Raw genomic sequence first — 115343 nt, 5'->3', positions numbered from 1 at the left:
TCTGGCGTTTCGCATGGGTGCTTTCCGGTGGGGGACGTGGCGTCGTGCTGGTGCGCGCGGCCCCCGCTTCGTGCGGAGCGCCTCGGCGCAGGTGGTCTGTGTGGTCGCAGGCGCCGGGTGGTTCCGGTGCTCTGCACGGCCTCGTCCGCGGCCACCCGGGTCGTGCTCCGCGCCGCATCGTGCGGCACCGGGAGCGGTGCGGGTGGGGGCGCGGGTCGCGGTGAGGGGGTGGATCCGGAGTGTTCGGATCGCTGCAGAGACCGCGGCGGCCGCGTCCAGCATGACAGCATCCGCCGGAAGTTGCCCGCACAGCGCCGGATCCGCGCTGAGCCCGGGCACGACGGAGCCCCCTCGCCGTCGCCGGTCGAGGGGGCTCAGCACCCTCCGCGAGATGCCACTTGTGCACGCGACACGCCGTGGAAGGCGTGCACAAGTGGCATCTCGCGGGAGGGAGGCGGGGCGTTAGCGCAGGGAGTCGAGCACGGCCTCCAGCTCGTCGACGGCGGAGTCGATCTCGGCGGCGGTGACGACGAGGGGCGGGGCGAGGCGGATGGTCGAGCCGTGGGTGTCCTTGGCCAGGACGCCGCGGGCCATCAGGGCCTCGCAGACGGCGCGGCCGGAGGCGAGGGCGGGGTCGATGTCGATGCCGGCCCAGAGTCCGGCGCCGCGGACGGCGACCACGCCGCGCCCGATCAGCGCGGTGAGGCGGGCGTGCAGCTGGGCGCCGCGCTCGCGGGCCAGCGCCTGGTACTCGCCGGTGGCGAGCAGCTCGACGACCGCGAGGCCGACGGCGGCGGCGAGCGGGTTGCCGCCGAAGGTCGAGCCGTGCTGGCCGGGCTGGAGCACGCCGAGCACGTCGGCGTTCGCGACGACCGCCGAGACGGGCACGATGCCGCCGCCGAGCGCCTTGCCCAGCAGGTAGACGTCCGGGACGACGTCGACGAGGTCGCAGGCGAAGGTCGCGCCGGTGCGGCCGAGGCCGGACTGGATCTCGTCGGCGATGAAGAGCACGTTGTGCCGCGCGGTGATCTCGCGGACGGCGGGGAGGTAGTCGGCCGGCGGGACGACGATGCCCGCCTCGCCCTGGATCGGCTCGATCAGCACGGCGACGGTGTCCTCGTCGATCGCGGCCTCGAGGGCCGCCGCGTCGCCGAAGGGCACCGTGCGGAAGCCGGGCGTGAACGGCGCGAAGCCGTCGCGCGCCTCCGCGTCGTCGCTGAACGAGATGATCGTGGTGGTGCGGCCGTGGAAGTTGCCGGCCGCGACGATGATGTTCGCGCGGCCCGGCGCGACGCCCTTCACCCGGTAGCCCCAGGCCCGGGCGACCTTGATGCCGGACTCGACCGCCTCCGCGCCCGTGTTCATCGGGAGGACCATGTCCTTGCCGGCGAGCGCGGCGAGCGCCGTCACGAACGGGCCGAGCTTGTCGTTGTGGAAGGCGCGGCTGGTGAGGGTGACCCGGGAGAGCTGCGCGCGCGCGGCGTCCAGCAGCACCGGGTGCGAGTGGCCGAAGTTGACGGCGGAGTACGCGGCGAGGCAGTCGAGGTAGCGGCGCCCCTCGACGTCGGTGATCCAGGCGCCCTCGCCGGTCGCGGCGACGACGGGCAGGGGGTGGTAGTTGTGCGCGGCGTGCGCCTCCTCCGCGGCGATCAGCTCGGCGGAACGGTCGGTCTCGGTGATGCTCATGTCGTGCCTCCTGAGGACGATCGACTCCTCAGAAGTTGTCGTACTCGAGCGCCGAGTACGACGACTTCTGCGGAGTGGGTGAGGGAGAAGGGGAGGGGTCAGCGCCGCAGCTCGAGGGTGCAGCACTTCACGCCGCCGCCGCCGAGCAGAAGCTCGGACAGGTCGACGCCGATCGGGTGGTAGCCGCGCTCGCGCAGCTGGCGCTCGAAGCCGGCCGCGCGCGAGGCGATGACGACGTTGAGGCCGTCGGAGAAGGAGTTGAGCCCGAGGACGGACGCGTCCTCCTCCGAGACGAGGATCGCGTCGGGATAGAGCTCGCGGAGGACGCGGTTGCCCTCCTCGCTGAACGCGCTCGGCAGGTAGGCGATGTTCGTGTCGTCGAGCACGGCGATCGCGGTGTCGAGGTGGTAGAACGAGGGGTTCACCAGCTCGAGGGTGACGACCTCGCGGCCGAAGATCCGGGCGACCTCGGCGTGCGAGTCGGACGCGGAGCGGAAGCCTGTGCCGGCGAGGATGCGCTCGCCGACGAGGAGGAAGTCGCCCTCGCCCTCGTTGACCTCCTCGGGCACGCGCACGTCGAAGCCGGCGCCGCGGAACCAGTCCATGTACGCGGGGCCCTCGGGCTGGCGCTCGGGGTAGGTGAAGGAGGCGCCGTAGGCGATGCCGTCGATCACGAAGCCGCCGTTCGCGGCGTAGACCATGTCGGGCAGGCCGGCCTCGGGCTCGATCAGCTGCACGTCGAAGCCGAGCTCGACGTAGGTGTCGTACAGCGTCTGCCACTGGCGCACGGCGAGGGCGGTGTCGGTGGGGACCTGCGGGTCCATCCAGGGGTTGATGCGGTAGACGACGGTGAAGTGCTCGGGGCGGCACATCAGGACGGTCTTGGCGACGGGGGTGCGGGTCGGGGCGGTGGCGAGCACGGCGGTATCGGTCATTCGAGTCCTCCTGCGAAAGGATGCGGATGAGCGGACCGGGTCCAGTGGCTCCGTCCCCGCGAGGCGGGTGGAGCACGCTCGCAACCAGTCTCGCACGCGCGGATCCTGCGATTTTCGCCAGGAGACGCACGGAATCGCTCACTATCGCGGTCTCGCGCGCAGGATCGCGGCACTGCGGCGAGGACGCCTCCGAAGGGATGGACCGTCCGTCCGTGGCGCCGGCCGTGACGCACGGGGAGGGCGGGAGTCCGGCGACCACTCCCGCGGACGTCGGATCTCTGTGGAAGAGACGCCCGCCCCCTGCTGGTCGAGTAGCCCGCAGGGCCACCCCCTGCTGGTCGAGCAGCCCGCAGGGCCACCCCCTGCTGGTCGAGCAGCCCGCAGGGCCACCCCCTGCTGGTCGAGTAGCCCGCAGGGCGTATCGAGACCCACCACCACCAGGACCTCCGCCGCCATCGCTCCGCCACGCGCCCTGCTCGATCGGCCCGGAGCCGGAGGTTCCCGCTGAGCGCCCTCGGTGCGCGGCCGTTAGCATTCGAGCATCGTGTCCGCCGCGGCCCGCCGCGCTCAACGGAAAGCCTCACCGTGACTCCTCGACGCCGCCGTCCGCCCGTGCACGTCCTGCCGACCCGGTGACCTCGGACACCGCGCCTCGCGCCCTCCTCCTCGGCATCGAGACCGGCGGCACCAAGGTCGTCGCCGCGGTCGCCGCGCGCGAGGACCCCGAGCGGATCCTCGCCACCACGACCCTGCCCACCCGCGGCCCCGCAGAGACCCTCGGCGACCTGGCCGCGTTCGCCCGCGACCACGGCGTCGAGGGGACGGTCGCCGCGATCGGCGTCGCCTCGTTCGGCCCGCTCGACATCGACCCCGCCTCCCCCGGCTACGGCCGGCTCACCTCCACGCCCAAGCTCGGCTGGGAGGGCACCGACGTGCTGTCCCCGCTCGAGGCGGCGGCGCCCGGCGCCCGCTCCGCGCTCGTGACCGACGTCAACGGCGCCGCCCTCGGCGAGGCGCGCTGGGGCGCGGGGCAGGGCGAGCCCGATTTCGTCTACCTGACCGTCGGCACCGGGGTCGGCGGCGGCCTCGTCGCGGGCGGCCGTCTCCTCGCCGGCAGCGGCTGGCCCGAGGTGGCGCACGTGCTGCCCCGCCGGCACCCGGAGGACCGCTTCGAGGGCACCTGCCCGTTCCACGGCGACTGCCTCGAGGGGCTCGTCGCCGGCCCGGCGATCTCGGCGCGCTGGGGTGTGGACGGCTCGAGCCTCGGTGCGGAGGACGCGGCGGCGAACCTGCGCTTCAGCTCCTACTACCTCGCCCAGCTCGTGACGACGCTCGCCTACGTCGCGGGCGTCCGGCTCGCCATCGTCGGCGGCGGCGTCGCCAAGACGCCCGGCCTGCTCGCCGCCACCGAGGCCGAGGTGGAGCGCCTGATGGGCGCCCCCGGTGCGAACGGCACCGGCGCCGCCCACCTCCGCCTGGTCCCCCCGGCCCTCGGCGACGAGGCCGGCGTCCGCGGCGCCCTCTCCCTCGCGGAGTCCCTGCTCTGACGCCCCCTGCTCCGCTCCGCGAGATGCCACTTATGAGCGCGACACGCCGACGGAAGCGCTCACAAGTGGCATCTCGCGGGACGGGAGGGGCTACAGGGCGTCGAGGTCGCGGAGGGCCGCCAGGGCGCGGTCGAGGCGGGCGGACTCGGGCTCGTCCCACCACTTCGGGCCGCGCTCGCCGAGGCCGTGCTTGGCCAGGCCGGTCCGCGTGCGGGCGGCGGCGACCGCGGCGTCGTCGCCGGCCTTCTTCGCCGTGCGCACGCCGGAGCGGCCACGGCCGAGGTGCGACTTCAGCGCCGCGACGACGTCCTCGGGGAGACTCGGGTCGGTCCGGCGCCAGCGGCGGCCGTTGACGACCAGCCAGCGCCCGTCGTCGGTGGGCCCGTCCTCGAGGGGGTCGTCCTCGCTCACGACGCGGCAAGCGCCAAAGCCGCGTAGGCGCGCTCGGGGCCGGTCGTCCCGGTGAGCGCCGCGGACAGCTCGTCCAACCGCTCCCGCGCCGCGCCGTCGAGCGCGAGCATCCGCCGCGCCGCGTCCGCCAGCTCGGGCACCCCGGCCGCGTTCGGATCGAGCACCTCCGCGACCCCCGCGTCCTCCAGCGCCGCGGCCCCCGCGAACTGGTCCGTCGAGAACGGCAGCACGACCAGCGGCACCCCGGCCGTCATCGACTCCGTCACGCTGTTGTTGCCGCCGTGCGTGACCGCCAGCGCGGCCCGGCCGAGCAGCGTCACCTGCGGCAGGAAGCCGCGGACCAACCAGCCGGCGGGCACGTCGCCCAGGGCCGACGGATCGGTCGCGCCCGAGGCGAGCGCGACGCGCACCGGCCGCCCGTCGACGGAGACGCCGGCCAGCGCCGCCACCACCCGCGCGAGCACGTCGTCGCGCACCGAGAGGAAGCTGCCGAAGCTCACGTAGACGACCGGGTCGTCCGAGGCGGCGAGCCACTCCTCCACCTCGGCGTCGCGCGGCTCGCCGCGGACGGCCGAGCCGAGGAAGGCGTGCGGCGGCAGCTGCGCCGTCCGCGCCGCGTCGTGCAGCTCTCCGGGGTAGTTCAGCAGCAGCACGTCGCCGCTCTCCGCGAAGGCGTCGAGGCTGAGCGGCGCGGCCGGGTCGAGCGCGGTCAGCGCGGCGTTCCACTCCGCCGTGAAGGAGTCGCGGACCCGCTCGCAGAGCGTGCGCAGCCGCGCGAGATCCTCGGCCGGCGGCTCGAAGGCGTCGGGCCAGACCGGCGGGAAGCCGTAGACCTCGCCGGGCACCGTCAGCGCGCTCGGGTGCCCGAGCACCACGTCGCCGTAGGGCACGCCGAGCGCCCGCAGCGCGACCCGCGCGGTGAAGGCGAGGTGGTCGACGACGATCGCGTCGGGCCGGACCTCGTCGAGGATCTCGCGCAGCCGCGCGGCGACGCCCGCCGGGTCCCAGAGCAGGTCGGTCAGCCGCTCGCCGGCCTGGTACTCGAGCGTCGGCACCATCCCGCGGCGGGTCGCGTCGAAGAAGCCGCGGAGCGAGTCGCCCTCGTCGGGCGCCTGCTCCTCCGCCCGGATCGTGCCCGGGTTGGAGCCGCGCCCGAGCCGGAGCGGGACGTGCTCGAAGCCGAAGCCGTCGACGATCGAGCGCGTCGCGTCGCCGGTCGCGACCACGACGCGCTCCCCGGCCGCGCGCCAGGCGGTGCCGAGGGTCGCCAGCGGCAGCAGGTGCGAGGCGTAGTCGGGGCTGACGATCAGCAGGGTCACGAGGCGCCCAGCACGAGGTCCGAGCCGAGCGGGCGCTCCTGCTCCGCGGTCGCCCGCGCGTAGACGGCGGAGAGCGCGTGCGCCATCGCCTCGATCGTGTAGCGCTCGCGCACCATGGCGCGGCCGCGCTCGGCGGAGTACTCGGCGAGCGGACCGGCGGCGAGGTCGAGCGCGAGGCAGGCGGCGACGGCGAGCGCCTCCTGGTCGGAGGTGTCGATCAGGAAGCCGGTCACGCCCTCCTCCACGTAGGTCGCCGGGCCGCCCGTGGCCGGTGCGACCACCGGCAGCCCCGCGGCGAGCGCCTCGAGCAGCGCGATGCCGAACTCCTCCTTGACGCTCGCGCAGACGTAGGCGCCGCCGGCCGCGGCGAGCCCGGGGCGGCCGTGACGCACGGCGCCCAGCCAGCGCGCGACGGTCCCGTTGGGGCGGTGCCCGGCGAGCAGCAGACCGCCCGCGGAGCCGGGCCGGGCGGTGACGGCGCGGATCCGGTCGAGCTGCTCCGTCTCGTCGGGGGTCGGCGCGTCGAGGTCGCCGCCGACGAGGAGGAGGTTCGCGCGGTCGCGCAGCGGCGAGCCGGCCCAGGCCTCGGCCAGCGTCGCCATCCCCTTCACCCGGTGCAGCCGCCCGACGCTGAGCAGCAGCGGCAGCCCGCGGCGCTCGGCCGGCAGCTCGGCGAGGAGCGCGTCGAGGGCGGAGAGGTCGTCGCCGGCGTCGAGGGCGACCGGCTCACCGGCCGCGGCGGCGCGCGCCGCCTCCTCGCCGCGCTCGACCAGGCGCACGTCGATCCCCTCGGGGACGATCGTGTGCCGCTCGGGGTGCGCGGTGATGTCGATGCCGAGCATGTCACGCATCGTCTCGGCGAGCTCGGCGCGCGGGAAGAGCACGGTGTGCGCGGCGTCGGCGGCGAGCCGCTGCACCAGGCGCACCCGGAACCAGAAGTGCTCGACGGCGTCGCGGTCGCCGAAGTCGGCGCGCGAGAGGGTGCCCGCCTCGTCGAGCCCGGCGATCAGCGCGTGCGGGTCGGGTGCGACGGTGAAGACGACGGGGATCTCCAGCTCGCGCGCGACGGCGGCCGCGGCGAGCGAGCCGACGTCGGCCATCCGCAGGTGCACGACGTCGACGCGGCCGGCCGCGCGGAGGTACCGGCGGATCCCGCGCTCGGCGGCGATGCGCCGCGGCCAGGCGAGCGGCATCGGCACGGCGGCGCCCACGAACGGCACGGGAGCGAAGCCGTGGCCCGCGGCGGGCAGCTCGGCGAGCGCGCGCTCGGCCTCGGCCGGGGTGCCGCGGGAGAGGGTGAGGACGCGCTCGATGCCGTCCTCCTCCGTCAGCGCGTCGCCGAGGCGGACGAGGAGGGTGGCGATGCCGCCGTTGTCGCCCGCGCCGACGCGGGTGAGCGTGCCGTCGATGTCGGCGTGCACGAAGAGCTGCGCGACGGTGGGGCCGGCGTCGGCGACAGGAGCGATGGCGCGGTCGGCGAGGGCTACGCGCGCCACGGGGCCGAGCGGCTCGGGCATCTCGCCGAGGCGGGCGAGCATCAGCGCGGCGTCGTCGGAGGGCCGCTCGCCGAGCGCGTCGGCGGCTGCGGCGCGCGCCTCGAACACCTCGCCCTCGTCGGCGGCGGTGTGCAGGAGGGTCCGCTCGGCGATCGCGCCGGGGACCAGGCCGATCGTCTCGACGTAGCGCGCGCGGACGTCGCGGTCGCGCTCGCCGATCAGCGCGCCCTCGAGCGCGAGCGCGACGAGGTCGGGGGTGGAGGACGCCCAGAGCAGCAGGGTGCGCTGCGCGAGCATGCCGGCGAAGCCGCCGTCGCGGACCATGCGCAGCAGCGGGCCGACCGCGGCCGGCCGGGGCAGGCGTCCGCCGAACGCCCAGGCGGCGTGCTCGCGGATGAAGGCGCGCTCGTCGGCGAGCAGCCGCAGCAGCGCGAGGTCGGCCTCCTCGTCGAAGACCTGCGCGAGCGAGTGCACCGCGGCGATGGCGGTGAGCTGGTCGCTCGGGTCGAGGGCCGCGCGGGTGAGCAGCCGCACCGCGCGTCCGCCCCCGTCGCTCACGGCGGCGATCGTCAGGGCGTCGGCCGCCCGGATCGCCTCGAGGAGGGTGGGCGCTGCGCGCACGGCGTCGAGAACGGTCTGCGTGGCCACGGATCACCTGGTCTGGTCGGAGCGGAGGAGGGCGCGCCTCGGAGACGGCCCCCACGAGCATGCCGCTCCCCACGCTGGGAAATCACTACTTGCGCCGGAACTCCCCCCGCGCTAGCTCCTCCTGTCAAGGGGGTACCACCCGCGACTTCGCCTTCCGCGAGATGCCACTTGTGTACGCGACACGCCGTGAAAAGCGTGCACAAGTGGCATCTCGCGGCGGGGATCAGGGCGCCAGCCAGTCCAGGAGTCGCGGGAGCGGCCACGTCGTGACGATGCGGGCGGGTGGGACACCGAGGCGCTCGGCGCGCTCGGCGCCGTAGTCGAGGAGGCCGAGCTGGCCGGGGGCGTGCGCATCGCTGTCGATGGAGAAGAGGCAGCCGGCCTCGAGGGCCAGGGCGATCAGCTCGTCCGGCGGGTCCTCCCGCTCGGGGCGGGCGTTGATCTCGACCGCGGTCCCGTGCTCGGCGCAGGCCCGGAAGACGGCGCCGGCGTCGAAGGTCGACGGCGGCCGGGTGCCGCGCTCCCCCGTGACGAGCCGCCCGGTGACGTGCCCGAGCACCCGGGTCCGCGGATGCGCGGCCGCCGCGACCAGGCGCGCCGTCATCTCGCGGCTCGGCATCCGCAGCTTCGAGTGCGCGCTCGCGACCACGACGTCGAGCCGCGCGAGCATCTCCTCCGACTGGTCGAGCGCGCCGTCCTCCAGCACGTCGACCTCGATCCCGCTGAGCAGCCGCAGCGATCCGGTGTCGAGACCGGCCAGGTGCTCCAGCTGCTCGGCGAGCCGCTCGGCGCTCAGCCCGTGGGCGACCCGCAGCCGCGGCGAGTGGTCGGTCAGCGCGAGGTACTCGTGGCCGAGCGCGCGGGCCGCGTCGGCCATCGCTGCGATCGGCATCGCTCCGTCGGACCACTCGCTGTGGCTGTGCAGGTCGCCGCGGAGGAGGCTCCGCAGCGCGCTCTCGGGCAGGGACGCGGTGCCGCGAAGCTCGGCGAGGTAGTCCGGCACCCGCCCCTCGAGCGCCTGGCTGATGACGGTGAAGGTCGTGTCGCCGATCCCCGGCGCCGCGCGGACCAGCGCGAGGTCGGTCCGCTCCCCCTCGGCCATGCCCTCGAGCACGGCGAGTGCCTTCCGGAACGCCTTGGCGCGGTACTTCGACGCCCGCTCCTGCTCGAGCAGGGCGGCGATCTCCTGCAGTGCCGCGAGCGGATCCATGCTCCCGGTCTAGCAGACGCCCGTCGTCCCCTGGGTGATCGCCGAGCGCTCTTGCCCACGGCGCCAGACGCGATATATCGTGACTTCCATCGACTCGCGCTATATCGCGAGTCGTCCCGACATCACCAGCAGCAGGATCGCCCCACGAGGGCGCAGAAGGAGGAGCACCATGTCTCTCGAGAAATGGCTCGTGCAGGCGGGCGAGACGAAGGTCATCGACCTCGACGTCGTCCGCGCGATCAAGATCGCCCTGGTCGGCGGTCAGATCGACGTCATCGGGCACGACGAGCCCACCGCCCGCGTCGAGGTGCACAGTGTCTCCGGCCGTCCGCTCAAGGTCTCGATGGACGGCGACCGCCTCGAGGTCGACCACATCCAGCTCCGCTGGGACACCGTCGTCGACGTCGCCAAGGGCCTCGGCCGCAAGGGCGACCGCGCCGACATCAGCCTGCTCGTCCCCCGCGGCGTCGCGCTCAAGTTCGACACCGTCTCGGCCGACGGCCTCGTCTCGGGCCTGCACTCGGACGCCCGCGTCTCCACGGTCGGCGGCGACATCGTCATCGACGGCCTGCGCGGCGACATCGAGGCGAACACCGTCCACGGCGAGCTCTCCGTCCGCAACCACACCGGCCGCGTCACCGCGCACACCGTCTCCGGCGACGTCACCACCGCCGGCGCGCTCACCCGCTTCTCCGTCGACGGCGTCTCGGGCAGCGTCTTCGTCGACGCCGAGGACGCACCGGACGAGATCCAGTGCAACACCGTCAGCGGCGACCTCACCATCCGCATCGACGAGGGCCTCGGCGCCCGCTACCGGATCAACACCGCCACCGGCACGCTCCAGCTCGACGGCGAGGTCGTCAAGGGCACGTTCGGCCGCGGCTACACCGCGACCACCGGCTCGCTCGACTCCAAGTGGGTCGACGTCACCGCCAACTCGGTGACCGGCGCCGTCACCGTCGTCCGCCGCTCGCCCGCCGCTCCCGCCGAACAGCGCCTGACCGACGCGAGCGCGCTGTGAGCCCCGTCTTCGCGCACGGCCGCCTGCGCCTCTACCTGCTCAACCTCCTCGCGGAGTCGCCCAAGCACGGTTACGAGCTGATCCAGGCGCTCAGCGAGCGCTTCGGCGGCACCTACGCCCCGAGCGCCGGCACGGTCTACCCGCGCCTCGCGAAGCTCGAGGAGGAGGGCCTGGTCACCAAGGAGGCCGACGGCCGCAAGACCGTCTACTCCATCACCGACGCCGGCCGCGACGAGCTGGCGAACCGCGCGACCGACCTCGGCGACATCGAGGAGGAGCTGACCGACTCCGTCCGCCGCCTGGCCGACGAGGTGCGCCTCGGCGTCGCGGAGGCGATGAAGAGCCTGCGCGCGGATCTGGCGAGCGCCGCTCGCGACTCGCGACCGTCCCGCGGCGGTCCGGAGCACTCGGCCGAGACGCCCGCCCCGGCGGAGTCGACGCAGGAGTCGTCGGAGTCGACGTCGGGCCAGCGCCCGCAGGACGCCCCGTCCGCGGAGACCCCGGCCGCCGACACCGCCGCGGTCGACGCGCGCACCGCCTCCCGGCTCGCCCTGCGCGACGCCGAGGTGTTGCTCACCGAGTTCCGCGACGAGCTGCGCGCCGAGCTGCGCACGGCCGCCGCGCACGGCTCCGTGACCGCGGCGAGCACGGACGCCCTGCGCAGCGCGCTCGACCAGGCGCGCGCGGCGGTCCGCTCCACGCTGAGCTGACGCCCGCCGCACCACCGCACCACCGCTGACGGCGGGGGTCCCCTCGGGGGTCCCCGCCGTTCGGCTATCCGCCGCTGCCGCCGCGGTGCACGACGAAGGACTCGTGGCCCCGGCCCGGTCCCACCGAATCGGCCGGTTCCTCCGTGCCGGAGCGGTTTCCACGTGCCGGAGACGCGCCGACCGACCGGTGCCGGAGGTTCGGCTCGCGCGATCGGCTCGGGCTCGTGGAATCAGCCGGTTCCGGCGCGCCGTACTGGTTCTCGCATGCCGGAGGTGGCCGTGGTGAGACTTCGGCTCGCGGATCCGGCTCGGGCTCGCGGAATCGGGTGGTTCCGTCGTGCCCAAGCGGTTCTCGCGTGCCGGAGGAGGCCGGTGGCGGATGTTCGGCCCCCAGTTCCGGCCCGGGCACGCGAGATCGCACGGTTATGACGTGCCAGAACTGTTCTCGCGTGCCGGAGGTGGCCGGGACGGATATTCGGCTCGCCGTTCCGGCTCAGGCTCGCCGAATCGGATGGTTCCGGCGTGCCCAAGCGGTTCTCGCGAGCCGGAGATGGCCGGCGCGCATGTTCGGCTCGCAGTTCCGGCCCGGGCACGCGGAATCGCAGGGTTTCAACGCGCCGGACTGAGTTTTGCGTGCCCGAGGTAGCCGAGACGGACGTTCGGCTCGTGGTTGTAGCTCAGGCTCGCGGAATCGGACATTCTCAGCGTGCCGGAGCGGTTCCCACGTGCCGGAGGTGGCCGGGGTGGCGTCCCGCCGGCCGCGGCCCCGCCCGCCCCTTGCGCTCCGCCGCTCCAGGACTATATTTCCTATAGGATCTTTTATGCGACCAACGCCGGTCGCATCGAGCGCAATGGAGCACTGATGAGCGAGAGCACACCCGCGCGGACCGTCCAGGGGGCGCCGAACCTCCAGGGGGCGCAGTCCTGGGACGGCGTCGACTGGAACCCCGACAGCTGGACCGCCGAGACCTGGCCGATCGCCACCTGCCTGCACGGCATCCCGCCCGTCGGCCGCGACGGCGTCGCCCTGCACGACGCGGCCCCCGAGGTCTGGGACGACATGTTCGCCCAGGTCGAGCAGGTCGGCTTCACCCTCGCCGAGCTGGCCGACAGCCACGTCCGCCCGGCCGACCTCGAGCCCTCGCGCCGCGACGAGTTCCTCAGCATCGCGAAGTCGCACGGCATCGGCATCCCCTCGGTGCACCTGCAGCGCCAGAGCGTGATCATGCCCGGGCACGAGGAGAAGAACCTCGCCTACGCGCACCGCACCATCGACGCGGCCGCCGAGTGGGGCATGCAGGTCTTCTCGACCGGTCTGCACCAGCCGTTCAGCGAGGCGCAGAAGCGCGCGCTCTGGTTCTGGACCGCCGAGGGCCCCAAGGACCCCGACGACCCCGACATCTGGAACGCCGCCGTCAGCCGCATCCGCGAGCTCGGGAAGCACGCCGCCGACGTCGGCCTCCCCCTCGCACTCGAGCTCTACGAGGACACCTACCTCGGCACGGCCGACAGCGCCGTCCGCTTCGTCGAGGAGGTGGGCCTGGACAACGTCGGCCTCAACCCCGACGTCGCGAACCTGATCCGCCTGCACCGCCCGGTCGAGGACTGGCGCGAGCTGTTCGCGAAGACGCTCCCCTACGCCAACTACATGCACGTGAAGAACTACACCCGCGACGAGTCGGCCGACGGCTCCTGGGCCACCTCGGTCCCCTCGACCATGGAGGCCGGTCTCATCAACTACCGCCAGGTCCTGCGCGATGCGATCGAGGGCGGCTTCCGCGGCATCCTCCTCGCCGAGCACTACGGCGGCGACAGCCTCGGCATGTGCTCGACCAACCAGACCTACATCCGCTCGCTGCTGCCCCGCGCGGCCCGGGCCTCGCAGTAAGGAACGACAGACATGAGCGACACCGCAGACACCACCGGCACCACCACCCCGACCGCGCGCACCATCGCCGTCGTCGGCTCCGGCTACATGGGCGGAGGCATGGCCCAGGTCCTCGCGCTCTCCGGCGCCACCGTCGTCATCGCCGACATCTCCGAGGAGATCGCCCGCAGCAACTACGAGCGCCTGCTCACCGAGACCGCGCAGTTCGTCGCCGACGGTCTCTTCCCCGAGGACGCGGTCGAGCGGATCCGGCAGAACCTCTCCCCCGCCGCCTCGATCGAGGAGGCCGTCGCGACCGCCGACTTCATCGAGGAGGCCGTGCCCGAGAAGATCGAGATCAAGCACGAGACCCTCCGCCGGATCAGCGCCGCCGCGCGCCCCGACGCCGTGATCGGCTCGAACACCTCGACCATCCTGATCCGCTCGCTGGCCGAGGCCGTGACGAACCCCGAGCGCTTCCTCGGCGTGCACTTCTCCAACCCGGCGCCGTTCATCCCCGGCGTCGAGCTGATCCCGCACGCCGGCACCGCCGAGAGCGCGATCGCGCTGGCCGAGGAGATCGTCGCGGCGACCGGCAAGGAGACCGCGCGGGTCAAGGACTCCACCGGCTTCGTGCTGAACCGCCTGCAGTACGCGCTCTTCCACGAGGCGACGCAGATCGTCGAGGAGGGCATCGCCACCCCCGAGGACATCGACACGATCGTCCGCACCACCTTCGGCTTCCGCCTCCCCGTCTTCGGCCCGTTCGCGATCGCCGACATGGCCGGCCTCGACGTCTACGCCTTCTGCTACGCCTCGCTGCAGACCCGCTGGCCCGAGCGCTTCGCCACCCCGGAGTCGCTGGCCGCGCTGGTCGACGCCGGCAAGTTCGGCACCAAGTCCGGCGCCGGCTACCTCGACGTGCCCGCCGAGCGGACCGCCGAGCTGATCGCGTACCGCAACCGCGCCTACGTCGCCATCAAGAAGCTGATGGACGAGCTCGGCCCCGCGCCGATCGCCTGACGCGCCGACCGAGAAGGAGCACCCTCATGACCGCATTCCCCGAGTCCCGGACCGTCGTCCTCACCGGCGCCGCGTCCCCGCGCGGCATCGGCCGCTACTCCGCCCACCACCTCGCCGAGCTCGGCTGGAACGTCGGCGTCATCGACCTGCACGCCGAGGCCGCGCAGGAGGTGGCCGCCGAGATCGCCGAGCAGCACGGCGTCCAGGCCGCCGGCGCCGGAGCGAACGTCGCCGACGACGCGCAGGTCCGCGCCGCCTTCGACGCGCTCGAGGCCGCCCTCCCGCCCGTCGTGGCGCTGGTCAACCTGGCCGGGATCGCCTCCCCCGTCTCCTACCTCGAGGTCACTCCCGAGGAGTGGCAGCGGGTCCTCGACGTCAACCTCAACGGCGTGCACTTCAGCACCCGCCGCGCGGTGGAGTCGATGGTCGCCCGCGGCGTCGGCCGCGTCGTCAGCCTCTCCTCCGTCTCCGCGCAGCGCGGCGGCGGCACCTTCAGCAAGACCGCCTACTCCGCGGCCAAGGCCGGCGTCATCGGCTTCACCCGCAGCGTCGCCCGCGAGCTCGGCGGCCAGGGGATCACCGTCAACGCGATCTCCCCCGGCCCGATCGACACCGACATCATGGGCGGCACCCTCACCGAGGAGCGCAAGACGGCCATGGCCGCCGACGGCGTGCTCCCGCGCATCGGCACGCCCCGCGACATCGCCGCGGCGATCGCGTACCTCATCAGCGAGGACGCCGGCTTCGTGACGGGTCAGACCCTGAACGTCGACGGCGGCCTCTACATGCACTGATCCCCCTCGGCACCGATCCCTCGGCACCGATCCCCTCGGCACCGATCCCTCGGCACTGATCCCCTCGGCACCGATCCCTCGGCACTGATCCCTTCAGCACTGGAACGGACGTCCCCATGAACAAGCTCACCGGAACCTGGTCGCTCGGCCGCTGGATCTTCCTCGGCGTCGGCGTGATCCTCGTCGCCGTCGGCATGGCGCAGATCCTGCCCGCCCTCGGCTCCTGACCCTCCCACCCTCACCGCATTCGGCCGACTCAAAGGAGAGCGCCTTGACCACCTCGTCCCCAGCCCTCGGATCCACCCGTGATCCCGCGCTGAAATCCGCCATCTCGAAGGCGTCCCGGCATCTGATGCCGATGCTCGTCATCCTCTACTTCGTCGCGTTCCTCGACCGCACCAACGTCGGCTTCGCCGAGGAGGCGCTCTCGGTCGACCGCGGCATCTCGGACGGCGCGTTCGCGCTCGGCGCCGGCATCTTCTTCATCGGCTACGCGATCTTCGAGATCCCGAGCAATCTGCTGCTCAAGCGCTTCGGCGCCCGGTTCTGGCTGGCCCGCATCGCGGTCACCTGGGGCATCGTCGCCGCGGCGTTCGCCTTCACCACCGGCGACACGATGTTCATCATCCTGCGCTTCCTGCTCGGCGTGACCGAGGCCGGCCTCTTCCCCGGCGTGATCATGTTCCTGTCGGAGTGGTTCCCCAACAAGGTCCGCGTGCAGATGTTCGCGATCTTCTACCTGGCGCAGCCCTTCTCGCAGATGCTCGGCGCCCCGCTCAGCGGCGGCCTGATCAGCGTCGGCAACCAGATCACCCCGTGGGAGGGCTGGCAGGTGATGTTCTTCACCGAGGGCGTGCTCGCGGTGCTCGCCGGCATCGCCGCGCTGAAGTTCCTGACGAACCATCCGCAGAAGGCGAAGTGGCTGACGCAGGGCGAGAAGGACTCCTTGACGGCGGCGATGGAGCGCGAGGACACCGTGCGCCAGGCCGACGGCCCGACCGGCATCTGGAAGGCGATGGCCAGCTGGAAGGTCTGGTACTTCACGATCATCTACTTCTGCCTGCAGATCGCGGTCTACGGCACCACCTTCTACCTCCCGCAGCAGGTCGCGAACCTGATCGGGCAGGACGTCGGCTTCCAGGTCGGCCTCGTCTCGGCCATCCCGTGGCTGGTGGGCCTGTTCGCCTGCTACTACGTGGGCCAGCACGCCAACACGATCCGCCGCCGCCGCTCCTGGGGTGCGATGTTCTACATCTTCACCGGCCTGTCGATCTTCGGCTCGGCCTGGGCGGGCTCGGCCGGCCAGCCGATCCTCGGCCTGCTGTTCATCACCCTCGCGGTGGCGAGCTTCCTCTCCGTCGGACCGATCACCTGGGCCTACCCGACCGCGTTCCTCACCGGAGCGGCGGCCGCGGCCGGCATCGGCCTGATCAACTCGCTCGGCAACCTGGGCGGCTTCGTCGCCCCGCTGATGCGCAACGGCTTCAATGAGGCCGTGCCCACCGAGAGCGGCGTGTGGGGAGTCGTCTCCCTCGGCGTCTTCGCCTTCCTCGCCGCCGCCATGATGTTCTGCACCAAGTTCTTCCGCGGCTCCAAGGCGGATGAGCTGCTCGAGACCACGAGCGTGCAGGCGGGCCACTGACCCGCAGCCACCGTGAAGGGCCTGACCGCACCCGCGGCCGGGCCCTTCGCCGTCCCACCCTCCGGCTGATCGAGCAGCCCGCACAGCGGGACTACAGAGATCCACCGTTCTGCAGGAGGGTCGGTCTCGATACGCCGCTCCGCGGCTACTCGACCAGCATGAGTGGGCTCAGCGCCTGCAGATCGGACAGCCCGGCCGACGGCCGGTCCCCCTGCTGATCGAACAGCCCGCGCATCGCGCGGCCCCTGCCGATCGAACAACCCGCGCAGTGCGCGGTCCATGCTGATCGAGTAGCCCGCATGGCGGGCGTATCGAGATCCCCCCTGCAGAAGCCAGGTCTCGATACGCCGCTCCGCGGCTACTCGACCAGCATGGGTCGCGGCATCCGCGCACACCTCTCGCCCTGACAGCGCACCGTCCGGCCACCTCCGGCACGCGGAACGCACTCCGGCACGCGGGAACCACCCGATTCGGCGAGCCGAGGCCGATTCTGCGAGCCGGAGCTCAGCCCCGGCCACCTCCGGCACGCGGAACGCACTCCGGCACGCGGGAACCGCCGGATTCCGCGAGCCGGGGCCGATTCTGCGAGCCGGAGTTCAGCCCCCGAACGCCGCAGTGTCAGCGGACGGAGTCGCGGCGCGAGCGCTCGCGCACCCGCTCGATGTGCACGCGCATCGCCGCAGCCGCCGCCTCCGGGCCGGCCGCGAACGCGTCCACGATCGCCCGGTGCTCCAGCACGGCGTCATCCGCGTCGCTGACGCCCGTCTGCACGGTCTGGCGCATCCGGTGCACGCGCGTGGAGATCGCCTCGGACATGTCGATCAGGAACGGGTTGTGCGTGCCCTCGAAGATCAGGTGGTGGAAGTTCCAGTCCACCGCGAAGTACTCGCGCAGCAGCGCCACCGGCAGCTCGCCCTCGGTGGAGGCCGCGCGCACGACGGCGGTCATCGCCTCGTGCGCGGCGAGCGCCTCCTGCAGCCGCGGCACCAGCGCCGCCTCGTGCGCCGACGCGAGCGCCGCCGCGCCGCTCTCGAGCACCAGCCGCGCGTCGAAGAGCGCGTCGAGCTGGTCGTCGGCGAGCGGCGGCGCCACCCGGTAGCCCTTGTTGGCCACCCGGGTGACGAGGCCGGTCCGCTCCAGCTGCACGAGCGCCTCGCGCACCGGCGTCGGCGAGACGCCGAGCTCGCGCGCCACCGCGTCGATCGACAGGCGCATGCCCGGCTCGATGTCCGGGCCGAGCAGCACGTCGAGCACGCGCTCGTAGACGTGGTCGCGCAGGCCCCGCCGCTCGATCGACTCCGCACCGGTCAGGCGGAACACGGCGTCGGTCATCACAGCCTCGCGGATCGGTGCGGAAGGGGCCGGCCGGGGCGCCCGATGGAGGGCGCTCGGCACAGCGGTCGGCTCAGCTTACGCAGTCGCTCCCGAGCGCTCGTACGCGACGATCTCCTCCACCTTCGCCGCCGAGGCGCTCGACTCGTCGAAGACGTAGCCGAGCCACTCCCGCACGTTCCGCCGGGCGACCTCGATGCCGACGACGCGCTGCCCCATGCAGAGCACCTGCGCGTCGTTCGAGAGCACGCCCCGCTCCACCGAGAAGGAGTCGTGCGCCGTCACGGCGCGGATCCCCTCGACCTTGTTCGCCGCGATCGCGACGCCCAGGCCGGTGCCGCAGATCAGCAGCGCCCGGTCGGCCTCGCCGCGCGCGACCAGCTCGGCCGCCGCGATCGCGACGCTCGGGTAGTGCGTGTGCGACTCCGCGTCGACACCCACGTCGACGACCGAGACCACCCGGTCGTCGGCCTCGAGATCGCGCTTCAGGATCTCCTTGTAGTCGTAGCCGGCGTCGTCCGATCCGACGACGATCCTCCAGGTGGTGCTCATGCGGTCTCTCCTTCGTGGGTGGACGGTGCGTTCGTGGTCGATGCGGTGCCGGAGGCGGCGCCGAGCTGCGGCGCGATCGCCTCGACGATCAGCGCGAACGAGATCGCGCCGGGGTCGGGCGTGCCGAGCGACTTCTCGCCGTGCGAGCGGGCGCGGCCGAGTCCGGGCATCAGGTCGGAGGTGGCGTCGGCGGCCGAGCGGGCGGCACCCGCGGCAGCGCCCCACGCGTCCGCGAGCGCGTCGCCCGCACCGGCCCGCTCCGCCAGCGTCTCGGCGAACGGCACCAGCGCGTCCACCATCGTCTTGTCGCCGACGCTCGCCTTCCCGTAGCCGCGCACGGCATCGGAGGCGGCGGTCACCCCCGCGCTCACCTCGCGCGCGCTCACGGCGCGGTCGTCGCCGAGCGCCTCGCCGACACTGCGGAGGATGACGCCCCAGAGCGCTCCGGAGGTCCCGCCCGCGCGGTCCGACCAGGCGTCGCCGGCCCGGGTGAGCAGCGTCTGCGCCCCGGCCCCGCGCTCGAGCACGTCGGCGGCCTCCTGCGCGGCCGCCCGCGCCCCGCGCTGCATGCCGATGCCGTGGTCGCCGTCGCCCGCGATCGAGTCGAGACGGCCGAGCTCGTCGGCGTTCGCGTCGACCACGTCGCGGATCGCCGCCAGAGCGTCCGACAGCCGCGCCGCCGCGGCGCGCGACTCCTCCGACGCCTCGCCGACCTCGGCGGCGACCTCCTCGGCCTGCGTCGCGGTCACGGCCACGAGCGCGCCGCCGTCGACCGCCCCGGTGCGGAAGGCCGGGGTATCGCTCGGCGCCGTCCACAGCGTCTCGAGCTCCTCGTCGACCCAGAACAGCGTCAGCGAGACGCCGGCCATGTCGAAGCTGGTGCAGAACTCGCCCACCTGCGGGTCGACGAGGGTGATCCCGCGCGCCTCGAGCAGGTCGGCGATCGTGCTGAAGACGACGAACAGCTCCTCGCTCTTCACCGAGCCGAGCCCGTTCAGCACCGGGACCACCCGGGCGCCGTCGACGCTCACGCCCTCGGGGATCTCGGCGTCGGCGAGCAGGTGCGTCACGAACAGCTCGGCCAGCTCCGCGGCGCTGGGGATGTCGACCTCGTCGATCCCGGGCTCGCCGTGGATGCCCAGCCCGACCGCCATCCGGCCCTCGGGCACCGAGAACAGCGGCTCATCGGCCCCGGGCAGCGTGCAGCCGGTGAAGGCGACGCCGAGCGAGCGGGTGCGCGCGTTGCCGAGCACGGCCACCCGCTCCACGTCGTCGATCGCGTAGCCCGCGGCGGCGGCAGCCCCGGCCACCTTGAAGACGGTGAGGTCGCCGGCGATCCCGCGGCGCTTGTGCGCCTCCTCGGGCTTCGCGCTGAAGATGTCGTCGGTGACGGTGACGGTGCGGCAGTCGATGCCGTCGGCCCGGACTGCGTCCTGCGCGGCGGTGAAGTGCAGCACGTCGCCGGCGTAGTTGCCGTAGCTGAGCAGCACGCCGCGGCCCTGCTCGCTCGCGCGGATCACCGACTCGACCTGGTGCGCCGAGGGCGAGGCGAAGAGGTTGCCCATCGCGGCGCCGTGGGCGAGGCCGGGCCCGACCAGTCCGGCGAAGGCCGGGTAGTGGCCCGAGCCGCCGCCGATGACCACCGCGACCTCGGGCTCCTCGGAGCGGGTCGAGCGGGAGACGCCGCCGACGACCTTGCGGACCCAGCGGCCGTTGGCGCGGACGAAGCCGTCGACCATGTCGTCGGCGAAGTCGGCGGGTTCGTTCCAGAGACGGGTCATGCTCGTCGGCTCCTCATCATCGAGTGCGCCGGCCCTCCGGCCGGACCCGTCGATCCTATAGGATTTTCACCGCTCACTCCAGGCGGCCGGGGCAGGTCAGCTACTGCCGCCCCACCGCCAGCGCCTCCTCCTCGACGTCGAGGAAAGCCAGCGCGCTGCGCACCGCCGGCTCCTGGTAGCGGCCCTCGGCGCGCGCCTTCAGCACCGCCTCGCGCTCGGCCGCGATCATCACGCGCCGCAGCCGGTTGTAGGAGTGGGTCAGCGGCTCCGCGCCCTCCCCCTCCGGCGGGTTCTCCAGCGCGTCCGCGAGGAACACCGCGTTCCGCCGCAGCCGGTCGAGCACCCGCTCCTCGACGCCGTCCTGCGGCTCCTGGTCGAGCCGCGCCAGACCGGCCGACTGCGCCTCGGCCAGCAGCATCTGCTTCTCGACGTGCTCCTGCTGCTCGTTCGGCGCCGGCAGCTTGAGCAGCCGCACCACCCGCGGCAGCGCGAGCCCCTCGACCAGCGTCCCCGCGACCACCACGAACGCCAGGAACTGCAGGAACGCCCGCTGCGGCGTCTCCTCCGGCAGCAGGAACGCCGCCGCAAGCGTGACGACGCCGCGGATCCCGGCCACGGACACCCCGAGCGCCGTCGGCCAGGTCCAGCCGCGCTGCTGCAGCCGCCGCGGTCCGTGCCGGAAGAGGACGGTGGTCAGGCACATCCAGAGCACCCGGCTGCCGATCAGCGCCCCGAGCAGCGCGGCGCTGATGCCGATCCCCTGCCAGACGCCGATGTCGGAGTCGGCGGTCGCCGCGACCACCGAGGACAGGCTCAGCCCGATGAAGAGGAAGACGGCGTTCTCGAGCAGGAACTGGATGGTGCGCCAGTTCAGCGACTCCGCGATCCGCGCCTGCGCCGACTGGATGACCGGCGCCCGGAAGCCGAGGAACAGCCCGGCGACCACCACCGCGAGCACTCCCGAGCCGTGCAGCAGCTGCGCCGGGATGAACGCGACGTACGGCGTCACCAGCGAGAGGCTCGTGTCGAGCACCGAGGAGGACACCTGCTTGCGCACGAAGCCGAGGACGACCGCGATCAGGATGCCGACCCCCGCCCCGACCACGACGGCCAGCACGAAGTCGAGCGCGATCCCGCCGGGCGTCACGGTACTGACGATCGCGAGCAGCGACGCGTTCAGCGCCACCAGCGCGGTCGCGTCGTTGAGCAGGCTCTCGCCCTCGAGCACCGTCAGCATCCGCCGCGGGAGGCGCAGCCGCCCCGCGATCGCGGACACCGCCACCGCGTCGGTCGGCGCCACGATCGCGCCGAAGGCCAGGGCCGCGGCGATCGAGATCGCCGGCACCACCGCCCAGGCGACCGCGCCGACCACCAGCACCGTGAAGACCACGAGCCCGACCGAGAGCAGCAGGATGCTGTCGCCGCGGGCGCGGACGTCGAGCACCGAGGTGCGGATCGCCGCCGCGTAGAGCAGCGGCGGCAGGATCCCGTAGAGGACGACGTCCGGCTCGACCACCACCTCGGGGATCCCGGGGACGAAGGAGGCCAGCGCCCCGACGGCGACCAGCGCCACGGGTGCCGACCAGCCCGCCTTGCCCGAGAGCCCCGTCACCAGCACGGTGACGACCACGAACGAGACGATCCAGATGATGGCGACGACCGGTTCCTCCACGCGGCTCCCTCCCGAGAGCCGAGCCTAGGCCCGAGGGCCGACGCTAGGCACCGGCCTCGTGGATGTCGCGGGCCTTGGTCACGCGCCCCGCGTCGACCGGGTTCATGCCGAGCACGATCTTGCCGCGCGAGTGCCGCTTCTCGAGGTCGTCGAACGCGTCCTGCACGAAGCCGTAGGGGTAGAAGCCGGAGACCAGCACCCGCAGCTTCTGGTCGCGGACCAGCGCGACCAGCTCGCCGAGGATCTCGGTGTCGCGCCGCGCGGTCTCGGCGTCGGGCCAGACGGCGCGCAGCTCGATCTCCTTGCGGTCGTCGCTGGAGTGGAAGCGGGCCGGCTCGATCCCGAGCTCCTCGGCCAGCGCCGCGTTGTCGCCGCCGAAGTTGTCGAGGAAGACGGTCACGCCGTTCGGGGCCGCGGCGCGGATCCGGTCGGCGATGCCGTCGCCGTAGACGATCGGCTTCACGCCGATCTGGCGGAGGTAGTCGAAGTTGCGCTCGCCGCAGGTGCCGAGCACGGTCGCACCGCGCAGCTTGGCCAGCTGGATCTCCATGCTGCCCACGCCGCCCGCCGCCGCCGAGACGACCACGGTGTCGTCCGGCCCGATGTGGGTGGCCTCGATCGCGCGCCAGGCGGTGACCCCCGCGAGGAACAGCGCGCCGCCGACCTCCCAGCTCACCGAGGCGGGCTTGGCGACGAGGTTCTCCCGCGGGACGACGATGTGGGTGGCGTGCGAGCCGACCAGCGCGTGGCCGACGACGTCGCTGCGGAGCTTGAGGTCGCTCACGCCCTCGCCGAGGCCGACGACGATGCCGGAGAAGTCGGTGCCCTGGCGCATCGGGAAGGCCGCGGAGTGGTCGGAGTCGAACATCCCGCGCCGGATGAACGCCTCCATGTGGTTCACGCCGGCGGCGAGGACCTCGACCAGCACCTCGCCCGGACCGGGCTGGGGCCGCGCGATGTCGGCGATCTCGAGCACGTCGACATCGCCGAAGCGGGAGAACTGGACGGCACGGGCGGAGTCGGAGCGCAGACGGGACATGCGCTCATCATCCGCCCCCGGCAGTGCGAGCCCGTGGCCCCCGAAAGGGGACATGCGACTCCGGAGGGGCCGATCGGGCCGTCAGGCGGCGGTGCCGGGGTCCGCAGCGGGATCCGTGCCGGGGCAGTACAGCTGCGTGCGCGGACCGCTGCGGTCGATCACGTGCTCCGACATCAGGCGGCCGCAGAGCGGGCAGGCGCGGCCGGCGGGAGCCTCGGGCTCGGGCTGGTCGTAGGGCCCGAGCGGCGGCGGGCCGAGCCAGGGGAAGAGCCGCGCGTTGAAGCGCTGGTAGAGGGAGCGGGTCGGCTTCGGCATATGCTTAGTGTACTAATGATCAGTGCGCGAGGGGAAAGGGAGGACGAATCCGTGGAAGACGAATCCGTGGAGACCGATCCCGTGGACACCGATCCGCTCGCCCTGCAGAACCAGGTCTGTTTCTCGCTCGCCGTGGCCGCCCGCACCGTCATCGGCCTCTACCGGCCCGTGCTCGAGCCGCTCGGGCTCACCCACCCGCAGTACCTCGTGATGCTCGCGCTCTGGGAGCGCGCCCCCCGCTCGCTCGCCGACCTCGGCGCCGCCCTGCACCTCGAGCCGGCCACCCTCAGCCCGCTGGTGAAGCGCCTGGAGGCCGGCGGCTACGTCACGCGCGCCCGCAGCACCGAGGACGAGCGCCGCCTCGACGTCGCGCTCACCCCGGAGGGAGCCGCCCTGCGCGAGCGGGCACTCCAGGTCCCCCCACAGATCGTCGAGCGCCTCGACCTCCCCCTCGACGAGCTGACCGCCGTCCGCGACACCCTCACCCGCCTGATCGGCGCAGCCACCCACCCCTGACGCTGCGGCGCGAATCGACTCGCCCGAGAAGGCTCGTTCTCGGGATGGAGAACGAGCCTTCTCGGGCAAGTCGGTGCGGCTGCAGTGACCCTGCTCGTCGGAGACCTCCGCTTGCAGAACGAAGGTCTTGACCGAGAAGAGCGGTTCAGGGGTGTGCACACGGCACGCCCCTGAACCGCTCTTCTCGGTTCTCAGGAACTCAGTTCGCGACGCGGAGCGTGATCGCCGAGCTGGTGGTCACGTTGCCGGCCTTGTCCTGCGCCTTGGCCGTCACCTGGTAGGCGGCGTTCGGGTAGGCCGACGAGCTCGCGGTCAGGGCCCACGTCCCGTCCGACTGCTTCACGCCGTTGCCGAGCTTCGTGCCGGACGCGTAGAACGCGACGGCCGTCACTCCGACGTTGTCGCTGGCCGAGGCCACGAGGCGGATCGAGCCGACGACCGTGGTGTTGGTCGCGGGCGAGGTGATGCTCACCGTCGGCTTCTGCGTGTCGGCCGCCGGCGGGGTGGTCGGCGTCGCGGTCGGCGTCGGCGTGGCGGTCGGCTTCGGAGTCGACGTGGGCGTGGCCGTCGGCTTCGGAGTCGAGGTGGGCGTCGCCGTCGGGGTCGCGGTGGGCGTGGCCGTGGCGGTCGGTGTGGCCGTCGGCGTCGGGTTCGGCGTCGGAACCGTGCCGACGGGGATCGTGCTCACCGCGTAGCCGAAGTAGCGGCCGGCGACGGGGCGGGTCGGGTCGCCCTGGAAGGTGCGGCCGCGCTCGGTCGCCGCCTTCGCCTGCGCGATGACCTGGGCGCGGACCTGCGCCGGGCTCTTGCCCGCGCAGGATCCACCGGAGCTCATGCAGTCGAGGACGACGCCGCTGGTGCCGGCGGCCGCCATGCTGGTGCCCGACTGGATGTAGGCGTACGACCCGCCCTTCTTGGTGGTGTACGGGCACATGCCGGGGGCCGCGATGGTGTGCTTCTGGTCGGCGGCCGTGACGGCGAAGTTGCTGTTGGTCGAGACCGCGTCGTCCTTGGTCTGGACGCCGCAGGGCGCCGTGCCGAGTCCGCCGGGCTTGCCGTCGTAGTTGGCCATGTTGGTCACGGCGAGCACCTCGTCGTAGGCGGCCGGGATCCAGCCCGCGAGGTCCTCGGAGGTGTTGCCCGCGGAGCCGACGGAGACGATGCCCTTGGCCTCGAGGTCGCAGATCGCCTGGTGGATCACGTCGCCGTTCGAGCGGCCGCAGTTGCCGTCGTCGGTGCCGTAGGTGGCGAGCGACATGTTGACGACCTTGATGTTGTACTTCGCCGCGTTCGCGGACACCCAGTCGAGGGCGCACATCAGGGTGCCCGTGTTGCCGCGGTTGTTCGCGTCGAGCGCGCGGACCGAGTAGATCGGAGCGCCGGGTGCGACGCCGACCGAGCCGGAGCCGTTGTCCAGCGCCGCCATGTAGCCGGAGACGCCGGTGCCGTGGCCGTTGGCGTCGGCGGCGGTGCCCGAGCCGAAGCAGTTGATCTGCTCCTTCAGGTTGTAGTCGGGGTGCGAGCTGACGCCGGAGTCGATGACCGCGACGGCCGGACCGCTGTAGTTCGTCACTCCGTCGCCGGCGCGCACCGGGGCCTTGTCGGCCTCCGCGGTGAGCACGTGCGAGGGGGTCGTCTGCGCCTGGCCGTCGACGACCTGGTCGGCGGGGGTGATGCCGAGGACGCGCGAGTCGGCCTCGAGGACCGCCTTCTGGCGCTCGGTGAGCGGGGCGGTGAAGCCCGCGACGCCGCCCTCGAACTGCACGTCGTCGGCGACGCCGAGCGCGCGGACGACCTGCTCCGAGATCGAGCTCGAGTCGACCGACACGAGGTACTGGCCGGTCGTGGCGGCCTGGGCGGGGGCGGAGCCGGCGAGGGCGATGCCGGCGGTCACGGCGAGCGCGGTGGCCAGGCCGGCTGCGCGCCAGAGGCGCGAGCGGGCCGGCGGCGCGGCGGTGCGGGAAGTGGACACGGGTTCCGTCGATTCTGTCGGCGTCTCGGCCGACCTGTCGTGGTGCGGGCGGGTCGACGCAGGCACTCCGAGCGAGCGCCCGCGCCGCTGCAGCGGGGCTCGGGTCAGAGGCCGGGAGGCGGCGGAACGGTGCAGGCCTCTCCGAGCGTCGACGGGTGGAACCCGTCGGCTCCCCCCATCGGAGTGACCTGTCTTCGACTTCAACAGACTTCAGGTGATTTCACAGCGTCGAGGGTGACCCCAGTTCGAGGGTGATTTGACCCCCTGTCCCACAGATGGGGACCTCGGTGGAACCGCTTGCCCGACAGCTGCGGAAATGCCCGGTCACAGCGCGGGTTCAGCGCTCTCGCGGCGGGCGTCCCGGCGGCTTGACTGCCCTCGGCCACGGAGTAGTGTCGTCGCTCGTGACACACGAGGGCCCCCCTTCGGGCGCGAAGGCGTCCCCCACCGGTGCGGACGACACCGACGCCAACGAGCTCCGCACCGCGAAGCACTTCTTCATCGGCGAACCGCTCTCCAGCGACAAGCTCGAGGGCCAGCTCCTGCAGAAGCGGCTCGCCCTCCCGATCTTCGCGAGCGACCCGCTCTCCTCCGTGGCCTACGCGCCGCAGGAGCTGCTGATGATCCTGCTGCTCGGCGGCCTCTCCTTCCTCACCTTCGCGCCCTGGGTCGCCGGCTGCGTCGTGGTGCTGCTGGTCGTCGTCGTCCTCAGCTACCGGCAGCTGATCAAGGCCTACCCCTCGGGCGGCGGCGACTACGAGGTCGCCCGCACCAACCTCGGCGAGACGGCCGGGCTGACGGTCGCCGCGGCCCTCCTGGTCGACTACGTGCTCACCGTCGCGGTCTCGGTCGCCTCCGGCGTCGACAACATCATCTCCGCGATCCCCGCGCTGGCCCCGCTCCGGGTCGAGCTCGCGATCCTCTTCGTGATCCTCCTGGCCGCCGTGAACCTCCGCGGCGTCTCGGAGTCGAGCAAGGCCTTCGCCGTCCCCACCTACCTCTTCGTCGCGAGCGTCTTCGTGATGGTCGTCGTCGGCCTCGGCCGCGCGGCCTTCGGCGACGCCCCGATCGCGGAGTCGGCCGGCTACACGGTGCAGGGCGAGCAGCTCACCCAGGCCGCGATCGTCCTGCTGCTGCTGCGCTCCTTCGCCAGCGGCTGCGCCGCGCTCACCGGCGTCGAGGCGATCTCGAACGGCGTGCCCGCCTTCCGCGTCCCCAAGGTCAAGAACGCGCAGCGCACCCTCGTCGCGATGGGCACGATCGCGATCGTCCTCTTCGTCGGCCTCACCGCCCTCGCGCTGCTCTCGAACGTGCACTACGCCGAGAACGCCTGCCACCTCGTCGGCTTCACCGACTGCGCGACGACGCCGCAGCGCTCCGTGATCGCGCAGGTCGCCGCCGCCACCTTCGGCAACAACACGATCCTCTTCTTCGTGATCCAGGCCGCGACCGCCGCCGTCCTGCTGCTCGCGGCCAACACGGCGTTCAACGGCTTCCCGCTGCTGGGCTCGGTCCTCGCCCGCGACGGCTACGCGCCGAAGTCGCTGAACACCCGCGGCGACCGCCTCATCTACTCCAACGGCGTCATCATCCTGGCGCTCGTCGCGGCGATCATCCTGCTCGTCTACCAGGCCTCGCTGACCAGCCTGGTGCAGCTCTACATCATCGGCGTCTTCGTCTCCTTCACCCTCGGGCAGTCCGGCATGGTGAAGCACTGGATCCGGATGATCAGGAATGGCGAGGGCTCGCGCACCGTCAAGACCAGCCTCGCGATCAACCTCTTCGGCGCCACGCTCACCTTCGCGGTGCTCGTCGTCGTCACGATCACGAAGTTCACCCACGGCGCCTGGCTCGTCTACCTGGTGATGCCGATCCTCGGCGTGCTGATGGCGGGCGTCTACCGCTACTACCGCGATGTGGAGAAGGAGATCGAGGTCGACCCGACCACGACCTTCGGCGCCAACGGCGACCACGCCGTCGTCCTCGTCGGCCGGATGAACAAGCCGACGCTCAAGGCCCTCGACTACGCCATCGCCGCGCGGCACGAGTCGCTGGAGGCGGTGCACTCGTCGATCGACGACGCGCAGACCGCGCAGCTCAAGGCCGACTGGGCGCGGATGGACATCGAGGTCCCGCTGCGCTGCATCGCGTCGCCGTACCGCGACATCTCGTACCCGCTGATCAAGTACATCAAGGCGCACCGCCTCGAGCACGGCTCCGAGATCATCACCGTCTACATGCCGCAGTACATCGTCGGGCACTGGTGGGAGGGCTTCCTCCACAACCACAAGTCGCGCCGCATCCGCCAGAAGCTGCTGCTCGTGCACGGCGTCACCGTCGCGCTGGTGCCGTGGCTGCTCGACTCCTCCGAGCTGATCTACGGCCGCCGCTCGCGCCCGATCCCCGGCCAGTCCCGCCGCGGCGAGCCCGTGCGCCCCGTCACCCGCCGGCCCATCCCGCCCGCCTCCGTCCTGCCCAAGGGAGCGGCCGGCGAGGGCGCTCCCCGCAGCGGCTCGCGCACCGCCGCGGCCACCCGCCCGAAGAAGCCCGCCGGCAAGGGCGGCGGCAAGCGCCGCTAGCCCGCCGCCTGCCTGCGACCGCGGGGCGGACGCGAGCCACGGCTCGCGGCTGGTCCTTCGACCGCCGCCTCATGCTGATCGAGTAGCCCGCGCAGCGGGCGTATCGAGATCCACCACCGTCGGAACGCGAGTCTGCAGACCCACCCTGCTGGTGATGGTGGGTCTCGATACGCCCCTGGCGGGGCTACTCGACCAGCATGTGCCGGGCGCGGGCGCGTTGAAGCGGCGTGATCGTTCAAGACCGCATCCGCAGACAGGTAGAGGGCCCGCGGCGACTCGCCGCGGGCCCTCGATTTCCCCTTGTGCCTTCCCCCGAAGGCGGCCCGCCCCAACGGGCCGTCATCGACGCTATCGGCGGGCTATGCACCCGCGCATCCTCCTCACGACGGATCCGCGTCAGCCCCCTGGCGTGGTGCGACGCCGAGCGCGAGGTGCCAGAGCACGGCCACCGCGAGCAGGGCGGCGGTCGTCCAGACGACCATGAGGACGGCCGCGTCGACGACGTAGGAGCGGTACGCCTCCTCGAACGGGTCGAGCCCCGAGCCCGAGAGCACCACGCCCGCCGGGACGACCGCGGCGGCGAGGACGGCCGTCCACGCCGCGACCCGCGCCGGGCCGCGGTGGTCGACGGCGACGTGGTGCGGCCGGCGGGCGACGTACCAGACGAGAGCGCCGATCCCGAGACCGACCAGCCCGAGCACCCCGCTGGCGTATTGCGCCCACTTGTAGCCCGCGAACGGCCCGAGCTCCTCGCGGAGGAACGGCAGGGCCGCGACGAATGGACCGCCGTCGTGGGTGAAGGCGTCCCAGAGCACGTGCGACGCCGCGCCGATCACGATCCCGACCATCGCCAGGACGATCGCCGCCGTCCTCGCCCGCGCGGTGCTCGGCGGTGCCGGCGGCGGTCGCAGGCGCACCCGGACGATCCACGGCGCGAGGTCGCGCCAGGCGGGCTGGAGCAGCACCAGCCAGAGCACGAGGCCGACGGCGCCGACCGCGAGGTCGACCGTCACGACCCCGAGCATCGAGTGCGTCGCATCGCGGGCCCAGCGCACGGGCAGGTAGAGGCCGATGTCCGGGGCCATCGCGCCGATCGCGACCGCCGCGGCGGGGATGCGGCTGTTCGTGAACGCCAGAGCGACGACGGCGTGGCTCGGCGTGAACGGCATAGTGCACGGTATCCCGTGCACCCCTCCCTCCGGCGGCCCCGGACGCCGCCCGCACGGCCCCCGCCCGGGGAGCTCGGAGCGCCGCGACCGTAGAATCGTCCGGACGTCCGGCCCTCCGGGCTGGTCGAGGCGACGGATCGGAGCGGGTGTGCGGAAGGCGTTCGCGATCCTCCGTCTCGCGCTCGCGGGGCTGGGGGCCGTCGGGCTCGTCGGCGACTTCCTCTACACCCTCGGCTTCCGGCTGTTCCAGATCGACAACTTCTTCGCGTACTTCACCACGCAGTCGAACATGGCCGGCGTCGTCGTCCTCGGTCTCTCCGGCATCGTCGCCCTCGCCCGCGAGCGCGAGCCGCGCTGGCTCAGCACCCTGCGCGCGCTGGTCCTGACCTACATGGTCGTCTCCGGCATCGTCTTCGGGCTGATCGCGGTGGAGGCGAACAACCGCGGCGTCCGCGTCGACGTGCCGTGGTCGAGCGCGCTGCTGCACTTCGTCATCCCGACGCTCGCGCTGCTCGACTGGCTCCTCGCCCCCGGCCGCCGCCCCGTCGCCTGGCGCGGCACCCTCACCGTGCTCGGCTTCCCGATCGTCTGGGGCGTGATCACGCTGGTGCGCGGCGCGCTGATCGGCTGGTACCCCTACTTCTTCCTCGACCCCGCGCAGGTCGACGGCCCGGTGATGTTCGTGGTCTACGACGTGATCGTGCTCGGCCTGATCTCGGGCATCGCGGCCTTCATGCTGGCGCTCAGCCGGGTCCGGCCGCTCGGTGCGGCGCGCGCGACGGAGTGGCGCGGCCCGCTCGCCCGGCTGCGGGAGCGGCTCAGCCGGCGGCGACGGCGAACGGCGTGAGCGCCGACTGCGCGACCGCGAGCAGCTCGTCGTCGCTGAGCGACTGCAGCGACAGGGCCTGATCGGCGCCGACGAGCCCGACGAGCACCGCCTCGCCGGTGGACGGCTCGAGGTTCAGCCACTCCGTGATCCCGGCCGCGGAGCCCACCAGCGACCAGCGCGCGGGCAGGGCCGGATCGGTGTCCCAGAACGGCTCGTCGAAGCGGAGCCAGAGCGTCTCGACGACCCCGGAGCCGATCGCCGCGATCGCGGTGCGGTGCGCGAACGGCAGCGGCGGATCGAACGCGATCGCGTCGCTCTGCAGCACCCCGATCGGCACCGTGACGAGGACGCGGTCGGCCGTGAACGACTCCCCCGTCGCGAGCCGGATGCTCGCGCCGGTGTCGCTGTAGCCGATGCCGCTGACGGCCGCGCGCAGCGAGATCTCGACGTCGGTCAGCAGCGTCTCGACGAGGGGCGCCAGGCCGTCGGTGAGGACCGCGGAGGCCTCGTCGGAGGAGTCGGCGACGTCCTCCGCGGTGCTGGCGGCCGAGGCGTCGCCCAGCCCGTACCAGGCGGAGAGCTCGGCGGGTGCGGCGCCCGTGCGCAGCACCGGGCCGCCCGCGAGGAACGCGGCGAGGCGGGCGGCGTCGCCGTCCCCGCTGCCGGGCTCGACGGCCGCCGGGTCGGGAGCGCCGGAACCGGCGAAGGCGTCGGCGAGCGGCAGGTCGGTGGGCTGCTCCGCCGCCCACTCGAGCGCACGGGTGAGCGCCTTCGCGGCGGTGTCGCCGACGTCGGGCCGGTCGCCGTCGTCGGTGCTCGAGAGGACGGTCGCGAGGTCGACGGCGGAGGTGGTGATCCCGGCGTCGAGGACGCTCTCGCGCAGCGCGGGGCCGGCGCCGACGAGCGCCCAAGCGCCGCTGTCGACGGCGATCGGCCAGCCGTCGGGGGTGCTGGTGGCGATGCGGCCGCCGACGCGGTCGCGCGCCTCGACCAGCGCGACGTCGTAGCCGGCGTCGAGCAGGCGGCGGGCGGCGACGGCCCCTGCGAGACCGGCGCCGATGATCGCGATCCGCTCGCCCTCCTCGGCGATCGCGGCGATCTCGCCGGCCGCGCGGACCCCGGAGTTCCAGGCGCCCTGCAGGGTGCCCGGCTCCTGGGAGTCGGTGGCCTCGCCGGCGAAGAACAGGCGGTCGAGCACGTTCCCTGCCAGGTCGTCGCGGTGCTCGGGGGTCGCCCCGACCGCGAGGTAGGAGACGGCGCCGAGCGCGTAGGGATCGTCGGCCCAGCCCGAGCGGACGAAGGCGGCCGGCGTCGGCACGGCGGTGGTGCTGGGCGTGGGCACCGGCGCCTCGGTGACGGAGCGAGTGGGGGTCGGCCGCGGCGGAGTGCAGCCCGCGAGGACCAGGAGACCGGCGCCCGAGGCGGCTCCCGACAGGAAGAGGCGGCGTCCGATCGTCATCCCCGTCATCCTACGTTCTCGCCGCCCGGCGGGAGCCGCGGACACGGGCCGCCCGGCGGACGCCCGACGCCGAGTGGTAGACCTGTCCCATGAGCAACGACATCCGCGAACTCTCCGAGGGCGAGAGCTACCTCGCCTTCTTCCAGGGCGGGCCGTTCGACGGCCAGACCGAGACCCGTGTCAGCACCGAGGGGGGCTACGAGAAGTCGGTCGACGTCTACGCCGCCGTCGACGGCCAGGAGACGCACCTCGTCTACACGTCCGTCTCGGCCAAGGAGGTCGGCGAGTCGGTCCACGTGACCTACGCGCTCGACGCCCCCGACTCCGACCCCGTCGAGGACCCTGAGGACCGCGGCGGCGGATTCCAGTAGTCCGCAGCAGCGCCTCCCCGCTCCCGCGCGGGAGCACGGACGCCGTCCCGGTCGCGATCCGCGATCCGGGGCGGCGTCTTCGTCTGCGCCCGGAGGCTCTTCATGACGAACCGTGACGTCGTCCAGGTCCGCTCCGAGTCCGCGTCCCTACGATCGCGCCGGAGCGTCCGATCCACGGCCGCCCGGACGGAGACGACGATGCCCACCGAGCAGACCACCGCGACGATCGGCGCGCAGACCGCCGACTTCACCACCGGCTTCACCGAGACGATCGGCGACGAGCTCGCTGCGGTCTTCGCGAGCGAGCAGGCCGACCTCGTCGAGAACGGCGTCCCCGCCGGAGCCGTCGCGGCCGGGGAGCGGCTGCCGAGCGCGACCGTGGTCACCGAGGGCGGCGACAGCGTCGCGCTCTCCTCCCTCCTCGGCGACGGCCCGGCCGTGCTGGTGTTCTACCGCGGCGCCTGGTGCCCCTACTGCAACATCACGCTGCGTCACTACGACGCGACCCTCGCCCCCGAGCTGGCGAGCCGCGGCGTCGCCTTCGTCGCGGTCAGCCCGGAGACGCCCGACGCCTCCGCCACGCTGGGCGGCGAGCTCGGCTTCACCGTCGTCACCGATCCGGGCAACGCGCTCGCCACCGAGCTCGGCATCGTCACCGCCCCCAGCGACGCGGCGATCGAGGCGCACACGGCGCTCGGCTTCGCGGTGAAGGACTCGAACGCCGACGACACCCCCGCGATCCCGTTCCCGACCGTCCTGGTGCTCGACGCCGAGGGCGTCGTCCGCTTCGCCGATGTGCACGTGGACTACACGACGCGCACCGAGACCGAGGCGATCCTCGCCGCGGTCGACGCGCTCTCCTAACCAGCGCGGGGAGGGGCTGTCAAGGGTCCCTCCCCTCACGGCTCGCTCCCCATCCGCGGCGCCACACTCCTTCGAACCACGCATGACGCCGATCCTCGGCGCCGGAAGGAGCACGACTCATGGCAGAGATCACCGCCCACCACGGCCTCTTCAAGGACACGGACCTCCACGTCGACGACACCGGCGGCTCGGGTCGCCCCGTCGTCCTGATCCACGGCTGGCCCCTCTCGGGCGAGTCCTGGAGCGAGCAGGTCCCCGCGTTCGCGGCGGCCGGCTTCCGCGTCATCACCTACGACCGCCGCGGTTTCGGCCGCAGCGACAAGCCGCTCACCGGCTACACCTACGACACCCTCACCGAGGACCTGCACACGCTGCTCACCGAGCTCGACCTGCAGGACGTCACGCTCGTCGGCTTCTCGATGGGCGGCGGCGAAGTCGCCCGCTACTTCTCGAAGTACGGCACCGAGCGCCTGCACAGCGTCGTCTTCGCGTCGGCCGTGCCGCCGTACCTGATGAAGACCGACGACAACCCGGACGGACCGCTCGAGAAGTCGGCCGCCGCCGAGATGGCCGCCGGCCTCACCAAGGACGAGGACTCGTTCTACGAGCAGTTCACCACCGAGTTCTTCTCGGTGAACGGCGAGCTCAAGGTCACCGAGGCGCAGCGCCAGGACGCGCTCGCGCTCGCGAAGCAGTCGTCCAAGCACGCCGCGCTGGCCTGCATGGCCGCGTTCGCCGGCACCGACTTCCGCGAGGACCTGCCGAAGGTCATGGTTCCGACGCTCGTCATCCACGGCGGCGGCGACGGCACCGTCCCCTTCGAGGGCTCCGGTGCGCGCACGCACGCCGCGATCCCCGGCTCCGAGCTCCACGTCGTCGCCGGCGCCCCGCACGGCGTCAACGTCAGCCACGCCGAGGAGTGGAACCGCGTCGTCCTCGAGTTCCTGAAGAAGTAGCACGGAGGAAGGGGCGCTCCGCTGCGGCGGGGCGCCCCTTCCGTGTTCCCGGATCTCGATACGCGCGCTACTCGATCAGCATGGAGGCCGCGCTGCTCGCTCTCTCAGATCAGCCTGAACTGCATGCTGGTCGAGTAGCCGCGGCACGCGGCGTATCGAGCGGCGAAGCCGCTTCGCGTCTCGGTGGTGAGGGAAAGGGACGCGGCTGCGCCGCGTCATGCTGGTCGAGTAGCCCCGCCAGGGGCGTATCGAGACCCGCCGTCACCAGCAGAGCGGGTCTGCAGACTCAGGTGCAGACGGTGGTGGATCTCGATACGCCCGCTGCGCGGGCTACTCGATCAGCATGGTTCTTCCATACTTGTGAGGTGATCTTTCCTAGGAGACCCGGAAGCACAGCGCGCTATGCGCGCCCTCGGCGTCAGCCCTTCTCCGCGCCCTCCGTGGTGTTCATGATCCGCCGCTGGAAGACGAAGAAGAGCACCGCGACCGGGATCGACATCAGCACGGCCGCCGCGAGCTGCAGCGGGTACTGGTTGCCCGTGCCCAGCTGCCCGGAGACCAGCGAGGCGACTCCGGTCGTCAGCGTGTTCAGCTCCGGCGACTGCCGCGAGACGACGAAGTGCGAGAACTCGTTCCACGAGCCCTGGAACGACAGGATGAACAGCGTCACGATCGCCGGCCGCGCCATCGGCACCACGATCGAGCGGAACGTCCGGAAGACGCCCGCCCCGTCGATCCGCGCGGCCTCCTCGATCGACAGGGGGATCGAGTCGAAGAACTGCTTCATGATGAAGATGCCCGCCGCGTCGACGATCAGCGGCACGATCATCCCCGCGTAGCTGTCGTAGAGCCCGAGCTGCTTGAGGATGAGGAACCGCGGGATCAGCAGCACCACCGCCGGCACGCTCATCACGCCGATGAACAGCGCGAAGAGCAGCCCGCGCCCGCGGAAGCGCAGCCGCGAGAGCGCGTAGCCCGCGAGCGAGTCGAAGAACACCCGCCCGACCGTGACGAAGACGGTCACGATCACCGAGTTCAGCGTCCAGAGCGGCAGCGGCACGTCGGTGAACAGCCGCTCGTAGGAGGCGAACGACCAGGTCGCCGGCAGCAGCGACAGCGGGTTCGAGGTCGCGTCGGCGTCGGTCTTGAACGACGACGCGACCGAGATCAGGAACGGGTAGATGTAGACCAGCGCGAGGCCGATCAACAGCAGGTAGCCGCCGATCAGCGAGGCGCGGCCGCGGGCACCGAGCTGCACGCGGCGGTGCGGCAGCGGTGCCTGGGGCGGCGGCTCCGCCTCGGTGCGCGGCTCGGAGTCGACCAGGGTGCTCATCGCACTCCTCCCGTCGTGAGGGTCGTCGCGGCGTCCGCGCGGGCGGCCCGGCGGGTCCGGCGGGCGCTCGGCTCGCCCTTCTCGCGGAGGATCGCGCGCTGCAGCAGCGTCAGGACGACGATGATGAAGAACAGGATGAAGGCGATCGCCGCGCCCTGACCCCAGCGGAGGTCCGTGAACGACGACTCGTAGGCGAGGTACGCCGGCGTGAGCAGCGTCTTGCCGGGCGCGCCGCCCCCGGTCAGGTAGATCTGGTCGAAGACCTGCCAGGTGCCGATCAGCCCCAGGGTGAGCACGGTGAACAGCGTCGGCTTCAGCATCGGCAGGGTCACCGAGAAGAACTTCCGCAGCGGTCCCGCGCCGTCCATCAGCGCCGCCTCGTCGATCTCGGCGCCGATGTTCTGCAGCGCCGCGAGGAACAGCAGCATGAAGGTGCCCGAGGTGGTGAAGATCGCCATGGTGATCAGCACGCACATCGCGACCGACGGACCGGACAGCCAGTCCCACCAGGTCAGCCCCAGCGGAGCGCCGCCCGCGAACCACGCGCCGTCGACGCCGACGAGCCCGAGCAGCGAGTGCAGCACCCCGGTCGGGTCCGCCATCCAGGTCGGGCCGTCGGCGCCGAACCAGCCGAGCACCGCGTTGACGACTCCGGAGGCCGAGAACAGGAACAGGAAGATCACGGTGATCGCGATCGACGAGGTCACCGAGGGGAAGTAGAACGCGGTGCGGAAGAAGCCGCGCCCGCGCAGCACCCGGCGGTTGACCTGCACCGCCAGGAACAGCGCGAGCGCGGTCTGCAGCGGCACGACGAGCAGCACGTAGTAGACGTTGTTGCGGATCGCCGTGCCGAAGTCCTTCTGCGCCAGCCCGGAGTCCAGCAGCACCGCCCGGTAGTTGTCGGCGCCGACGAACTGCGCGGTCGGGCCCAGCGGCGAGCCGAGACCGTTCCAGTTGCTGACGCTCACCCAGAGCGCGAGGGCGATCGGGACGACCAGGAAGACGCCGACGACCAGGATCGCGGGGAGGGTGAAGAGCCAGCCGTAGCGGGCCTCGTTCCCGCGGATGCCGGAGCGGCGGCTCCGGGCGGCGGTGGCGGTGCTCATCGGCGTCGTCCCGCGCTACTTCGCGTTCGCGGTGTCGAGCGCGTCCTGCAGGTTGGTCTGCAGGTCCGCGAGGATCGCCTCCGGGTCGCCCGACGCCAGGCCCTCGAGGGCCGAGTTGAAGTCGGTGATCACGGTGGCGGCGCCGGCGAAGGCGACCGGGCTGACGGCGTAGTCGTTGCCGGTGACGAAGGCGGCGTTCTCGGGGTACTTGCTCGCGTACTCCGCGGCGCCCGACTCGGTCGAGGGGATCACGCCGAACGCGTCCGAGAAGGCGAGCTGCTGCTCGTCCGAGGTGAGCGACGCGACGAGCGACTCGGCCTGGTCGGCGGTGGTGCTGCCGGCCGGGATGCCCCAGCAGTTGCTGAAGGTGAAGGTCGACTTGCCGCCGGGGCCCTCGGGCAGCTCGGCGACCGTGTAGTTCACGTCCGGGTAGTCGGCCTCGAGCGCGCCGTTGATCCACGGGCCCTCGATCACCATCGCGGCAGCGCCCTTGCCGAATGCCTCGCCGGACCAGCCGGAGTCGAGGTCGGCCGGGAACTTCAGAACGCCGTCGCTCAGCAGGGTCTTCACCTCGGTGAGTCCGGCGACGTTCTCGGGGGTGTCCGCGGTGACGGTGGTGCCGTCCTCGGAGAGCAGCGAGCCGCCGGCCTGGTTCATGAAGGTGCCGATGCGGGCGTACTCGGGGCCGAAGGACAGGCCGGTCACGCCGTTCGAGGTCAGCTTCTGCGCAGCGGACTGCAGCGAGGCCCAGTCGGTCGGGATGTCCGCGTCGGTCAGGCCCGCGGCCGCCCAGAGGTCGGTGTTGATCACGAGGCCGAGCGTCGAGAAGTCCTTGGGCTCGCAGTAGAACTGGTCGTCGTAGGTGAAGGCGTCCCGCAGCGCCGGGTAGAAGGCGCCTGCGTCGTCCGCGTCCTGCGCGTAGGGCTCGAGGTAGCGGTTGCTCGCATAGGTCTGGAACTGGTCCCAGCTCATGTAGAAGAGGTCGGGCGGGTTGCCGCCCGAGAAGCCCTGGCCGAGCTGCTGGGTGAGGTCGCTGGCCGCGACGACGTCGACGGCGGTGTCGTTCGCCTCGCCCCAGGAGTTCACGGCGTCGGTGACGGCGGTGGTCTCGGCGTCGCCGGACGAGCCGATCATCACGGTGAGCCCGGCGGAGTCGTCCGATCCGCCGCCGCCGCCGCTCGAGCAGGCGCCGAGGGAGAGGGCGAGGCCGCCGGCGAGGACCGCGGCACCCCAGCGTGCCGTTCTGGTGCTGTGCGTCATGTTCTGACCTTTCATGGGTTTCGGGAGGGAGTCGTGGGGAGTCGTGGGGGAAGGTGGCGCCCGGTGTGCGGCGTCAGCTCTCGGAGTGGTGGAGCGGGGTGCGCACGACGAGGTGCGGCGTGATGAGTCGGTGCGCCTCCCCGGGTGCGAGGGGGCGGTGGACGACGTCGTCGCCCTGCTCGCCGAGGAGGAGCTCGAGGGCGCCGGCCGCGACCGCACCGAGGTCCTGCTCGACGCTGGAGAGGCCGACGGCGCCCGCGACCGGGGTGTTGTCGAAGCCGACGATCGCAAGGCTCGGCCGGCCGACCGCGACGGCCGCCATCGAGGCGCCGAGGGCGAGGGAGTCGGAGACGCAGACGAGCCCGTCGACCTCGGGGTGCGCCTCGAGGAAGGCGATCGCTGCGGAGCGCGCGCGCTGCACGTCGTCCTCGGCCTCCGCGACGAGCAGCGGCACGCCGGCGAAGCGCTCCGCCATCACCCGCTCCCAGCCGCTGCGGCGGTCGTCGCCGGTCGCCGAGCCGTCCGGCCAGCCGAAGAAGGCGATCCGGGAGCAGCCCTCGTCGGCGAGATGCGCGGTGGCCTGCGCGACGCCTGCGGCGCCGTCGACGTCGACCCAGAGGTGCTGCGGGTCGCCCTGGTCGTCGAGCCCCCAGGGGCGGCCGAAGGTGACGAACGGGACGCCCTGGTCGATCAGCCAGGCCGTGCGCTGGTCGCCGTAGAAGGTCGAGGTGAGCACGAAGGCGTCGACGTCGGCGCCGTCGCGGAGCTTGCCGATCCGCTCGATCTCCTCCTCGGGGCTCGCCGCCGTGTAGAGCAGGATCCGCATGCCGCGGGCGTCGGCCTGCTCGGTGACGGCGTGCAGGAAGCGGTCGAGCAGGCTGCCGGAGACGCCGTCGAGCACCCGGTCCATCCGCACGCCGATCGTCCCCGACTTGCGGGTGCGCAGGCGCCGGGCGGAGGCGTGCGGCCGGTAGTTGAGGTCGCCGATTGCCTTCTCGACCCGCTCCCGCGTGCTCTCGCGCACGATCTGCGGGCTGTTCAGCACGTTCGAGACGGTCTGGCGCGAGACACCGGCTGCGCGGGCGACGTCCTCGACGGTCGGCAGTGCCATGCGTCCTCCTCGACGGGTGTGCGGTGGTGCGGTCCTCGGGCTTGATCGTTCAAATCCCGGTGAACCGAGTTATTTGATCGATCAAATTCCTGGGTAATGTTACCTGCGGCGACGGCGCTGTCAACCGGCCGTACGCTCCAGTACCGACGATCCAGTGAGGAGTCGACCGTGACGACCGACCACGACGACCGCCCCCGCCCGCCCCGGCAGCCCCTGCTGAACGACGCCGTCGTCCTGCTCCGGGCCCCCACCCAGCTCTGGAGCGACGACGCCGGCGAGCTCGGCGCGCTGCCCGCGCACGGGCTCTACCACGGCGACGTCCGCGTCCTGGCGGGCCTGCGCCTGCTCGTCGGCGGGGAGCCGCTCGAGTCGATCGCGGTCGGCCGCGACGGCGCCTCCTCCGCCCGCTTCACCGCCCTCGCGCGCCACCTCGACGACGACGCCGCCGACCCGCGGCTGCGCGTCGTGCGCCTCCGCACGGTCACCGCCGGCGGGCTCGAGGAGCGGATCCGGCTCGAGTCGGCGCTGCCCGACGCCGTCGCCACCACGGTCGAGCTCGCGCTCGACCCCGACTTCTCGCTCGTGCACGTGGTGAAGGCGGGGCTCCGCGACGAGACCGCGGTGGCGACCGCCGTCGACGGCTCCTCCCTGGTCTGGACGCACGCGGGCGCCCGCGCCGAGGTCCGGGCCGAGGGTGCCGCGGTCTCTCCCGGCGGGACGCTCTCCTGGGACGTCGTCGTCCCGGCCCGCGGCTCGGTCGAGGTCGCCTGGAGCATCGCGATGACCGACTCCGCGGCCGTCGTCGGCGCCGCCCCCGGCCCCGCGGAGTGGGCGGGCGCGACCGTCGAGGCCGGCGACTCGCGCCTCGCCGCCTGGTGCCGCGCCGCCCTCGACGACCTGGACGCGCTGCGGATGGTGACCCTCGAGCGGCCGGACGCGCCGTTCCTCGCCGCCGGCGCGCCCTGGTTCTTCACGCTCTTCGGCCGCGACTCGATCTGGGCGGCGCGGATGCTCCTCCCGCTCGGCACCGAGCTGGCCGCCTCGACCCTCCGGGTCCTCGCGGGGCTGCAGGGCACCGAGCACGTCGCCGAGACGGCCGAGCAGCCGGGCAAGATCATGCACGAGCTGCGCTCGACGACCCTCGAGATCCCGGGCGAGGGCGTCTCGCTGCCGCCGCTCTACTTCGGCACCGTCGACGCGACCGCCCTCTGGGTCTGCCTGCTGCACGACGCCTGGCGCTGGGGTCTCGCGGACGAGGAGGTCGAGGCGCTGCTGCCGGCGCTCGAGGCCGCGCTGCGCTGGCTCCGCGACGAGGGCGACTCCGACGGCGACGGGTTCCTCGAGTACGTCGACACCACCGGCCACGGCCTCGCGAACCAGGGCTGGAAGGACTCGGGCGACTCGATCCAGTGGCGCGACGGCAGCCTCGCCGACGGGCCGATCGCGCTCTGCGAGGTGCAGGCCTACGCCCACGAGGCGGCGGTCGGCGGCGCGGCGCTGCTCGAGCACTTCGGCCGCGACGGAGCGGAGTGGCGCGCGTACGCCGCCGCGCTCAAGGGCCGCTTCACCGGAGCCTTCTGGATCGACGACGCGGACGGCGGGCACCCCGCGATCGCGCTGGACGCGGCCAAGCGCCCGGTCGACACCGTCACCAGCAACATCGGGCACCTGCTCGGCACCGGGATCCTCGAGCCGGAGCAGGCGGCGCGCGTGGCGCAGCTGCTCGGCTCCCCCGAGCTCGACTCGGGATACGGGCTGCGCACCCTGTCGACCGACTCCGGCGGCTACTGGCCGCTCTCGTACCACGGGGGCTCGGTCTGGGCCCACGACACCGCGATCGCCGTGACCGGGCTCGCCCGCGAGGGCTTCGGCGCGGAGGCGACCGCCCTCTCCCGCGGACTGCTCGCCGCTGCCGAGGGCTTCGGCTACCGGATGCCCGAGCTGCACTCCGGCGACGCCGCCGCCGAGGTGGCGGCCCCCGTGCCGTACCCCGCCGCCTGCCGCCCGCAGGCCTGGTCGGCCGCCGCCTCGATCGCCGTGCTCTCCGCCGCCCTCGGCCTCGCCCCCGGCGGCTCGACGCTCGTCGTCGCCCCGATCACCCCGCCCCTCGCCGGCTCGATCCGCGTCGACGGGATCCGCTACCGCGGCTCCGTCGTCCCCATCGACTGGCGCGACGCCCACTGAGCGGCGGAGCCGCGCCGACCGAGCGGCCCGCGCGGCGGGCCGCTCCCTCCATGCTGATCGAGGAGGCCGGGCAGCGGCCGTCTCGAGATCCACCCGCGTCGACAGCCCCGCCGTCAGGACAGCCGCGCCACGACCGCGCGGGCGATCCGCCGGCCGGAGCGGTTCGCGCCGATCGTCGACGCCGTCGGTCCGTAGCCCGCGAAGAAGACCCGGGGGTCCGTGAGCGACGCTCCGTCCTCGACCGCGACCCCGCCCTCGCGCTCGCGCAGGCCGAGCGGCGCGAGGTGCCGCAGCTCCGGACGGAATCCCGTCGCCCAGATGATCGCGTCGGCGCGGGTGTAGGAGCCGTCCGGCCAGCGCACCCCGTGCGGCTCGATCGAGGAGAACATCCCGCGCTCGTGCAGCACGCCGCGCTCGATCCCCGCCACGACCCGGCGCGTGCGCTGCACCCCGGTTCCGCCGACGATGCTCGGCAGCGCGCGACCGGCCCGCGCCGCGCGGTCCTGCTCCGCCACCGCCTCCACCGCCGACTCCAGCGCGAGCTGCTCGCCGTCCCGGTAGACCACCGGTCGCCGCGTCGCCCAGGTCAGCGAGCGCGCGACCCGCTCCAGCTCGAGGAGGAAGCCGATCGCGGAGGTCCCGCCGCCGACCACGATCACCTGCTGCCCGGCGAAGTCGGCGGCGCGCAGGTACTCGGTCGTGTCGATCTGGACGCCCTCGAAGTCGTCCCGGCCCGGGTAGTACGGCAGGAACGGCGAGCCCCAGGTCCCGGTGGCGTTGACCAGGATCCGCGCGCGCTCGCTGCCGGCGTCGGTCTCCACGACGAGCGGTGCCGTCCTGTCGCCGATCGTCGCGCTGCTGACGCCGCGCACCGCCACCGGCCGCCGGACGGCGAGCTCGTAGGCGCTCTCGTAGGCCTCGTAGTACTCCGTGACGACGTCCCGGGCGGGCCGCCGGCGGTCCGCGGTCGCGAAGGACAGGCCGAGCCGGTCCATCCCGGGCAGGTCGTGCACCCGGTGCGCGGAGCCGAGCCGGAGCGCCTCCCAGCGGAACTGCCAGGCGCCGCCGGCGCGCGGCCCACGGTCCAGGACGGCGAAATCGACGCCCGGGCGCAGGCCCAGACGGCGGAGGTAGTAGGCGACCGAGAGCCCCGCCTGACCGGCGCCGACCACGACGACGGGCCGCGGATCGAGCGCACTGTCCACGGTGCTCCCCACGCGGTCGGGAGGCGCCGCTCACTCCGCTGCTCGCGCACAGGGGGGCCGGTGCCTCGTCTGCTAAACTACCGGCTAGATTTCATACTTCCTGTCTGCTTCTTTTTCTCCAGCCGGCTCACTGCCCGTCTGGCCTGTCATCGTGAGGGGGTCACCCATGGGGCGCGGCCGTCAGAAGGCAAAGAACACCAAGATCGCTCGGGAGCTGAAGTCGTTCAGCCCAACGGTCGATTACAGTGCGCTCGAGCGCGAGCTCAGCCACCCGGACGAGCCGGACTACTCGAAGTGGATCGACGACGAGGACGAGGGCGACGACACCGACCTCGTCGAGGAGCAGCACCAGAAGCGTGCCTGATCCCTCCTCCGCCGCGGGGCCGCTCCAGTCGAGTGACCCCGCGGCTTCTGCGTTCCCGGAGCGGTCTGCGTTCCCGGAACGGTCTCCGCTCTCGGATCGGTCCGGACAGCACGGCCGCGTCGAGCAGCTCTCGACCCGTGTCGCGTACGAGACGCCGTGGATCCGCGTCCGCGAGGACGAGGTGCGCTGGCCGGGCGGTGTCGAGGGCGTCTACTCGGTCGTCGAGCGCGCCGACTACGCGCTGATCGTCCCGCGCGAGCGCGACGGCTTCTGGCTGGTCGAGCAGTACCGCTACCCGATCGGCCGCCGCACCTGGGAGTTCCCGTCCGGCGGCTGGCCGCACGACTCGCCCGGCGGCGACGCCGAGGCGCTCGCGCGTGCCGAGCTGCGCGAGGAGACCGGACTGCGCGCCGGACGACTCCGACCGCTCGGCCGTCTCAGCGAGGCCGACGGCTTCGTCGCGCAGTCGTTCGACGTCTTCCTGGCCGAGGACCTCGAGCACGGCGAGCCGGAGCGCGAGGAGACCGAGCAGGACATGCGCCAGCAGTGGTTCCCGGACGCCGAGGTGGCGGCGATGGTCCGCTCCGGCGCGATCGTCGGCACCTCCGACGTCGCCGCGCTCGGGCTCTTATGGCTGGACCGGGGGCTCGGCTCGTGAGCGCGCCGACCGCCCGGGCGCGGACGATGTCGGTCGTCGCTGCCAGGATGTCGAGATGAAGCCCGCGTCCGCGCCGTCGCCCGTGTGGCACTCGGAGACGCGCGGTCGCGACCTCGACGAGGCGCGCGCGTTCTACTCCCGCGGCTACAACGGGTCGGGCTTCCGCGCCGAGCACACCAGCGTCCCGTTCGCCTACCGCTACGCGTCGACCGGCCCGGGCCCCGTGAGCCTGCACGCGGCCTCCTTCCTCGGCTCGGTGCGCGGCACGGTCGAGCCCACCGGCGTCTACGTCGTGCTCTGGCTCAACGACGGGCGCGCGAGCCTCGACCTCGGCCGCGACGAGAACCGGCTGGTCGCCGGCCGGCCGGCGATGTTCCCCTCCGGCCGCCCGTTCGGCTTCGAGACGAGCGAGTACCGCGACGCGCTGGTCCACTTCGACTCCGCCTACCTGGAGCGCGCCGCCGCCGAGCGGCACGGCACCGCGCCCGGCCCGATCCGCTTCGCCCCGCTCGCGCACTCGCCCGCCCCCTGGTGGGCGGCGGTGCGGGTGCTCCGCGACACGCTCACCGGAGTGAAGGCGCCCTCGTCGCTGCAGCGCGAATCCGCGTCGCAGGTCGCCGCCGCGGCCGTGCTGCAGGCCTTCGCGCACCGGGTCGTCCCGCTGCCCTCCGCACCGCACTCTGTCAGCGCCCGGCGGCTGCGACGGGCGGTCGAGTTCGTGCACGCGAACGCCGACCTGCCGCTCGGCGTCGCCGACATCGCCGACGCCGCCGGTCTGACCGTGCGCGGCGTCCAGCTCGCCTTCCAGCGCGCCTACTCGATGACGCCGCGGCAGTACCTGCGCGGCGTGCGCCTCGACCTCGCCCACGACGAGCTCGTCGCCGGGCAGCCGCAGACCGTCGTCGTGGGCGACGTGGCCGCGCACTGGGGCTTCATCAGCGGCGGCCGGTTCGCCCAGCACTACACCCAGCGCTTCGGCGAGCTGCCGAGCGAGACCCTGCGGCGCTGAGCCTGCGAGGCTGAGCCTGCGGTGCCGAGCCTGCGGGGCCGTGTCCGGGCCGCTGTGTCCGCGCCGCCGGACCGGCCTCACTCACTCCGCGACCCCGCACGACGCAGCATCGGCCACAGCTCCCGAGCGTCGGCCCGGCGGACCTGGCCGCACCGCGAGGACTCCGCCGCGCCGACCCCGCCAGGGCTCTCGGAGGCGTAGTGTCCGAAGTCCACCCGCGGAACGACCCGCGGGTCCGCGTCGATGGAGCCGCGATGTTCGAACCCGAAGGATCCGCGCGCCCGGTCGCCCGGATCATATCCGTGACCGCCGCACTGCTGATCGGCGCCGTCCTCGTCGGCGGCGCGGTCGGAGCCGCGGTCGCCCTGGCCCTCTACCTCCCGAGCGCGCTCGCCGCCGGGGCGCTCGACCCCTCCGCGCTGGTCGGCTTCGGGATGCTGATGGGCGTCGCCTCCGGCGCCGGCCTCGGCGCGGTGGGAGGCCTCGGCGCGATCGCCGGCATGGTCACCGTCCGCGCGATGAGCCGTCGGAGCGGTGCCTTCATCGCCGGGACGAGCGTCGGCGCCGCGTTCGGCGTGCTGATCCTCGCCGCGAACCTCCTCGTCAGCCGGGACGCCGCGACCTGGATCACCGCGCTGCTCGCCACGGCGGCCGCCTTCCTGCTCTGCGCCTGGGGTTCGTGGCTGCTGACCCGCCGCGAGCACTCCTGGGAGCGGGCGCACGCCCCCGAGCGCGGGCGCCCTGCCGCGCAGCCCGCTGCTCCGGGCGCGGGACCCTCCCGGAGCCGCCACCGCCCGGCCTGACGCGGGCCCGATCGCCGCCCCACCTCCGGCACGCGAAACCGCCTCCGGCACGCCGGACCAGCCGATACTCGCGAGCCGAGACCCGTTCCGCGTGCCGAAGCTTCTCCGTCGGACCTCCGGCACGCGAGACCATCTCCGGCACGCAGATTCAGCCGATCTCCACGTGCCCAGCCGCGTTCCACGTGCCGAAGGTCCTCCGCCGGAACCTCCGGCACGCGGATCCAACTCCGGCACGCCACACCAGCCGACTTCCACGAGCCGAGGCCCGTTCGACGTGCCCAAGCCCCTCCGCCGGAACCTCCGGCACGCGAAACCACCCCGGGCACGCCGGATCAGCGACTTCCCGCCAGCCGAGGCCCGTCTCACGTGCCGAGTGTCCTCCGCCAGAACCTCCGGCACTCGAAAACACCTCCGGCACGCCCGATCAGCCGATTCCGACGAGCCGAAGCCCGATTCACGAGCCGAAGGTCGAGCCGGACCGCCCCGCGGTCAGCCCGCGTACGAGCCGACCAGGCGCACCGCGCCGCCGTCCACGCCCTTGGCGCCCTGCTCGAAGACGTCGAGCGAGCGCTCGCTCAGGGACACCCGGCCCGCGACCCAGGACGGCACGCCCGACTCCTCGAGCGCCGCGATCACCGCGGGCGCCGCGTCGGCGTCGACGACGGCGAACATCCCGATGCCGAGGTTCCAGGTGCCCTCGGTGCTCTCCAGCGTCGCCCCCGACATCGCGGCGAGCGCCCGGAACACGTCGGCCGGGCTCCAGCTCGAGCGCTCGACCTCGACCCAGGAGCCGCGCGGCAGCACCCGCGCCAGGTTCGCCGCGATCCCGCCGCCGGTCACATGGCTGATCGAGTGCACGCCCGCGCCGAGCGCCTCGTCCTCGAGCACCCGGAGCAGCGGCGCCGTGTACAGGCGGGTCGGCTCGAGCAGCACCTCGCCCACGACGCCCCCGAGCTCGGCGGAGGTGTCGGTGAAGCGGATCCCCTTCTCGGCGAGGATGTGGCGCACGAGCGAGTAGCCGTTGGAGTGCAGCCCGGAGGAGGCCATCGCGATCACCAGGTCGCCGTCGCGCACCCGGTCCGCGCCGCGCACCGCGTCCGCCTCGACTGCGCCGACGGCGGCACCGGCCACGTCGTAGTCGTCCGGCCCGAGGAGCCCCGGGTGCTCGGCGGTCTCGCCGCCGACGAGCGCGGTCCCGGTGGCCGAGCAGGCGCGGGCGATCCCCGCGACGATGTCCGCGATCCGCGCGGGGACGACCTTGCCGCAGGCGATGTAGTCGGTCATGAAGAGCGGGCGGGCGCCGACCACGACGATGTCGTCGACGACCATGCCGACGAGGTCCTGCCCGATGGTGTCGTGCTTGTCGATCGCCTGCGCGATGGCGACCTTCGTGCCGACGCCGTCGGTCGAGGTCGCGAGCAGCGGCGCCCGGAAGTCCTTGAGGAACGAGACGTCGTAGAGGCCGGCGAACCCGCCCACTCCCCCGAGCACGTTGCGGTCGTGGGTCGCCGACACCGCCGCCTTCATCAGCTCGACGGCGAGGTCCCCGGCCGCCGTGTCGACTCCCGCGCGGGCGTAGCTGCTCGTCTCGTTGCTCACACGACGACCCTACCGAAGGGCCGCGCCACGCAGACGCTGCCGTCGGGAGGCCCGACGACCCCGCATCGGGTTCGGACGGACCGCACCCCCTTCAGGGGTTGATCTGAGGACTGCGGCAGACACGACGATGGTTGCGTTGCCATGATCGGCGCGTCCCCTCTTCATCCGGGACGGCGTCGCACTCCACGCCGTCCTCCGCGCCCCCGAGGAAACCTGATGGCCGACCCCGCCTCCCCGTCCGGCCCGCCGCTCCGCCGGCGCTCGATCGTGGCGGCCGCCGCCTGGACGATCCCCACCGTCGCCGTGGTCACCACGGCACCGCACGCCGCCGCCTCGACACCGCCCGAGCCGGTCGGTCCGCCCGATCTGCTCGACGTCACCGGCTTCGAGGCGGTCCGCTGCGACGTCGTGCCCGCCGGCACCGTGCTCTTCCGCGCCCTCGACGGGACGTCTCCCGCGGCCAGGGGCGCCTCGGTGACCGTGACGCTCCCGCCCGGGCTCGGCTTCTCCCCCGGCGGGAGCTCCGCCGTGGTGGCGGTCGGCACGGAGGGCGTCGTCTCCGTCCCGGCGTTCGCGGCGTCGGGCTCCGCGGGCTCCTACACGATCACGGCCACCTACGGCACGGCGATCGCCTACGCGCCGGGGACGGTGACCGCGAGCCCCGGCCAGGTGGTGGAGCTCACGCGCTCCCCCGGCGGCGCGAACCAGCAGCCGACGTTCTCCTCCGCCGTCGTGCCCGGAGTCGTCGACGGCGTCCACGGCGCGATCTCCGGTGACGAGCTCGCCGCCAGCGCCGGCCGGAACGCCGCCGTGCTGACCGCCGACGGCCGGGTGCGCTACTGGGGAGCGAACCTCGGCGCCCCGGTGACGGCTCCCGGAACCCTGACGTTCGCCGGGGCCGGGGTGACGGGCATGGTGTTCATCGACACCTGGACCTGCGTGCAAGCCGGCAACACCTCCGCCGGCGGCATCGCCGCGGGAGCCGGAGCGGACTCCGTCCGCCAGTGGTATCGCACGGGGACCGGCACCGGGCCCCTCACGGTCGCGGCGGTGACCGGCATCACCGGCACGGTCCTCGCTGCCGAGTCGAACGACGGCTACAGCTACGCCCTCACCAGCACCGGCCTGCACTGGTGGGCGAACGCGACCTCGGGCGACCGGGTCGCCGCCACGCTCATCGCGGGCACGGCCGGGGCGTCGGCGATCAGCACCTGGAGCTACCGCCGGGCAAACGGCGTCCTCGCCTTCGGCGGCGGGATCCTCCGCGCCGACGGCGGCGTCAGCGCCTGGAACGGCAGCCACGCCCTCACCACCCTGGGCGGCGCCCCGGCGGACATCGTCGAGTTCCAGGCCGGGCAGTCCACCGTCTACGCCCTCACCGGCTCCGGCGAGCTGTGGACGCAGGGCGCCGCGTTCACGTCGTCGCCCGGCGGCGCGGGCTGGATCCTGCGCGCCGAGAACGTCGCGACGACCAACGCCTGGACCTACGAGGGCTACACCGGCGGTGTGTACGCCACCACGGCGGGAACGGTCGCCCAGTTCTTCGCCGCGCAGCCCGCCGGCAACGCCTACCGCACGGAGGCGAGGACGATCCCCGCGGGCGTCACCCTGACGAAGGTGTTCAGCACGGACGGCACCTACCTGGCGCTCGCCTCGAACGCGACCGTCTACGCCTGGGGCGGCAACCTCGACAACTCCGGCCGCTCGCAGCCCGCCCTCGTCGCCGGAGTCACGAATGCGACCGACCTGAACGCCTGGGGCTACCACGGGCCGTCCTACGTGGGCGGCGGGTACGTCATCTCCTCGATCGGCTGCTGACGCAGGACGCGCCATCGGCGGCCCGCACGACGCGCCAGCTTCGGCGGGCGCCGCGCTGGTCGGAAGCGCTCCGCTCAAAGACCGAGCCCGCTCCCGCACTGGCGTAGCGCGCTCTCCCGAGCCCCTTCAGCAGCGAGCCGCTCGGCTCTCGATCCGATCGGCTTCGAAGATCCTCAGGGGCGATTCGCGCGTCGGCTGCCAGGCTCTCGACCCGAGACGAGGTGAGGTCCGCTCACCTGTCCGTCGACAGGCAGGAGTGGGCAGTGGTGCACACGATGTTCCGAGGGAGCGCGACCGGCGATCGGGGCCGCGGGCGGCGCGTGCCGCTCCTCGCCGTCGTCGCCCTGGTCGCCCCGCTCCTGGCACCGGTCGCCGGCGCGGTTCCGACGGCGCCCACCGTCGAGCGAGTCGCCGCCGCGACCGCCGATGCCGCTGAAGCCTCCACCGACGCCGACGCCGCATCCCTCGCGAGGACGTTCGACCACGATGTCGTGGTCAGCAGCAGGACGACCGCGACCGAGATCACGACGGCCCTGCCCGACGGCACGATGCAGTACGTCGCGAGCACGGAGCCTCAGCGCGTCGAGCGGAACGGATCGTGGATCGACGTGGACACCACCATGTCCCGGACAGCGGACGGCTCGATCGAGCCCGCAGTCGCCACGGTGCCCGTCCGATTCTCGGGAGGCGGTGATCGGAAGCTGGCGCAGATCCAGACGGCGACGGGCGCCTGGCTGTCGATGAACTGGGAGCACGGCGTGCTGCCGAGCCCGGTTCTGGACGGCTCGACGGCGCTGTACCGGGACGTCTTCCCCGAGGTGGACCTCCGGGTCACGTCGACCAACGTCGGGATGTCGCAGGTCCTGATCGTGAAGACGCCGGAGGCCGCCACGAATCCGGAGCTCGACACCGTCCGCTTCGAGTTCGACGGCGGCGAGGTCTCTCGGGAGGCCGACGGCGGCCTGTCGGCGGAGATCGACGGGACGGACTCCGCCCTCGTCGCTAGCGCACCGACCTGGTGGGACTCGTCCTCCGTCGACGGGGGAAGCCGACCGACGGGCGACGCACCCGAGTCGAGCACGGTCCCGACGAGCACGACGGGAGACACCCTGTCCCTGGACGTCGACTCCGTTCTCGCGACTCCCGGCCTCGACTTTCCCGTCTTCATCGACCCGGACTTCTCCGGCACTCGCGCTCACTCCTGGTGGGTGGCGTCCAACCTGCCGAACGCCTCGTTCCTCGATGGGCAGGGCAACGACGGCCGCGGGCAGTCCGTCGGCTCCGTCGACGATCCCGCGGGGAACATCCGCAACGCCCGGTCCTTCTTCCTGATGCCCACCGAGGGCATCAAGGGCGCGGAGATCATCAGTGCGAGCTTCAGCGCGCACGAGATCTGGTCCTGGAACTGCACCGCGACACCGGTCGAGCTCTGGTGGACGGGCAGCATGCGCGAGGGCGCGACCTGGAACGAATCGGGTGGCGGGAACTGGATCCAGAAGCTCGACACCGTCGTCGCGTCCGGGCGGCGAGGCGCGGCGGACTGCCCGGAGAAGAACGTCGGATGGAACGCCTCCGAGGGGGCGAAGGTCGCCGCCGGCTCGAACGCCGACTCCATCACCTTCGGTCTGCGAGCGCCGGACGAGGGTGCCCACAGTCAGTGGAAGCGGTTCGATCCCTCCGCCTCCTTGACCGTCACGTACGACCGCAGGCCGGACTCGCCGACGAACGTCGCGATGTCGACACCCGATCGCGGCTGCGGCGTCGCCTCCGATCCCGCCTGGGTGACCAACCGCACCGCGCTCGTCCTCCGCGCGACGATGCACGACCCCGACGGCGATCCGATGTACGGGCGCTTCCAGGTCGTGACGGCGAGCAACGGCGGCACCGGCCACGACGCCCCGCCCGATGCGGGCAGGGTCGTGTTCGCCACCACGCCGATCGAGCCCGACGGCTGGGACCGCACGATGACGATCGACGCCGGCACACTGGCGGACGGACGCTACGCCTGGTCGGCCCGCGCGGACGACGTTCGTCTCCAGTCGGACGACTCCCCGTGGTGCTACTTCACCGTCCGCAGCAGCGGCCCCTCGACCCTTCCGACGATCACGAACGACACCGGCCCCGCGGGGTACACCGTGGGCCGGCCGTTCACCGTCCACTTCGAGGTACCGGCCGAGGACGGGATGGACAGGTTCCTCTACCGCTGGGTCCCCACCGACGGGGTGCCGGGCGACTACAGCCTGAAGACCGAGGTCGACGCGCTACCCGCCTGCGGGACCAGCAGCGGGGAGATCCACGTCGTCTGCCCGGACGCCTCCGGCCGGTCGGCGACGGTCACGGTCACGCCGATCGCCGAGGTCTCGACACTCGTCGTCACGAGCGTCGACAAGGTCGGCAGCTGGGCGAACGTCCCCCACGCCGACGGCACTCGATCCACCGTCGCACAGCTCAGGATCGCCGCCTCCGCCGACCCGACGACCCCCACCCGTCCGCAGACCCCCGCCCCGGTCGCCCCGCACCCGCTTGACCACTAGTCCGTCTCCGACGGCACACCCTCGAGAAACGGGCCTTCCTGTGGCATCTCCGAACTCCCTCCTCCGTCGCGCCCGCTTCCGGCGCCTCCTCGCCTCGACGGTCAGCGCCGTGCTGGTCGTCACGGTCCTCTCCGTGACACCTGCCCACGCCGCCGAGGTCGTGCCGCCGGTCGACCGCGGCGTCCTCGTCGACGTCGATGCGATCGCCGGACGCGAGTCCGACGGGGACGCGGCACCCGCTCCACTCGTGGACGAGGCAGCACTGCCGGAGCCGGAGTCGTTCGACGTCGATCTGTCAGCGGAGACCTCCTCTCCCTCATCGCCGGACGCTTCGTCGCCCGCTGCCGCGCCGCCCGCTGCGGCGTCGACGGCGATGCGCCTCGCGGCGCTCCCGTCAGCAGACGAACCGGAGGCAGAGGCGCACACGTCCCCGACGGAGCTCGGCGACACGGGCATCACGGTCCAGGCGAGTCCGGCGGAGGGCTCTCCCGCCGTCGAGTCGGTGTCCGTCTCGATCCTCAGCGCCGAGGAGGCGGCGGCGAAGGGTGCGACCGGTCTGACCCTCGAGGTGTCCCGCACGGACGGGACGACCGCAGCGGGCGTCGTCGAGCTGTCGGTGCCGGACGAGCTGACCTCGGCCCTCTACGGCGGCGACTACGCCTCGCGGGTGTCCTGGGTGCAGATCCCGGAGTCTCCCTCGACGACGACGACAGCGGCGCCGGCGTCATCGATCAGGACGGCGGCGGCGATCACGCCCCGTAGAGCCGCGGCGACACCGGTGGCGTCGAAGAGCACCGCCGGAGCGAGCGTCATGAGGGTGCAGGCGGACGCGACACCGACCGTGGTGACCGCGGCCGCGGCGGCGAGCTCGGCGGCGGGGAACGGCGACTACCGGGCGACCTCGCTCGCGCCGTCGAGCACCTGGGACGTCAGCGCCCAGACCGGCGCCTTCGTCTGGAGCTACCCGCTCGCCGTCCCGCCCGCGGCGGCCGGCCCGCAGCCGGAACTCGCTCTCGCCTACGACTCGCAGATCGTCGACGGCCGCACCGCTTCCACCAACAACCAGACCTCGGTCGTCGGCGAGGGCTGGGACTTGGCGGGCAGCGGCTTCATCGAGCGCAGCTATCTCCCCTGCGCCCTCGAGGACGCGGCCGGCCGCGATGCGAAGGCGTCCGGCGATCTCTGCTGGAAGACCGACAACGCGACCCTGTCGTTCGGCGGCCACTCCGGCGTGCTCGTCCGCGACGGGACGACGAACATCTGGAAGCTCGAGCAGGACGACGGGTCCCGGATCGAGAAGCTCACCGGATCCGCCGAGTGCGCCGGCAACGGCGCGAAGGACGCCGAGTGCTGGCGGATGACCACCACCGACGGCACCCAGTACTTCTTCGGCCGGAACCGCCTCCCGGGCTGGTCGCCGGGCAGTCCCGAGACGAAGTCGGTCTTCACCGCGCCCGTCTTCGGCGACGACGCGGGCGAGCCCTGCCACGGCTCGACCTTCGCATCGTCGTCCTGCGCGCAGGCGTGGCGCTGGAACCTCGACTACGTCGTCGACACGCACGGCAACGCCGAGGTCTTCTCCTACGCCCAGGAGACCAATCGCTTCCGATCGACGGCCGGCACCGGCCCGACCGGCTACGTCCGCGGCGGCGCTCTGACGAGCATCGAGTACGGCCTGACCGAGGGCACCGTCTACGCCGCGAACGCCGCGACCGGGAAGGTGACCTTCGGCTACAGCGCCACCGGCCGCTGCAACGCCTCCGACGCGAGCGCGTGCGCACCGCTGGCCCTCGGCGGCGACGTCCGGACACCGGGCGTGGACGGCGCCGCAGGAAGCGCGAGCGTCTACCCCGACGTCCCGTTCGACCTCAACTGCACGACCGGCAGCTGCGACGGCCAGCGCTCGCCCACCTTCTGGACGACCGCGCGCCTGGACACCGTCACCACCCAGGTCCGCACCCCCTCCGCCTACGCCACCGTCGACACCTGGACGCTCGGCCACTCCTTCCCCGACACGGGCGACGGCACCGACCCCGCCCTCTGGCTCGACTCGATCGCGCACGCCGGCGGCAGCGGCGCGAGCACGCTGCAGGAGGGGACGACGACCTTCTCCGGGCGGCAGCTCCAGAACCGGGCACGTGCCGCGATCGGCTACGCGCTCCTCAACAAGATGCGGCTGAACGCGGTCCGGCTGCCCACCGGCGGCGGGATCAGCGTCACCTACCTCGCCCCCGAGTGCGACGATCCTGCCGTCCAGTCCGCAGTGCTCGGCGATCTCGCCGGGAACACGAAGCGCTGCTTCCCGCAGTGGTGGACGCCGAAGGTCACCGGAGCGGTGCCGCGCCTGGACCTCTTCAACGCCTACGTCGTCGGCACGATGCTCGAGAGCCCGCAGACCGACGGCGCCGTCGACCCGACGAAGGTGTCCACCTACGACTACAGCGGAGGGGTGGCCTGGCGCTACGACCGGAACCCCCTGCTCCCGGAGGCGAAGCGCACCTGGTCGGAGTACGCCGGCTACGCGCAGCTGAGCGTCCGGGTCGGCGATCCGGGCACCTCGGACAAGCGGGTCCGGACCGACTACGTCTTCTACCGGGGACTCAACGGAGACCGGGGCAAGCCGGGCACGCGCATGGTCCCCGGCACCGAGGCTCCCGACGACCGGTGGCTCGCCGGCCGGGTGCGCGAGGTGAAGACGTACGTCGACGACACGGTGCTCACCGGCACGGTGACGACGCCGTGGGCCTCCGCCGTCGGCGCCGACGACGGCGCCCGGCAGTCCCGGAAGCTCGGCGACGGGACCGTGCAGGTCACGGAGCGCCTCTCCACCGGCGGCGACCGGGTGACCACGACGACGACCGCCTTCGACCCGACCTACGGCTACCCGACCGCGGTCAGCGTCGTCGCCCCCGCTGGAGAGCTCTCCAGCTGCACGATCACGAGCTACGCCGCCGCGAACACGACGGCCTGGATCATCGGGCTCTCCAGCGAGGTCCTGAAGCTCGGGAAGGCCTGCGGCGTCGACGCGAGCTACCCCGACGACGTCATCGTCCAGACCCGGGCGGCGTACGACGGAGCGGAGGCCGGCGCCGCGCCGTCGCGGGGCGACGCCACCGGCAACTGGGTCGCCGCGTCGTACTCCGGATACACGCCGACCTGGCTGCGGACCAGCACCACCGGCTACGACGCCCTCGGCCGTGTCACCTCGGTCGCCGACGTCGCGCAGCGCACCACGACGACCGCCTACACCCCGGCGGCGGGTGCGGCCGCGGGCTCCGGCGCCCCGACGCAGATCGTCGTCACCAACCCGAAGGGCTGGCAGAGCGTCACCGCGCTCGACCCCGCCCGCGGCCAGGCCACGACGAGCACCGATCCGAACGGCCGGATCACCTCGGCCGACCACGACGCCCTCGGCCGGCTGACGGCGGTCTGGCAGCCGGGCCGGCTGAAGACGGAGAACCCGGACTCCCCGAGCATCGGCTTCAGCTACGCGATCAACGCGACCGGGATCTCCACTGTGGAGACGTCGACGATCTCGGCCGGGCAGGTCCTGAAGAAGCTCGACGTCTACGACGGCCTCGGCCGGGTCGTGCAGTCCCGGACCCCGGGGCCCGAGAAGAGCACGGTCGTGGCGGACAGCCAGTACGACAGCCTCGGGCAGATCATCGCCACCAACGGACCGTACGGCGCGAACAAGGAGTACTCGAGCAGCGCCGTGGTACTGCAGGCCTACTCGTCCAACAACATCCCGACCCGCACCGTCCACTCCTACGACTCGGCGGGCAGGATCACCGCCTCCTCGCTCTACGAGGTCGGCAACAATCTCCGCTCGACGACCACGACCCGCTACTCCGGAGTCGACCGCGTCGACGTCACGCCGCCCGCCGGCGCCACCGCGCAGACGACCTACACCGACGCTCGGGGCCTCACCAGCCGGCTCGTCCAGTGGCAGGGAGCCGTCGACTCCGCCTCGCCGATCACCACCTCTTACAGCTACACCGCCCAGGGCCGGATGGCGACCATGAAGGACCAGAACGGCAGCACCTGGTCCTGGAGCTACGACGTCCGCGGACGCAAGACCGGCTCCAGCGATCCCGACACCGGGTCCTCGAGCTTCACCTACGACGACGCCGGCAACGTGCTCACCTCAGTGGACGGACGTGGAGTCGCTCTCGCGTACCGCTACGACGAGCTCGACCGGAAGGTGGCGCAGCTCGACGGCGCCGGAGTGCAGCTCGCCGGCTGGACCTACGATCTCCGCGCCAAGGGGCAGCTGGCCAGCTCGTCCAGCACCGTCGACGGCACGACGTACCTGAAGAGCATCGACGCGATCGACGCCGGCTACCGGCCGACCAGCGTCACGACCTCGATCCCCGAGGGCGCGCCGGCCTTCTCCGGCTTCCGCTACACGCAAGGGTCCGAGTACTACCCGGACGGGGCACTGAAGATGTCGATCCTCCCGGCCGTCGCCGGGCTGCCCGGACAGCCGGGCCTCCCCGCGGAGACGGTGGAGACCCGCTACGACTCCCTCGGGCTCGTCGCCGGTTCGACCGGACTGCGCGACTACGTGAGCAAGGTCGTCCTGACCAACACCGGCGAGGTCGCCCAGTTCCAGAGCGACCCGGACCCGGGCGCGGCCGGGCACACGAAGATGTTCACCACCACCGACCACGACGGCGCGACCGGGCGGATCACCGCGATCCGCAACCTCACCATCGGCACGCGGGGGGCGTTCACGGTCGCGGACCGCACGATCGGCCGCAACCCCGCGGGTGGCATCACGTCGATCCGCACCCGGATCGGCGATCCCGGCATCGACACCGTCACGCCGTCCCCCGCGGACACTGCGGCGCAGGAGATGCAGTGCTTCGCGTACGACGCCCTGCAGAACCTGAAGGACGCGTGGACCCCGGCATCGGCCGACGGGACATGGACGTGCGGTGACAGCGGCGAGGGAGTCGCACTCGGCGGGTCGGCCGCATACCGGACGACCTACACGGTCGATCCGGTCACCGGGAATCGGACGACGCAGACGACGGCCGCAGCGGCGGGCGGCGGAGTCGCCTCGACCACCGACTACAGCTACGGTGCGGCCGGGCACGCCCACGCGGTGAGCGGGACGGCGCAGACCACCGGAGCCGGAGCGCCGGCGACGAGCAGCTACGCCTACGACGGCGCGGCCAACACGGTGAGCCGGCCCGGCCAGACCCTGAGCTGGGACGCCCGCGGGAAGCTGAGCGGTGTGGTGGCGGGTCCTGCCACGCAGAAGAACGTCTACGACGCGTCGGGCGACCTCTTGCTCCGCATCGACTCCGCCGACGGGGCGCGCCTCTTCCTGGGTGACACCGTCCTGCAGCGGAAGCCGGGCTCCTTGACCACCTCCGGCACCCGCACCTACGGGTTCAACGGCGCCGCCGTCGCGGAGCGGACCACGACCGCCGCCGCACCCGCGGTGAGCACCGTCGTGTGGCTCGCAACCGACACGGTGGGAACGGCGTCCGTCTCCGTCGACCAGGCCACCGGATCCGTCCGCCGGCGATTCATGGACCCCTACGGCAACAGCCGCGGGCCCGGATCCGGCTGGACGTCGAGCAACGCGTACCTGAACGCGCCGAGGTCGTCCGCCAGCGGCCTGACGCATCTCGGGGCGCGGGAGTACGACCCGGGCCTCGGGAAGTTCGTCAGCGTCGACCCGGTCCTGTCGCCGTTCGAGCCGCAGCAGAACAACGGGTACTCGTACTCGTCTAACTCGCCCGTGACACTGTCCGACGCGTCCGGCCTGCGTCCTCTCGGAACCTTCGACAACGCCAACGGCTACGGGAACGCACCGAACGCGGCCCCGAAGCCCAAGCCCAGATCGGGGAGCGCAACGCCCGCGGCCGCGGGCCGCCCGAGCGTCGACCAGCGACGCGACGAGTCCCTCGCGCGGCGCTCCGGCCCTGCGGGGAAGGCGACGACGCTCGCTCCCCCGATGGCGCCCACGTGGCAGGCGCCCGGATGGGACGTCGAGATCCCTGCCGTTCCGTGGGCCGCAGCCGGGCGGTTCTTCGGCGCAGCGGGCGCCGTCGGCCTCGTGCTGTCGATGTCCGGAGACTCGACCGGCGCGAATGACGGGGCCGCGGAGGCCGAGGACCCAACTCAGCACTCGGACTGCCCCTTGGTGATGCCGGATTGCAGCGAGGAAGATGACAGCGCAAGCGACGGAGCGTCTGAGCAGGCTCGTAACATTGCAGACCACTCTCGTCAACGATTGTTTCAGGGAGACATGGACCATCAGATCGATGGCTTTGATCATCAAGACCTAATCAAATACGTCGACGACATCCTCGACGGAAATATCGCGAGCGAGGTCCGCTATCTCCAGCGAGGGCGGGTCGGCCACTGGGACGCCGAGCGGGGCGTGGTTGTGATTGAAGAGGGAAATGGCGGCTCTGTATTCAGGCCAGAGGAAGGTGAGAGATATTTCCGCAAAACATTGCAGTGAAGTCGAGGGTGGGGATGTGAAGCATATCGAATTCGAATCACTAGACATCGCCCTACGCCTATTCGGCGAGTCTACGCGACTTCCTCGAGCAACTCGTGAAGAAATAGGTATTACGAATGACGAAGTCGAATTCTACTTCGACCTCAATGACCGAACACGACAATGCGCCAGGCACGCTGGCGGCGTCCATGAGGTATTGGTCGATTTCGTTGAAGTAGACGCGGCGGAACTTGTCGCTCGTGAAGGAGAGATTGACGACCGGTCTCATCATCCAGATTCGAGGCGAGAACGAACCATTCTCAGAATAAGAATTCCCGTGAGTCTTGCACGCAAGCTATATGCACTATTACACGCGACGGTAGTCTTTCACAGATGGCCCGAGCTCTGGTACACGACCGGCACTCATGCATGGGAGATGTCGAATGTCTTTTTCGATCTTTTCGGCAAAGAAGAGCCGACCTTCGCCGATCTGCGAGAAGGACGGACCAATTACGAATGATGCTTCCAGCACCGTCACCGAGAAAAAGGGGAGCGATGTGAACGGACATGCAGCGAGGATCGTCATTATCCGAGGCTGCTCATCACAAGCACTGGCGAGGAAATGAATATTGCACCTTATACGGGAAGGCCGTGGCTGTTCGACATTGAGGCCGGAGATCTGCATTTGGCGAACCTCATCGATGTGACGGAGACGGACGGCGGGCTGATCGAACTTCACGCGAGCGGGATGCGGACCGTCGAGCAGCTCTGGGACTGCTACGGACGTGCGCTGGAGTTCCCGTGGAGGGTCGAGAACTGGCCCTCGTTCGCGGAGCAGATGAGAGACCTGTCCTGGTACCAGGCCTTCTCTTTTCTGATTCTCATTCGCGGATCGGGCGAGCTGTTGGCGGACGACCCGGGGGAACGCGAGACGTTCCGACGAATATCGAGCATGATCGGGCAGTCCTGGGAGAACTCTCCGGTGAGGTCGTACAGCTTCACCACCGTCCTGCTCGAGCGTTGAGCTGAACCCACTGCTGAGTCCAGGGCATCGTGGGGCATAACGCGCATTCGGAGCAGGGCATCGTTCGACAGAAAAGAAGGAATAGAGGTGCGAACACGAGCAACGATATCGTCCATCCCTTCGCAATCGCGCGCGATGATGGGGTGAACCCGACCAGCGAAGGTAGACGCGACCATTCGTCGGCCGAGTCTGCCGATCCGCCTTCGGACTCCAGCGAGCCTTCGGGACGACTCTTTGCACACAGAGAAGGACCCGATGACTGAGGCTGACTGCACGACCGGCCGGACCGTCGTCGTCTCGTGGAAGACGTTCGACGTCGCGGCCGGCATCGTCCTCCAAGCGACGCGCTTGCCCGCGTGGCAACGTGACGAGCTGCAGTTCTCCGGCGAGAGGAAGCGCTCACTGCTCGCGCTGATGATGCTGACGCGAAGCGAACAGGCGCATTTCAAGAACGACGACGTCGTCGAAGTGACGATCACCGACGGACCCAGCGAGCCGAGCACGCCGGTGGAGATCCAACAGGATCGTCACGGTGGACGCCGTCTCCGCACGACGCTGCCCCTGGCTGACGCGACAATCGTCCGCCCACTGCTCCGCGCGACGGTCCTCCACCATCGCTGGCCGGAGCTGCACTTCACGACGGGCTTCACGTCCGTCGAGGTGAGCGCCGCGATCGCCGAGATCTTCGGCCGGCCCGATCCGGCCGTCGAGCAGCTGGCCGCGGCTGAGCGCGCGTCCGGTGAGCCGGACCACCGACCGGCCGATCCGCCCGCGTCGCGACCCGCGAGCGCGCCCGCCCGGGCGGATCCGCCGGGAGCGAACCGTTAGGGGATGCGTCCTCCGCGTGCCAGGATGGACCGTCAATCCCCCCTGCTATCCCCTTGGGAGCCCCTCCGGCATGTGCGGAATCGTTGGGATCGTGTCCTCCGGGCCGGTCAACCAGTCCATCTACGACAGCCTCTCCCTCCTGCAGCACCGCGGCCAGGACTCGACCGGCATCGCGACCGCTGACGGCAGCACGCTGCACATCAAGAAGGCGGCGGGGCAGGTCCGCGAGGCGTTCCGCACCCGCGACATGCGCTCGCTGCTCGGCACGATGGGCCTCGGGCACGTCCGCTACGCCACCAAGGGCAACGCGGAGCGCGAGGAGGAGGCGCAGCCGTTCTACGTGAACGCGCCCTACGGCATCATCCTCATCCACAACGGCAACCTGACGAATACGCGCGAGCTCACCGAGGAGCTCTTCACCGTCGATCGCCGCCACCTCAACACCACCTCCGACACCGAACTGCTGGTCAACGTGCTCGCGAACGAGCTGCAGGCCTCGATCTCGGGCCGCGACCTCGACGCGGACGAGGTGTTCGACGCCGTCGCCCGCGTGCACGAGCGGGTCGAGGGCTCCTACGCCACGATCGCGCTGATCGCCGGCCACGGACTGCTCGCGTTCCGCGACCCGTTCGGCATCCGGCCCCTGATCGTCGGCCGCCGCTTCAATGTGAACGGGCCTGACGACTGGGTGGTCGCCTCCGAGTCGCTCGTCCTCGAGGCGCAGGGCTTCGAGATCGTGCGGGACGTCGCTCCCGGCGAGGCGATCTTCATCACCCCCGACGGCCGGATGACCAGCCGCCAATGCGCGAAGAACCCGCGCCTCATCCCGTGCTCGTTCGAGTACGTCTACCTCGCGCGGCCCGACTCGATCCTCTCGGGGATCTCGGTCTACGAGGCCCGGCTGCGCCTCGGCGACCGGCTCGCCGACACCATCGCCGAGTACACGCCGGGCGGGGCGATCGACGTGGTCATGCCGATCCCGGACTCCTCGCGCCCCGCCGCGATGCAGGTCGCGCAGAAGCTCGGTATCCCGTACCGCGAGGGCTTCTACAAGAACCGCTACGTCGGCCGGACGTTCATCATGCCCGGGCAGGCGGTGCGCAAGAAGTCGGTGCGGCAGAAGCTCAATGCGATGTCGAGCGAGTTCAAGGGCAAGAACGTGTTGATCGTCGACGACTCGATCGTGCGCGGCACGACGTCGAAGGAGATCGTCGACATGGCCCGCACGGCCGGCGCCAACAGCGTCACCTTCGCCTCCGCGGCGCCGCCGGTGCGCTACCCGCACGTCTACGGCATCAACATGCCGTCGCGGCAGGAGCTCGTCGCGCACAACCGCCGGATCCCCGAGATCTCGGAGGCGATCGGCGCCGACTACCTGATCTACCAGGAGGTCGCCGACATGAAGGCGGCGATCCTGGAGGGCTCGGACGTCACCGACCTGGAGACCAGCTGCTTCACCGGCGAGTACGTCACCGGCACCGTCACGCCGGAGTACCTCGACTGGGTGGAGCGCACGCAGCTGAGCTGACGCTGGGAGGGCGCGCATCCGGCAGGCACAGCGCCCGGGTGCGCGCAACGGGGTGCCGTGCGGCGTCGGATCGTCCATGATCGTGGGGCGCCGCTCCGTGCGCCCGAGACGAGGAGTCCCCGTGATCTACCGCCTGCTGCCCCTGCTCCTGACGTTCATCGCGGGTCGCCTGAAGAAGTCGCAGAAGGCCAAGCGCGCCACGCAGAACGCCGCGCGCTCGACGAGCCGCAACAGCCGCAAGCGCCGCTGACCGCTGCGCCTGGAGCGTCGTCTCTAACGCGTCGAGGCGTCCGGCTCCGTGCCGGGCGCCTCGTTCTCGTCCGGGGCGTCCTCCGGCTCGTCCGCCGGCTCGACGTCGCGGTCCGCCTCGCGGGCGACCGTGCGCTCGGCGGTGGTGCGGACGACGCGGCGGCCGACGACCCGGTCCAGGATCACGACGACGAGAGCGGCGAGACCGCCGAAGATCGTCACGAACAGCAGCAGGCTGAAGCCGAAGACCTGCGCCTGGCTGAAACCCTCGGTCTCGGGCAGCGCGAAGGTGAGCACGAAGGCGACGATCGCGCCGAGGCCCGCGCCGAGCGCGAGGATGCGCCAGACCCGCGGCGAGCGGCGGACGTCGACCTCCTCGCGGGTGATCTCGACGTCGTCGGGGCGCGGCGAGGAGTCGAGCGGATCGGTCATGCCTCCATTGTCCCCTGTGCCCGGCCGGGCGCGGGCCGAGTGGCGAGGCGGCGGCGGATCGGGTAGCGCGGTCGAGAGGCGGCGGGTCTCGATACGCCGCTGCGCGGCTACTCGACCAGCATGCGAGGGGCGCCGCTTCGCGGCTCCGACGCCGGCCACGAGGGGGGCGCCGCCTCGCGGCTCCGCGGTCAGTCATGAGGGGGTGCCGCATCGCGGCTCCGCAGCCGCGGTCACACGGAGTGGAGGAGCCGGCCCGCCTGGGCGCGGAGCTCGCGGACGACGGTCCGCACGGAGAGCCGCTCCGCGCGGTCCGGGCGCATCAGCGCGACGATGTGGCGCACGGAGTTGACGCCGCGGAGGGGCTTCACGACGATGCCGGCCGTGCCCGCGGTGTAGCGCGGGACCACGGCGATGCCGAGGCCGGCCGCGACGAACGCCTCCGTCACGCGGGTCGAGGCGAAGCGCTGCTCGACGCGGACTGGCTCGCCCGAGGTCGTCTCGATCTCCTGCATGATCCGCTCGAACGGGAAGCCCTCGGGCACGCCGATCCAGGTCTCGCCGACGAGGTCGCCCGCGGTGACGGTCGCACGGTCGGCGAGCCGGTGGCCGAGCGGCAGGGCGATGTCGAGCGGCTCGACCATCAGCTCGGCCATCGCGAGCCCGTGCCCGGCCCAGGCGCTGCGGCCGTTGGGAGAGTGCGCCAGGACGATGTCGAAGTCGGCGGTGAGATCGAGGAACTCGTCGGTCCCGGGATCCGCGTCCTCGCAGTGCACGACGAGCCCCTCGACGCTGCGCAGCGCGACCAGCGCGTCCGGCAGCAGCATCTGCCCGGCCGTCGGGAAGGTCGCGATCGTCACCTCGCCGATCGGGTTGTTCTTGAAGGTCTGCCACACCGCGTCGGCGCGCTCGAGCGCGGTCGCGATCTCGGTGGCGCTGCGGGCCAGCTCGCGGCCGGCCGCAGTGAGGACGACGCCGCGTCCCGAGCGCTCGATCAGCGGAACACCCGCCTCGCGCTCGAGCACCTTGAGCTGCTGCGACACCGCCGAAGGAGTGCGGTGCGTCGCCGCCGCCACCGCGGTGATCGAGCGCCGCATCGAGAGCTCCCGGAGCAGTTCCAGCCGTCGCACGTCCATGTAGGAACGCTACACGTCAGGCCAAGAACAGTGCGATTGTCCTAAGGAACAGAAAGCCCGAGAGTGGACGTTGTACAGAGCATCCCGGCGGATGGATCGCCAAACCTGGCAGACACGTCGGAGCAACGAAAGGCAGAACACTCATGAGCATCGCAATCCTCGTCGTCCTCGGTGCCGTCGCCGCATGGGGCACGGTGTCGACGGTGCTCGTCGCCAGCCGCGACGGATACCGTCAGGTCCCCGTCCGCCACTGAGCCCCGCGCTCCGCGACAGCACCTCATCGCGTTCCGACGCCGTCTCCCCCTCCGGGGAGGCGGCGTTCTCGCGTTGCCGGGGCCGCCCGCGGGTCACGCACGCTCGTGAACGCAGAAGAGGCCCCGCGGCGCGAACCGCGGGGCCTCTCCTGTGGGAGTGCTACTTCGCCGCGGTGCGGCGGCGCAGACGCGCCACGGTCATGCCGAGGCCGAGCAGCAGCGCCGCGATACCGGCCGCGAAGGCCGGAGTCGCGTCGACGCCGGTCGCGGCGAGGTGACCGGTCGAGCCGCCCGAGACGCCGGGCATGGCGGGAGCCGTCGTCGCCGGGGTCGTCGGGATGACGGTCTCGGTGGGCTCCGGGGTCGGGGCGGGCGTGGTGGCGACGGCCGCGACGGCGAAATCGAGGCTGATCGTCGTGCCGGTCGCGTCGCCCAGAGCGAAGCTCGCGGTGTGCGTGGCACCGGCGAGGCTCTCGCCGATCGGCACGGAGACGGAGGCGCGACCCGTCGAGTCGTCGGTCACGGCCCTGGCCGGGTCGATCTCGGCGGTGGTGACGACCGCGTCGTCGACCGAGACGGTCACGACCGTGTCGGTGGGCGCTCCGGTGCTGAACAGCAGCGAGGAGAGGTCGACGGTCATCGTGTCGCCGACCGCGTACTCACCGGGCTCGGGCAGGTTGGCGGTGAGGCCGACCGAGCGCTGGACCGGGTCCGGGCTGACCGTTCCGAGGTCCTGGATGTAGGCCACGAACGCGTCGAGGTCGATGCGTCCGGAGTCGGCCGTGCCGACACCCTCGGTGAAGGTGCTGAAGCCGTCGCCACCGGTCGAGAGGAAGTTGTTCGTCACGATCGTGAAGGTCGCCGTCGGGTCGATCGGCTGGTTGTCGAAGAAGACCTCCGAGATGCGCGAGCCGAAGGGAGCGGCCGGGTCGAAGACGTAGGTCAGCGCGGCCGAGGTCGCGAGCTTGAGCTGCGGGTGAGCCGAGCTGCCGACCCACTGCTCCTCGAGCAGGTCCTTGATCTGGGCACCGGTGAGCTGGAGCGTCACGAGGGTGTTCGCGAACGGCTGCGCGTCGGAGGCCTCCGCGTAGGTGACGACGCCGTCGGCGTCGCCCGGGGTCTCAGCACTGGCGGCGAAGTCGAGGTCGTCGCGCAGGCCGCCGGCGTTGGTGAAGGCGATCTGAGTGCCGAGCTCACGGGTGGCCCAGAGCTGCGCGTCGGCGACGAGGTTGCCAAGCGTCGACTCGGAGCCGCGGTTCGTCGTGGTGCCGTCCTCGCGGTAGGCGCGGGAGATGTCGTCGGTGATGGTGCCGACCTGGACGCTGCCGGGAACGATCGCGAACTCGACCGCTTCGTCGACGATGGCAGCGACCTCGGGGTCGGCCGGGAAGGCACCGACGATGGTGGTCTTGGTGGCGTCCGTCGGGTCGGGGACGACCTGCGTGAGTACGACGTTCTCGTTCGTGAGACCGGTGATCTCCTTGGTGGACGGGTCGACGGTCACTGTCATGTGTCCCAGGTTCTCGGCGTAGCTGCCGGTCTGGGAGATGATGGTCGGCTTCGCGCGACCTGCGTCGACCGAGGTGCTGTACTCCTCGTGGCTGTGCCCCGAGATGATCGCGTCGACGTTCGGAGCGACAGCCGTGACGATCGGGCCGAATCCGGGGTCGGCCTCAGGAGTGTTGGTCTTCGCGGCGTCGGCGTCGGCTCCCTCGTGCAGCAGCAGCACGATGACATCGGCCTCGCCGTTCGCGGCGTCGCCGTCCTGGAGCTCGGTCGCGACCTCGTTCACGTTGTCGATGATCGGCTCGACCGAGAGAGTCGAGATGCCGCCCGGGCTGACGAGCGTCGGGAGGTCCTCGGTGATCGCGCCGATGAAGGCGACCGAGACGCCGCCCTGATCCGCGATGAAGTACGGGTCGTAGGCGCGCTCGCCGGTGGTCGTATCGAAGAGATTCGCGTTGACGTAGGGGAAGTCGGACTCGTCGGTCACACGGCCGTCGACGTCGGAGCGGCCCTTGTCGAACTCGTGGTTGCCGAGCGTGCTGACATCCAGGCCCATCTCGTTGAGCACGTCGAGGGTCGGCTGGTCGTCCTGCACCTTGGAGGTGAAGGTGGAGGCGCCGATGTTGTCGCCGGCCGAGACGAACAGCGTGTTCGGGTTGGCGGCGCGGTAGGAGTCGACCGCGCCGGCGAGGACAGCGGCGCCGGCGGTCGTGCCGTCGGCTTCGATCCGGCCGTGGAAGTCGTTGATCGAGAGGATGTCGATCGCGACATCGCCCTCGGCGGCGCTCGCGGGAGCCGCTCCGAGGAGGGCCGCTCCGGCCACCGCGCTGACGGCGGTGACGGAGAGGAGTCTGGTCAGGCCGCGACGGCCGGGGGTAGTGCTTCGCATCTGTGGGAGGTCTCCAAGCATCGAGCGGCGATTCGGAGAGAACTCCTGCCGCAGTGGGGGAACTTTCCCAGACAACCCGACGCGGGCCTGTCCGTCAAACGTCGATCGGGGCGGCGGCGGTGCGTTTACGAGATGTTAATTCGCCGACGGCCGGCGGACGTGGAGCAGCGGGAGGAACGGCGAGAGGTCGGCACGCACGCCCGAGGCGTGGATCCGGCCGCTCGCGAGGCCCTCGCTCCACGGGAGGGAGCCGGTGGCGAGGGGCAGCCAGGTGGCGGCGTCCATCTCGATCACGTTGGGCGGAGTGCCGCGGGTGTGGCCCGGGCCCTCGACGCACTGGGCGGCGCCGAACGGCGGCACGCGGACCTCGACGCTGCGGCCCGGGACGTTCGTCTCGATGATCTGCAGGAGGAAGCGCACGGCGGTCGCCGTCGTGGTGCGATCGGCCCCGCCGGCGAGCGCCGCCCGCACGGCGTCCTGCCCGGTCGCCTCGTCGATCTTCCCCTTGGCCATGCGACCAGTCTGCCGTGCCGCCCGGCGTCCCCCGTGTCTGCCTGCTCTCGCGAGATGCCACTTGTGCACGCGACACGCCGCAGAAGGCGTGCACAAGTGGCATCTCGCGGAGGAGGGGGCCGGCGCCGGCCGGGGCGTGCGGCGACGGGGCGCGCGGCGGGCGGGGGCGCTCCGGGGCGGGCCTATCCTGTCAGGGTGAAGATCCTCGTCCTCGGCTCGGGTGCCCGTGAGCACGCCATCATCACCGCTCTGCTCGCGGAGGAGGAGGCGCACGAGATCATCGCCGCCCCCGGCAACGCGGGGATCGCGCGCGACGTGGAGGTCATCCACTTCGACACCAACAGCCCGCGCCTGGTCAGCGACTTCGCGGTCGAGCAGGGCATCGAGCTCGTCGTGATCGGGCCGGAGGCGCCCCTCGTCGCGGGAGTCGCCGACGCCCTGCGCCGCCGCCGCATCCCCACCTTCGGCCCCGACCGCGCGGCCGCCGCCCTCGAGGGCTCGAAGACCTTCGCCAAGCGCGTGATGGACATGGCCCGCGTCCCCACCGGCCGGGCGACCCGCGTCTCGACGCTCGTCGACGCGACGCGCGTCATCGACGAGTTCGGCGCCCCCTACGTCGTGAAGGCCGACGGCCTCGCCGCCGGCAAGGGCGTGCTGGTGACCGAGTCGCGCACCGCCGCCGTCGCGCACGCCGAGTTCTGGCTGCAGTCGGGCGACGTGCTGATCGAGGAGTTCCTGGCCGGCCAGGAGGTCTCGCTCTTCCTCCTCTCCGACGGCCACGACGTCGTCCCGCTCTCGCCCGCCCAGGACTACAAGCGCCTCGCCGACGGCGACGAGGGACCGAACACCGGCGGCATGGGCGCCTACTCCCCGCTCCCCTGGCTCGCGGACCGCTGGGAGAGCGAGCGCGCCTTCGTCGACGAGGTCATCGACACCGTCGCCATCCCGACCATCCGCCAGCTCGAGCGCGAGCGCACTCCGTTCGTCGGGCTCCTCTACTGCGGCCTCATCGTCACGGACGCCGGCATCCGCGTGATCGAGTTCAACGCGCGCTTCGGCGACCCGGAGACCCAGGTCGTGCTGCCGCGCCTGGTCTCCCCGCTCTCGGCGCTGCTCTTCGCGGCGGCGACCGGCGCGCTCGCCTCCGTTCCGTGGCCGGCCTTCTCGGAGGACGTCGCCGTGACGGTCGTGCTCGCCAGCGAGGGCTACCCCGAGAACGCCGCCACCGGGCGCGTCCTCGGCGGCCTGGAGGCGGCGGCCGAGGTCCCCGGCGTCACCCTCGCGCACGCCGCGACCCAGCTGGTCGACGGCCGCTTCGTCGCCACCGGCGGCCGGGTGCTCAACGTGGTCGCCCGCGGCGCCGACTTCGCCGAGGCCCGTGAGCGGGCCTACCGCGCCCTCGACCTGATCACCCTCGACGGCGGCCAGTACCGCCGCGACATCGCGCTGCGCGTCGCCGGGCGCTGACGCCCCGCGCTCGCTCGCTCGCCCGCTCGCTCGCTCCTCCTCCTCCTCCTCAAGAGTTGTCGTACCCGCCACACGGGTACGACGACTTCTGGAGAGTCGGTGCGGCGTCGGCGGACGGCTCCTCACGAGTCGTCGCAGCGGAGGCGCCGGTACGACAACTCTTGGAGAGCGGAGCGGGGCAGCAGGGGGTCAGGCGGTGCGCAGGGGCGTGCGGCGGGTCGCGGACCACCAGAGCGCCGCGCAGCCGAGGACGACGGCGCTGCACAGGGCCACGACGGTGCGCGGCTCGAAGAGCAGGATCCCGAGCGAGACCAGGGCCTGGCTGAGGGCGATCGCGAGCATGGCGACCATGTTGTCGACGGCGAAGACGCGGCCGCGCAGGTCGTCCGCGGTGATCGCCTGCAGGCCGTAGCCGCTGAGACTCGCGTTCATGCTGCCCCCGATGTGGGCGATCAGGACGAGGGCGATCGCGAGGACGACCGAGGTGCTGATCGACACCAGGGCGTAGCCGAGGCCGAAGAGGAGCACGGCGGCGACGATCCCGCCGCGCAGGTCGGGCGAGCGCTCCGCCGCGAACCGCGCGACGCGGGGCCCGATCACGGCGCCGACGCCGCGCGCGGCGAAGAGGAGGCTCGCGGCGACGGCGGGGTCCGCCGCCATCGTCAGAGCAAGCGCCGGGAAGAGCGCGATGGCGCCGTTGCCGAGGTGGCTGCCGGGCTTCGCCAGCAGCAGCGCCGGGATCCGCCGGTCGGAGCGGCAGAGGGCGGCGACCTCGCGGACGTCGCGGGCGAAGCGAGCCGCTCCTCCGCGGCGCCCGGCCTCGCACCCCGCCCCCTGCGCCGCCCCGCGCTCGGCGCCGCGCGCCGCGGGCAGGCCGAGCAGCAGCAGCGCGGAGAACCCGTAGGCGCCGGCGGTGATCGCGAAGCAGAAGTACGGCGAGACGAGCGCGGAGGCGATGCCGCCGAGGGAGGCGCCGAGCGCGAGCATCACTCCCCAGACCGAGTTCAGCCCGGTGCTCGCGACGAGCAGGCTCTCCCGCGGCACGATCTGCGGGACGATCGCGTTCACGGCCGGAGTGAAGAACGCCTTCCCCGCCGCGAGCAGCGCGAAGGTGAGCACCGCGAGCCACGCCGTCCCCGCCGACTGCAGCAGGAACAGCGGCAGCACGGCGAGCGCCGACCCCGCCTGCGCGACGACCAGCACCGTCCGGCGCGACGTGCGGTCGACGAGCCCGCCGGCCCAGAGCGAGAGCACGGCGATGACCGCGGTCTCGGCCGCGAGCAGCAGCGCGCCGAGGGCACCGTCGCCGGTGAGGCGCTGGAGCAGGACGATCAGCGGGATCATCGTGAACCAGTCGCCGCCCTGGCTGACGATCTGGGCGAGGAAGACGCGGCGGTAGTCCGGGTTCGCCCGCAGGATCCGCCGGACGCTCTCGCGCGCGGCCGTCATCGCGGCGGGGTCCGTCCGGTCGGGTCGTGGCCGGGGGCGTCGCTGCGGATCGCCGCGAGGTCGCTCCGCCGGAACCGCGCGACCATCAGCGCGTCCTCCTCCGAGAGCTCCTCGAGCAGCCCAGGGGGCAGGAGGTCGAGGAAGTCGCAGGCCCGCGCGACGGCGACCCCGATCGCGTCGCCGGTGCCGCGCTGCACGGCGTTCGCGACGACCCGCATGTCGCCGTGCACGATGTCCAGCGCCAGCTCCGGCAGGAGCTCCGGCGCGAGGCGCTGCAGGACGAGCGCGGTCTCGACCGCCATGGTCATCCTTGCCGCCGCGTTCGCCGGCTCGTGCAGGCGCTGCGTGATCGAGTGCGGACCGGACTCGCGCACCCGCCAGTGGTAGACCACCTCCGAGACGACGTCGACCGAGGCGGCGCGCAGGTGCGCCTCGATCATGACCGGGCCGTCCTCGTACTCGGCCAGCTGGAACGCCAGCCCGGAGTGGTCCCAGAACGAGCGGCGGAACACCTTGTTCCAGGACATCCGGTCGAGGATCAGCGCGGGATCGCGGGTGAGGTGCGTCCCGAGCCGGGTCGCGGCGAAGACGTCGCGGTAGCGCGGGTGCGCCCAGACCCGGGCGGAGTCGAAGCGCCGCACGTCCCCGGACGCGAAGTCGGATCCGCTCGCGCCGAGGGCGCGGAGGAGGTGGTCGTAGGCGCCGGGCGGCACCCGGTCGTCCGCGTCGCAGAAGGCGAGGAACTCGCCCTGCGCGGCGGCGACCCCGGTGTTGCGGGTGGCGCTCAGGCCGCGGTGCTCCTCGCTCAGGACCGTGACGCGCGGCTGCGACGCCGCGAAGGCGCGGGCCAGCGCGAGGGTGCCGTCGGTCGAGCCGTCGTCGACCACGACGACCTCGCCCACGTCGTCCCGGTCCGCCAGGGAGGTGAGGCACTCGAGGAGGTAGGCCTCGACGTTGTAGGCGGGGACGACGATGCTCAGATTCTGCGGCACGGGGGTCAGCTCTTCTCGGAGGGTGCGGGGGTCGCGGGTGCGGGGACTGCGGAGGCGGGGACTGCGCAGGCGGGGGACTCGGCGGGGTCGAAGCGCAGGGCGGGGGCGGCGGGCCCGGCGGCCAGCGCCCGGGTCAGTCTCGCGGCGTGCTCACGGAGCCGCTCGTCGCCGTCGCCCGGCGCAGCCTCGGGTCGCCGGCGCTCGAGGGCGATCGTCGCGGGCCGTGCGGACAGCACGAGGGTGCGCTGCCCGAGGCGGACCGCCTCGTCGACGTCGTGCGTGACGAAGACGATCGTCGGGGTGCAGCGGCTCCACTGCCGCAGGAGCACGTCCTGGGCGATCCGGCGGCTGTGCAGGTCGAGGGCGCTGAACGGCTCGTCCAGGAGGACGACGCGCGGGTCGGCCACGAGCGTCCGGGCGATCTGCGCGCGCTGGCGCATGCCTCCGGACAGCTGCTTGGGCAGCAGGTGCGCGGAGTCGGCCATGCCCACGCTCGCCAGCAGCTCGTCCACCCGGGCCCGCCGCTCGGCGCGCCCGACGCCCTGGAGCAGCAGCGGCAGCTCGACGTTGCGGCGCACGGTCCGCCACGGGAGGAGGGCGTCGTCCTGGAAGGCCATCGCCCGGCTCGCGTGCGGTCCGGTGACGACGGTGCCGCCGGCCCGGACGACTCCGCCCGAGGCCGGCTGCAGCCCGGCGAGGACGCGCAGGAGCGTCGACTTGCCGCAGCCGGAGGGACCGAGGACCGTGACGATCTCGCCGGCGCCGACCGAGAAGGAGAGGTCCGCGAGGACGGGCCGGCCCGCCAGGGTGACGGTGAGCTCCTCCACCCGGAGCTCCTCGCCGCCGCTCACACGTCACCCCGCGGCAGCCAGGAGGTCGCGCGCCGGCCGAGCCGCTCGACGGCCGCGGAGGTCAGCCAGCCCAGCAGCCCGATCACCGTCATCCCGGCGACGACCGCCGGGTAGTCCACGACGGTGTAGGACTGCCAGGTCCGGTAGCCGATGCCGAACTGCCCCGAGATCATCTCCGCGGAGACGACGCAGACCCAGGCGACGCCGACGCCGACCGAGAGGCCCGCGACGATCCCGGGCAGCGCGCCGGGCAGGACGACCCGGGCCAGCACCTGGAGGCGACCGCCGCCCATCGTGCGCACGGCGTCCTCCCACGACGCGGGCAGGGCGCGGACCGCGTGCCGGGTGCTCACCGCGACCGGGAAGAACGCGGCCGCGAACGTGATCGCCACGATGCCCTGCTCGCTGGTCGGGAAGAGCAGGATCGCGATCGGCACCAGCGCGATGGCCGGAACAGGGCGGGTGATCGCCACGAGGGTGCCGATGCTGGCGTCGGCGAAGCCGCTCCGGGCGAGCGCGACGCCGACGACCGTGCCGAGGACGCCGGCGAGGACGACGCCGGCGCCGATCCGGCCGAGACTCGCCAGCACGTCCTGGTGGAGCGCGCCGGTCGCGATCTGGGCCTGCAGCGCGGCGAGCACCTCGGTCGGCGGCGGCAGCGTGCCGAAGGACAGCCAGAGCCGCGCACCTCCGGTGGTCAGCAGCTGCCACAGCAGGAGCGCGAGCGCGACGGTGCCCACACGCGTGGCGATCCTCAGGGCCGTGGTCCGGTGCGGTGCCGACGCGGGCGCGGTGACGGACCCGATCGCGGTCCCGGTCGCACTCGCGGTCGCGGTCGCGGTCGCGGTCGCGTCGGCCGTCTCAGAGCGCACGCGCACGGTCCACCGCCTCCCCGTAGGTCAGCGACTCGCCGCCGGGCTCCGCGTCGAGGAACTCCTGCGCCGCGGAGCGCGTGGCGAACGGCAGCAGGCGGTGGCCCGCCTCCGCGCCGGGGACGTGGACCCACTCCGACCGGTCGGCGAACCAGCGCGTGCCCGTGCTGTGGTCGGGCACGTAGGCCGCCCGCGGCGGGAGGGGCGAGGAGGCGAGCGCCGCGAGGAGGCACTCCGGGGTCGCGTGGAACACGGTCTGCTCCTCGCCTGCCGGCCACGCCTCGGACGCGGTCGCGGCGGCCCACTCGGTCACCGGGCAGTCCTCGTCCCGGACGAGCTGGACCGCCGGGTTCTCGAGCGACTCGGCCGCCGCGTCGTATCCGTCGCCCCAGGCGGCGCGGAGGGCGGAGTCGTCCGCGAAGGACCCGGCGTCGAAGTCGACCGGGACGCCCGACGCGTCGAGGTACTCGGCGTCCTCCGCGAGAGCGTCCAGGAGCGGCTGCTTCAGCGTCGGATCGAAGGTGGCGATGCCGTTGGCCCCGTTGTAGAGGTGCACGACCTCGACCGGCAGGCCGGTCTCCTCCGCGACGATCGTCGACGCCCGGAGCGGATCGGCGTGCAGGAAGCCGGTCGCCTCGATCATCGCGGAGAGGAAGGCGTCGACGACCTCCGGCCGCTCCTCGGCGAAGGCGCTGCGCACGACGACTCCGTGGAAGGTGGGCGCGCGGGTGGCGGCGCCGTCGACGAGGAGGCGGGCGCCGCCGTCGTGGACCATCAGCCCGGGCCAGGAGGTGAACTGGGAGACGGCGTCGACGGATCCGGCCGTCAGGGCGGACGCGCCGACGCTCGGCGCCTGGTTCACCCGGGTGACGTCCGACTCGGCGAGGCCGGCGCCGCGCAGGACGCGCGAGAGGAGGCCGTCGCCGGCGGAGCCCGTGCTCGTGGAGATCGAGGCGCCGCGGAGGTCCTCGATGCCGTCGGCGTCGGAGGAGGCGGGGACGACGATCCCGTTCAGGCCGCCGTCGATGCTGTAGGCCGTGACCGCGATCAGCGCGGTCCGCGCCCGCTCGTGCGGCCTCGTCGTCGATGCGTTGACGACGAGGGGGAAGTCGCCCATCGAGCCGAGGTCGACCTTCTCCGCGAGCATCTGCGCGGTGATCGGGGCACCGGTGTCGTAGTCCTGCCAGGTCACGCGGTAGCGCACGCCGCCGCCGCCGAGCTCCTCGAGGGCCTTCTCGAAGAAGCCCCGCTCGCGGAGCAGCGTGCCGGCCGTCACCGTGTTGATGGTCCTGGACTGGTAGCCGATGACGACGTCGACGGTCTCCTCGCCCGGCGCCGTGCAGGCGGTGGCGAGGAGGACGGCGGTGAGGACGGAGGCGGCGCCGAGGGCGCGGCGGACCCGGCGCGGGGAGGGCCGGGCGGTGCGGGCGGTGCGCGTGCGGGCGGTGCGAGCGGTGCGGGTGCGGGCGGTCATCGGGTGCCTCCGTCGGCGTCGGTGGGGTGCGGCCGGAGCTCGACGGCGAGCGTGAGCACGCTCCCGGTGCCGAGGTCCAGGCGGTGGACGCCGCTCGGGAGGGAGCGAAGCCTCGGAACGCAGACCTCGGCGAGGATCGAGCGCGTGCCGAGGACGGTCCGCTTCTGCTCCGAGCGCAGGACCAGCTCGGTCGAGAGGGTCGCGTTCACGATCTGGCAGCAGTCGGCCGGCACGGTGACGACGCGGCCCGGCTCCGTGCAGATCAGGACGACGCCGACGTCCGTGCGGAGCAGGAGCACGCCGTCCCGGTCGCTCTCGCGGTGGGCGCCGGCGCCGTGGTGCAGGAGCGCGCGGTACCAGCGGTGCACGCGGAGGAGGCAGACGCGCTGGCCCGGATCGAGCGCGGTGAGGTCGCGTCCCCAGGCGGGGACTCCCCCGGCGACCATCCGCAGGGCGATGACGCACACCTCGGCGGGCGACGCCGAGCGGGGGAAGGTCTGGTAGTCGTTCAGCCCCGGCATCCCCCGGGCCTGGATGTAGTCCATCCGCACGAGGTTGGTCCGCGACGCGTACGGGGAGTCGCCGCCGCGCACGACCGAGCCGAGCCCGGCGATGGCGGCGGTGGCGTAGTCCTGCTTCATCTCGACGACGACCGGCCGCGGCTGCGCCTCGGTGATCGCCGCGCACTCGGCGAGGACGCGGTGCAGTCCGACGATCGTCGAGCCGAGGTCGTGCGCGTGCTCGGGGGACTCGCACTCCTCGGACGGCAGCCAGTTGAAGAGGTCGTACTTGACGCCGTCGAACGGGTGGCGCCGGAAGAGGTCCCGCACGACGTCGACCATGACCCGCCGGGCGCGCTCGCTGCGGAAGCACAGCGAGTAGAACATCGTCGGGTTCAGGATCGGGGCACCGAGAGCGTCCTGGACGAGGAGGTCGCCGACCCGCCCGAACGCCGCGGAGGCGGGACCGACGGCGTGCGGGGCGCACCAGATGATCACCCGGCTGCCGAGCGCGTGGATCGACTCGATCAGCCACGGCAGGTCCGGGTACTTGACCGGATCGGGGGTCCAGTCGCCGATGTCCATCGGCACGTCGTAGCTCGAGTCCAGTCCGCGGCCGAACCAGCCGTCGTCGATGACGATGTTCGGGATCCCCAGCTCCGCGGCGAGGCGGGCGTTCCGCAGGACGAGCTCCTGCGTGACGTGCTCGGAGCTCCAGTCGACCCAGGTGCACCAGTAGGGCTCGAGCGCCTCGGGGCGGGTGGAGTAGCGCACGTCCAGGGCCAGCCGCTCGCAGGCGGAGAACCGCCGCAGCACCGAGCGCCAGTCGGCGTGCTGCGACGCGGGGAGGACGGCGATCCAGAACCGGTGCACGGCCTCGCCGTCGTCGCCGGCCTCCGCGGTGTCGGCGAGGTGGAGCAGCGTGAACTCCACCCGCAGCCGGCGGAAGTGCACGTTCAGCGCCCGGTTCGAGGCGGGCTCGTGCAGGGTGATGTCCATCTCCGTGGGCGCGGCGATCACACCCACGCCGTGGACGCCGCCGCCGAGCCGCTCGAAGACGTAGACCGGCGTCTTCAGCGAGTTCGCGCGCACCTGCAGGTCGCCGCTGAAGCGCCAGGCGGAGATCGGGTGGCTGCTGTTCATGTGCCAGCGGCCGGTGTCCGGGACGACGACGTGGTCGAGGTTGTCGAGGGTCGTCGTGTAGACGACGCTCACGTCGCGCAGCTCGGGGCGGGCGGGGAGGCGGACCTCGAGCAGCTCGTCCGCGGCGCCGGTGAACCGCCAGCCCGTCGGGACGGGAGTGCTGTCCGCGACGACGAGGCGGCCGTCGCCGGTCGCGACCAGCACGGCGCGGAATCCGACGGACGTCCCGTCGACGCGCCGGGCACGGACCTCGACGCTGCCGGCCGCGGTTCGCCGGGCCGTGCTGTCGCTGGATCCCACGGTGCGCTGCTTCCTTCGTCGGCGGTGCCCGGCGGAGTCGGCGGCGCCGCGATGATCCGTGACCGTTCACGGAGCGCAGGGCCGCCTCGTGCCGCGACACGGTGATCCGCGCCGTTGCAGGCATGGTGACGTTAGCATCCGAGCGCGTGCCATGAGTACCCGGGGGATCGGGTAGGGGCGCGGCGGGGCGGGCGCCGGTGTCGGCGGGGCGGTGTCGGCGGGGCGGGCGATCCCGGCCCGGGGTCAGCGCGCGATCGCGACGATGTCGCGGAGGGCCTCGCCGAGGTCGGGGTGGGCGAAGGTGAAGCCGGCCTCCTCGAGGCGGCCGGGGACGATCCAGCGGCTCTTGAGCAGCAGCTCGGACTCCGTGCGCAGGGCGAAGGTCGCCGGCTCGAGGACGAAGCGCGGGGCGGGCAGGCCGATCCGCCGGCCGACCGCGGCGCGCAGGAGGCGGGAGAGCTCGGTGTTGTCGCTGGGGTTCGGCGCGGCGAGGTTCACGGGGCCGTCGAGGGGCTGCTCCTCCAAGCCCTGCTCCTGCAGGCTCTGCTCCTCCAAGAAGCGGATCGAGCGGTACACGTCCTCGACGTGGATCCAGCTGAAGTGCTGGCGGCCGTGGGTGGGGCGGTACTCGTGGTGCACGCCGGCCGCGCGCCGGGCGCGGGTGGCGGGCCAGCGGCCGTCGAACTGCGGGCCGCCGAGGCCGAGCCGGGCGAGCTTCAGCAGGATGCCGGTGGCCGGGCCGTCGCCGAGCACGATCGTCATCCGCAGGGCGAGGCGGCGGACGCCGGGGGTCTCGCCGGCGAAGAAGGCCTCCTCCCAGGCGCGTGCGACGTCGACCGAGAAGCCCTCGCCGAGCACGCCGTCCCGCTCGGTGTTGGCGCGCTCCTCCTCGTGGCGGTAGATCGTCGCCGTGCTCGCGTTCATCCAGACCGGCGGCGGGGTCGCGGCGGCCGCGACGGCGCGGTGCAGCTCCTGCGTGGTGTCGATCCGGGAGCGCAGGATCTCGGCGCGGTTGGCGGCGGTGTAGCGGCAGTCGACGCTCTTGCCCGCGAGGTTGACCAGCAGGCGGGTGCCGTCGAGGGCCCGGGTGATCGCTGCCCTGTCGCCCCAGCGGGCGTCGGGGCCGGAGCGGCCGATCCGGCGGACGGTCCAGCCGTCGGCCTCGAAGCGGCGGGCGAGGTCGGTGCCGAGGAAGCCGCTCGCTCCGGCGAGGACGACGACGGGGCGCGCGGGGTCGGGCATGCGTTCATCGTGCCGCATCGGGGGCGGTCGGGGGTGCGTCGCTGGGGCGTCAGAGCCGGCGGGCCGCCGCCAGCGCGCCGGCGAGGCGCTCCGGGAAGCCGGGCGGGACGTCCTCGGGCAGGGCGTCGACCGGCCACCAGGCCAGGGCGTCGCTCTCGTCGCTGACGGCGAAGGGCTGAGCGGGGTCGGCGATCGCGCCGTAGCCGATGTCCCAGTGCGCGCTGCAGCGGCCGAAGCCGCCCCCGAGGCCGTGCCGGTCGAGGTCGAGCGGGACGGGGCCGAGCAGGGTGAGGGCCGGCAGGCCGCTCTCCTCGCGGGCCTCGCGCTCGGCGGCGGCGGGGACGGAGGCGTCGGCCGACTCGACGTGCCCGCCGAGCTGCACCCAGAAGCGGCCCTTGCGGTGGTAGCAGAGCAGCACGCGGTCGAGCGCGGGCGAGAGCACGAAGCAGCTCGCGGTGACGTGCTCGGGGCCGCCGTCCCGCTCGAGGGCCGCGTCGCCGTGCTCCGCGAGGAAGGCGAGGTACTCGTCCCGGAGCCCGGCGAGCGCCGCGGGCGCCGCCCACTCCGCCAGCACACTGCTCAGCCTGCCTCCACGCGCGTTCTCCACCCGCACGAGCGTAGGCGAGAGCCCCCTCCCGCGAGATGCCACTTGAGTACGCGACACGCCGAGGAAGGCGTACCCAACTGGCATCTCGCGGGGAGGGCCGGGGCGCGCGCGCGGCGGCTGTCCGCGAGATGCCACTTATGAGGGCGACACGCCGAGGCGGAAGCTCATAAGTGGCATCTCGCGGAGACGGCCGGGGGTCCGAGCCCCGGCGGCAGCCCCCGAGATGCCGGTTCGGTACGCGACACGCCGAGGGAGGCGTACCCAAGTGGCATCTCGCGGGGAGGGAGGGTCAGACGGCCAGGCCCGAGAGGCCCTCGCGGTCGACGCGGCGGTGGAAGCGCATGCCGGCGAGGCCGCCGAGGACGGCGCCGATCAGGGAGACGACCAGGGCGGCGAGCACCGTGACGATCGCGGTGACGGTGGCGTCGCCCGCGTCGAGCGGGATCTGCGGGAAGCCGCTGACAGCGGAGAGGATCTGGCTGCCTCCGGTGAGCGCGGAGACGATGCCGACGACGATCGCCACGACGACGGCCCAGGCCCAGACCGCGACGCCCTGCTTGGCGCCGCTGAAGCGGGCCATCCGGCCGGCGACGTAGCCGCCGGAGTAGTAGGCGACGAGGAGGATCACGAGCAGCGCGATCGCGCCGACCCAGCCGAAGGCGGCGGGGTCCGCGGCCAGGTCGGCCGTGACGTCCTGCGTGCCGACGACGGCCGCGCCGATCGCGGTGACCAGGGCGGTGAGGATGACCGCGAGGCCGGTCGCGGCGAGCCAGCCGAAGAAGGCGCAGCCGATCTTGAGGCCGCCGAAGCGGTCCTTCTCGCGCTGGTGGATGTCCTTGCGGGCGGCGGTGCGGGCCTTCGCAGCCTCCGCGGAATCGGGGTCGACGGGGGCGCGGTGCGCGGCGGGCTGGTCGTCGGGGGCGGTGGACGCGGTGGCGCCCGTGGCGGTCGAGGCGGTGCTCGTCGTGTCGAAGCGGGCGGTCGCGTCCCGGTCGCTGCGGGTCGGGTCGCTGCTGTCGGAGCCGGGGCCCCGATCGGTGGGCGTGCTCATGTCGGCCTCCTCGTGCGCCCCGGTGCGGAGCGTCGGCTCAGTCAACTCCCCGGCGGCTCCCGGTGTCTCGGGCTTGACGGCGCGGATCGACGGGCGGGGCGGGTGCCGGCGGGGTCGTCGCCTCCTGCTGATCGAGTAGCCCGCGAAGCGGGCGTATCGAGATCCACCGTGGTCAGCAGGTGGGGTCTGCAGAATCCGACTTCTGATGACGGTCGGTCTCGATACGCCCCTTCGGGGCTACTCGACCGGCATGGGGGCGCTGCGGGGCTACTCGACCAGCATGTTCGCGCACGACCACGCTCGGCGCGGCCGAACGGGCGTCAACCCCGTTCCGCCGCGCGGCGGGAGCGGCTTGCATGGGAAGACCGACCCACGACGAGAGGGAGCATCATGACTCCGGAATCCCCTGAGCAGACCCCGCCCGGTACCGAAGGCCAGTTGACGCCGAAGGCCGACCACGGCGAGACCAGCTACCGCGGCTCCGACCGCCTGCGCGGCAAGGTCGCGCTGGTCACCGGCGCCGACAGCGGCATCGGCAAGGCCGTCGCGATCGCGTTCGCCCGCGAGGGCGCCGACGTCGCGATCTCCTACCTGAACGAGCACGAGGACGCCGAGGACACCGCGAAGTGGGTGCGCGAGGCGGGCCGCGAGGCGCTGCTCCTCCCCGGCGATCTGCAGGACCCGGCGCACTGCCGCTCCGTCGTCGCCGAGACCGTCGAGAAGCTCGGCCACCTCGAGGTGCTCGTCAGCAACGCGGCGTTCCAGATGAGCCGCGAGGAGGTCACCGACATCCCCGACGAGGAGTGGGACCGCACGATCGCGACGAACATCAGCGCCTACTTCCACCTGGTCAAGGCCGCGCTGCCCCACCTGAAGAGCGGCGCCTCGATCATCGCGACGAGCTCGGTGCAGTCGGATCAGCCGTCGTACCAGCTGCTGCCCTACGCGGCGACGAAGGCCGCGATGCTCAGCATGACCGCCTCGCTCGCGCAGGCCCTCGGCGAGAAGGGGATCCGCGCGAACGCGGTCGCCCCCGGCCCGATCTGGACCCCGCTGATCCCGGCGACCATGCCGCCGGAGGCCGTCGCCTCGTTCGGCGAGCAGGTCCCGCTCGGCCGCCCCGGCCAGCCCGCCGAGGTCGCCCACGCCTACGTGCTGCTCGCCTCGGACGACGCCAGCTACATGAGCGGCTCGACGATCGCCGTCACCGGCGGGAAGCCGATCCTCTGAGCACCGCCACGCGGAGCCTCCGGAGCGCCGCTCACCCGCAGGAACGTGCGATAGGTTCCCGCGGGTGAGCGTCCACATCCGCAGCATCGAGACGGCCGTCCCGCCCACGGTCCTGCACCAGCCGGCGCTCCGCGACCTCTTCGCCGCGCAGCCCGCCGTCACCCGCCTCGGCTCGCGGCTGATCGGCGCGGCCTTCAACGCCTCGGGGATCGACACCCGGCACACGGTCGTCGACGAGCTGGACGGCGAGGAGCGCGACGGCGAGAGCACCTTCTACGACGCCCGCTCCGGTCGGCTGCTCGACCCGGGCACGGCCGCGCGCAACGCCGTCTACACGGCCCGCGCTCCGGAGCTCTTCGCGCAGGCGGCCCGGCGCGCGCTCGACGCGGCCGGCTTCGCACCGGACGAGGTCACGCACGTGGTCACCGTCTCCTGCACCGGCTTCTACGCGCCCGGGCCCGACTACCAGCTGGTCCGCGCGCTCGGACTGCGGGTCTCGACGCAGCGCTTCCACCTCGGCTTCATGGGCTGCTACGGCGCCTTCCCCGGGCTCCGCGCCGCCCGCGCGTTCTGCGAGGCGGATCCGTCGGCCGTCGTGCTGGTCGTCGCGGCGGAGCTCTGCAGCATCCACCTGACCAGCTCGAGCGACGCGGAGCAGATCGTCGCCACCTCCGTCTTCGCCGACGGGGCCGCTGCCGCGGTCGTCACCGCCCGCGCGCCGGAGCCGGGCACCGCGGTGCTCGACATCGACGAGCTCGACACGACCCTCACCCCCGAGGGCGAGGACGAGATGGCCTGGACGATCGGCGACCACGGCTTCACGATGCGGCTGAGCACCTACGTGCCGTCCATCATCGGCACGAACATCACCGCCGCGCTCGAGCCGATGCTCGGCCTCGGCGGGGTCGGCGCCGCGGACGTCCAGCGCTGGGCCGTGCACCCCGGCGGCCGGAGCATCCTCGACCGCGTGCAGTCGGCGATCGGCCTCTCGGACGAGCAGATGCGACCCTCGCGCGAGGTGCTGCGGACGGTCGGGAACATGTCGAGCGCGACCGTCCTCTTCATCCTCCGCCGCCTGCTGCACGGCGAGGCGGCGGACGGCGAGCGGATCGGCGCGATGGCGTTCGGGCCGGGGCTGACCGTCGAGATGGCGCTGCTGACCAAGCGCGGCGGGGCGTGAGCGCCCACGCGCCGCTCGTCCCCGACCTCCGGCACCGGGAGACCGACGCGCAGGAGCTGATGGACGACCCGTCCTGCGACCGCGCGCTGCTCGATGCGACCTACGCGCGGTTCGGCACGGTGAACCGGCTCGTCTCCGGCTGGCGGCGGCTCTACCGGACCCGGCTGCGCCCGCTGTTCCGGAGCGAGGAGCCCCTGCGGCTGCTCGACATCGGCTCGGGCGGCGGCGACATCGCGCGCTCGCTCGCCGACTGGGCGCACGCGGACGGGCTGCGGCTCGCGATCACCGCGATCGATCCGGACGAGCGGGCGTTCGCGTTCGCGACGTCGACGCCGGCGCCGGCCGGGCTCGAGTTCCGGCGGGCGAGCAGCGCCGAGCTGGTGGCCGAGGGCGCGCAGTACGACATCGTGACGTCGAACCACCTGCTGCACCACCTGCCGGCCGAGGCTCTCCGCGCGCTGCTCGAGGACAGCGAGCGACTCGCTCCGCGCGCCCTGCACAATGACATCGAGCGCTCGCGGCTGGCGTACACCGCCTACGCGGCGGCGACCCGGCCGATCGCAGCGGGGTCGTTCCTGCACTACGACGGGTCGCTGTCGGTGCGGCGGAGCTACACGGCGCCGGAGCTGCGCGTGCTGGCGCCCGAGGGCTGGCGCGTGGAGCGGGCGGCGCCGTACCGGCTGCTGCTGGCGCGCGGGTAGGGCGCGCTGCGGGCTGCGCTGCTCGGCGACACGCGGCCGGGCTCACGCGCGGGCGGACTGCTGACCGGGGCCGGCGGCTGAGCGGGAGCGGGTCCGGCCCGCGGGCCGGCTGAGCGCGGGCTAGCGGTGGGGGCGCTCGACGTCGTCGCCGGGTGTGCGCTCGTCGGGGCCGTGCGAGCGGCGGTACTGCCAGCCGGCGAGGGCGAGGATCAGCACGCCGCAGAGGACGGTGATGATGTCCGGCACGGAGACCCCGTCGCCGAGCGAGCTGATGCCGGCGCCGAGGAGCAGGACGCCGCCGATGAGGTAGAAGATGACTCGCGTTTTCATGGCCTCGTCGCTTTCGTCCGCCGGAACAGGCCCTGCGATGCTACCCGGTCGCGCCGGACGGCGGCCGGGCGCGGGTCCAGGCGCGCTGGACCTCCGGCACGCGGAATCGGCTCCGGCACGCTCAAATGCGTCGGAACCGCGAGCCCGGGGTGGAAGCACGAGCCGAACGTCGTGACGCGCGAGCTCCGGCACGCGGAAACACCTCCGGCACGCTGAAATGCGCCGAGATCGCGAGCCCAGAGCGGAAGCGCGAGCCGAACGTCCGAGCGGAGTGCGTCCGGGGTGCGGGAAAGGTCACCTCGCCAGGGGGGAACCCCCTGCTGATCGAGTAGCCCGCGCAGCGGGCGTATCGAGATCCATCCGCGTCGAGAGGACGAGTCTGCAGACCCGCCCTGCTGACGACGGTGGGTCTCGATACGCCCCTGCGGGGCTACTCGACCAGCATGGGTCTGTGGGATCGCGCTTCTTCGATGCACTGGCGAGTGGCCTGCCCATGCTGATCGAGTAGCCCGCGGAGCGGGCGTATCGAGCGGAGGGGGCGCCTTCGGCGCCAGCGCAGGGCGGGGAAGAGACCGACGTCCTTGCGGTGGTGGGTCTCGATACGCCCCTGCGGGGCTACTCGACCAGCATGTCTGCGGGCGTCTCTTCCAAGTAGATCCACCCGCGTCGAGAGGACGAGTCTGCAGACCCGCCATGCTGGGGACGGTGGGTCTCGATACGCCCCTCCGGGGCTGCTCGACCAGCAAGCGGGTGAAGCGGCCCTCGACTAGGGGGCGCGGCCCGGGCTGTCAATGGGGCATCGGCGTGTCTGTCCGTCGATTCCGCGTGGAGGGGCTCCACCGGTTACCGTCCCCGAGGAGCCGTCCGCCGTGGGCGGCTCGCACTGACGAAGGGCGCCCGTGGCCACGCTGACCTATGGACCGCAGAATCTCGAGATCGAGTTCGAGGAGCGGGTCCTCGCCCACCTCAAGGTCGCCGTGCTGTCGAAGCTGCGGCGCAACGAGGCATTCTCCCTCTCCTGGACCGAGGACGCCTCCACCGGCCACGGCCGCAGCTCGGTCTGGCTGCACCCGTCGGTGCCGCTGCACTTCCGCTTCGCCGACACGCACCAGCCCAAGCTCAACCGCGCGTGGATCGAGCAGATGCTGAGCGTCGCGAGCATGCACGGCGAGCTGTCCGTCCTCCCGGAGCCCGAGGAGACGCGCCAGGGCTCCTGACCCCGCTGCCTTCTCCCCCGGGACCGGATCCGTCAACCCCACCCCCCATCACAGGGTCACGACGTAGCGTCTGAGGACAGTGACCGGGCGGTTCTCCGTCGGTCGCGACCACGGACGGAGACGACGATGACCGATACCGCGCGAGCAGTCGCAGCACCCACCCTGACCGGGACGGGAGGCTCCCTGCGCAAGGACGAGCCGATCGCCGTCCGCCACGCGCCCGATTCCACCTCGACCGCCTCCCAGCCCGTGCTCGGCTGCCGGATCGACGTGAGCGGCCGGATCTTCACGGTCGAGCTCGAGATGGCCGGCGTCTTCCTGCGGCAGGTGCGCCGCACCCTCCGCGACGGCGACAGTGCGCTCGTCCTTCTGCGCCACGTCGACGGGATCGAGATGATCCCCTTCACCCGCGCGACGCCGTTCGAGGTCTCGGACATCGTCTGCCCCGAGGGCGTCGAGCCCGCGCAGGCACGGATCGCCGAGGGGCTGCGCGCCCGCTAGGACGGCCGCGGCGCGGGGTCGATCCCGCGCCGCCGTTAGATCGGATCCGCGCAGCCGCCGCGATCAGGCGGGGAGCGACGCCTCGATCAGCTGGACGATCCGCGGGTCGTCGGGCTCGACCGTCGGGCGGAAGCGGTGCACGGTGCCGTCGGCGGTGATCAGGAACTTCTCGAAGTTCCACTTCACCTTGCCGGCCTTGCCCGCCTCGTCCTCGGTCTTGGTCAGCTCCGCGTAGAGCGGGTGCGCCGAGCGGCCGTTGACCTTGACCTTCTCGAACATCGGGAACGTGACGCCCCAGGTGGTCGAGCAGTACTCCTTGATCTTGTCGGAGTCGCTGAGCTCCTGCAGGAACTGGTTGCTCGGGAAGCCGAGCACCGTGAAGCCGCGGTCGCCGTACTGCTTCTGCAGCGCCTCGAGCTTCTCGTACTGCGGAGCGAGGCCGCAGCGGGAGGCGACGTTGACGATGAGCTTCACCGGCGCGTAGTCGGCGAGCGTCGACGAGGATCCGTCGATCGTGGTGAGCGGGATGTCGGTGATCGTCTCGGGCACGGGGGGCTCCTTGTCGAGGAAGTGGGGGTGATCGTCAGGCTATCCAGTGCAGCCGTGCGCGGGCCGCGAGACACTCCTCCACAGCCGCGCCCTCACCGCGACTGTCCCCCGTCGGCGCAACTCCCTCCCCGCCGGTGTGCGAGCGACGCCACCATGGAGTCATGACCCCCTCCTCGCAGCAGCTCGTGTCGGTGGGTGGGCGGCGCCTGCGGCTGACCAACCTCGACAAGGTGGTCTATCCGGAGGCGGGGTTCACCAAGGCCGACGTCCTCTCCTACTACGCCTCGGTCGCCTCCGCGATGCTGCCGCACCTCGCCCGGCGGCCGGTCACCCGGAAGCGCTGGGTCGACGGGGTCGGCACGGCGGAGGAGCCCGGCGAGGTCTTCTTCGAGAAGAACCTGCCCTCCTCCGCGCCCTACTGGCTCAGCCGGACGAAGCTCGCGCACTCCTCGCGGGACATCGAGTATCCGCTCGTCGACGACGTCGCCGGGCTGACCTGGCTGGCCCAGCAGGCCGCACTCGAGCTGCACGTGCCTCAGTGGCGGGTCGGCTCGGACGGCGAGCGGCGCCCGCCGGACCGGCTCGTGCTCGATCTCGATCCGGGCGAGGGGGCGGGGCTGGCGGAGTGCGCCGAGGTGGCGTTCCTGGCGCGGGACCTCCTGGAGGGGATGGGGCTCGCGCCGTTCCCGGTGACCAGCGGCAGCAAGGGCATCCACCTCTACTGCCCGCTGGACGCCTCCGCCTCGAGCGATCAGATCTCCTCGGTCGCGCACGAGCTGGCGAAGGTGCTGGAGGCCGACCACCGCGATCTGGTCGTCTCCGACATGAAGAAGACCCTGCGCGAGGGCAAGGTGCTCGTCGACTGGAGCCAGAACAGCGCGGCGAAGACGACGATCGCGCCGTACTCGCTGCGGGGCCGGCTGCTGCCGTGGGTCGCCGCGCCGCGCACCTGGGAGGAGATCGGGGCGGCGGACCTGCGGCACCTCGCTCCGGACGAGGTGGTCGAGCGGCTGCGGAGCGACGGCGACCTCCTGCGCCCGGTGCTGGCCGCGCGCGGTGCGGGGCTCGAGCCGTCGCCGGAGCGGATGGCGGGTTTCGCGGCGACCGACGCCTCCGCCGACCGGCTGGCCGCCTACCGGAGCATGCGCGACGCCTCGAGGACGCCGGAGCCGGTGCCCTCGCCGGGGGCGGGGATCGCGACGTCGGGCGACACGTTCGTCGTGCAGGAGCACCACGCGCGGCGGCTGCACTACGACTTCCGGCTGGAGCACGACGGCGTCCTGGTCAGCTGGGCGGTGCCGAAGGGTCCGCCGCTGGACGGCGATCCGAACCGGCTGGCGGTGCAGACGGAGGACCACCCGCTCGAGTACGCGACCTTCGAGGGCACGATCCCCGCGGGCGAGTACGGCGGCGGCGAGGTGCGGATCTGGGACGAGGGCACCTACGCGCTGGAGAAGTGGCGCGAGGGCGAGGAGGTGATCGCGGTGCTGACGGGCCGGCCGGACGGCGGGCTCGGCGGCGAGCCGCGCCGGTACGCGCTGCTGCACACCGGGGCGAAGGGCGGCAAGGGGGACGAGAAGAACTGGCTGCTGCACCTCATGGCGCCGGGGGCCGCGGCGCACGGGGGACAGTCACACGGAGGGAAGGCGCACGGGCGCGGGGTCGGGGTGCGGAAGGGCGGTGGCCCGTCTGGGGCGTCGGGTGCTGGAGCGTCGGCACCGTCCGCTACGGCTCCCACCGGTTCCGGAGCGACGGCGGCCTCCGGTGTCGCGCCGACCGCGGAGGCCGCCGCCTTCCGGCCGATGCTCGCGACCGCCGGCCGCGCGGCGGACATCCCCGGGGACTCCGCGATCGAGATGAAGTGGGACGGCTATCGCGCCCTGGTGCGGGTGGCGGGCGGAGCGGTGACCCTGACCAGCCGGAACGGCAACGACCTGACGGCTGCGTTCCCCGATCTGCTCGCCCCGATCGCCGAGGCGGCGGCGGTCGACTGCGTGCTGGACGGCGAGATCGTCGCGCTCGACGACCGGGGCCGGCCCGACTTCGGCCGGCTGCAGACCCGCGGCGGGCTGACCAAGCCGCGCGAGATCGAGGCGGCGGCGCGCGTGACTCCGGTGCATCTGATGCTCTTCGACCTGCTGGCGATCGACGGAACGGAGGCCGTCGGCCGCCCCTACGACGAGCGCCGCGCGGCTCTGGAGCAGCTGGCGACCGAGAACGAGCGAGTGCACGTGCCGTCGGTCTTCGACGGCGACCTGGAGGAGGCGATGTCGACGAGCCTCGCGCTCGGCCTGGAGGGCGTGGTCGCCAAGCGCCGGGACGCGGCCTACCGGCCGGGCGTCCGCTCCGGCGACTGGGTGAAGCTCACCCACCACCGCGTGCAGGAGGTGGTGATCGTCGGCTGGCGCGAGGGCGAGGGCGGACTCGTCGGCTCGGTCGGCTCGCTGCTGACAGCGCTCCCCGGCGATGACGGCCTGGTCTACTCCGGCCGGGTGGGCAGCGGCTTCAGCGACCGCGAGCGCCGCGGCCTCGTCGACCGCCTCGCCGAGCACGCGACCGACGAGCCCGCGGTCTCCGTCCCGCCCGCCGAGTCCCGCGGCGTGCACTGGGTCGAGCCCGTCCTCGTCGGCGAGGTCCGCTACCGCGAGCGCACCGCCGGCGGCACCCTCCGCCAGCCCGTCTGGCGCGGCTGGCGCGCCGACAAGTCCGCCGCGGAGGTGCGCCTGGAGTGAGCGGCGAGTTACTGAGAGACGAGGTTGCGGTCTTCTGGGATCACGCCGCTCACTTCGCTCGCCCGCCTGTGTAATGCGGACAACTCGATGGCGTTGCGCCAGCGTTTCGCACAAACGCGAGCCGAAAACCCCCGCACAGCCGCACCTACAAGGAGGAGAGAATGCCATGGACAGAAGAGCCGCGGTACCGTTCAGAGCCCGCTTGGCTTTATCGTCAGCACTGATCGACCTTGGCTTACACGCCTCGCGCAGCTTGATTCGGCTAGCGGAGCGCGAGAAAGCCGAGTCGAGCGAAGCCTATCGATGGCAAACCGTCGGCGGTCAAATGCCGCTCGCAACCATCCATCGCCTCGCCCTCGTCAGCACCGACCATTACCACGCCTTCGCTCGACTCCTTCGACTTGCGGAGCCCTATGCCCCCTCATTGGCATCGCTAGCTCGATCGTTCGGAGAGGTCAGTGGTAAAGCCTGGTGGCTACTCGAGTCCACTTCCGCTGAACAACTCAGTCATCGTACGGCGGCCCTCAAGCTGTCGGACACGACGAGTGCTGGAAAGCGAGAAATCAGCACCTTCGGACCTGACGGGGTCTCGACGCCCGTCGCGGATCCCCTGCAGTCCGCTCAAGCAGCACTGACTCGATCGGAGGTCTCTGGAAAGCGCGAAAAAGTGCCGAATTACACACAATCCTTCGAACTCGCCTGCTCCAAGTCCGAACTAAAAGGCGGGACCGAGCTTTATCGCCACCTCTCAGGAGCCGCCCACGGCTCCCTTCTGACTATGGGATCACTCACTCACGTCGGTCCGCAGAATGCGGATGGCTCCGCCTACACATACCTTGCCCTGTCACTCGATCTCACCGAAAGCTATCTGGATGCCCTTGTCGGAATAATGAGTTCCATCGTTCGGCGCGTCTCGGTCGCTTATGATGCGCAGGATGAACTCGAGAGACTGCGGCAGGTAGTGATACGCGTGGATGACTCGATCAGAGCAGTCCTTCGAGAGGTTGAGTACCGCTGACATTCGTCTCCGCACCGACTCTTGCGGGTGTGGCAATCGGCATGCGAAGCGAGACGCCGGCGCTCAGTGGAGGTTCTTCAGTCGAGGCGGACGCCGCGGAGGAGGACGAGGGTGGAGCCGACGGCGACGCCGGTGCCGATGAGGACGCCGCCGGCGCCGGCCGCGGCGGCGATGGTGCCGAGGAGGGTGGGCAGGGCGATCAGGCCCATGCGGTTGCCGGCCAGGCGGAGGGAGAGGGCGCGACCGTGGCGGTCGGCGGGGGTGCGCTCGATCAGCCAGGACATGGTGATCGGCTGGCCGATGCCGAGGCCGAGGCCCAGCAGGGCGACGGCGACGAAGAGCAGCGCGGTCGGCGCGGGCAGGGCGGTGAGGATCAGGCAGACGGCGGAGACGACGATGCCGGCGATCATCACGCGGGTGCGGCCGAAGCGCGAGGTCGTCGCGCCGAGCAGGAGGCGGGAGGCCATCGAGGCGAGGGCGCGGACGGTCAGCAGGGCGCCGACCACGCCCGCGGGGAGTCCGCGTTCCGCGCCGAGGGCGGGCAGGTAGACGACGGTCAGGTCGACGGCGGCGACGACGGTCGCGCTGGTGAGCAGGGCGCGGGCGAGGCCGGGGATCCGCAGCAGACCGAGCGTCGAGCCCTCGGACGGCGCTGCGGCGGCGGGGCGGGGTGCGGGGCGGGCGATCGCAGTGGTGACGGCGAGGAGGAGGACGGCGAGCGCGCCTCCGACGAGGAACAGCGGGGCCGGGTCGGGGCGGACGGCGCTGCCGGCGAAGACGGGGATGAAGGCGGGGCCGATCGCCTGGCCGAGGGAAGCGGCGAAGGTGTAGTAGCCGAAGCGGCTGTCGAGGCGGGTGCCGGCCGCTCCCCCGGCGACCACCGCCTGCTGGCCGACGACGCAGCCGAGATGGCCCGCGCCGAGCAGGGCGGTGCCGCAGAGCAGGCCGACGAGGCCGCCGCCCGCGAGCAGCAGCAGCCCGGCGGCGGCGATCGTCAGCAGCGACCCGCAGGCCATCACGAAGCGGGCGCCGACCCGGTCGACGAGGCCGCCGACGGGCAGCGCGATCAGCAGCGGCACCACCGCGAACGAGGCGCCGAGCGCTCCGAGCGCCCAGGCCGGCACGTCGAGCTGGATCGCCTGGTAGACCGCGGCCGGCCGCAGCAGGAAGGCGACGGCCTGGATGAGCACCGCGTGCGTCAGCAGCGCGCCGGTCGAGAGAGCCTGGCGGTCCGGCACGGCGCTCCCTCCCCTCGACGGGCGGTCGCCCGCCGTCCATCCTGGCGCACCGTCGGACCGCACCCCGCGCGCACGATCGCCGGCCCCGAAGCGTTGAGCGAGGAGCCCGTTGGACTGAGTCGCCCGAGAAGGCTCGTTCTTGGGCGCGGGAACGGACCTTCTCGGGCGACTCAGCGCGCGAAGCGGGATAAGCGGCGCGGCTCCGGCGGCGGCACCCACCACGTTGGACTGAGTCGCCCGAGAAGGCTCGTTCTCGGGCCAGGGAACGCGCCTTCTCGGGCGACTCAGTGGGTACGGGGCTCCCGCGGGCAGAGAGTGGCGGCGATCCGGCGCGAACGGCTCCTTCGGCGGCGGGGAGGGAGCCGTTGGTGACGGATCGGGGGACACGGAGGGGCGGGCAGGAGCGCGGGCGTCGGCGGGTCAGCGGTCGAGCGGCTCCGGGAGCGGCTGGGCGTGCTCCGGCAGGACGCCGAGGTGGTGGCGGCCGCGGAGGCGGAACCACGCCAGGCCGACGGTGACGACCGCGCCGACGACGATGAGGGCGATCCAGCGGAGGGGGCCGTCGCCGTAGACCTCGGTCCGGGGCCAGGCGAGGTTCACGGCCATCGCGGCGCCCCAGAGCACGGCGACGATGTTCACCGGCAGGCCCAGGCGGCCGAGCGAGAAGTAGCCGGCGGGCGCATCGGCGGTGGGCCAGCGGCCTCGGAGGCGGCGCAACAGCAGGGGGACGGTGACCAGCAGGTAGGCGAGGTAGATCAGGATGACGGCGACGCTCGTCACGGCGGTGAAGATCTCGGGGGTGCCGATGTTGACGACGAGGATCAGCACGGCGAGCACGCCGATCAGGACGGCCGGGGCGACCGGGGTGCGGCGGCGCGGGTCGACGCGGGCGAGCAGGGTGCTGCCGGGCAGGGCGTTGTCGCGGGCCATCGCGAAGACCAGGCGGATGCCCGCGGTGTGCACGGCGAGCGCGCAGACGGTGATCGCGACGACGATGCAGCCGAGGAACACCGAGCCGAGCGGGCCGCCGAGCACCTGCAGGACCACCAGCTGCAGGCCGCCGGACGGGGAGCCGAGCGCCGGGTCGGCGAGATCGGGGGCGGCGAGGAGGCCGAAGAGGATGATCAGGCCGCCGAGAACGAACGAGGCGATGATCGCGCGGAGGATCGCGGCGGGGGCGGTGCGCCGGGGGTCGACGGTCTCCTCGCCGAGCGAGCCGGCGGTGTCGAAGCCGTACATCACGTAGGCGGAGGCGATCGCGGCGATGAGGAACGCGCCGAGGTAGCCGCCGGGGACGCCCTCGCCGCGGCCGGCCGTCTCGAGGACGACGCTCGGCGGGTTGACCGCATTGGCGGCGAGGATGACGACGAGCAGCACCGCGGCGACCAGCTCGATCAGCACGCCTACGCTGTTGATGCGGGCCATCAGCCGCACACCGATCGCGTTCACGCCGGTCGTGAACGCCACCAGGATCGCGCCCCAGAGCACCGCGCTGACGCCGGCGCTCGTGCCGGTGCCGTCGCCGACGAGCTGGAAGCCCCGCCAGATCTGCGGGAGCGTGCTCTGGTAGGCGAGCACGACGGCGGCGAGCGACACGACGGAGGCGAGCGCCATGATCCAGCCGGCGAGCCAGCTCACCGTCGGGCCGGCCAGGCGCTTGCTCCAGTTGTAGACGGAGCCGGCGACGGGGTAGCGCGCGGCGAGCTCGGCGAAGCAGAGTGCCACGGCGAGCTTGCCGGCGAAGACCATCGGCCAGGACCACCAGTAGGCGGGGCCGCCGTTCGCGTAGCCGAAGGAGAAGAGCTGGAACGTGCCGGTCAGGATCGAGATGTAGCTGACTCCCGCGGCGAAGCTGCCGAAGCGGCCGATGCCGCGGGTGAGGGTCTGCCGGTAGCCGGACTCGGCCATCCCGTCGTCGGACATCCGCGCCTCCATGCACGGGGTCGGGGCGTGCGAGGTCAGGATGGCAGGCCGCTGCGGGACGTGGGGTGCGGGGGCACGGATGGGGGTGGTTGACGGAGCAGGCAGGGGAGGGTCTCGATACGCCGCTGCGCGGCTACTCGACCAGCATGGGGACGCCGCTGCGCGGCTGCTCGACCAGCATGGGACGTGAGCGCGTCAGCTCGTCGAGGGGGTCGGCGGGCCGAAGACGAGGAGGAGCTCGGCGGGGGCGGCGGACTCGTTGGCGACTCCGTGGTGGCTGCCGGCCGGGGCGTAGAGGGCGTCGCCCGCGCGCAGCACGGCGCTCTCGCCGTCGACGGTCATCACGACCTCGCCGAGGACGACGACGTAGAGCTCGTCGGAGCTCTCGGGCGAGCAGCTGCCGGGGTCGCCGGAGAGGTGCACGTGCTCGCCCTCGGAGGTGCCCGGCTCGAGGTGGAAGCGCATGACCGAGGCGGCCAGCGCCGTGGTCGAGCGGAAGTAGTACTCCAGATCGAGCACGCCCGAGCCGCCGTAGAGCGGGCGGCGGCGCGCATCCTCACCGAGTCTCTGGATCTGCACGGGGTCCTCCTCCGAAGTCGGTCCTCATCAGCCTGCCGGACGCGCGGCGCTCAGCCCAGGAGCGGCGCCGCGACCGGCGGCGTCACTCCGAAGGCCGACACGTCCTCGCTGGTCGCACCGTCGAGGGCGAGCTCGGCGAGCACGCGGCCGATGGTCGGCGTGAACTTGAAGGCGTGCCCGGCGCCGAGCCCGACCAGGATGTCGGGGTGCTCGTCGAGCGGGCCGAGGACGAAGCGGCGGTCCGGCGTCAGCGCGTACTGGCAGGTGACGGTCCGCAGCACCTCGCCGGCGGTGGGCACCACGGCGCCGACGAAGCCGGTCAGCTCCTCCAGCAGCTCGGCCGAGGGGACGAAGGTGCGCTCGCGCGGCGCCATCAGGTTGTCGGAGACGTCGCGGGCGGCCTTGATCGTCGGCTCGCCGTAGGTCGGGAAGCCGTAGAAGCAGTGCTCGTCCTCCCAGATCCAGACCGGGAAGCGCTCGCGGTCGAAGGTGCTCGGCTCGGCCGGCGCGAAGTAGCTGACCTGCTCCTGCATCGTGACGAGCGGGATCTCGGCGCCCAGCGGCGCGAGCAGCTCGTTCGTCCAGGCGTCCGCGGCGAGGATCACCTTGCCGGCGAGCACGTCGCCGCCCGCGGTGCGCACGACCACCCCGTCCTCGCCGGGGAGCAGCGCCTCGACCGGCGTGCGGTCGCGGATCACGGCGCCGTGCTGCCGAGCGCGAAGCTGCAGCACGGCGACCGTGCGGGCGGCGTGCACGATGCCGGAGTCGGCGGTGTACACCGTCTGCGTGCCCTCGGGCAGCGAGAACTGCGGCCAGCGCGCGGTGACCTCGGCCGGCGTGAGCAGCTCGAACGGGACTCCGCTCTCGGTGAGACTCGACCGGAACGCCTCGGCGGAGTAGGGGCTGCCGGCCGGGAAGAACACCAGCCCGCCCGTGATCGTGACGAGCGACTCGCCCGACTCCGCCTCGAGGTCGGCCCAGTCGAGGTACGCCGACTGCGCGAGCCGGACGTACTCGGGGGCACCGTAGGAGGTGCGCAGGATGCGCGAGGTGTCGTGCGAGGCGCCGCGCACGTGGCCGAGCTCGAACTGCTCGAACGCGACGACCCGGGCGCCGCGGCGGGCCAGGTGGTAGGCGGCGGCGCTGCCGAGAGCGCCCATTCCGACGACGGCGACGTCGAACTTCTCCATGCTGATGCTTCGCTTCCGTGGATCGGTGAGGGCCGCCGGGATCGACGGCTCGGGTGACAGGGTCAGAGGACCTTGGACAGGAACGCGCGGGTGCGCTCGTGCTGCGGGTCGGCGAGGATCCGCTCGGGCGGCCCCGACTCGACGACGACGCCGCCGTCCATGAAGGTCACCGTGTCGGCGACCTCGCGGGCGAAGCCGATCTCGTGGGTGACGACGATCATCGTCATGCCCTCGGCGGCGAGGTCGCGCATCACGTCGAGCACCTCGCCGACCAGCTCGGGGTCGAGCGCGGAGGTCGGCTCGTCGAAGAGCATCAGGCGGGGTCGCATCGCGAGGGCCCGGGCGATGGCGACCCGCTGCTGCTGACCGCCGGAGAGCGAGCGCGGGTACGCGTCCGCCTTGGCGCCGAGGCCGACCCGGTCGAGCAGCAGGCGGGCGCGGGCCGTGGCGTCCGACACCTTCTCGCGGCGGACCACGACGGGCGCCTCGATCAGGTTCTCCAGCACGGTGAGGTGCGGGAAGAGGTTGAACTGCTGGAAGACCATGCCGATCTCACTGCGCCGCGTCGCGATCTCGGCGTCGCGCAGCTCGTGCAGACGGCCGTTGTGGCGGCGGTAGCCGACCAGCTCGCCGGCGACGCTGATCGTGCCCGCGTCGATCTTCTCGAGGTGGTTGATGCAGCGGAGGAAGGTGCTCTTGCCCGAGCCGGACGGGCCGAGCAGGCAGGTCACCTCGCCCGGCGCGACGGTCAGGTCGATGCCGCGGATGACGAGGTTGCCGCCGTACTGCTTGTGCACTCCGGTCGCCTGGACCATGGGCGCGGTCACAGCGCTCCCTCCCCTCGGGCGGCGGGCCGCGGCCTCGCGCTCGCGAGCAGCGCCCCGAGCGGGGTCGGGCCCTGGACGAGCCGGTCGCCGCGGGAGAAGCGCCGCTCGATCATCCGCTGGCCCGCGCTGAGGACGGTGGTGACGAGCAGGTACCAGAGGCTGACGGTGATGAGCAGCGGGATCACCTCGAAGTTGCGGGAGTAGATGGTCTGGGCGGCGAAGAGGATGTCGGGGATCGCGATCACGCTCACCAGCGACGTCGTCTTCAGCATCGAGATCGTCTGGTTGCCGGTCGGCGGGATGATGACCCGCATCGCCTGCGGCAGGACGATCCGGCGGAAGACCTGGGCCCTCCGCAGCCCGAGCGCCTCGGCGGCGTCGACCTGGCCGGGGTCGACCGAGAGCAGGCCCGCGCGGACGATCTCGGACATGTAGGCGCCCTCGTTGAGCCCGAGGCCGAGGATCGCGGCGAGGAACGGGCTGATCAGCACGTTGGTGTCGGCGCTGGCGAAGGTGGGGCCGAACGGGACGCCCAGGCTCAGCTCGGGGTAGAGCGCGGCGAGGTTGAACCAGAAGATCAGCTGCACCAGGAGCGGCGTGCCGCGGAAGAAGGCGACGAACGCGCCCGCCGCCGTGGCGACCACGAGCGTCTGCGACTGCCGGCCGACGGCCATCAGGACGCCGATGACGATGCCGACGACCATCGCGATCACGGTGAGCAGGAGCGTGGTGCCGAGTCCGCGGAGGATCCGCCCGTCGAGGAAGTAGCCGAAGACGCTGCCCCACTCGAAGTTGGGATTGGTCGCGATCGAGTGGGCGAGCAGCGCCGCGAGCACGAGGATCACGACGGTCGCGGCCCGCCGGCCCCAGTGCCGGACGGGGACCACGGTCTCGGGCGGCGCGGTGGTCGTCGCGCGCTGCTCCACGGCGGTCATCCGCTGATCTGGGCCGGGTCGGTGTAGAGCTCGGCCTGCTCGACCGCGCCGACCTCGACGCCGAAGCGCTGGAGGTTCTCCTCGTAGTCGCCCGTCATCATCAGGTGCTCGAGGGCGGCCTGGAAGGCGGGGGCCAGCTCGGAGCCGTCCGGGAAGGCGATGCCCCAGGGGCTCGGCTCGAAGTTGACGTCGAGCGCCTCGAGCGCGCCGTCGGACTGCTCGGCCTGGAAGACGGCCGGCGGGACGGCGCTGACCGTCGCGTCGACGCGGCCGGAGCTCAGGGCGAGCACGGCGTCGGCCGCGGTCGGGAAGGTCGAGATCTCGATCGCCGGCTCGCCCGCCTCGGTGCAGACGGCGTCCCACTTCGGCAGCGTGATGTCGTTCTCGGTCGAGCCCTTGAGCACGCCGACGGACTGGCCGCAGAGCGTGTCGATCGTGAGGTCGAGCGGGTTGCCGCCCTCGACCAGCAGCGTGGTGCCGCCGAGGAAGTCGCTGACGAAGTCGACGGTCTCGAGCCGCTCGGCGGTGACGCCCAGCGCGGCTGCCGCGGCGTCGATCTTCCCGGAGGCCAGCGAGGGGAAGAGCGCGTCGAACTTGATGTCCTCGAAGACGACGTCGAGGCCGAGCACCTCGCCGATCAGGCGCATCTCCTCGGGCTGCGAGCCCGAGAGCGTGGTGCCGTCGTCGGCCAGGTCGAGCAGGGGCGGATAGCCGGGGCCGCTCGCGATGCGGATCTCGCCGGCCGCGGCGATGTCCTCGGGCACCAGGTCGGCGATGCTCTGCTCGAACAGGGCGCTCGGCTCCGCGTCGGTCGTGGCGGCGGCGTCGGCCGAGCAGCCGGCGAGCAGGGCGGCGGAGGCGAGCACCGCGGTGACGACGGCGGCCCGGCGGGCGGGGTGCGGCGTGGCGCGGGGCGCCGTGCGGGTCGCGGGGCGGGGGACGGTCGGGTTCATGGGACTCCTAGGGCTGTGGGAAGCGTTCGTGGAGCGGGTGACGGCGCGCCGCCGTCGCGCTCGGCGGGCCGTCGTGACCGCCGCCGGGCGAGTGCGATCACTGTAGGAACGGCGGGTTCCGGCGCTGTTACAGTGCGTGCTGGCGGCGATTCGGGCGCCACGGGATTGACGGTTCTGCAGAGGGGCGGCTCGTGAGCGGACGCGTGACGACGGGCCTGCGGGTGGTGCGGCTGCTCGGCGAGCGGCCGGATCCGACGGCGCCGCTCGGGGTCGGCGCTCTCGCCGCCGAGCTCGGCGCGCCGCTCAGCTCGGTGTCGCGGCTGTGCGCGGAGCTGGAGCGGACCGGGCTGATCGAGCGCGGCGCGGACTACGGCAGCTACCGCCTGGGCGCGGTGGCCGTGCGGCTCTCGGGGCGGGCCGCGGCGCCGGTCGCGCGGTCGCTCCGCTTCGCGCTGACGCTCGCCGCGCAGCAGACCGGCGAGACCGTCGTGCTGGCGGCCGGAGCGCCCGGGGCGATGCGGGTGATCGGCAGCGTGCTCTCGTCGTGGACCCTGCACTCCCCCGCCGCGGTCGGCGAGCGGATCGACGACGCGGGGAGCGCGATCGCGCGGGCGGCGGATCCGCTGGGGCCGGGCGACGAGACAGTCGAGGAGACGATCGAGGGGCTGCGGGTCGAGATCGCGACGCCGCTGCTGACGCCCGGCGGCGAGTGCGCGGCGGTGCTGGCGGTGCGGCTGCCGGCGGTGCGGCTGCGCGAGAACGGGCCGCGAATCCGGCGGGCGCTCGCCGTCGCGCGGCGGAGCATCGAGGCGGGGCTGAGCGGCTCGCGGGAGGCGGGCGCGGGGCACGACACGGCGGACAGCGACGAACCGACGATCTCAGCCGCCCCTCCCGCCGGGGGTTCCGCCCTCCACGCCGTGCTGCCGCTCCTGCAGCACCTGGCCGACGGGCCGGACACCGCCGCCGGCGCCGCGCGGGCGACGGGCCTCCGCCGCGACCGCACCGGCCGGCTGCTCGAGGCCTGCGTCGCGGCGGGCGTGGTCGAGCGCGGCGCCGACGGGGAGTTCCGCGTCGCCTGGGTCGTGCACGGCTGGTTCCGGGCGGCGGCCGCTCCGCTGATCGTCTCGCGCGGCGGGCCGCTGGTCGCGGAGGCGGCGCGGAGTCTGCGCGCCTGCGCGTTCGTCACCGTGCTCGCGGGGATGCGCAGCCTCACGCTCGTGGAAGAACTCGAGCTGGCCGGCGACGGCCTCGCGATGATCCCCTGGCTCGGCCGCGCCCACCCGATCGTCGGCTCGGACGGCGGCCCCACGATGCTGATGGACCTCGAGCCGGACGAGCTGACGCAGCTGTTCCCGGCCCGGCACACCCCGCGGGACCTGGCCCGGTTCCTCCGCCGGATGCAGACCGTCCGCCGCGACGGCGTCCTCTCGATGCAGGCCTACGACGACGCCGGCATGGTCTCGATCTCGGCCCCGATCCGCGACGCGAGCGGCGCCGTCGTGGCGGCGGCCTGCCTGGTCGGGATGACCGACGACGTCACCGCGCGCTCCCGTGAGCTCGAGCGGGCGGCGATCCGGCTGGCGGAGGCGGTGTCGGGCGTCCTGCGCTGAGGGTGTCCGCGTGCGGGCGTGCACAACTCAGGCCGGAAGCCCCGAGAACCGCGAATTCTCGACCGATCGCGCCTTCCGGCCTTGGTTGTGCACGCACCGGTCCTCTGAGGGAGCACGGACCTCCCCGTACAGAGGGCGATGTCCCTGCTGATCGAGTGGCCCGCGCAGCGGGCGTATCGAGATCCACCCGCGCCAGAAGGACACGTCTGCAGACCCGCCCCGCTGACGACGGCGGGCCTCGATACGCCCCTGCGGGGCTACTCGACCACCATGACGCGGCGCAGCCGCGCCCTTTCCCTCACCACTGAGACGCGAAGCGGCTTCACCATCCCGAGACGCCCCCGAGGGCTGCTCGACCGGCACGAAGGGAGGCCGACTCGGCGTGGGCTCGCGCGCATCAGCGCGTCGTCGCCGGGCGAGTGGGAGCGGCTCCCGACGCGAGGGAGCGCACATCGCTCCGCAGGTCAGCGGCTCCGCTCCTGGCGCGGGATCTGCGTCAGGTCGATGCCGAGGACGCTCCGGAGCTGCGCGGCGAACGCCCGCTCGAGGTCGGCGCAGACCGGGTCGCCCTCGGCCCAGATGCGCGCGGCCCGGCAGCTCGCCTCGATCCGCTCGGCGGTCGCAGCCCGCCACCACTGCGGGTCGGCGGCTGCGGCGAGGAGGCTGCGGGCGTCCTCGACCTCGCGCCGGTAGCGGGCGAGCAGTCCGCGCGTCCTCTCGGGGTCGGCCTTGGCCACCCAGAGGTCGTCGATGTGGGACTGCAGTTCGGCGTCCCCGACGCGGCAGGCGTGCAGGACCAGCTCGCGCGCGTTCTCGACCGGCGGGGTGCGGGTGTCGTCGAGGCCGGCCACGGTCAGGGCCGTTCGCCGGCGATGCGGTGGTCTTCGGGGGGTCGGGGGTCGTGCAGAGTCGTCATCGAGATCCTTCGGCGCGCAGTCGGGGGCGGGGAGCGGCGGGGGCCCGGCGACGTGCGTCCGACCGGCCGCGAGGGAGTGGGGGCTCTCCTGCGGCGGGCGAACGGTGCCCTCGTCGCCACGGCCCTGGGTCGGCGTCCGCGGGCGGGCGCCCTCTCGTGGGGCCGCGGGGGGATGCGACGACGGCCGACTCCGGATCCGCTCGTCGACGACGCTATCTGAACAACCCTTCAGACTTCGAGGTGTTGACAGGGCCCCGGATCCGCACGGGTGGACGCGGGTGGGCTCCGATGCCCGGCCGCACCCCGTTCCGCGTCCACTCGCGGTGCGCCTCCCGCGCGAGTGGACCCGGATCGGGCTCCGGCGCTCTCGCAGCCCCCGCTCCGCGTCCAGTCGACGCGGCGCAGCACGCAGCAGCGCTCGCCGAGATGATCCTGCGAGAAGAGAAGGACCCCCGGCGCGTCACGGTTCGCGCCCGGAGAGGCGCACTGGGGGAATTCGCTGGAGGCATGACGGGGGGCCGCCGCTCCTCCGAAAGATCACCTTATCAGTATGGCGAAGCCAATGCTGATCGAGTAGCCCGCGGAGCGGGCGTATCGAGATCCATCAGCGTCAGAAGTCGAGTCTGCAGACTGCCCTGCCGACGACGGCGGGTCTCGATACGCCCCTGCGGGGCTACTCGACCAGCATGAACGGGATACGCCCCTGCGGGGCTGCTCGACCAGCATGACGCGGCGCAGCCGCGTCCTTTCCCTCACCGCAGCGTCAGCGCGTCGTCGCCATCACCCGCAGGCGGCAGGCCAGCTCCAGGGCGAAGCGGGTGTCCGGGTCCTCGAGGTCCAGGGCCAGCGCCTGCTCGATCCGGCGCACGCGGTAGTTCACGGCGTTCGGGTGCAGCAGCAGCACCTCGCCGGCCCGGGCGAGGGAGTTGCGGTTGCTGAGGTACGCCAGCAGGGTGCGGACCGAGATGGCGGAGCGCTCGGCGCCGAGGGCGTCGAGCGGCGCGAGCACGTCGTCGAGCAGCGCGCGGCTGAGCGGCGAGGCGTAGAAGTCGAGCAGCACCCGCCGCAGCCCCGTCACGTCGGTGACCTCCACCGCTCCGAGACGACCCGCGGCGACGGCCGAGCCCGCGGTGATCCGCGCCTCCGTCGCCGACTGCCGGAGCCCCGAGGCGCCCGACTGCGGCGTGCCGAGCCCGACCGTGAACGTCCAGCCCTCCCCCGCGACCGCCACGCCGTACGCGATCAGCCGCTCGGCCACGTCCCGCACGCGCCGCTGGTGGTCCGGCGCGCCCGACTCCTCCGAGGCCACCACCACCAGGTCGTCATGGAAGACCGCGAGGTGCCAGACCTCGTCGCGGCCGTCGGTCAGCTGGAAGGCGTTCAGCTCGATCGCCGCGACCAGCGCGGCGGGGAGCCGGCGCTCGGCGTCGTCGCGGTGGCGCGGGGTGATCCAGGCGGCGGCGTGCGCGGAGGCGACCGGCAGCCCGGCCCGCGCGGCGTCGACCGCGAGGGCGTCGATGCGCGAGGACTCCGCCAGCAGCAGCTCGACCACGAGGTCGGCCCGAGAGCGCGCCGGGCCGAAGCGCACCTGCGACTCGCGCTGCAGCGCCCGCGAGAGCAGCGCGGCGATCACCGGCAGCGCGATCACCGCCGCGGTCTCCGGCTGCTCGGCGACCAGCCGCCCGACCGCGACCTCGCCGATGCAGACCGCGTCGGGGTCGCTCCAGGTGACGGCCGGGTCCTCGATCATCCGCAGCTCGATCCCGAGCGCCGCCGTCGCCGCGTCGAGCACCGCCGAGCGCGCATCGAGCGGGTCGCCGTCGCAGGCGGCCCGGGCGGCGGCGATCGCCAGCTCCGCCCGGCCCAGCGCCTCGGCCGCCCCGCCGCGCAGCAGCCGGTCGATCGAGACGGCCAGCTCGGAGGGCGGCGCGCTCGCGGTCAGCACCGGCAGCGCCCCGCGATCGGCCAGCGAGCGCGAGGTCTCGGCCAGCGCCAGCTCGCCGACGAAGAGCAGCGCGGCGACCTCGGCCGCGATCGCCCGCCGGATGACGATGTCGATCTGGTACGCCCGCGGCTGCTCCGCCCCGTGCAGCACGATCACCAGGTGCCCGGGCAGCGCCTGCCCCACGTCCTCGAGCGCCAGCATCTCCACTCCGCTCAGCGAGACGCCCGCCGGGTCGCCCGCGCGGCAGACCATGCCGAACTGCTCGCCGTGCTCGAGGACATGGAGGAGCGACGTCTGTGCCATGAGCACAATCATGGCCGTTTCCTCATGGTGACGGCACATTCCACCCGCTTGCACCCCTGGCTAGCCTCGGAGCATGAGCTTCACGCCCCCGGCCGGACCGAGCCCCGTCCGCCTGATCACCCGCGACGACGTCGCTCCCCTGGCCGCCGGCTGCGCGGTCTTCGGCACCGGCGGAGGCGGCTCGGTGCACGGCGCCCAGCTCTCGGTCGAGAACGCGATCGACGCCAACGGCCCGGTGCGCGTCGTCGGCGTCGAGGACCTCGGCCCGGACGACGCGGTCATCATCATGTCCGGGATGGGCGCCCCCTCGGTCGGCATCGAGATGCTCGGCTCGAGCAGCCAGGCGCACACGCTGCTGCGCGAGGTCGAGCGCCTGATCGGCCGCCCGGTCACCACTGTGATGGCGGCCGAGATCGGCGGCAGCAACGGCGTCGCGCCGGTCGGCTGGGCCGCGGAGCTCGGGCTCGCGGTGCTCGACGCGGACGGCATGGGCCGCGCGTTCCCGAAGGCCACCATGATCTCGATGAACGTCGCCGGGCTGCCGAGCGAGTTCGCGGTGATGAGCGACGTGGTCGGCAACGTCACCGTCCTCCGCACCGTCGACATCGCCTGGCTGGAGCGCCACGCCCGCGCCTTCACCGTCGCGGCCGGCGGCATCGCCCTCGGCGCGCACTACCTGCTCACCCACGAGACCGCGCCGGGCGCCGTGATCGAGGGCACGGTGAGCCGTGCGATCCAGGTCGGCCGCCGCCTGCTCGCCTCCGCCGACCCGGTGACCGACATCGCCGAGGAGCTCGGCGCGGCGGTGCTGATCGGCGGCAAGGTGATCGACATCGACCGCAGCACCGAGGGCGGCTTCACCCGCGGCTCCGTCACGATCGACGGCGTCGGCGCCGACCGCAGCCGGATGGTGCGGGTCGAGATCCAGAACGAGAACCTCGTGGTGATCGAGGACGGCGGCGTGGTCGTCAGCGTCCCCGATCTCGTCTCGATCCTCGATTCGGAGACCGGCGAGGCGATCTCGACCGAGATGCTCCGCTTCGGCCAGCGGGTCAGCGTGCTCGCCTGGGCCTGCGATCCGCTCTGGCGGACCCCGCGCGGGATCGAGCTGGCGGGCCCCGCCGCCTTCGACTTCGACTTCGACTACGTGCCGTTCGACGGCGCCGTGGCGGAGGTCGCCCGATGAGCGCCGCACTCCGCGACCTGTCCGTCGGCATCGACGTCGGCGGCACCAACACCGACGCCGTCGTGCTCGACGCCGACGGCGCGGTGACCGCCTGGACCAAGCAGGCCACCACCGAGGACGTCACCGGCGGCATCCGCGCCGCGCTCTCCGCGGTGCTCGGCGAGCTGGGCGCCGACCGCGTCCGCGTCTCCCGCGTCATGCTCGGCACCACCCACGCCACCAACGCGATCGTCCGCCGCCGCGACCTCGGCCGCGTCGCCGTGATCCGCCTCGGCGCCCCCGCCTCGACCGAGTTCCCCTCGCTCTCCGGCTGGCCCGCCGACCTCCGCGACACCGTGCTCGCCGGCAGCCTGCTCGCCGGCGGCGGCCACCTGATCGACGGCTACCCGATCTCGCCGCTCGACGTCGACGGCGTCCGCCGCTTCCTCGACTCGCTCGAGGGCCGCTTCGACGCGGTCGCCGTCTGCGGGATCTTCAGCCCCTCCTTCCCGGAGCAGGAGCTCGAGGTCGCCGCGCTGGTCGCCGACCACGTCGGGGTCGACCTGCCCGTCTCGCTCAGCCACGAGATCGGCGCCCTGGGCCTGCTCGAGCGCGAGAACGCGACCGTGCTCAACGCCGCGCTGCACGGCATCGCCCGCGATGTCACGCAGGGTCTGCTCACCGTGGTCGACGAGGAGCGCCTCGACGCCGCCACCTTCTTCGCCCAGAACGACGGCACGCTGATGGCCGTCGAGTACGCGGCCCGCTACCCCGTGCTCACCATCGGCTCGGGGCCTGCCAACTCGATCCGCGGCGCCGCGTTCCTCTCCGGCGCGGACGACGCGATCATCATCGACATCGGCGGCACCACCAGCGACCTCGGCGTGCTCGTCGACCGCTTCCCCCGCGAGTCGACCCTGCCGCGCGAGATCGGCGGCGTCCGCACCAACTTCCGGATGCCCGACATCCTCAGCGTCGGCATCGGCGGCGGCACGATCGTCGACACGGCCACCGGCGTGCCGACCACCGACTCGGTCGGCTACCGGATCGCCCGCGAGGGCCTGCTCTTCGGCGGCGCGACCGCGACCCTCACCGACGCCGCCGCGATGCAGCTGCCCGGGATGATCCCCGGCCGGAGCCTCCCCGCCCTCGACCGCGCCACCCGCTCCGCCCTCGGCAACGCCCTCGCCGTGGCGCAGGACCGGATCGAGTCGGCCGTCGAGCGGATGTCGCTCGGCCGCGTCGGCCTGCCGCTCGTGGTCGTCGGCGGCGGCGGCTTCCTGGTCCCCGACCACGTGCACGGCGCGAGCGAGGTGCTCCGCCCCGACCGCGGCAACGTGGCCAACGCCGTCGGCGCCGCGATCGCCCTGGCCGGCGGCCGCGCCGACCAGCTGTGCGACCACGTCGACCGCGCCGCCGCGATCGAGGCGGCCGGCCGGATCGCGATCGAGCGCGCGATCCAGGCCGGCGCCGATCCGCGCCTCGTCGAGATCGTCGACGTGCTCGAGACGCCGCTGTCGTACTCGGCCAGCGCGTCGCTCAAAGTCTCCGTGAAGGCCGCGGGCCCGCTGGCCCTGATCGGGAGTCCTGCACCACTCGCCCTGCATTCCCCGAAGGACGCATCATGACCCGTTCTCCCCGCACCACAGCGCTCCGAGTCCCGGCCGTCGCCGCGGGCTCGCTGGTGGCGCTGCTCGCCCTGAGCGCCTGCTCGGCCCCGGCCAGCGGCTCCGCGGACGGCGCCGACCCCGTCTCGGGCGGCACCTTCTCCCTCGCGATCAACGACGACCCGGGCAGCCTCAACCCGTTCACCGGAGTCTCGCTCGTGCAGCGCGCGATGGTCACCTTCGGCTACGACTCGCTGGCCTACACGACCCCCGAGGGCGAGGTCGTGCCCTTCCTCGCCGAGAGCTGGGAGAGCACGCCCACCTCGATCTCGTACACGCTGAAGGACGGCATCACCTGCGCCGACGGCACCCCCTTCACCGCCGAGACGGCCGCGGCGAACTTCGCCTACCAGGCGAACGCCGACAACGGCACGTTCTGGTTCGGCTCGAACGTCACCGCCGATATGACGGCGACCGCGGAGGGGAACGTCGTCACCGTCTCCTCGACGGCGAACAACCCGTTCCTGCTCCAGGGCACCGGCAGCATCGAGATGGTCTGCCAGGCCGGCCTCGACGACCCGTCGACCCTGACCGACACCACCAACGGCACCGCGCTCTACGCGCTGACCGCGTCGAGCCCCGGCTCCGACTACACCTACACGAAGCGCGACGGCTACACCTGGGGCCCGGACGACGTCACCAGCGACACGGAGGGCCTGCCCGACGAGATCGAGGCGCGGGTGATCACCGACGAGGCGACCGCCGCGAACCTGCTGATCTCGGGCGAGCTCAACGCCGCCTCCGTCATCGGCGCCGACCGCCAGCGCCTCGACGCGGCGGGCCTGGACACCGAGGGCGTGCTCAACCCGATCGGCGAGATGCTCTTCAACGAGCGCGCCGACCGCCCCACCGCCGACGTCCGCGTCCGCCAGGCGCTGACCCTCTCGCTCGACCGCGACGCCGTGGGCGAGCTGGTCACCGACGGCAACGCCGTCGACTCGGTCTCGCTGGTCAACCAGATCCCGCTGACCTGCGTCGCCGGCGGCCCGGAGTGGACGCTGCCCGACACCGACGTGGAGGCCGCCGGCGAGCTGCTCGACGAGGCCGGCTACCCGCTCGGCTCCGACGGACTGCGCGCGAAGGACGGCGAGCCGCTGACCATCCGCTTCCTCTACGACGCCGGAACGCCCTCGCACGGCGCCGCCGCCGAGGAGGTCCAGCAGGAGTGGAACGAGCTCGGCATCACGACCGACCTGGTCGCCGAGGACTCCGCCGGCTGGTCGACCGACCTCTACCAGAGCTACGACTGGGACACCGGCTTCATCCAGCTCGCCCCCTCCAGCCCCGTGGTGCTGAGCCTGTTCTTCCTCGGTGAGACGAGCGAGAACGGCGGCTACAACTTCATGGGCGTCTCGAACCCCGAGTACAACGCGCTCGCGACGCAGGCGCTCAGCGCCGGCGACGCCGACGAGGCGTGCGGCATCTGGAAGCAGGCCGAGGCCGAGCTGATCGAGCGGGTCGACGTCTTCCCGCTCGCCGAGACGGAGTCGCCGATGTACGTCAAGGGCGCGACCCTCGAGCGTCCCGGCACCGTCGCTCCCACCACGATCCGGATGCAGGGCTGACCATGACGATCCCCTCGGTGCGACCCACGGCCCCGCTGTCACCGGCCTCCCCGCCGAGCGCGCCCGCGGCCGGTCCGCGCCGGGGGGATCGTCTGCTCGGCGTGGTCGGCTCCCCGCGCCTCGCCTTCCTGCTCAAGCGGTTCGCCCGCGCGGCGGTCTCGCTGGTGATCGTCCTGATCGCCTCCTTCTTCATGGTCCACTTCGTGCCGGGCGACCCGGTGCGCGCGGCGCTGGGCCCGACGGCGCCGGCCGAGACCGTGGCGGTGCTGCGCAGCACCCTCGGCCTCGACCTGCCGATCGGCCAGCAGTTCGCGAACTACCTCGGCGGGCTGCTGCGCGGCGACCTCGGCACCTCGATCAGCACGCAGCGGCCGGTCGGCAGCACGCTGGCCGAGCGGCTGCCCGCCACGCTGATGCTCTCGGTCGTCGCCTTCGCGGTCGCCGCGCTCGGCGCGTTCCCGATCGGCGTCGCGACGGCCGTCTCGGCCCGCGCCGGCAAGCACCGCACGCTCGACCTCGGCGTCTCGGGCCTGCTCGGCGTCGTGATCGCGATCCCGAACTTCCTGCTCGCGGTCGTGCTGATCTGGCTGTTCAGCATCGTCGTGCCGCTCGCGCCGTCCGCGGGCTGGGGCGGCCCGGAGTACGCGGTGCTGCCGGTGCTCGCCCTCGCGATCGGCCCGCTCGCCTACCTCGCGCGCATCGTGCACGTCGAGATGGTGCGGGTGCTCGAGGCGCCGTACCTCACCACCGCGCGCAGCAAGCGGCTGCCGGGGCACCTGCTCTACCTCCGGCACGCACTGCCCAACATCGTCACCGCGACGCTGACCGCGGGCGGAGTCGTGCTCACCGGCCTCGTCGCCGGCACGGTGCTGATCGAGACGGTCTTCGTCATCCCGGGCATCGGATCGACGATCGTCTCGTCGATCACCACCAAGGACTACCCGCTGATCCAGGGCATCGTGCTGATGTACGCGGTCCTGGTCCTCGCCGCCAACCTCGTCATCGACCTGCTGCTCGCCGCGCTCGACCCGCGGTCGGCCATCGCGGAGGCCTGAGCCATGAGCACTGCATCCCGTTCCGCCCGCCCGTCACTCGCCCACCGGCTCCCGGAGTCGCTGCGCACCCCGCAGGGCGTCGCCGCCGCCGTCGGCCTCGTCCTGGTGATCCTCGCCACGGTCCTCGGCCCGATCCTCTTCGGCGAACTCGCCACCGAGCGCTCGATCGCCGACCGCCAGCAGGGCGCGAGCCTCGCGCACCCCTTCGGCACCGACGACCTCGGCCGCGACCTCCTCGCCCGCGTCGTCGTCGCCACCCGCGTCTCGGTGCTCCTCACCCTCGGCGCGACCGGCATCTCGGTCGTCGGCGGCGTGCTGCTCGGCGTCGTCGCGGTGCTGCTGCCCCGCCTGCTGCAGCGGCTGATCGCGGGGCTCATCGACATCCTGCTGTCCTTCCCCTGGCTGCTGCTCGCGCTGTTCTTCTCGGTGATCTGGGGCACGACCGCGGTCGGCGCGATGCTCGCCGTCGGCTTCGCCGGCATCCCGGTCTTCGCGCGGCTCACCAGCACGCTCGCGGCCTCGGTCTCGTCCAGCGACTACGTGCGCGCCGCCGGGATGCTCGGCAGCCGTCCGCTGCGCACGACCGTCCGGCACGTGGTGCCCAACATCCTGCCGCCGCTGCTGGTCAACTCGGCCGCGCACGCCTCCGTCACGCTGCTCTCCTTCGCCGCGCTGTCCTTCCTCGGCCTCGGCGTCCAGGCGCCCGAGTACGACTGGGGCCGGCTGCTCAACGAGGGTGCGAAGCGGATCTACGTCGATCCGATGGCCGCGATCGGCCCCGGCATCGCCGTGGTGCTGGTCGGCGTCGTCTTCGCGCTGCTCGGCGAGGTCTTCAGCGAGTCGTCCTCGCGCCGCCGCCCGGTCAAGGCCGTGAAGCGCCGGCGCTCGGACGAGGTCGTCGCGCCCGTCACCGACGCGATGCCCGTCGTCGAGATGTCCGGGCTGCGCGTGGCGTTCCCCGGCCGCGACGGGGCGATGACCGAGCGCGTGCACGGCGTCGATCTGACGATCCTGCCCGGCGAGACGGTCGGCATCGTCGGCGAGAGCGGCTCGGGCAAGTCGGTCACGGCGAGCGCCGTCGCCGGGCTGCTCGGCCCCGACGCGCTGGTGACCAGCGAGCAGCTCGTCTTCCGCGGCATCGACATGACCGCGGTGCCCAACGCGGCGGAGCGCCGCCGCCTCGGCCTCGAGCAGGCGATGATCTTTCAGGACCCGCTGACCTCGCTCAATCCGGCGCTCACCATCGGCCGGCAGCTGCGCGAGGCGAGCGAGGTGCACGCCCGCACTCCGCGCGCCGAATCGCTGCGCCGCGCCGTGGACACGCTGAACCTCGTCCGCATCCCGGACGCGGAGAAGCGGGTCGGCCGGCTGCCGCACGAGTTCTCCGGCGGGATGCGGCAGCGGGCGATGATCGCGATGGGCCTGATGGGCACCCCGCGCCTGCTGATCGCCGACGAGCCGACCACCGCGCTCGACGTCACCGTGCAGCGGCAGGTGATGCAGGCGCTGCGCGAGGCGCAGACCGCGACCGGGGCGGCGATCCTCTTCATCTCGCACGACATCGCGCTGGTCAGCGGCTTCTGCGACCGGATCGTCGTGATGCGCGACGGCCGCGTGGTCGAGGAGATCGCCGCCGACCGCCTCGACGAGGCGCGGCACCCCTACACGCGCGGGCTGATCGCCTGCGTGCCGGACATGGCGACCGACCGGAGCGCACTGCTCCCGGTGATCGCGGCGATCGACGAGGAGCCGCCTTCCGCGGACCGGACCGCCCACGACCTGCCCGCCCACGACCAGGAGGCACTGACCGCATGAGCGAGCTGCGCTACGAGGCGGTGACCGTGCGCTTCGGCCACGGCCGCTCGGCGACCACGGCCGTCGACGCCGTGGATCTGACGGTCCGCCCCGGCACCACCCACGGGCTGGTCGGCGAGTCCGGCTCAGGCAAGTCGACGGTCGCCCGGGTCGCGGTCGGCCTCACCCCGCTGCACTCCGGCCGCATCCTGCTCGACGGCGTCGACATCACCAGCCGCGAGCCGTCGGCCCGGGCCGCGCGCCGCCGGGTGCAGATGGTGTTCCAGGACCCGCTGTCCGCACTCGACCCGCGGATGAGCGTCGGCGCCTCGATCGCCGAGGGACTGCTCGCGACCGGCCGGCGCCACTCCGCCGCCGCCCGCGACGACCGCGTCCGCGAGCTGCTCGACCTGGTGCACATCGACCCGACGCGCGCCGACGACCGCCCGACCGCCTTCTCCGGCGGGCAGCGCCAGCGGATTACCATCGCCCGGGCGCTGGCCGCCGAGCCGCAGGTGCTGATCGCCGACGAGATCACCTCGGCGCTCGACGTCTCGGTGCAGGGCGTGGTGCTCAACCTCCTCCGGGAGCTGCAGCAGAGACTCGAGCTGACCATGCTCTTCATCTCGCACAACCTCGCCGTCGTCCGCTACGTCAGCGACGAGGTCTCGGTGATGCGCGGCGGGCGCCTCGTCGAGCACGGCACGACCGACACCGTGCTGTCCGATCCCGCCGACCCGTACACGAGGCAGCTGCTCCGGGCCGTGCCCGTGATGGGCCGGCCTCTCGACCTGGAGGACGCATGACCGAGCTCCTGATCCGCTCCGCTCGCTTCGCGGGGCAGGACGCCCCCGCCGACCTGCTGCTGCGCGACGGCGCGATCGCCGAGATCGCCCCGGCCGGCACGCTGCCGGGCAGCACCGAGGCGCTCGACGCCGACGGCCGCTTCCTCGCGCCCGGCTTCTGGGACGCGCACGTGCACTTCACCCAGTGGGTGGTGCGGAGGCAGCGGGTCGACCTCGCGCCCGCGGCGAGCGCCGCCGAGGCCGTGGCGATCATGCGCGCGGCGCTGCCGGTGCGCGAGGACGCCGTGCTGATCGGCTACGGCTTCCGCGACGGCCTCTGGACGGACGCGCCGACCCGCGCCGCCCTCGACGCGATCGCGCCCGACCGCCCGCTCGTCCTGATCAGCGGCGACCTGCACTGCGGCTGGCTCAACAGCGCGGCCGGCCGGCGCTTCGGCCTGTCGATCCCGGCGGACGGGGTGCTGCGCGAGACGGAGTGGATCGGCACGCTGGACCTGATCGACGCCGTCGGCCTGCCCTCCGTCGCCGCCTACCGCGAGACCGCCGAGGCCGCCGCGGCCCGCGGAGTCGTCGGCATCGTCGAGTTCGAGAACGCCGACAACTCCCGCGCCTGGCCGGCCCGCATCGCGGAGGGCGTCACGTCCCTGCGCGTCGAGACCTCGGTCTGGCCCGACCGGCTCGACGACGCGATCGCCCGCGGGCTGCGCACCGGCGACGCCCTCGATCCGGCCGGCCTCGCCCGGATGGGCCGCCTCAAGATCGTCGTCGACGGCTCGCTGAACACCCGCACCGCCTACTGCTTCGACCCCTACCCCGGCATCGCGGCCGACCACCCGCACCCCTGCGGCGTGCTGAGCGTCGCGCCCGAGGAGGTGGAGGGCCTGCTGGTCCGCGCCCGCGACGCCGGCATCCTCCCGGCCGTGCACGCCATCGGCGACCGCGCGAACGCCGAGGTGCTCGACGTCTTCGAGCGGCTCGGCCTCGCGGGCACGATCGAGCACGCCCAGCTCGTCGCGGCGGCGGACTTCGCGCGCTTCGGCCGGCTCGGGCTCGTCGCGAGCGTGCAGCCGGAGCACGCGATGGACGACCGCGACGTCGCCGACCATCACTGGGCCGGCCGCACCGACCGCTCCTTCGCCTTCGCCTCGCTGCACGCCGCCGGCGCGACCCTCGCCCTCGGCTCCGACGCGCCCGTCGCCCCGCTCGACCCGTGGGTCTCGCTCGCCGCCGCCGTCAGCCGCCGCCGCGACGGCCGCGAGGCCTGGCACCCGGCCGAGCGCCTGCCGTTCGACGTCGCGCTCGCGGCGAGCACCCGCGGGGCGACCGTCGCCGTGGGAGCGCCGGCCGACCTCGTGCTGCTCGACCGCGACCCGGCGACCGCCGACGACGCGGAGCTGCGCACGACACCCGTCGCGGCGACCCTGCTCGGCGGCCGGCCGACCTGGTTAGCGCTCTGACGGACTCTCCTCCACAGGGCCGTGCCGGACCGGTGTTCTCCACAGGCCGTCTCTCCTCCCACAGGCCGACTCTCCTCCACAGGGCCGTGCAGACCCGCTCGTTCTCCACAGAACACCGCTCCTCCACAGGCCGCGCAGGCCGCCCGTTCTCCACAGCCTCCCTCCTCCCCGACAGGACCCTTCCGCCATGCCCCTGATCACCACCCCGGCCGGCGTCGCCGTGCACTACGAGACGACGGGCGACCCCGCCGGCCGCCCGCTCGTCCTGCTGCACGGCGGCGGCGCCCAGCTGATCGGCTGGGACGACCGCTTCTGCGAGCTGCTCGTCGAGCACGGCTTCTTCGTCGTCCGCACCGACAACCGCGACGTCGGCCTCAGCCAGGCGACCGGCGGCCCGGAGGACACCACGGCCGGCTACGACCTCGCCGACATGGCGCTCGACGTCGTCGCCGTGCTCGACGAGCTCGGGATCGCGCGCGTGCACCTCACCGGCATGTCGATGGGCGGCTACATCGCGCAGCTGGTCGCGATCCTGCACCCGGAGCGGGTCGCCTCGCTCGGCCTGATGTCGACCTCGCTCAGCTCGGCGCCGGAGTTCCTGGTCGGCGAGCACACCGGGCAGCCGATCACCGAGGTCCCGGAGGTCCTCGACCGCGACGCCTACATCGCCATGTTCGTCGGCGGCCAGCGGCACTACCAGTCGCCCGGCTTCCCCTTCGACGAGGCGGCGAGCGCCGCCCTCGGCGCCCGCTACTACGACCGCGCCTACACCCCGACCGGGCTGATCCGGCAGTGGAACGCGCTGCTGCGCGGGCCGCTCGAGCGGCGGGAGGCGATGGCGAAGGTCACCGTGCCGGTCGCCGTCCTCCACGGCCGCGGCGACCAGAGCCTGCACTGGAGCGCCGCGCTCGAGACCGCGCGGATCCTGCCCCAGGCCGAGCTGCACCTCTACGAGGAGATGGGTCACGACATCCCGGTGGAGCTCTGGCCCGAATTCGCTGCGATCCTGGCTCGGACCGCCGCCCGCGCCGAGAGGACCGCCGATGCGTGAGAGCACCGAGTACGCGATGACCGACCCCGCCGAGATCCGCGCGCTGATCCGCGCGACGCCCTGGGCGACGATGGTCAGCGCGACCGCGGACGGCGTCGTCGTCTCGCACTACCCGTTCCTGCTGGAGGAGCCGCTCCCCGGCGCCGACCCCGACGAGCTCGTGCTGGTCAGCCACGTCGGCCGGCCCGACGAGCGCGCCCACCGGCTCGGCGAGTCCGAGCTGGCCGTGGTCTTCCAGGGCCCGCACGGCTACGTCTCGCCCAGCTGGTACGGCGTCGCGCGCGCGGTGCCGACCTGGAACTTCGCCGCCGTGCACGTCTGGGGCGTGCCCGAGCTGCTCGGCGACGAGGAGAACCTCGCCGTGCTGGAGCGGCTCGTCGACCACTTCGAGGACGAGCTGCCCGAGCCGTTCCGCCTGCGGATCAGCGCCGAGAACGCGGCCTACGCCGAGCGGATCGTGCACGGAACGGTCGGCTTCCGGCTCCGGGTCACCCGGCTCGAGGCCAAGGAGAAGATGAGCCAGGACAAGCCGGCCGAGGTCGTCGACCGGGTCACGGAGGCGCTCGACGCGCCGGGGCCGTACTCGAACCCCGCCCTCGCCGAGCGGATGCGCCGCGTGCACGCCTCGATGCGGCCGGAGACCCCGCAGTGATCCCCGGCCTCCACGACGACCTGGTGCGCCTGCGCCGCCGGCTGCACGCCGACCCCGAGCTCGGCCTCGCCCTGCCGCGCACCCAGGCGCTGCTGCTCGAGGAGCTGGCCCCGCTCGGCCTCGAGATCACGACCGGCCGCGGCCTCGGCTCGATCACCGCCGTCCTCCGCGGCGGCCGCCCCGGACCGGTCGTGCTGCTCCGCGCCGACATGGACGCGCTCCCCGTCGTCGAGGCGACCGGGCTGCCCTTCGCCGCGACGAACGGCGCGATGCACGCCTGCGGCCACGACCTGCACATGGCCGGGCTGATCGGCGCGGCCCGCCTGCTCGCCGCCCGCCGCGAGGAGCTCGCCGGCACCGTCGTCCTGATGCTCCAGCCCGGCGAGGAGGGCTTCGCCGGCGGCCGCCTGATGATCGAGGAGGGCGTGCTCGACGCCGCGGGCGAGCGCCCGGTCGCCGCCTTCGCGATGCACGTCGACTGCTCCACCGACTCCGGCCTCTTCGTCACCCGCTCCGGCCCGATGATGGCGAGCGCCAGCGGCATGCGGATCACCGTGACCGGCACCGGCGGCCACGCCGCGTTCCCGCACCTCGCCGTCGACCCGATCCCCGCTGCCGCCGCCTTGGTGCAGGCCCTGCAGACCTTCGTCGCCCGTCGCGTCCCGGCGACCGACCCCGCCGTCGTCTCGGTCGTCAGCATCGTCAGCGACTCGACCGCGCCCAACGTCCTGGCCGCGCGGGTCGAGCTGATGCTCAACATCCGCACGCTCTCCCGCGACACCTTCGCCCTCGTCCGCTCCTCGCTCGCCGAGCTGGCCGCCGGCATCGCCGCGGCGCACGGCTGCGGCGTCGAGACCGAGTTCATCGACTCCTACCCCGTCACCCACAACGACCCGGAGGAGACCGAGCGCGTGATCGCGTCGCTCACCGCCCGGCACGGCGCCGATCGCGTGCTCCGCCTCCCCGCGCCGTCGATGGCGTCGGAGGACTTCGCCTACGTCCTCGACGAGATCCCCGGCACCCTCCTCTTCCTGGGCACCCGCCCGCCCGGCGTCCCGGCCGAGGGCGCCCCCTCGATGCACTCCGAGTCCGCCGTCTTCGACGACGCCCTGCTCGGCCTCCACGCCGAGACCCTCGCCCAGCTGGCCCTCGACCGCTGCACGCTGATCGAGTAGCCGGCGCAGCGGGTTCACCGAGATCCACCGTCGAACTGCGTCCAGGTCTCGAGACGCCCTTCGGGCTCCTCGACCAGCAGGGGGTGCGCACAACATCAGCTGAGAGCAGGGGGCCTCCCCTGACAGCGGAGGCCACCCCTTCTCAGCTGATGTTCTGCAGGGCTCGAGCGCTCCACGCGGTTCGGGCGGCCCCTCCGCTGATCGGGCACCCCGCGCAGCGGCCCACCCCATGCTGATCGAGCAGCCCGCGCAGCGACCCACACCATGCTGATCGAGCAGCCCGCGCAGCCATGCTGATCGAGCAGCCCGCGCAGCCATGCTGATCGAGCAGCCCGCGCAGCAGGCGTATCGAGATCCACCCTCGCCCGATGCGCCCCGGCGGGGCCACTCGACCGGCACGCACCCGGACCCGCTCGGTCTAACGCAGCCCGGCCGCGCACTCCAGCAGGTCGGGGATGCCGCTCACGGGCTGCGGCTCAGGGGCGGCCCGCGGGCCGAGGCGGCGGAAGACCGGCGGCTCCGTCGCCAGCACCTGACCGACGGCGCGCCCTCCGGTCCAGACCGTCAGCAGCACCTCGCCGTCCGGGCGCTCGGGAGCGCCGATCTCGTAGACCCGGCCCCGCACGGCCGCGCGCACCGGCGTCTTCCGGGCCAGGTGCACCCACACCGGGAACTCGCAGACCATGTCGACTCCTTTCTCATCAGCCCTCGACTGGGCGGAACCGCTCAGTAGTCGAGAGCGCTCTCGACGTCGAAGTCCGAGGTCAGACCGCCGTCGCCCGGCTGGACCGGGTGCGACCCGACGAGCGCCTCGGTGCGCGCGCGGATCCGCTGCACCTCCTCGTGGTTGTCCGGCTCGGGCAACTCGGACGGCGTCGTCTCCGAGACGAGCGACGCGCCGGAGTTCAGCAGGAACGACACCTGGATCGTCGCGCCGTCCGCCCCGATCCCCGTGTACTCGACCCGGTCGGCCGTGCGGTTCGCGCCGAGTGCGACCGCGTACGCCACCAGGGCGTCCGCTGCGTCGTCCCCGAGCAGGATCGTCTTGTCCGCGAAGAGGATGTGCTTCATGCCACCATGCTCGGTCGCGGTCCCCGCGCCGGGGGAGGTCCTTGACAGATCGGGGAGGGGACGGAAGGGAAGCGAGAGTCCGTCGGGGTTGCCGCCGGAGTCGAAGTGGAGAAAGGTGTCGATCACGCGGGCGCCCGCCGGCTGTGACGAAGGCTGGAGACGGCGATGGGAAAACTGTTCTACGACGGATCCGTCGAGATCGATTTCGAGGACAGGGTGCTCGCGCACCTGCAGATCGTCGTCACCGCCAAGCTCCGCCGCAACGAGTCCTTCCTGCTCAGCTGGCGCGACGATCACAGCATGGGCGACGGCCGCAGCGCCATCTGGCTGCATCCTGCGGTCGGCCTGCGCTACAAGTACTTCGGCGGGCGGATGCCCCGCATCAACCCCGCCTGGATCGCCGCGCTCACCGATCTCGCCAACTCCTCCGGCGGCCTCTACGTCGTCGCCGAGCCCGACACCGAGCACGTCCGCACGGCCGACCGGGAAGCGCACTGATGCGCCGGCTCGACATCCTCTACAACGGAGCGCCCTACACGGTGAGCGACCGCACCGCCGCCCAGTTCCGGGTCGAGGTGGACGCCGCCCTCGCCGCGGAGACCCCGCAGTGGCTCACCGTGAACCACGGCGAGGGCCGCGCCAGCACCGCGCTCATCCTGATCACCCCGTTCACGGCGATCACGATCCTCACGAACGACGCCGAGGACGACGTCGCACCCGACGCGGCATGAGCGGCGCGGAGTCGACGCCGACGCGGCGACACTGCAGGCGCCCGCCTCGACGCTCCGGCCCGCGCGTCCCGGCACCGCGGCGGCTAGGGTGGGCGCGATGACCGATTCCGCCGTCCTCTGCGACCCGTATCTGCGCGGGTACCCGATCGACGGCGTCGCCATCTCCACCCTCGGCCGCACCTTCGGCGGCGAGACGATCGCCGCGAGCGACCCGACGGCCGCGCGGCTCGACGAGATCCAGCTCGACCTCGGCCAGGGCCCCTGCTGGGACGCGATCGCCGCGGGCGCCCCCGTGTCCCTCCTCGACACCGGCACCGACGTGCGCTGGCCGCTCTTCGCCGAGGCGGTGGACGCCCTCGACGTGCGCTCGGTGTTCGCCTTCCCGCTCACCTTCGCCGGGCTCTCGATCGGCGCCGTCGACCTCTACACCCGCACCCCGATCACCCTCGACGACGCCGCGCTCACCGAGATCTCGGCGCAGTCGCCCGCCACCTCGCTCCGGGTGCTCGCCGCGGTGCTCCACGACGACGCGGACGAGGTGAGCAGCAACCCCGGGTCCCGGAGGGTCGTCCACCAGGCGACCGGCATGATCATCGCCCGCTACCGCCTCGACTCGGACGACGCCCTCGTGCTGCTGAGGGCCCACGCGTTCGCCCAGCACCGCCCCCTCGTCGACGTCGCCCAGGACATCGTCGCCCGCCAGGACGGCTTCCCCGACCGCCCGCTCACCGTTCAGGACGACTCATGGTGATCAACTCCCGCGAGCGGAGCGTCATCGCGACCTTCGTGGCCCTCTCCGACACGCTCGTCGACGACTACGACGTCGTCGACTTCGCGCAGATGCTCGTCGAGAGCAGCGCGACCCTGTTCGACGCGGTCTCGGCGGGCCTGGTGCTCGCCAGCCCCGAGGGCACGCTCGAGGTGCTCGCCTCGACCGACGAGGACACCCGCCTGATCGAGCTGCTGCAGCTCGAGACCGCCGGCCCGTGCGTCGAGTGCTACGAGACCGGGCGCGCCGTCGTCGTGCCGGACACGCTCGCGGTCGACGACCGCTGGTCCGAGTTCCGCACCCGCTCGAGCGACCTCGGCGTCCGGGCCGCGCACTGCGTACCGATGCGCTCGCGGGGCACCACGATCGGCTCGCTCAACCTCTTCCAGGCCGGCACCGGCACCCTCGACCCCGACGACGTCGCCGTCGTGCAGGCCTTCGCCGACGTCGCGACGATCGGCATCCTGCACCAGCGCGCGCTCCGCGAGAGCACCGTCACCCAGGAGCAGCTGCAGCGCGCCCTCGACAGCCGCGTCCTGATCGAGCAGGCGAAGGGCATCATCGCCTACTCCCAGCGCACCACCGTCGACCGCGCCTTCGAGATCCTCCGCTCCCGCTCGCGCTCGACCTCCACGCCGATCACGACCCTCGCCCACCAGATCATCGAGGGCTACCGGGACTGACCGGCCGCCGCGGCAGCCCGAGCCGCCGGCCCGCGTATCGAGCCCCGGTGGCCGATGTGCCTGCGGTGGGGGATCTCGATACGCCCGCTGCGCGGGCTACTCGATCAGCATGGAGCGCCCGCGCCCGCGTCCGCGTCCGCGCATGCACGGGCCGCGAAGAACAGGGAGCGCAGCTCGCCTTTCATGCTGGTCGAGTAGCGGGCCGCAGGCCCGCGTATCGAGCGGCGAAGCCGCTTCGCTGGTCGAGTAGCGGGCCGCAGGCCCGCGTATCGAGCGGCGAAGCCGCTTCGCGTCTCGGTGGTGAGGGAAAACTGCTTGTGGCTGGGCGGGTGTGGTTCGAAGATGGTGGTGTCGTGGTC

98 protein-coding genes are annotated in these 115343 nt (G+C 72.8%); 48 read left to right on the top strand and 50 right to left on the bottom strand.

The window, feature by feature from the left end; translation table 11 throughout:
* Positions 1-462: 462 nt before the first annotated feature.
* Complete coding sequence (gene rocD, locus EDF36_RS07475; protein WP_123732521.1) at positions 463-1686, bottom strand: ornithine--oxo-acid transaminase; 1224 nt, start codon at positions 1684-1686, stop codon at positions 463-465.
* A gap of 98 nt (positions 1687-1784) precedes the next feature.
* The gene (gene ddaH / locus EDF36_RS07470) at positions 1785-2621 is read right to left on the bottom strand and encodes a dimethylargininase (protein ID WP_123732520.1); all 837 of its coding nucleotides are present in this window, start codon (positions 2619-2621) and stop codon (positions 1785-1787) included.
* 632 nt (positions 2622-3253) lie between these two features.
* Between ddaH and EDF36_RS21180 the strand changes: the two genes are divergently transcribed.
* Positions 3254-4168, top strand: a complete 915-nt coding sequence (locus EDF36_RS21180; protein ID WP_185020404.1) for an ROK family protein — start codon at positions 3254-3256, stop codon at positions 4166-4168.
* Positions 4169-4258: 90 nt separating this feature from the next.
* Here the strand turns inward: EDF36_RS21180 and EDF36_RS07460 are convergent, their stop codons facing one another.
* The 4 genes from EDF36_RS07460 to EDF36_RS07445 form a co-directional block, all read right to left on the bottom strand.
* A complete protein-coding gene (locus tag EDF36_RS07460) occupies positions 4259-4579 on the bottom strand; it encodes a biopolymer transporter Tol (RefSeq protein ID WP_123732518.1) in 321 nt (106 codons plus the stop codon).
* Positions 4576-5898 carry a glycosyltransferase gene (locus tag EDF36_RS07455; RefSeq protein ID WP_123732517.1) on the bottom strand — a complete coding sequence of 441 codons (1323 nt, stop codon included), beginning with the start codon at positions 5896-5898 and terminating at the stop codon, positions 4576-4578. Before EDF36_RS07455 ends, EDF36_RS07460 begins: the two co-directional genes overlap by 4 nt.
* Positions 5895-8042 (bottom strand): glycosyltransferase, encoded by a 2148-nt coding sequence (locus EDF36_RS07450; protein ID WP_123732516.1) that lies wholly within the window; start codon positions 8040-8042, stop codon positions 5895-5897. Before EDF36_RS07450 ends, EDF36_RS07455 begins: the two co-directional genes overlap by 4 nt.
* Before the next feature lie 223 nt (positions 8043-8265).
* Positions 8266-9252, bottom strand: coding sequence for a PHP domain-containing protein (locus tag EDF36_RS07445; protein WP_123732515.1), 987 nt, complete (start codon positions 9250-9252; stop codon positions 8266-8268).
* A 169-nt stretch (positions 9253-9421) separates the two neighbouring features.
* On the opposite strand from EDF36_RS07445, the gene EDF36_RS07440 reads away from it, so the two are divergent.
* From EDF36_RS07440 to EDF36_RS07415, 6 genes are all read left to right on the top strand, one after another.
* On the top strand, positions 9422-10273 hold the full coding sequence (locus EDF36_RS07440; RefSeq protein WP_123732514.1) for a DUF4097 family beta strand repeat-containing protein: 852 nt from the start codon (positions 9422-9424) through the stop codon (positions 10271-10273).
* Entirely contained in the window at positions 10270-10983 is a 714-nt protein-coding gene (locus EDF36_RS07435; RefSeq protein WP_123732513.1) for a PadR family transcriptional regulator, read from the top strand. The genes EDF36_RS07440 and EDF36_RS07435 overlap by 4 nt, the downstream gene beginning before the upstream one ends.
* Before the next feature lie 862 nt (positions 10984-11845).
* The gene (locus EDF36_RS07430; RefSeq protein ID WP_123732512.1) at positions 11846-12871 is read left to right on the top strand and encodes a sugar phosphate isomerase/epimerase; all 1026 of its coding nucleotides are present in this window, start codon (positions 11846-11848) and stop codon (positions 12869-12871) included.
* 12 nt (positions 12872-12883) lie between these two features.
* Positions 12884-13873, top strand: coding sequence for a 3-hydroxyacyl-CoA dehydrogenase family protein (locus EDF36_RS07425; RefSeq protein WP_123732511.1), 990 nt, complete (start codon positions 12884-12886; stop codon positions 13871-13873).
* Between the two features lie 26 nt (positions 13874-13899).
* On the top strand, positions 13900-14667 hold the full coding sequence (locus EDF36_RS07420; protein ID WP_123706334.1) for an SDR family NAD(P)-dependent oxidoreductase: 768 nt from the start codon (positions 13900-13902) through the stop codon (positions 14665-14667).
* 271 nt (positions 14668-14938) lie between these two features.
* The gene (locus EDF36_RS07415) at positions 14939-16309 is read left to right on the top strand and encodes an MFS transporter (protein ID WP_243600689.1); all 1371 of its coding nucleotides are present in this window, start codon (positions 14939-14941) and stop codon (positions 16307-16309) included.
* A gap of 618 nt (positions 16310-16927) precedes the next feature.
* Here EDF36_RS07415 and EDF36_RS07410 read toward each other — a convergent pair.
* The 6 genes from EDF36_RS07410 to EDF36_RS07385 form a co-directional block, all read right to left on the bottom strand.
* Positions 16928-17641 carry a GntR family transcriptional regulator gene (locus EDF36_RS07410; protein WP_123448089.1) on the bottom strand — a complete coding sequence of 238 codons (714 nt, stop codon included), beginning with the start codon at positions 17639-17641 and terminating at the stop codon, positions 16928-16930.
* A gap of 78 nt (positions 17642-17719) precedes the next feature.
* The gene (locus EDF36_RS07405) at positions 17720-18193 is read right to left on the bottom strand and encodes a ribose-5-phosphate isomerase (protein WP_123732509.1); all 474 of its coding nucleotides are present in this window, start codon (positions 18191-18193) and stop codon (positions 17720-17722) included.
* The gene (locus EDF36_RS07400; protein ID WP_123732508.1) at positions 18190-19974 is read right to left on the bottom strand and encodes a dihydroxyacetone kinase family protein; all 1785 of its coding nucleotides are present in this window, start codon (positions 19972-19974) and stop codon (positions 18190-18192) included. Before EDF36_RS07400 ends, EDF36_RS07405 begins: the two co-directional genes overlap by 4 nt.
* 100 nt (positions 19975-20074) lie before the next feature.
* Complete coding sequence (locus EDF36_RS07395; protein ID WP_123732507.1) at positions 20075-21646, bottom strand: sodium:proton antiporter; 1572 nt, start codon at positions 21644-21646, stop codon at positions 20075-20077.
* Between the two features lie 43 nt (positions 21647-21689).
* Positions 21690-22685: an NADP-dependent oxidoreductase gene (locus tag EDF36_RS07390; protein WP_123732506.1), complete on the bottom strand. Its 996-nt coding sequence runs from the start codon at positions 22683-22685 to the stop codon at positions 21690-21692.
* An 81-nt stretch (positions 22686-22766) separates the two neighbouring features.
* Positions 22767-23000, bottom strand: coding sequence for a hypothetical protein (locus EDF36_RS07385; protein ID WP_123732505.1), 234 nt, complete (start codon positions 22998-23000; stop codon positions 22767-22769).
* 81 nt (positions 23001-23081) lie between these two features.
* Between EDF36_RS07385 and EDF36_RS07380 the strand changes: the two genes are divergently transcribed.
* Positions 23082-23516, top strand: coding sequence for a MarR family transcriptional regulator (locus EDF36_RS07380; RefSeq protein WP_123732856.1), 435 nt, complete (start codon positions 23082-23084; stop codon positions 23514-23516).
* Positions 23517-23715: 199 nt separating this feature from the next.
* On the opposite strand, the gene EDF36_RS07375 is transcribed toward EDF36_RS07380, so the two are convergent.
* Positions 23716-25488 (bottom strand): Ig-like domain-containing protein, encoded by a 1773-nt coding sequence (locus EDF36_RS07375; protein WP_123732504.1) that lies wholly within the window; start codon positions 25486-25488, stop codon positions 23716-23718.
* A 500-nt stretch (positions 25489-25988) separates the two neighbouring features.
* Here EDF36_RS07375 and EDF36_RS07370 point away from each other — a divergent pair, with 500 nt between their 5' ends.
* Positions 25989-28067: an APC family permease gene (locus EDF36_RS07370; RefSeq protein ID WP_260300655.1), complete on the top strand. Its 2079-nt coding sequence runs from the start codon at positions 25989-25991 to the stop codon at positions 28065-28067.
* Positions 28068-28447: 380 nt separating this feature from the next.
* Here EDF36_RS07370 and EDF36_RS07365 read toward each other — a convergent pair whose 3' ends face one another.
* The gene (locus EDF36_RS07365) at positions 28448-29236 is read right to left on the bottom strand and encodes a DUF4184 family protein (RefSeq protein WP_123706325.1); all 789 of its coding nucleotides are present in this window, start codon (positions 29234-29236) and stop codon (positions 28448-28450) included.
* Positions 29237-29384: 148 nt separating this feature from the next.
* Here EDF36_RS07365 and EDF36_RS07360 point away from each other — a divergent pair, with 148 nt between their 5' ends.
* A complete protein-coding gene (locus EDF36_RS07360) occupies positions 29385-30083 on the top strand; it encodes a Pr6Pr family membrane protein (protein WP_123732502.1) in 699 nt (232 codons plus the stop codon).
* On the opposite strand, the gene EDF36_RS07355 is transcribed toward EDF36_RS07360, so the two are convergent.
* Positions 30055-31524 (bottom strand): NAD(P)/FAD-dependent oxidoreductase, encoded by a 1470-nt coding sequence (locus EDF36_RS07355; protein ID WP_123732501.1) that lies wholly within the window; start codon positions 31522-31524, stop codon positions 30055-30057. The genes EDF36_RS07360 and EDF36_RS07355 overlap by 29 nt on opposite strands.
* An 89-nt stretch (positions 31525-31613) precedes the next feature.
* On the opposite strand from EDF36_RS07355, the gene EDF36_RS07350 reads away from it, so the two are divergent.
* From EDF36_RS07350 to EDF36_RS07340, 3 genes are all read left to right on the top strand, one after another.
* Entirely contained in the window at positions 31614-31895 is a 282-nt protein-coding gene (locus EDF36_RS07350; protein WP_123448078.1) for an oligoribonuclease, read from the top strand.
* Between the two features lie 198 nt (positions 31896-32093).
* Positions 32094-32759: a peroxiredoxin-like family protein gene (locus tag EDF36_RS07345; protein WP_123732855.1), complete on the top strand. Its 666-nt coding sequence runs from the start codon at positions 32094-32096 to the stop codon at positions 32757-32759.
* Between the two features lie 119 nt (positions 32760-32878).
* A complete protein-coding gene (locus tag EDF36_RS07340; RefSeq protein ID WP_123732500.1) occupies positions 32879-33715 on the top strand; it encodes an alpha/beta fold hydrolase in 837 nt (278 codons plus the stop codon).
* 418 nt (positions 33716-34133) lie between these two features.
* Here the strand turns inward: EDF36_RS07340 and EDF36_RS07335 are convergent, their stop codons facing one another.
* The 4 genes from EDF36_RS07335 to EDF36_RS07320 all read right to left on the bottom strand — a co-directional run bounded on the left by EDF36_RS07335 (position 34134) and on the right by EDF36_RS07320 (position 38525).
* Positions 34134-35048 carry a carbohydrate ABC transporter permease gene (locus tag EDF36_RS07335; RefSeq protein ID WP_123706320.1) on the bottom strand — a complete coding sequence of 305 codons (915 nt, stop codon included), beginning with the start codon at positions 35046-35048 and terminating at the stop codon, positions 34134-34136.
* Positions 35045-36154: a carbohydrate ABC transporter permease gene (locus EDF36_RS07330; RefSeq protein ID WP_123732499.1), complete on the bottom strand. Its 1110-nt coding sequence runs from the start codon at positions 36152-36154 to the stop codon at positions 35045-35047. Before EDF36_RS07330 ends, EDF36_RS07335 begins: the two co-directional genes overlap by 4 nt.
* A gap of 15 nt (positions 36155-36169) precedes the next feature.
* Positions 36170-37414, bottom strand: coding sequence for an extracellular solute-binding protein (locus EDF36_RS07325; protein ID WP_123732498.1), 1245 nt, complete (start codon positions 37412-37414; stop codon positions 36170-36172).
* 73 nt (positions 37415-37487) lie between these two features.
* Positions 37488-38525 (bottom strand): LacI family DNA-binding transcriptional regulator, encoded by a 1038-nt coding sequence (locus EDF36_RS07320; RefSeq protein WP_123732497.1) that lies wholly within the window; start codon positions 38523-38525, stop codon positions 37488-37490.
* A 168-nt stretch (positions 38526-38693) separates the two neighbouring features.
* On the opposite strand from EDF36_RS07320, the gene EDF36_RS07315 reads away from it, so the two are divergent.
* The gene (locus tag EDF36_RS07315; protein WP_260300572.1) at positions 38694-40709 is read left to right on the top strand and encodes a glycogen debranching N-terminal domain-containing protein; all 2016 of its coding nucleotides are present in this window, start codon (positions 38694-38696) and stop codon (positions 40707-40709) included.
* Between the two features lie 113 nt (positions 40710-40822).
* Here EDF36_RS07315 and EDF36_RS07310 read toward each other — a convergent pair whose 3' ends face one another.
* Positions 40823-41914, bottom strand: coding sequence for an NAD(P)/FAD-dependent oxidoreductase (locus EDF36_RS07310; protein ID WP_260300571.1), 1092 nt, complete (start codon positions 41912-41914; stop codon positions 40823-40825).
* 166 nt (positions 41915-42080) lie between these two features.
* On the opposite strand from EDF36_RS07310, the gene EDF36_RS07305 reads away from it, so the two are divergent.
* The 4 genes from EDF36_RS07305 (at position 42081) to EDF36_RS07290 (ending at position 44748) form a co-directional block, all read left to right on the top strand.
* Entirely contained in the window at positions 42081-42278 is a 198-nt protein-coding gene (locus EDF36_RS07305) for a DUF3073 domain-containing protein (protein ID WP_123448069.1), read from the top strand.
* Positions 42271-42936 carry an NUDIX hydrolase gene (locus EDF36_RS07300; protein WP_185020402.1) on the top strand — a complete coding sequence of 222 codons (666 nt, stop codon included), beginning with the start codon at positions 42271-42273 and terminating at the stop codon, positions 42934-42936. Before EDF36_RS07305 ends, EDF36_RS07300 begins: the two co-directional genes overlap by 8 nt.
* A 55-nt stretch (positions 42937-42991) precedes the next feature.
* Entirely contained in the window at positions 42992-43945 is a 954-nt protein-coding gene (locus EDF36_RS07295; RefSeq protein ID WP_123732494.1) for a helix-turn-helix transcriptional regulator, read from the top strand.
* 302 nt (positions 43946-44247) lie between these two features.
* Positions 44248-44748, top strand: coding sequence for a hypothetical protein (locus EDF36_RS07290; protein ID WP_148059992.1), 501 nt, complete (start codon positions 44248-44250; stop codon positions 44746-44748).
* Positions 44749-45237: 489 nt separating this feature from the next.
* Here EDF36_RS07290 and purM read toward each other — a convergent pair whose 3' ends face one another.
* On the bottom strand, positions 45238-46347 hold the full coding sequence (gene purM / locus EDF36_RS07285) for a phosphoribosylformylglycinamidine cyclo-ligase (protein ID WP_123732492.1): 1110 nt from the start codon (positions 46345-46347) through the stop codon (positions 45238-45240).
* A gap of 216 nt (positions 46348-46563) precedes the next feature.
* Between purM and EDF36_RS07280 the strand changes: the two genes are divergently transcribed.
* The 3 genes from EDF36_RS07280 (at position 46564) to EDF36_RS07265 (ending at position 57183) form a co-directional block, all read left to right on the top strand.
* The gene (locus EDF36_RS07280) at positions 46564-48165 is read left to right on the top strand and encodes a hypothetical protein (RefSeq protein WP_123732491.1); all 1602 of its coding nucleotides are present in this window, start codon (positions 46564-46566) and stop codon (positions 48163-48165) included.
* A gap of 263 nt (positions 48166-48428) precedes the next feature.
* The gene (locus tag EDF36_RS07275) at positions 48429-50699 is read left to right on the top strand and encodes a hypothetical protein (RefSeq protein WP_123732490.1); all 2271 of its coding nucleotides are present in this window, start codon (positions 48429-48431) and stop codon (positions 50697-50699) included.
* 40 nt (positions 50700-50739) lie between these two features.
* Positions 50740-57183 (top strand): RHS repeat-associated core domain-containing protein, encoded by a 6444-nt coding sequence (locus EDF36_RS07265; RefSeq protein ID WP_185020401.1) that lies wholly within the window; start codon positions 50740-50742, stop codon positions 57181-57183.
* Positions 57184-57241: 58 nt separating this feature from the next.
* On the opposite strand, the gene EDF36_RS21575 is transcribed toward EDF36_RS07265, so the two are convergent.
* On the bottom strand, positions 57242-57451 hold the full coding sequence (locus EDF36_RS21575) for a hypothetical protein (RefSeq protein ID WP_148059990.1): 210 nt from the start codon (positions 57449-57451) through the stop codon (positions 57242-57244).
* Positions 57452-57529: 78 nt separating this feature from the next.
* Positions 57530-57748 carry a hypothetical protein gene (locus EDF36_RS20885; protein WP_148059241.1) on the bottom strand — a complete coding sequence of 73 codons (219 nt, stop codon included), beginning with the start codon at positions 57746-57748 and terminating at the stop codon, positions 57530-57532.
* Between the two features lie 36 nt (positions 57749-57784).
* Here EDF36_RS20885 and EDF36_RS07255 point away from each other — a divergent pair, with 36 nt between their 5' ends.
* From EDF36_RS07255 to EDF36_RS21755, 4 genes are all read left to right on the top strand, one after another.
* Positions 57785-58186: a barstar family protein gene (locus EDF36_RS07255; protein ID WP_123732486.1), complete on the top strand. Its 402-nt coding sequence runs from the start codon at positions 57785-57787 to the stop codon at positions 58184-58186.
* A gap of 255 nt (positions 58187-58441) precedes the next feature.
* Positions 58442-59014, top strand: a complete 573-nt coding sequence (locus EDF36_RS07250; RefSeq protein ID WP_123732485.1) for a hypothetical protein — start codon at positions 58442-58444, stop codon at positions 59012-59014.
* Positions 59015-59084: 70 nt separating this feature from the next.
* Positions 59085-60542: an amidophosphoribosyltransferase gene (gene purF, locus EDF36_RS07245; protein ID WP_123448060.1), complete on the top strand. Its 1458-nt coding sequence runs from the start codon at positions 59085-59087 to the stop codon at positions 60540-60542.
* A gap of 121 nt (positions 60543-60663) precedes the next feature.
* On the top strand, positions 60664-60792 hold the full coding sequence (locus EDF36_RS21755) for a hypothetical protein (protein WP_260300570.1): 129 nt from the start codon (positions 60664-60666) through the stop codon (positions 60790-60792).
* A gap of 23 nt (positions 60793-60815) precedes the next feature.
* On the opposite strand, the gene EDF36_RS07240 is transcribed toward EDF36_RS21755, so the two are convergent.
* The 4 genes from EDF36_RS07240 to EDF36_RS07225 all read right to left on the bottom strand — a co-directional run bounded on the left by EDF36_RS07240 (position 60816) and on the right by EDF36_RS07225 (position 65518).
* On the bottom strand, positions 60816-61223 hold the full coding sequence (locus tag EDF36_RS07240; RefSeq protein WP_123732484.1) for a hypothetical protein: 408 nt from the start codon (positions 61221-61223) through the stop codon (positions 60816-60818).
* Positions 61224-61453: 230 nt separating this feature from the next.
* Positions 61454-62356 (bottom strand): LysR family transcriptional regulator, encoded by a 903-nt coding sequence (locus EDF36_RS07235; RefSeq protein WP_123732483.1) that lies wholly within the window; start codon positions 62354-62356, stop codon positions 61454-61456.
* A gap of 414 nt (positions 62357-62770) precedes the next feature.
* Positions 62771-65005 carry a bifunctional UDP-sugar hydrolase/5'-nucleotidase gene (locus EDF36_RS07230; RefSeq protein WP_123732482.1) on the bottom strand — a complete coding sequence of 745 codons (2235 nt, stop codon included), beginning with the start codon at positions 65003-65005 and terminating at the stop codon, positions 62771-62773.
* A 135-nt stretch (positions 65006-65140) separates the two neighbouring features.
* Positions 65141-65518 carry a sterol carrier family protein gene (locus EDF36_RS07225; protein WP_123732481.1) on the bottom strand — a complete coding sequence of 126 codons (378 nt, stop codon included), beginning with the start codon at positions 65516-65518 and terminating at the stop codon, positions 65141-65143.
* Between the two features lie 195 nt (positions 65519-65713).
* Between EDF36_RS07225 and purD the strand changes: the two genes are divergently transcribed.
* Complete coding sequence (gene purD, locus EDF36_RS07220) at positions 65714-66985, top strand: phosphoribosylamine--glycine ligase (protein WP_123732480.1); 1272 nt, start codon at positions 65714-65716, stop codon at positions 66983-66985.
* A gap of 189 nt (positions 66986-67174) precedes the next feature.
* On the opposite strand, the gene EDF36_RS07215 is transcribed toward purD, so the two are convergent.
* From EDF36_RS07215 to EDF36_RS07175, 9 genes are all read right to left on the bottom strand, one after another.
* Positions 67175-68434 carry an MFS transporter gene (locus EDF36_RS07215; RefSeq protein ID WP_123732479.1) on the bottom strand — a complete coding sequence of 420 codons (1260 nt, stop codon included), beginning with the start codon at positions 68432-68434 and terminating at the stop codon, positions 67175-67177.
* Entirely contained in the window at positions 68431-69426 is a 996-nt protein-coding gene (locus tag EDF36_RS07210) for a glycosyltransferase family 2 protein (RefSeq protein ID WP_185020400.1), read from the bottom strand. Before EDF36_RS07210 ends, EDF36_RS07215 begins: the two co-directional genes overlap by 4 nt.
* 5 nt (positions 69427-69431) lie before the next feature.
* Positions 69432-70253 carry an ABC transporter ATP-binding protein gene (locus EDF36_RS07205; protein WP_221181619.1) on the bottom strand — a complete coding sequence of 274 codons (822 nt, stop codon included), beginning with the start codon at positions 70251-70253 and terminating at the stop codon, positions 69432-69434.
* Positions 70254-70273: 20 nt separating this feature from the next.
* Complete coding sequence (locus EDF36_RS07200) at positions 70274-71149, bottom strand: ABC transporter permease (RefSeq protein ID WP_221181618.1); 876 nt, start codon at positions 71147-71149, stop codon at positions 70274-70276.
* On the bottom strand, positions 71139-72623 hold the full coding sequence (locus EDF36_RS07195) for an ABC transporter substrate-binding protein (RefSeq protein WP_123732477.1): 1485 nt from the start codon (positions 72621-72623) through the stop codon (positions 71139-71141). Before EDF36_RS07195 ends, EDF36_RS07200 begins: the two co-directional genes overlap by 11 nt.
* The gene (locus EDF36_RS07190) at positions 72620-74566 is read right to left on the bottom strand and encodes an alpha-galactosidase (protein WP_123732476.1); all 1947 of its coding nucleotides are present in this window, start codon (positions 74564-74566) and stop codon (positions 72620-72622) included. Before EDF36_RS07190 ends, EDF36_RS07195 begins: the two co-directional genes overlap by 4 nt.
* Positions 74567-74809: 243 nt before the next feature.
* Positions 74810-75808, bottom strand: a complete 999-nt coding sequence (locus tag EDF36_RS07185) for an epimerase (protein WP_123732475.1) — start codon at positions 75806-75808, stop codon at positions 74810-74812.
* Positions 75809-75857: 49 nt separating this feature from the next.
* A complete protein-coding gene (locus EDF36_RS07180; RefSeq protein ID WP_260300568.1) occupies positions 75858-76415 on the bottom strand; it encodes an NUDIX hydrolase in 558 nt (185 codons plus the stop codon).
* Positions 76416-76704: 289 nt separating this feature from the next.
* Positions 76705-77466 (bottom strand): hypothetical protein, encoded by a 762-nt coding sequence (locus EDF36_RS07175; protein WP_123732473.1) that lies wholly within the window; start codon positions 77464-77466, stop codon positions 76705-76707.
* 390 nt (positions 77467-77856) lie between these two features.
* On the opposite strand from EDF36_RS07175, the gene EDF36_RS07170 reads away from it, so the two are divergent.
* The 3 genes from EDF36_RS07170 to EDF36_RS07160 all read left to right on the top strand — a co-directional run bounded on the left by EDF36_RS07170 (position 77857) and on the right by EDF36_RS07160 (position 80577).
* A complete protein-coding gene (locus EDF36_RS07170; RefSeq protein WP_123732472.1) occupies positions 77857-78696 on the top strand; it encodes an SDR family oxidoreductase in 840 nt (279 codons plus the stop codon).
* 64 nt (positions 78697-78760) lie between these two features.
* A complete protein-coding gene (locus EDF36_RS07165) occupies positions 78761-79876 on the top strand; it encodes a type III polyketide synthase (protein ID WP_123732471.1) in 1116 nt (371 codons plus the stop codon).
* Complete coding sequence (locus EDF36_RS07160) at positions 79873-80577, top strand: methyltransferase domain-containing protein (RefSeq protein ID WP_243732965.1); 705 nt, start codon at positions 79873-79875, stop codon at positions 80575-80577. Before EDF36_RS07165 ends, EDF36_RS07160 begins: the two co-directional genes overlap by 4 nt.
* 120 nt (positions 80578-80697) lie before the next feature.
* On the opposite strand, the gene EDF36_RS07155 is transcribed toward EDF36_RS07160, so the two are convergent.
* Positions 80698-80907: a hypothetical protein gene (locus tag EDF36_RS07155; protein WP_123706287.1), complete on the bottom strand. Its 210-nt coding sequence runs from the start codon at positions 80905-80907 to the stop codon at positions 80698-80700.
* An 899-nt stretch (positions 80908-81806) separates the two neighbouring features.
* Here EDF36_RS07155 and EDF36_RS07150 point away from each other — a divergent pair.
* Both EDF36_RS07150 and EDF36_RS07145 read left to right on the top strand, forming a co-directional pair.
* Positions 81807-82124: a hypothetical protein gene (locus EDF36_RS07150; protein ID WP_260300567.1), complete on the top strand. Its 318-nt coding sequence runs from the start codon at positions 81807-81809 to the stop codon at positions 82122-82124.
* A gap of 126 nt (positions 82125-82250) precedes the next feature.
* Positions 82251-82625 (top strand): hypothetical protein, encoded by a 375-nt coding sequence (locus EDF36_RS07145; protein ID WP_123732470.1) that lies wholly within the window; start codon positions 82251-82253, stop codon positions 82623-82625.
* 63 nt (positions 82626-82688) lie between these two features.
* On the opposite strand, the gene EDF36_RS07140 is transcribed toward EDF36_RS07145, so the two are convergent.
* On the bottom strand, positions 82689-83174 hold the full coding sequence (locus tag EDF36_RS07140) for a glutathione peroxidase (RefSeq protein WP_123448041.1): 486 nt from the start codon (positions 83172-83174) through the stop codon (positions 82689-82691).
* 161 nt (positions 83175-83335) lie between these two features.
* Between EDF36_RS07140 and EDF36_RS07135 the strand changes: the two genes are divergently transcribed.
* On the top strand, positions 83336-85906 hold the full coding sequence (locus EDF36_RS07135; protein WP_123732469.1) for an ATP-dependent DNA ligase: 2571 nt from the start codon (positions 83336-83338) through the stop codon (positions 85904-85906).
* A gap of 166 nt (positions 85907-86072) precedes the next feature.
* Complete coding sequence (locus EDF36_RS20880; protein ID WP_148059240.1) at positions 86073-86924, top strand: hypothetical protein; 852 nt, start codon at positions 86073-86075, stop codon at positions 86922-86924.
* A 77-nt stretch (positions 86925-87001) separates the two neighbouring features.
* Here EDF36_RS20880 and EDF36_RS07130 read toward each other — a convergent pair whose 3' ends face one another.
* The 7 genes from EDF36_RS07130 to EDF36_RS07100 form a co-directional block, all read right to left on the bottom strand.
* On the bottom strand, positions 87002-88162 hold the full coding sequence (locus tag EDF36_RS07130) for an MFS transporter (protein ID WP_123732468.1): 1161 nt from the start codon (positions 88160-88162) through the stop codon (positions 87002-87004).
* A gap of 420 nt (positions 88163-88582) precedes the next feature.
* Positions 88583-90085, bottom strand: a complete 1503-nt coding sequence (locus EDF36_RS07125; RefSeq protein ID WP_260300565.1) for an APC family permease — start codon at positions 90083-90085, stop codon at positions 88583-88585.
* Between the two features lie 195 nt (positions 90086-90280).
* On the bottom strand, positions 90281-90664 hold the full coding sequence (locus EDF36_RS07120; protein WP_123732466.1) for a cupin domain-containing protein: 384 nt from the start codon (positions 90662-90664) through the stop codon (positions 90281-90283).
* A gap of 50 nt (positions 90665-90714) precedes the next feature.
* Positions 90715-91854 carry an N-methyl-L-tryptophan oxidase gene (gene solA, locus EDF36_RS07115; protein WP_123732465.1) on the bottom strand — a complete coding sequence of 380 codons (1140 nt, stop codon included), beginning with the start codon at positions 91852-91854 and terminating at the stop codon, positions 90715-90717.
* 62 nt (positions 91855-91916) lie between these two features.
* Positions 91917-92681 carry an amino acid ABC transporter ATP-binding protein gene (locus EDF36_RS07110; RefSeq protein WP_123732464.1) on the bottom strand — a complete coding sequence of 255 codons (765 nt, stop codon included), beginning with the start codon at positions 92679-92681 and terminating at the stop codon, positions 91917-91919.
* Positions 92678-93616, bottom strand: a complete 939-nt coding sequence (locus tag EDF36_RS07105) for an amino acid ABC transporter permease (protein ID WP_123732463.1) — start codon at positions 93614-93616, stop codon at positions 92678-92680. Before EDF36_RS07105 ends, EDF36_RS07110 begins: the two co-directional genes overlap by 4 nt.
* Complete coding sequence (locus EDF36_RS07100; protein WP_123732462.1) at positions 93613-94569, bottom strand: ABC transporter substrate-binding protein; 957 nt, start codon at positions 94567-94569, stop codon at positions 93613-93615. The genes EDF36_RS07105 and EDF36_RS07100 overlap by 4 nt, the downstream gene beginning before the upstream one ends.
* Positions 94570-94760: 191 nt before the next feature.
* On the opposite strand from EDF36_RS07100, the gene EDF36_RS07095 reads away from it, so the two are divergent.
* Positions 94761-96179 carry a helix-turn-helix domain-containing protein gene (locus EDF36_RS07095; RefSeq protein ID WP_123732461.1) on the top strand — a complete coding sequence of 473 codons (1419 nt, stop codon included), beginning with the start codon at positions 94761-94763 and terminating at the stop codon, positions 96177-96179.
* A gap of 464 nt (positions 96180-96643) precedes the next feature.
* Here EDF36_RS07095 and EDF36_RS07090 read toward each other — a convergent pair whose 3' ends face one another.
* Complete coding sequence (locus EDF36_RS07090) at positions 96644-97030, bottom strand: hypothetical protein (RefSeq protein ID WP_123706277.1); 387 nt, start codon at positions 97028-97030, stop codon at positions 96644-96646.
* A gap of 828 nt (positions 97031-97858) precedes the next feature.
* Positions 97859-99343 carry a CdaR family transcriptional regulator gene (locus tag EDF36_RS07085; protein ID WP_207901679.1) on the bottom strand — a complete coding sequence of 495 codons (1485 nt, stop codon included), beginning with the start codon at positions 99341-99343 and terminating at the stop codon, positions 97859-97861.
* Positions 99344-99416: 73 nt separating this feature from the next.
* On the opposite strand from EDF36_RS07085, the gene EDF36_RS07080 reads away from it, so the two are divergent.
* The 10 genes from EDF36_RS07080 (at position 99417) to EDF36_RS07035 (ending at position 111730) form a co-directional block, all read left to right on the top strand.
* Complete coding sequence (locus tag EDF36_RS07080; RefSeq protein WP_208322988.1) at positions 99417-100529, top strand: DUF917 domain-containing protein; 1113 nt, start codon at positions 99417-99419, stop codon at positions 100527-100529.
* Positions 100526-102136: a hydantoinase/oxoprolinase N-terminal domain-containing protein gene (locus EDF36_RS07075; protein ID WP_123732460.1), complete on the top strand. Its 1611-nt coding sequence runs from the start codon at positions 100526-100528 to the stop codon at positions 102134-102136. The genes EDF36_RS07080 and EDF36_RS07075 overlap by 4 nt, the downstream gene beginning before the upstream one ends.
* Positions 102133-103740, top strand: coding sequence for an ABC transporter substrate-binding protein (locus EDF36_RS07070; protein WP_123732459.1), 1608 nt, complete (start codon positions 102133-102135; stop codon positions 103738-103740). Before EDF36_RS07075 ends, EDF36_RS07070 begins: the two co-directional genes overlap by 4 nt.
* 101 nt (positions 103741-103841) lie before the next feature.
* Positions 103842-104795: an ABC transporter permease gene (locus tag EDF36_RS07065; RefSeq protein WP_208110648.1), complete on the top strand. Its 954-nt coding sequence runs from the start codon at positions 103842-103844 to the stop codon at positions 104793-104795.
* A gap of 3 nt (positions 104796-104798) precedes the next feature.
* Positions 104799-106610 carry a dipeptide/oligopeptide/nickel ABC transporter permease/ATP-binding protein gene (locus EDF36_RS07060; RefSeq protein WP_123732458.1) on the top strand — a complete coding sequence of 604 codons (1812 nt, stop codon included), beginning with the start codon at positions 104799-104801 and terminating at the stop codon, positions 106608-106610.
* The gene (locus tag EDF36_RS07055; RefSeq protein WP_123732457.1) at positions 106607-107395 is read left to right on the top strand and encodes an ABC transporter ATP-binding protein; all 789 of its coding nucleotides are present in this window, start codon (positions 106607-106609) and stop codon (positions 107393-107395) included. The genes EDF36_RS07060 and EDF36_RS07055 overlap by 4 nt, the downstream gene beginning before the upstream one ends.
* On the top strand, positions 107392-108852 hold the full coding sequence (locus EDF36_RS07050; RefSeq protein ID WP_123732456.1) for an amidohydrolase: 1461 nt from the start codon (positions 107392-107394) through the stop codon (positions 108850-108852). Before EDF36_RS07055 ends, EDF36_RS07050 begins: the two co-directional genes overlap by 4 nt.
* Positions 108853-109039: 187 nt before the next feature.
* Entirely contained in the window at positions 109040-109903 is an 864-nt protein-coding gene (locus EDF36_RS07045; protein WP_123732455.1) for an alpha/beta fold hydrolase, read from the top strand.
* Complete coding sequence (locus EDF36_RS07040; protein WP_123732454.1) at positions 109896-110555, top strand: FMN-binding negative transcriptional regulator; 660 nt, start codon at positions 109896-109898, stop codon at positions 110553-110555. The genes EDF36_RS07045 and EDF36_RS07040 overlap by 8 nt, the downstream gene beginning before the upstream one ends.
* Entirely contained in the window at positions 110552-111730 is a 1179-nt protein-coding gene (locus EDF36_RS07035) for a M20 family metallopeptidase (RefSeq protein WP_221181617.1), read from the top strand. The genes EDF36_RS07040 and EDF36_RS07035 overlap by 4 nt, the downstream gene beginning before the upstream one ends.
* A 418-nt stretch (positions 111731-112148) precedes the next feature.
* Here EDF36_RS07035 and EDF36_RS07030 read toward each other — a convergent pair whose 3' ends face one another.
* Both EDF36_RS07030 and EDF36_RS07025 read right to left on the bottom strand, forming a co-directional pair.
* Complete coding sequence (locus tag EDF36_RS07030; RefSeq protein WP_123706267.1) at positions 112149-112415, bottom strand: hypothetical protein; 267 nt, start codon at positions 112413-112415, stop codon at positions 112149-112151.
* Between the two features lie 41 nt (positions 112416-112456).
* A complete protein-coding gene (locus tag EDF36_RS07025; protein ID WP_123706266.1) occupies positions 112457-112801 on the bottom strand; it encodes a hypothetical protein in 345 nt (114 codons plus the stop codon).
* A gap of 165 nt (positions 112802-112966) precedes the next feature.
* On the opposite strand from EDF36_RS07025, the gene EDF36_RS07020 reads away from it, so the two are divergent.
* The 4 genes from EDF36_RS07020 to EDF36_RS07005 all read left to right on the top strand — a co-directional run bounded on the left by EDF36_RS07020 (position 112967) and on the right by EDF36_RS07005 (position 114984).
* Positions 112967-113299: an ATP-dependent DNA ligase gene (locus tag EDF36_RS07020; protein WP_123706265.1), complete on the top strand. Its 333-nt coding sequence runs from the start codon at positions 112967-112969 to the stop codon at positions 113297-113299.
* On the top strand, positions 113299-113532 hold the full coding sequence (locus EDF36_RS07015; RefSeq protein ID WP_123732453.1) for a hypothetical protein: 234 nt from the start codon (positions 113299-113301) through the stop codon (positions 113530-113532). The genes EDF36_RS07020 and EDF36_RS07015 overlap by 1 nt, the downstream gene beginning before the upstream one ends.
* A 97-nt stretch (positions 113533-113629) precedes the next feature.
* Positions 113630-114283: a GAF and ANTAR domain-containing protein gene (locus EDF36_RS07010; protein WP_123732452.1), complete on the top strand. Its 654-nt coding sequence runs from the start codon at positions 113630-113632 to the stop codon at positions 114281-114283.
* Positions 114277-114984, top strand: coding sequence for a GAF and ANTAR domain-containing protein (locus EDF36_RS07005; protein WP_123706262.1), 708 nt, complete (start codon positions 114277-114279; stop codon positions 114982-114984). The genes EDF36_RS07010 and EDF36_RS07005 overlap by 7 nt, the downstream gene beginning before the upstream one ends.
* Before the next feature lie 104 nt (positions 114985-115088).
* Here the strand turns inward: EDF36_RS07005 and EDF36_RS21570 are convergent.
* On the bottom strand, positions 115089-115343 hold a 255-nt coding region (locus EDF36_RS21570), incomplete at its 5' end, for a hypothetical protein (protein ID WP_221181616.1).

Origin of the sequence: Rathayibacter sp. PhB152 (assembly GCF_003751395.1) — a bacterium.
Taxonomy (GTDB): Bacteria; Actinomycetota; Actinomycetes; order Actinomycetales; family Microbacteriaceae; genus Rathayibacter; species Rathayibacter festucae.
This window is presented reverse-complemented; position numbering and strand designations above follow the sequence as displayed.

Coding starts and splice junctions, on each gene's coding strand:
- EDF36_RS07400 (WP_123732508.1), bottom strand. CDS start 19,974: ATGACCCGTCTCTGGAACGAACCCGCCGACTTCGCCGACGACATGGTC.
- EDF36_RS07195 (WP_123732477.1), bottom strand. CDS start 72,623: ATGACCGCCCGCACCCGCACCGCTCGCACCGCCCGCACGCGCACCGCC.
- EDF36_RS07250 (WP_123732485.1), top strand. CDS start 58,442: ATGACTGAGGCTGACTGCACGACCGGCCGGACCGTCGTCGTCTCGTGG.
- EDF36_RS07305 (WP_123448069.1), top strand. CDS start 42,081: ATGGGGCGCGGCCGTCAGAAGGCAAAGAACACCAAGATCGCTCGGGAG.
- rocD (WP_123732521.1), bottom strand. CDS start 1,686: ATGAGCATCACCGAGACCGACCGTTCCGCCGAGCTGATCGCCGCGGAG.
- EDF36_RS20885 (WP_148059241.1), bottom strand. CDS start 57,748: ATGACGATCCTCGCTGCATGTCCGTTCACATCGCTCCCCTTTTTCTCG.
- EDF36_RS07295 (WP_123732494.1), top strand. CDS start 42,992: ATGAAGCCCGCGTCCGCGCCGTCGCCCGTGTGGCACTCGGAGACGCGC.
- EDF36_RS07170 (WP_123732472.1), top strand. CDS start 77,857: ATGACTCCGGAATCCCCTGAGCAGACCCCGCCCGGTACCGAAGGCCAG.
- EDF36_RS07340 (WP_123732500.1), top strand. CDS start 32,879: ATGGCAGAGATCACCGCCCACCACGGCCTCTTCAAGGACACGGACCTC.
- EDF36_RS07125 (WP_260300565.1), bottom strand. CDS start 90,085: ATGTCCGACGACGGGATGGCCGAGTCCGGCTACCGGCAGACCCTCACC.
- EDF36_RS07385 (WP_123732505.1), bottom strand. CDS start 23,000: ATGCCGAAGCCGACCCGCTCCCTCTACCAGCGCTTCAACGCGCGGCTC.
- EDF36_RS07225 (WP_123732481.1), bottom strand. CDS start 65,518: ATGGCCAAGGGGAAGATCGACGAGGCGACCGGGCAGGACGCCGTGCGG.
- EDF36_RS07005 (WP_123706262.1), top strand. CDS start 114,277: ATGGTGATCAACTCCCGCGAGCGGAGCGTCATCGCGACCTTCGTGGCC.
- EDF36_RS07040 (WP_123732454.1), top strand. CDS start 109,896: ATGCGTGAGAGCACCGAGTACGCGATGACCGACCCCGCCGAGATCCGC.
- EDF36_RS07080 (WP_208322988.1), top strand. CDS start 99,417: ATGAGCTTCACGCCCCCGGCCGGACCGAGCCCCGTCCGCCTGATCACC.
- EDF36_RS07010 (WP_123732452.1), top strand. CDS start 113,630: ATGACCGATTCCGCCGTCCTCTGCGACCCGTATCTGCGCGGGTACCCG.
- EDF36_RS07070 (WP_123732459.1), top strand. CDS start 102,133: ATGACCCGTTCTCCCCGCACCACAGCGCTCCGAGTCCCGGCCGTCGCC.
- EDF36_RS07075 (WP_123732460.1), top strand. CDS start 100,526: ATGAGCGCCGCACTCCGCGACCTGTCCGTCGGCATCGACGTCGGCGGC.
- EDF36_RS21575 (WP_148059990.1), bottom strand. CDS start 57,451: ATGAGACCGGTCGTCAATCTCTCCTTCACGAGCGACAAGTTCCGCCGC.
- EDF36_RS07410 (WP_123448089.1), bottom strand. CDS start 17,641: ATGACCGACGCCGTGTTCCGCCTGACCGGTGCGGAGTCGATCGAGCGG.
- EDF36_RS07055 (WP_123732457.1), top strand. CDS start 106,607: ATGAGCGAGCTGCGCTACGAGGCGGTGACCGTGCGCTTCGGCCACGGC.
- EDF36_RS07330 (WP_123732499.1), bottom strand. CDS start 36,154: ATGAGCACCGCCACCGCCGCCCGGAGCCGCCGCTCCGGCATCCGCGGG.
- EDF36_RS07175 (WP_123732473.1), bottom strand. CDS start 77,466: ATGAGCACGCCCACCGATCGGGGCCCCGGCTCCGACAGCAGCGACCCG.
- EDF36_RS07215 (WP_123732479.1), bottom strand. CDS start 68,434: ATGACGGCCGCGCGCGAGAGCGTCCGGCGGATCCTGCGGGCGAACCCG.
- ddaH (WP_123732520.1), bottom strand. CDS start 2,621: ATGACCGATACCGCCGTGCTCGCCACCGCCCCGACCCGCACCCCCGTC.
- EDF36_RS07320 (WP_123732497.1), bottom strand. CDS start 38,525: ATGGCACTGCCGACCGTCGAGGACGTCGCCCGCGCAGCCGGTGTCTCG.
- EDF36_RS07045 (WP_123732455.1), top strand. CDS start 109,040: ATGCCCCTGATCACCACCCCGGCCGGCGTCGCCGTGCACTACGAGACG.
- EDF36_RS07060 (WP_123732458.1), top strand. CDS start 104,799: ATGAGCACTGCATCCCGTTCCGCCCGCCCGTCACTCGCCCACCGGCTC.
- EDF36_RS07390 (WP_123732506.1), bottom strand. CDS start 22,685: ATGTCCCGTCTGCGCTCCGACTCCGCCCGTGCCGTCCAGTTCTCCCGC.
- EDF36_RS07230 (WP_123732482.1), bottom strand. CDS start 65,005: ATGCGAAGCACTACCCCCGGCCGTCGCGGCCTGACCAGACTCCTCTCC.
- EDF36_RS07405 (WP_123732509.1), bottom strand. CDS start 18,193: ATGAGCACCACCTGGAGGATCGTCGTCGGATCGGACGACGCCGGCTAC.
- EDF36_RS07135 (WP_123732469.1), top strand. CDS start 83,336: ATGACCCCCTCCTCGCAGCAGCTCGTGTCGGTGGGTGGGCGGCGCCTG.
- EDF36_RS07155 (WP_123706287.1), bottom strand. CDS start 80,907: ATGAAAACGCGAGTCATCTTCTACCTCATCGGCGGCGTCCTGCTCCTC.
- EDF36_RS07050 (WP_123732456.1), top strand. CDS start 107,392: ATGACCGAGCTCCTGATCCGCTCCGCTCGCTTCGCGGGGCAGGACGCC.
- EDF36_RS07025 (WP_123706266.1), bottom strand. CDS start 112,801: ATGAAGCACATCCTCTTCGCGGACAAGACGATCCTGCTCGGGGACGAC.
- EDF36_RS07325 (WP_123732498.1), bottom strand. CDS start 37,414: ATGACGCACAGCACCAGAACGGCACGCTGGGGTGCCGCGGTCCTCGCC.
- solA (WP_123732465.1), bottom strand. CDS start 91,854: ATGGAGAAGTTCGACGTCGCCGTCGTCGGAATGGGCGCTCTCGGCAGC.
- EDF36_RS07145 (WP_123732470.1), top strand. CDS start 82,251: ATGACCGATACCGCGCGAGCAGTCGCAGCACCCACCCTGACCGGGACG.
- EDF36_RS20880 (WP_148059240.1), top strand. CDS start 86,073: ATGGACAGAAGAGCCGCGGTACCGTTCAGAGCCCGCTTGGCTTTATCG.
- EDF36_RS07030 (WP_123706267.1), bottom strand. CDS start 112,415: ATGGTCTGCGAGTTCCCGGTGTGGGTGCACCTGGCCCGGAAGACGCCG.
- EDF36_RS07440 (WP_123732514.1), top strand. CDS start 9,422: ATGTCTCTCGAGAAATGGCTCGTGCAGGCGGGCGAGACGAAGGTCATC.
- EDF36_RS07430 (WP_123732512.1), top strand. CDS start 11,846: ATGAGCGAGAGCACACCCGCGCGGACCGTCCAGGGGGCGCCGAACCTC.
- EDF36_RS07015 (WP_123732453.1), top strand. CDS start 113,299: ATGCGCCGGCTCGACATCCTCTACAACGGAGCGCCCTACACGGTGAGC.
- EDF36_RS07420 (WP_123706334.1), top strand. CDS start 13,900: ATGACCGCATTCCCCGAGTCCCGGACCGTCGTCCTCACCGGCGCCGCG.
- EDF36_RS07445 (WP_123732515.1), bottom strand. CDS start 9,252: ATGGATCCGCTCGCGGCACTGCAGGAGATCGCCGCCCTGCTCGAGCAG.
- EDF36_RS07345 (WP_123732855.1), top strand. CDS start 32,094: ATGCCCACCGAGCAGACCACCGCGACGATCGGCGCGCAGACCGCCGAC.
- EDF36_RS07335 (WP_123706320.1), bottom strand. CDS start 35,048: ATGAGCACCCTGGTCGACTCCGAGCCGCGCACCGAGGCGGAGCCGCCG.
- EDF36_RS07350 (WP_123448078.1), top strand. CDS start 31,614: ATGAGCAACGACATCCGCGAACTCTCCGAGGGCGAGAGCTACCTCGCC.
- EDF36_RS07255 (WP_123732486.1), top strand. CDS start 57,785: ATGAATATTGCACCTTATACGGGAAGGCCGTGGCTGTTCGACATTGAG.
- EDF36_RS07355 (WP_123732501.1), bottom strand. CDS start 31,524: ATGACGATCGGACGCCGCCTCTTCCTGTCGGGAGCCGCCTCGGGCGCC.
- EDF36_RS07240 (WP_123732484.1), bottom strand. CDS start 61,223: ATGACCGATCCGCTCGACTCCTCGCCGCGCCCCGACGACGTCGAGATC.
- EDF36_RS07280 (WP_123732491.1), top strand. CDS start 46,564: ATGGCCGACCCCGCCTCCCCGTCCGGCCCGCCGCTCCGCCGGCGCTCG.
- purF (WP_123448060.1), top strand. CDS start 59,085: ATGTGCGGAATCGTTGGGATCGTGTCCTCCGGGCCGGTCAACCAGTCC.
- EDF36_RS07425 (WP_123732511.1), top strand. CDS start 12,884: ATGAGCGACACCGCAGACACCACCGGCACCACCACCCCGACCGCGCGC.
- EDF36_RS07105 (WP_123732463.1), bottom strand. CDS start 93,616: ATGACCGCCGTGGAGCAGCGCGCGACGACCACCGCGCCGCCCGAGACC.
- EDF36_RS07100 (WP_123732462.1), bottom strand. CDS start 94,569: ATGAACCCGACCGTCCCCCGCCCCGCGACCCGCACGGCGCCCCGCGCC.
- EDF36_RS07185 (WP_123732475.1), bottom strand. CDS start 75,808: ATGCCCGACCCCGCGCGCCCCGTCGTCGTCCTCGCCGGAGCGAGCGGC.
- EDF36_RS07085 (WP_207901679.1), bottom strand. CDS start 99,343: ATGGCACAGACGTCGCTCCTCCATGTCCTCGAGCACGGCGAGCAGTTC.
- EDF36_RS07365 (WP_123706325.1), bottom strand. CDS start 29,236: ATGCCGTTCACGCCGAGCCACGCCGTCGTCGCTCTGGCGTTCACGAAC.
- EDF36_RS07235 (WP_123732483.1), bottom strand. CDS start 62,356: ATGGACGTGCGACGGCTGGAACTGCTCCGGGAGCTCTCGATGCGGCGC.
- EDF36_RS07020 (WP_123706265.1), top strand. CDS start 112,967: ATGGGAAAACTGTTCTACGACGGATCCGTCGAGATCGATTTCGAGGAC.